At 54.9% G+C, this 115,343-nt stretch carries 108 protein-coding genes (1 of these 108 only partly in view); 59 read left to right on the top strand and 49 right to left on the bottom strand.

The genetic code is table 11. The annotated features are described in order from the left end of the window. The 4 genes from ACX5K5_RS02175 to ACX5K5_RS02160 all read right to left on the bottom strand — a co-directional run. Positions 1-1,268, bottom strand: the 5' portion of a protein-coding gene (locus ACX5K5_RS02175) for an NAD-dependent succinate-semialdehyde dehydrogenase (protein WP_459174963.1). 106 nt of this gene lie to the left of the window's left edge; the window shows 1,268 of its 1,374 coding nt (coding positions 1-1,268); the start codon lies at positions 1,266-1,268; its stop codon lies beyond the left edge, outside the window. Positions 1,269-1,318: 50 nt separating this feature from the next. Beyond that, entirely contained in the window at positions 1,319-3,022 is a 1,704-nt protein-coding gene (locus tag ACX5K5_RS02170; RefSeq protein ID WP_459174962.1) for a thiamine pyrophosphate-dependent enzyme, read from the bottom strand. Then, positions 3,009-4,649, bottom strand: coding sequence for an amidohydrolase (locus ACX5K5_RS02165; RefSeq protein WP_459174961.1), 1,641 nt, complete (start codon positions 4,647-4,649; stop codon positions 3,009-3,011). Before ACX5K5_RS02165 ends, ACX5K5_RS02170 begins: the two co-directional genes overlap by 14 nt. A gap of 175 nt (positions 4,650-4,824) precedes the next feature. Then, positions 4,825-5,736: a LysR family transcriptional regulator gene (locus ACX5K5_RS02160; protein WP_459174960.1), complete on the bottom strand. Its 912-nt coding sequence runs from the start codon at positions 5,734-5,736 to the stop codon at positions 4,825-4,827. A gap of 324 nt (positions 5,737-6,060) precedes the next feature. Here ACX5K5_RS02160 and ACX5K5_RS02155 point away from each other — a divergent pair, with 324 nt between their 5' ends. Together ACX5K5_RS02155 and ACX5K5_RS02150 are read left to right on the top strand one after the other, a co-directional pair. Continuing rightward, the gene (locus ACX5K5_RS02155) at positions 6,061-7,383 is read left to right on the top strand and encodes an MFS transporter (RefSeq protein ID WP_459174959.1); all 1,323 of its coding nucleotides are present in this window, start codon (positions 6,061-6,063) and stop codon (positions 7,381-7,383) included. 500 nt (positions 7,384-7,883) lie between these two features. Then, positions 7,884-8,327, top strand: a complete 444-nt coding sequence (locus ACX5K5_RS02150; RefSeq protein WP_459174958.1) for a PDDEXK nuclease domain-containing protein — start codon at positions 7,884-7,886, stop codon at positions 8,325-8,327. A gap of 403 nt (positions 8,328-8,730) precedes the next feature. Here ACX5K5_RS02150 and ACX5K5_RS02145 read toward each other — a convergent pair whose 3' ends face one another. Then, complete coding sequence (locus tag ACX5K5_RS02145; protein WP_459174957.1) at positions 8,731-9,270, bottom strand: hypothetical protein; 540 nt, start codon at positions 9,268-9,270, stop codon at positions 8,731-8,733. A gap of 170 nt (positions 9,271-9,440) precedes the next feature. Between ACX5K5_RS02145 and ACX5K5_RS02140 the strand changes: the two genes are divergently transcribed. After that, positions 9,441-9,965 carry a hypothetical protein gene (locus ACX5K5_RS02140; RefSeq protein WP_459174956.1) on the top strand — a complete coding sequence of 175 codons (525 nt, stop codon included), beginning with the start codon at positions 9,441-9,443 and terminating at the stop codon, positions 9,963-9,965. A gap of 120 nt (positions 9,966-10,085) precedes the next feature. Here ACX5K5_RS02140 and ACX5K5_RS02135 read toward each other — a convergent pair whose 3' ends face one another. Beyond that, positions 10,086-10,574, bottom strand: a complete 489-nt coding sequence (locus tag ACX5K5_RS02135; protein ID WP_096254756.1) for a hypothetical protein — start codon at positions 10,572-10,574, stop codon at positions 10,086-10,088. 1,196 nt (positions 10,575-11,770) lie between these two features. Continuing rightward, on the bottom strand, positions 11,771-12,265 hold the full coding sequence (locus ACX5K5_RS02130; RefSeq protein ID WP_141392876.1) for a hypothetical protein: 495 nt from the start codon (positions 12,263-12,265) through the stop codon (positions 11,771-11,773). 872 nt (positions 12,266-13,137) lie between these two features. Between ACX5K5_RS02130 and ACX5K5_RS02125 the strand changes: the two genes are divergently transcribed. Together ACX5K5_RS02125 and ACX5K5_RS02120 are read left to right on the top strand one after the other, a co-directional pair. Next, entirely contained in the window at positions 13,138-13,605 is a 468-nt protein-coding gene (locus ACX5K5_RS02125; protein WP_459174955.1) for a hypothetical protein, read from the top strand. After that, complete coding sequence (locus tag ACX5K5_RS02120) at positions 13,595-13,897, top strand: transcriptional regulator (RefSeq protein WP_096254751.1); 303 nt, start codon at positions 13,595-13,597, stop codon at positions 13,895-13,897. The genes ACX5K5_RS02125 and ACX5K5_RS02120 overlap by 11 nt, the downstream gene beginning before the upstream one ends. Positions 13,898-14,542: 645 nt before the next feature. Here ACX5K5_RS02120 and ACX5K5_RS02115 read toward each other — a convergent pair. The 3 genes from ACX5K5_RS02115 to ACX5K5_RS02105 all read right to left on the bottom strand — a co-directional run bounded on the left by ACX5K5_RS02115 (position 14,543) and on the right by ACX5K5_RS02105 (position 17,954). Further along, complete coding sequence (locus ACX5K5_RS02115; RefSeq protein WP_459174954.1) at positions 14,543-16,915, bottom strand: ABC transporter permease family protein; 2,373 nt, start codon at positions 16,913-16,915, stop codon at positions 14,543-14,545. Then, positions 16,912-17,556 carry an ABC transporter ATP-binding protein gene (locus ACX5K5_RS02110; protein ID WP_170947866.1) on the bottom strand — a complete coding sequence of 215 codons (645 nt, stop codon included), beginning with the start codon at positions 17,554-17,556 and terminating at the stop codon, positions 16,912-16,914. Before ACX5K5_RS02110 ends, ACX5K5_RS02115 begins: the two co-directional genes overlap by 4 nt. A 68-nt stretch (positions 17,557-17,624) precedes the next feature. Then, entirely contained in the window at positions 17,625-17,954 is a 330-nt protein-coding gene (locus tag ACX5K5_RS02105; RefSeq protein ID WP_459174953.1) for a hypothetical protein, read from the bottom strand. A gap of 507 nt (positions 17,955-18,461) precedes the next feature. Here ACX5K5_RS02105 and ACX5K5_RS02100 point away from each other — a divergent pair. The 4 genes from ACX5K5_RS02100 (at position 18,462) to ACX5K5_RS02085 (ending at position 20,737) form a co-directional block, all read left to right on the top strand. Further along, a complete protein-coding gene (locus ACX5K5_RS02100; RefSeq protein WP_443451083.1) occupies positions 18,462-19,043 on the top strand; it encodes a recombinase family protein in 582 nt (193 codons plus the stop codon). An 80-nt stretch (positions 19,044-19,123) separates the two neighbouring features. Continuing rightward, positions 19,124-19,378, top strand: a complete 255-nt coding sequence (locus ACX5K5_RS02095) for a hypothetical protein (RefSeq protein ID WP_459174952.1) — start codon at positions 19,124-19,126, stop codon at positions 19,376-19,378. A gap of 62 nt (positions 19,379-19,440) precedes the next feature. After that, positions 19,441-20,124 (top strand): hypothetical protein, encoded by a 684-nt coding sequence (locus ACX5K5_RS02090; protein WP_459174951.1) that lies wholly within the window; start codon positions 19,441-19,443, stop codon positions 20,122-20,124. Between the two features lie 16 nt (positions 20,125-20,140). Next, the gene (locus tag ACX5K5_RS02085) at positions 20,141-20,737 is read left to right on the top strand and encodes a hypothetical protein (RefSeq protein WP_459174950.1); all 597 of its coding nucleotides are present in this window, start codon (positions 20,141-20,143) and stop codon (positions 20,735-20,737) included. Between the two features lie 860 nt (positions 20,738-21,597). Here ACX5K5_RS02085 and ACX5K5_RS02080 read toward each other — a convergent pair. Both ACX5K5_RS02080 and ACX5K5_RS02075 read right to left on the bottom strand, forming a co-directional pair. Next, positions 21,598-22,095 (bottom strand): amidase domain-containing protein, encoded by a 498-nt coding sequence (locus tag ACX5K5_RS02080; protein WP_459175415.1) that lies wholly within the window; start codon positions 22,093-22,095, stop codon positions 21,598-21,600. A gap of 42 nt (positions 22,096-22,137) precedes the next feature. Next, entirely contained in the window at positions 22,138-22,866 is a 729-nt protein-coding gene (locus ACX5K5_RS02075) for a hypothetical protein (protein WP_459174949.1), read from the bottom strand. A gap of 382 nt (positions 22,867-23,248) precedes the next feature. Between ACX5K5_RS02075 and ACX5K5_RS02070 the strand changes: the two genes are divergently transcribed. Next, positions 23,249-23,725 carry a GNAT family N-acetyltransferase gene (locus tag ACX5K5_RS02070; protein ID WP_459174948.1) on the top strand — a complete coding sequence of 159 codons (477 nt, stop codon included), beginning with the start codon at positions 23,249-23,251 and terminating at the stop codon, positions 23,723-23,725. A 174-nt stretch (positions 23,726-23,899) separates the two neighbouring features. Here the strand turns inward: ACX5K5_RS02070 and ACX5K5_RS02065 are convergent, their stop codons facing one another. Then, a complete protein-coding gene (locus ACX5K5_RS02065) occupies positions 23,900-24,397 on the bottom strand; it encodes a GNAT family N-acetyltransferase (RefSeq protein ID WP_459174947.1) in 498 nt (165 codons plus the stop codon). 555 nt (positions 24,398-24,952) lie between these two features. On the opposite strand from ACX5K5_RS02065, the gene ACX5K5_RS02060 reads away from it, so the two are divergent. From ACX5K5_RS02060 to ACX5K5_RS02030, 7 genes are all read left to right on the top strand, one after another. Next, a complete protein-coding gene (locus ACX5K5_RS02060; protein WP_459174946.1) occupies positions 24,953-25,366 on the top strand; it encodes a hypothetical protein in 414 nt (137 codons plus the stop codon). Between the two features lie 447 nt (positions 25,367-25,813). After that, positions 25,814-26,176 carry a hypothetical protein gene (locus ACX5K5_RS02055; RefSeq protein ID WP_443450999.1) on the top strand — a complete coding sequence of 121 codons (363 nt, stop codon included), beginning with the start codon at positions 25,814-25,816 and terminating at the stop codon, positions 26,174-26,176. A 659-nt stretch (positions 26,177-26,835) separates the two neighbouring features. Then, positions 26,836-27,408: a zinc metalloprotease gene (locus tag ACX5K5_RS02050; RefSeq protein ID WP_459174945.1), complete on the top strand. Its 573-nt coding sequence runs from the start codon at positions 26,836-26,838 to the stop codon at positions 27,406-27,408. Beyond that, positions 27,408-28,079, top strand: a complete 672-nt coding sequence (locus ACX5K5_RS02045; RefSeq protein WP_141392843.1) for a hypothetical protein — start codon at positions 27,408-27,410, stop codon at positions 28,077-28,079. Before ACX5K5_RS02050 ends, ACX5K5_RS02045 begins: the two co-directional genes overlap by 1 nt. Before the next feature lie 1,362 nt (positions 28,080-29,441). Further along, positions 29,442-29,702, top strand: a complete 261-nt coding sequence (locus ACX5K5_RS02040; protein WP_013350364.1) for a hypothetical protein — start codon at positions 29,442-29,444, stop codon at positions 29,700-29,702. 697 nt (positions 29,703-30,399) lie between these two features. After that, positions 30,400-30,951 carry a hypothetical protein gene (locus ACX5K5_RS02035; protein ID WP_459174944.1) on the top strand — a complete coding sequence of 184 codons (552 nt, stop codon included), beginning with the start codon at positions 30,400-30,402 and terminating at the stop codon, positions 30,949-30,951. 325 nt (positions 30,952-31,276) lie between these two features. Then, the gene (locus ACX5K5_RS02030; protein WP_459174943.1) at positions 31,277-31,783 is read left to right on the top strand and encodes a hypothetical protein; all 507 of its coding nucleotides are present in this window, start codon (positions 31,277-31,279) and stop codon (positions 31,781-31,783) included. Positions 31,784-31,992: 209 nt separating this feature from the next. Here the strand turns inward: ACX5K5_RS02030 and ACX5K5_RS02025 are convergent, their stop codons facing one another. Both ACX5K5_RS02025 and ACX5K5_RS02020 read right to left on the bottom strand, forming a co-directional pair. Next, entirely contained in the window at positions 31,993-32,163 is a 171-nt protein-coding gene (locus tag ACX5K5_RS02025; protein WP_459174942.1) for a hypothetical protein, read from the bottom strand. Between the two features lie 433 nt (positions 32,164-32,596). Further along, positions 32,597-33,211 (bottom strand): recombinase family protein, encoded by a 615-nt coding sequence (locus ACX5K5_RS02020; protein WP_459174941.1) that lies wholly within the window; start codon positions 33,209-33,211, stop codon positions 32,597-32,599. Between the two features lie 558 nt (positions 33,212-33,769). Between ACX5K5_RS02020 and ACX5K5_RS02015 the strand changes: the two genes are divergently transcribed. Both ACX5K5_RS02015 and ACX5K5_RS02010 read left to right on the top strand, forming a co-directional pair. Next, positions 33,770-34,429 (top strand): hypothetical protein, encoded by a 660-nt coding sequence (locus tag ACX5K5_RS02015; RefSeq protein WP_459174940.1) that lies wholly within the window; start codon positions 33,770-33,772, stop codon positions 34,427-34,429. Next, positions 34,417-34,878 carry a hypothetical protein gene (locus tag ACX5K5_RS02010; protein WP_459174939.1) on the top strand — a complete coding sequence of 154 codons (462 nt, stop codon included), beginning with the start codon at positions 34,417-34,419 and terminating at the stop codon, positions 34,876-34,878. Before ACX5K5_RS02015 ends, ACX5K5_RS02010 begins: the two co-directional genes overlap by 13 nt. Before the next feature lie 493 nt (positions 34,879-35,371). Here the strand turns inward: ACX5K5_RS02010 and ACX5K5_RS02005 are convergent, their stop codons facing one another. Together ACX5K5_RS02005 and ACX5K5_RS02000 are read right to left on the bottom strand one after the other, a co-directional pair. Beyond that, on the bottom strand, positions 35,372-35,779 hold the full coding sequence (locus ACX5K5_RS02005; RefSeq protein ID WP_443458543.1) for a molybdenum cofactor biosynthesis protein MoaE: 408 nt from the start codon (positions 35,777-35,779) through the stop codon (positions 35,372-35,374). A gap of 2 nt (positions 35,780-35,781) precedes the next feature. Further along, positions 35,782-36,954 carry a ThiF family adenylyltransferase gene (locus ACX5K5_RS02000; protein WP_459174938.1) on the bottom strand — a complete coding sequence of 391 codons (1,173 nt, stop codon included), beginning with the start codon at positions 36,952-36,954 and terminating at the stop codon, positions 35,782-35,784. 39 nt (positions 36,955-36,993) lie between these two features. Between ACX5K5_RS02000 and ACX5K5_RS01995 the strand changes: the two genes are divergently transcribed. From ACX5K5_RS01995 to ACX5K5_RS01975, 5 genes are read left to right on the top strand one after another with little or no spacing between them, the layout of a single operon-like run. Then, a complete protein-coding gene (locus ACX5K5_RS01995; protein WP_459174937.1) occupies positions 36,994-37,245 on the top strand; it encodes a MoaD/ThiS family protein in 252 nt (83 codons plus the stop codon). A gap of 3 nt (positions 37,246-37,248) precedes the next feature. Next, on the top strand, positions 37,249-38,481 hold the full coding sequence (locus tag ACX5K5_RS01990) for a molybdopterin molybdotransferase MoeA (protein ID WP_459174936.1): 1,233 nt from the start codon (positions 37,249-37,251) through the stop codon (positions 38,479-38,481). Next, entirely contained in the window at positions 38,474-38,950 is a 477-nt protein-coding gene (gene moaC, locus ACX5K5_RS01985) for a cyclic pyranopterin monophosphate synthase MoaC (protein ID WP_096255084.1), read from the top strand. Before ACX5K5_RS01990 ends, moaC begins: the two co-directional genes overlap by 8 nt. Beyond that, positions 38,940-39,431, top strand: coding sequence for a MogA/MoaB family molybdenum cofactor biosynthesis protein (locus ACX5K5_RS01980; RefSeq protein WP_459174935.1), 492 nt, complete (start codon positions 38,940-38,942; stop codon positions 39,429-39,431). Before moaC ends, ACX5K5_RS01980 begins: the two co-directional genes overlap by 11 nt. Positions 39,432-39,458: 27 nt before the next feature. Next, positions 39,459-39,668 (top strand): DUF1653 domain-containing protein, encoded by a 210-nt coding sequence (locus ACX5K5_RS01975; RefSeq protein WP_096255082.1) that lies wholly within the window; start codon positions 39,459-39,461, stop codon positions 39,666-39,668. Positions 39,669-39,696: 28 nt separating this feature from the next. Here ACX5K5_RS01975 and ACX5K5_RS01970 read toward each other — a convergent pair whose 3' ends face one another. Then, positions 39,697-40,128 (bottom strand): MarR family winged helix-turn-helix transcriptional regulator, encoded by a 432-nt coding sequence (locus tag ACX5K5_RS01970; protein ID WP_188687213.1) that lies wholly within the window; start codon positions 40,126-40,128, stop codon positions 39,697-39,699. Between the two features lie 78 nt (positions 40,129-40,206). Between ACX5K5_RS01970 and ACX5K5_RS01965 the strand changes: the two genes are divergently transcribed. Beyond that, entirely contained in the window at positions 40,207-41,307 is a 1,101-nt protein-coding gene (locus tag ACX5K5_RS01965; protein WP_443462231.1) for a hypothetical protein, read from the top strand. Between the two features lie 60 nt (positions 41,308-41,367). Here the strand turns inward: ACX5K5_RS01965 and ACX5K5_RS01960 are convergent, their stop codons facing one another. The 10 genes from ACX5K5_RS01960 to ACX5K5_RS01915 all read right to left on the bottom strand — a co-directional run bounded on the left by ACX5K5_RS01960 (position 41,368) and on the right by ACX5K5_RS01915 (position 49,876). Further along, complete coding sequence (locus ACX5K5_RS01960; RefSeq protein WP_442346583.1) at positions 41,368-41,661, bottom strand: DUF6966 domain-containing protein; 294 nt, start codon at positions 41,659-41,661, stop codon at positions 41,368-41,370. Between the two features lie 67 nt (positions 41,662-41,728). Further along, on the bottom strand, positions 41,729-42,379 hold the full coding sequence (locus ACX5K5_RS01955) for an alpha/beta hydrolase (RefSeq protein WP_459174934.1): 651 nt from the start codon (positions 42,377-42,379) through the stop codon (positions 41,729-41,731). Between the two features lie 178 nt (positions 42,380-42,557). After that, entirely contained in the window at positions 42,558-43,340 is a 783-nt protein-coding gene (locus ACX5K5_RS01950) for an IclR family transcriptional regulator domain-containing protein (RefSeq protein ID WP_459174933.1), read from the bottom strand. A 103-nt stretch (positions 43,341-43,443) separates the two neighbouring features. Then, a complete protein-coding gene (locus ACX5K5_RS01945; RefSeq protein ID WP_188687217.1) occupies positions 43,444-44,100 on the bottom strand; it encodes a 3-oxoacid CoA-transferase subunit B in 657 nt (218 codons plus the stop codon). Further along, complete coding sequence (locus ACX5K5_RS01940; protein WP_459174932.1) at positions 44,100-44,771, bottom strand: 3-oxoacid CoA-transferase subunit A; 672 nt, start codon at positions 44,769-44,771, stop codon at positions 44,100-44,102. The genes ACX5K5_RS01945 and ACX5K5_RS01940 overlap by 1 nt, the downstream gene beginning before the upstream one ends. Positions 44,772-44,812: 41 nt before the next feature. Next, on the bottom strand, positions 44,813-46,024 hold the full coding sequence (locus ACX5K5_RS01935) for a thiolase family protein (RefSeq protein ID WP_459174931.1): 1,212 nt from the start codon (positions 46,022-46,024) through the stop codon (positions 44,813-44,815). Positions 46,025-46,191: 167 nt separating this feature from the next. Beyond that, positions 46,192-48,468 carry a choline BCCT transporter BetT gene (gene betT / locus ACX5K5_RS01930; RefSeq protein ID WP_459174930.1) on the bottom strand — a complete coding sequence of 759 codons (2,277 nt, stop codon included), beginning with the start codon at positions 48,466-48,468 and terminating at the stop codon, positions 46,192-46,194. 158 nt (positions 48,469-48,626) lie between these two features. Beyond that, positions 48,627-48,761 (bottom strand): hypothetical protein, encoded by a 135-nt coding sequence (locus tag ACX5K5_RS01925; protein WP_256382685.1) that lies wholly within the window; start codon positions 48,759-48,761, stop codon positions 48,627-48,629. A gap of 350 nt (positions 48,762-49,111) precedes the next feature. Further along, a complete protein-coding gene (locus tag ACX5K5_RS01920) occupies positions 49,112-49,327 on the bottom strand; it encodes a hypothetical protein (protein WP_459174929.1) in 216 nt (71 codons plus the stop codon). A 75-nt stretch (positions 49,328-49,402) separates the two neighbouring features. Continuing rightward, positions 49,403-49,876, bottom strand: a complete 474-nt coding sequence (locus ACX5K5_RS01915; protein ID WP_459174928.1) for a DUF3237 domain-containing protein — start codon at positions 49,874-49,876, stop codon at positions 49,403-49,405. Between the two features lie 163 nt (positions 49,877-50,039). On the opposite strand from ACX5K5_RS01915, the gene ACX5K5_RS01910 reads away from it, so the two are divergent. From ACX5K5_RS01910 to pcaC, 7 genes are all read left to right on the top strand, one after another. Then, positions 50,040-50,789 carry an IclR family transcriptional regulator gene (locus tag ACX5K5_RS01910; protein WP_459174927.1) on the top strand — a complete coding sequence of 250 codons (750 nt, stop codon included), beginning with the start codon at positions 50,040-50,042 and terminating at the stop codon, positions 50,787-50,789. 298 nt (positions 50,790-51,087) lie between these two features. Further along, complete coding sequence (locus ACX5K5_RS01905) at positions 51,088-52,284, top strand: 4-hydroxybenzoate 3-monooxygenase (RefSeq protein ID WP_459174926.1); 1,197 nt, start codon at positions 51,088-51,090, stop codon at positions 52,282-52,284. Between the two features lie 44 nt (positions 52,285-52,328). After that, the gene (pcaH, locus tag ACX5K5_RS01900) at positions 52,329-53,162 is read left to right on the top strand and encodes a protocatechuate 3,4-dioxygenase subunit beta (RefSeq protein WP_096255070.1); all 834 of its coding nucleotides are present in this window, start codon (positions 52,329-52,331) and stop codon (positions 53,160-53,162) included. Next, positions 53,163-53,741, top strand: coding sequence for a protocatechuate 3,4-dioxygenase subunit alpha (gene pcaG / locus ACX5K5_RS01895; RefSeq protein WP_346059738.1), 579 nt, complete (start codon positions 53,163-53,165; stop codon positions 53,739-53,741). 128 nt (positions 53,742-53,869) lie between these two features. Continuing rightward, positions 53,870-55,276, top strand: coding sequence for a lyase family protein (locus tag ACX5K5_RS01890; RefSeq protein ID WP_443458551.1), 1,407 nt, complete (start codon positions 53,870-53,872; stop codon positions 55,274-55,276). Next, positions 55,258-56,055 carry an alpha/beta fold hydrolase gene (locus tag ACX5K5_RS01885; RefSeq protein ID WP_346059737.1) on the top strand — a complete coding sequence of 266 codons (798 nt, stop codon included), beginning with the start codon at positions 55,258-55,260 and terminating at the stop codon, positions 56,053-56,055. The genes ACX5K5_RS01890 and ACX5K5_RS01885 overlap by 19 nt, the downstream gene beginning before the upstream one ends. Before the next feature lie 17 nt (positions 56,056-56,072). Beyond that, positions 56,073-56,480, top strand: coding sequence for a 4-carboxymuconolactone decarboxylase (gene pcaC / locus ACX5K5_RS01880; RefSeq protein ID WP_096255067.1), 408 nt, complete (start codon positions 56,073-56,075; stop codon positions 56,478-56,480). An 84-nt stretch (positions 56,481-56,564) separates the two neighbouring features. Here pcaC and ACX5K5_RS01875 read toward each other — a convergent pair whose 3' ends face one another. Further along, complete coding sequence (locus ACX5K5_RS01875; RefSeq protein ID WP_096255066.1) at positions 56,565-56,996, bottom strand: acyl-CoA thioesterase; 432 nt, start codon at positions 56,994-56,996, stop codon at positions 56,565-56,567. 59 nt (positions 56,997-57,055) lie between these two features. Then, positions 57,056-58,180, bottom strand: coding sequence for a hypothetical protein (locus ACX5K5_RS01870; RefSeq protein WP_459174925.1), 1,125 nt, complete (start codon positions 58,178-58,180; stop codon positions 57,056-57,058). Between the two features lie 179 nt (positions 58,181-58,359). Here ACX5K5_RS01870 and ACX5K5_RS01865 point away from each other — a divergent pair, with 179 nt between their 5' ends. Then, the gene (locus ACX5K5_RS01865; protein WP_459174924.1) at positions 58,360-60,207 is read left to right on the top strand and encodes a calcineurin-like phosphoesterase C-terminal domain-containing protein; all 1,848 of its coding nucleotides are present in this window, start codon (positions 58,360-58,362) and stop codon (positions 60,205-60,207) included. A gap of 111 nt (positions 60,208-60,318) precedes the next feature. Beyond that, positions 60,319-61,293 (top strand): D-2-hydroxyacid dehydrogenase family protein, encoded by a 975-nt coding sequence (locus ACX5K5_RS01860; RefSeq protein ID WP_459174923.1) that lies wholly within the window; start codon positions 60,319-60,321, stop codon positions 61,291-61,293. Here ACX5K5_RS01860 and ACX5K5_RS01855 read toward each other — a convergent pair. Further along, positions 61,259-61,975: a phosphatase PAP2 family protein gene (locus ACX5K5_RS01855; protein ID WP_170947927.1), complete on the bottom strand. Its 717-nt coding sequence runs from the start codon at positions 61,973-61,975 to the stop codon at positions 61,259-61,261. The genes ACX5K5_RS01860 and ACX5K5_RS01855 overlap by 35 nt on opposite strands. A 66-nt stretch (positions 61,976-62,041) precedes the next feature. Here ACX5K5_RS01855 and ACX5K5_RS01850 point away from each other — a divergent pair, with 66 nt between their 5' ends. The 6 genes from ACX5K5_RS01850 (at position 62,042) to ACX5K5_RS01825 (ending at position 70,842) form a co-directional block, all read left to right on the top strand. Further along, complete coding sequence (locus tag ACX5K5_RS01850; RefSeq protein WP_170947926.1) at positions 62,042-62,500, top strand: 23S rRNA (pseudouridine(1915)-N(3))-methyltransferase RlmH; 459 nt, start codon at positions 62,042-62,044, stop codon at positions 62,498-62,500. A 224-nt stretch (positions 62,501-62,724) separates the two neighbouring features. Further along, positions 62,725-63,171, top strand: coding sequence for a hypothetical protein (locus tag ACX5K5_RS01845; RefSeq protein ID WP_459174922.1), 447 nt, complete (start codon positions 62,725-62,727; stop codon positions 63,169-63,171). Between the two features lie 145 nt (positions 63,172-63,316). Beyond that, entirely contained in the window at positions 63,317-67,981 is a 4,665-nt protein-coding gene (locus ACX5K5_RS01840) for an ATP-dependent helicase (protein WP_459174921.1), read from the top strand. A gap of 23 nt (positions 67,982-68,004) precedes the next feature. Beyond that, on the top strand, positions 68,005-68,820 hold the full coding sequence (locus ACX5K5_RS01835) for a DNA-formamidopyrimidine glycosylase family protein (RefSeq protein ID WP_096257544.1): 816 nt from the start codon (positions 68,005-68,007) through the stop codon (positions 68,818-68,820). A gap of 11 nt (positions 68,821-68,831) precedes the next feature. After that, entirely contained in the window at positions 68,832-69,839 is a 1,008-nt protein-coding gene (locus ACX5K5_RS01830) for a pseudouridine synthase (RefSeq protein WP_346060332.1), read from the top strand. A gap of 103 nt (positions 69,840-69,942) precedes the next feature. Further along, complete coding sequence (locus tag ACX5K5_RS01825; protein ID WP_443446821.1) at positions 69,943-70,842, top strand: TspO-related membrane protein; 900 nt, start codon at positions 69,943-69,945, stop codon at positions 70,840-70,842. Here the strand turns inward: ACX5K5_RS01825 and ACX5K5_RS01820 are convergent. The 3 genes from ACX5K5_RS01820 to ACX5K5_RS01810 form a co-directional block, all read right to left on the bottom strand. Continuing rightward, positions 70,839-71,615 (bottom strand): SDR family NAD(P)-dependent oxidoreductase, encoded by a 777-nt coding sequence (locus ACX5K5_RS01820; RefSeq protein ID WP_346060334.1) that lies wholly within the window; start codon positions 71,613-71,615, stop codon positions 70,839-70,841. The two genes, ACX5K5_RS01825 and ACX5K5_RS01820, sit on opposite strands and share 4 nt — an antisense overlap. 219 nt (positions 71,616-71,834) lie before the next feature. After that, positions 71,835-72,293, bottom strand: coding sequence for a GatB/YqeY domain-containing protein (locus ACX5K5_RS01815; protein ID WP_443446823.1), 459 nt, complete (start codon positions 72,291-72,293; stop codon positions 71,835-71,837). A gap of 281 nt (positions 72,294-72,574) precedes the next feature. Continuing rightward, entirely contained in the window at positions 72,575-74,023 is a 1,449-nt protein-coding gene (locus tag ACX5K5_RS01810; protein ID WP_441665201.1) for a DHA2 family efflux MFS transporter permease subunit, read from the bottom strand. Positions 74,024-74,205: 182 nt separating this feature from the next. On the opposite strand from ACX5K5_RS01810, the gene ACX5K5_RS01805 reads away from it, so the two are divergent. Beyond that, positions 74,206-74,745 carry an NUDIX hydrolase family protein gene (locus ACX5K5_RS01805; protein WP_096257539.1) on the top strand — a complete coding sequence of 180 codons (540 nt, stop codon included), beginning with the start codon at positions 74,206-74,208 and terminating at the stop codon, positions 74,743-74,745. A gap of 11 nt (positions 74,746-74,756) precedes the next feature. On the opposite strand, the gene ACX5K5_RS01800 is transcribed toward ACX5K5_RS01805, so the two are convergent. Continuing rightward, the gene (locus tag ACX5K5_RS01800) at positions 74,757-75,842 is read right to left on the bottom strand and encodes an FUSC family protein (protein WP_441665199.1); all 1,086 of its coding nucleotides are present in this window, start codon (positions 75,840-75,842) and stop codon (positions 74,757-74,759) included. Between the two features lie 134 nt (positions 75,843-75,976). On the opposite strand from ACX5K5_RS01800, the gene tgt reads away from it, so the two are divergent. Next, positions 75,977-77,269: a tRNA guanosine(34) transglycosylase Tgt gene (gene tgt / locus ACX5K5_RS01795; protein ID WP_188687238.1), complete on the top strand. Its 1,293-nt coding sequence runs from the start codon at positions 75,977-75,979 to the stop codon at positions 77,267-77,269. A gap of 72 nt (positions 77,270-77,341) precedes the next feature. On the opposite strand, the gene ACX5K5_RS01790 is transcribed toward tgt, so the two are convergent. The 3 genes from ACX5K5_RS01790 to ACX5K5_RS01780 form a co-directional block, all read right to left on the bottom strand. Beyond that, complete coding sequence (locus ACX5K5_RS01790) at positions 77,342-78,961, bottom strand: hypothetical protein (RefSeq protein WP_443460050.1); 1,620 nt, start codon at positions 78,959-78,961, stop codon at positions 77,342-77,344. Further along, positions 78,951-79,637, bottom strand: a complete 687-nt coding sequence (locus tag ACX5K5_RS01785) for an ABC transporter ATP-binding protein (RefSeq protein ID WP_443443452.1) — start codon at positions 79,635-79,637, stop codon at positions 78,951-78,953. Before ACX5K5_RS01785 ends, ACX5K5_RS01790 begins: the two co-directional genes overlap by 11 nt. A 64-nt stretch (positions 79,638-79,701) precedes the next feature. Further along, entirely contained in the window at positions 79,702-80,412 is a 711-nt protein-coding gene (locus ACX5K5_RS01780; RefSeq protein ID WP_459174920.1) for a queuosine precursor transporter, read from the bottom strand. Positions 80,413-80,753: 341 nt separating this feature from the next. Between ACX5K5_RS01780 and ACX5K5_RS01775 the strand changes: the two genes are divergently transcribed. From ACX5K5_RS01775 to ACX5K5_RS01755, 5 genes are all read left to right on the top strand, one after another. Continuing rightward, on the top strand, positions 80,754-81,500 hold the full coding sequence (locus ACX5K5_RS01775) for a TetR/AcrR family transcriptional regulator (protein WP_096257534.1): 747 nt from the start codon (positions 80,754-80,756) through the stop codon (positions 81,498-81,500). Positions 81,501-81,686: 186 nt separating this feature from the next. Next, positions 81,687-82,301, top strand: coding sequence for a hypothetical protein (locus ACX5K5_RS01770; protein WP_096257533.1), 615 nt, complete (start codon positions 81,687-81,689; stop codon positions 82,299-82,301). Between the two features lie 36 nt (positions 82,302-82,337). Next, a complete protein-coding gene (locus tag ACX5K5_RS01765; RefSeq protein WP_443446825.1) occupies positions 82,338-83,162 on the top strand; it encodes a hydroxymethylpyrimidine/phosphomethylpyrimidine kinase in 825 nt (274 codons plus the stop codon). 414 nt (positions 83,163-83,576) lie between these two features. Next, positions 83,577-83,990, top strand: a complete 414-nt coding sequence (locus ACX5K5_RS01760; RefSeq protein ID WP_459174919.1) for an FBP domain-containing protein — start codon at positions 83,577-83,579, stop codon at positions 83,988-83,990. Positions 83,991-84,445: 455 nt separating this feature from the next. Further along, on the top strand, positions 84,446-87,763 hold the full coding sequence (locus ACX5K5_RS01755) for a S8 family peptidase (RefSeq protein ID WP_188687243.1): 3,318 nt from the start codon (positions 84,446-84,448) through the stop codon (positions 87,761-87,763). Between the two features lie 136 nt (positions 87,764-87,899). On the opposite strand, the gene ACX5K5_RS01750 is transcribed toward ACX5K5_RS01755, so the two are convergent. The 4 genes from ACX5K5_RS01750 to ACX5K5_RS01735 all read right to left on the bottom strand — a co-directional run bounded on the left by ACX5K5_RS01750 (position 87,900) and on the right by ACX5K5_RS01735 (position 92,143). After that, positions 87,900-89,162 (bottom strand): glycoside hydrolase family 3 N-terminal domain-containing protein, encoded by a 1,263-nt coding sequence (locus tag ACX5K5_RS01750; protein ID WP_443446828.1) that lies wholly within the window; start codon positions 89,160-89,162, stop codon positions 87,900-87,902. A 25-nt stretch (positions 89,163-89,187) separates the two neighbouring features. Beyond that, positions 89,188-90,507, bottom strand: a complete 1,320-nt coding sequence (locus ACX5K5_RS01745) for a Y-family DNA polymerase (RefSeq protein ID WP_459174918.1) — start codon at positions 90,505-90,507, stop codon at positions 89,188-89,190. Then, entirely contained in the window at positions 90,497-90,913 is a 417-nt protein-coding gene (locus tag ACX5K5_RS01740; protein ID WP_096257523.1) for a LexA family protein, read from the bottom strand. Before ACX5K5_RS01740 ends, ACX5K5_RS01745 begins: the two co-directional genes overlap by 11 nt. A 72-nt stretch (positions 90,914-90,985) precedes the next feature. Further along, entirely contained in the window at positions 90,986-92,143 is a 1,158-nt protein-coding gene (locus ACX5K5_RS01735) for a glycosyltransferase 87 family protein (RefSeq protein ID WP_188687259.1), read from the bottom strand. A 290-nt stretch (positions 92,144-92,433) separates the two neighbouring features. On the opposite strand from ACX5K5_RS01735, the gene ACX5K5_RS01730 reads away from it, so the two are divergent. After that, entirely contained in the window at positions 92,434-93,291 is an 858-nt protein-coding gene (locus tag ACX5K5_RS01730) for an NAD(P)H-binding protein (RefSeq protein WP_096257519.1), read from the top strand. A gap of 67 nt (positions 93,292-93,358) precedes the next feature. Next, positions 93,359-94,303 (top strand): aminoglycoside phosphotransferase family protein, encoded by a 945-nt coding sequence (locus ACX5K5_RS01725; RefSeq protein ID WP_459174917.1) that lies wholly within the window; start codon positions 93,359-93,361, stop codon positions 94,301-94,303. A 209-nt stretch (positions 94,304-94,512) separates the two neighbouring features. On the opposite strand, the gene ACX5K5_RS01720 is transcribed toward ACX5K5_RS01725, so the two are convergent. Next, positions 94,513-95,790 (bottom strand): NAD(P)/FAD-dependent oxidoreductase, encoded by a 1,278-nt coding sequence (locus ACX5K5_RS01720; RefSeq protein WP_459174916.1) that lies wholly within the window; start codon positions 95,788-95,790, stop codon positions 94,513-94,515. A 310-nt stretch (positions 95,791-96,100) separates the two neighbouring features. Between ACX5K5_RS01720 and ACX5K5_RS01715 the strand changes: the two genes are divergently transcribed. Beyond that, positions 96,101-97,297, top strand: a complete 1,197-nt coding sequence (locus tag ACX5K5_RS01715; protein ID WP_459174915.1) for a hypothetical protein — start codon at positions 96,101-96,103, stop codon at positions 97,295-97,297. 81 nt (positions 97,298-97,378) lie between these two features. On the opposite strand, the gene ACX5K5_RS01710 is transcribed toward ACX5K5_RS01715, so the two are convergent. Both ACX5K5_RS01710 and ACX5K5_RS01705 read right to left on the bottom strand, forming a co-directional pair. Beyond that, a complete protein-coding gene (locus ACX5K5_RS01710; protein ID WP_188687263.1) occupies positions 97,379-97,999 on the bottom strand; it encodes a malonic semialdehyde reductase in 621 nt (206 codons plus the stop codon). Between the two features lie 344 nt (positions 98,000-98,343). Then, positions 98,344-99,528, bottom strand: coding sequence for a sensor histidine kinase (locus ACX5K5_RS01705; protein ID WP_188687264.1), 1,185 nt, complete (start codon positions 99,526-99,528; stop codon positions 98,344-98,346). Positions 99,529-99,840: 312 nt separating this feature from the next. Here ACX5K5_RS01705 and ACX5K5_RS01700 point away from each other — a divergent pair, with 312 nt between their 5' ends. From ACX5K5_RS01700 to ACX5K5_RS01685, 4 genes are all read left to right on the top strand, one after another. Continuing rightward, positions 99,841-100,515, top strand: a complete 675-nt coding sequence (locus ACX5K5_RS01700) for a response regulator (protein WP_443446834.1) — start codon at positions 99,841-99,843, stop codon at positions 100,513-100,515. A gap of 114 nt (positions 100,516-100,629) precedes the next feature. Beyond that, positions 100,630-103,182: an ATP-dependent Clp protease ATP-binding subunit gene (locus ACX5K5_RS01695; protein WP_096254551.1), complete on the top strand. Its 2,553-nt coding sequence runs from the start codon at positions 100,630-100,632 to the stop codon at positions 103,180-103,182. A gap of 169 nt (positions 103,183-103,351) precedes the next feature. Next, positions 103,352-104,260, top strand: a complete 909-nt coding sequence (locus tag ACX5K5_RS01690; protein WP_188687266.1) for a hypothetical protein — start codon at positions 103,352-103,354, stop codon at positions 104,258-104,260. A gap of 61 nt (positions 104,261-104,321) precedes the next feature. Next, positions 104,322-104,984, top strand: a complete 663-nt coding sequence (locus ACX5K5_RS01685; protein ID WP_459174914.1) for an alpha/beta hydrolase family protein — start codon at positions 104,322-104,324, stop codon at positions 104,982-104,984. On the opposite strand, the gene ACX5K5_RS01680 is transcribed toward ACX5K5_RS01685, so the two are convergent. From ACX5K5_RS01680 to ACX5K5_RS01670, 3 genes are all read right to left on the bottom strand, one after another. Continuing rightward, the gene (locus ACX5K5_RS01680; RefSeq protein WP_459174913.1) at positions 104,981-105,691 is read right to left on the bottom strand and encodes an AAA family ATPase; all 711 of its coding nucleotides are present in this window, start codon (positions 105,689-105,691) and stop codon (positions 104,981-104,983) included. The genes ACX5K5_RS01685 and ACX5K5_RS01680 overlap by 4 nt on opposite strands. A gap of 13 nt (positions 105,692-105,704) precedes the next feature. Beyond that, complete coding sequence (locus ACX5K5_RS01675; RefSeq protein WP_382344658.1) at positions 105,705-107,192, bottom strand: helix-turn-helix transcriptional regulator; 1,488 nt, start codon at positions 107,190-107,192, stop codon at positions 105,705-105,707. Positions 107,193-107,345: 153 nt separating this feature from the next. Then, complete coding sequence (locus ACX5K5_RS01670) at positions 107,346-108,515, bottom strand: hypothetical protein (RefSeq protein ID WP_459174912.1); 1,170 nt, start codon at positions 108,513-108,515, stop codon at positions 107,346-107,348. A 467-nt stretch (positions 108,516-108,982) separates the two neighbouring features. Between ACX5K5_RS01670 and ACX5K5_RS01665 the strand changes: the two genes are divergently transcribed. The 5 genes from ACX5K5_RS01665 (at position 108,983) to ACX5K5_RS01645 (ending at position 114,655) form a co-directional block, all read left to right on the top strand. Then, a complete protein-coding gene (locus ACX5K5_RS01665; RefSeq protein ID WP_459174911.1) occupies positions 108,983-109,534 on the top strand; it encodes an AAA family ATPase in 552 nt (183 codons plus the stop codon). Between the two features lie 9 nt (positions 109,535-109,543). After that, a complete protein-coding gene (locus tag ACX5K5_RS01660) occupies positions 109,544-110,146 on the top strand; it encodes a HutD family protein (RefSeq protein ID WP_096254088.1) in 603 nt (200 codons plus the stop codon). Positions 110,147-110,459: 313 nt separating this feature from the next. Further along, positions 110,460-111,761, top strand: coding sequence for an isocitrate lyase (gene aceA, locus ACX5K5_RS01655; RefSeq protein ID WP_096254098.1), 1,302 nt, complete (start codon positions 110,460-110,462; stop codon positions 111,759-111,761). 81 nt (positions 111,762-111,842) lie between these two features. Further along, positions 111,843-113,480: a malate synthase A gene (gene aceB, locus ACX5K5_RS01650; protein WP_188687270.1), complete on the top strand. Its 1,638-nt coding sequence runs from the start codon at positions 111,843-111,845 to the stop codon at positions 113,478-113,480. A 134-nt stretch (positions 113,481-113,614) separates the two neighbouring features. Then, positions 113,615-114,655 carry an alpha/beta hydrolase gene (locus ACX5K5_RS01645; RefSeq protein WP_188687271.1) on the top strand — a complete coding sequence of 347 codons (1,041 nt, stop codon included), beginning with the start codon at positions 113,615-113,617 and terminating at the stop codon, positions 114,653-114,655. Here the strand turns inward: ACX5K5_RS01645 and ACX5K5_RS01640 are convergent, their stop codons facing one another. Further along, on the bottom strand, positions 114,656-115,228 hold the full coding sequence (locus tag ACX5K5_RS01640; protein WP_459174910.1) for a histidine phosphatase family protein: 573 nt from the start codon (positions 115,226-115,228) through the stop codon (positions 114,656-114,658). Between the last annotated feature and the right edge of the window lie 115 nt (positions 115,229-115,343).

Below are 115,343 nucleotides of genomic sequence, written 5' to 3'. Positions count from 1 at the left end.
GCTGCGGTACCAGAGGGCTCATTGATGCTCACCATGCCACTTTCCAGGCGATTGGCGATGCGCGCCGCACGCTGCTGATCAGCACTGTGCACCGATGCTCCCAAACCGTACTCCGAACCATTGGCAAGAGCTACGGCCTCATCTTCGTTGGCGACCTTATACAGAACTGCCACAGGGCCGAACAGCTCCTCCGAGTAGGCGCGCATCTCTGCGGTCACGTCAGATAGGATGGTGGGCTCGAAATAAGCGCCATTGCCTTCTACCGACTTACCACCAGCAAGCACTGTGGCACCCTTGTCGATAGCATCCTGTACCTGAGCATTCAGTCCTTCTCGGGCGGCCGGTGAGGACATCGGTCCGATGAAGGTTTCGGCCTGCGTTGGATCTCCGACTTTCAAACCTCCGACCAGTTCGGTGAACTGGGCGCTGAAGGAGTCGAACACGGAGTCATCCACGATGAAGCGTTTGGCCGCGTTGCAGGCCTGACCGGTGTTTCCGAAACGGCCGAACAGCGCGTGGCGGACTGCTGCCCCGATATCGGCATCGTCCAAGACAATGAAGGGGTCAGAACCGCCGAGCTCTAATACCACTTTTTTCAGGTTGCGCCCGGCGATCTCGGCAACCGCAGCCCCCGCACGTTCCGAACCGGTCAATGAGACCCCCTGAACCCGACGGTCGGCGATCATATCAGCCACCTGCTCGTTGCTGGCAAAAACATTCACATAGGCACCTTCAGGTGCCCCAGCATCTTTGAAGATTTGTTCCATGGCCAGCGCAGACTCCGGACATTGCGGGGCATGCTTAAGCAGAATGGTATTACCGATCATCAGGTTAGGTGCCGCGAAACGGGCTACCTGGTAGTACGGGAAGTTCCAAGGCATAATTCCCAGCAGCACGCCCACCGCTTCCTTGCGAACCAGCGCTGTGCCTCCGCTAGCCACATCCAACTGCTCATCGGCCAGGAAATTCGGTCCTTGCTCCGCGTAGTAGCGGTAGATGGAGACGACGATATCGATCTCGATCCCTGCCTGGAAGACTGGTTTGCCCATCTCCCGGGTAATGATTGCGGCAAGTTCGTTGCGGCGCTGGGAATAGAGGTCCGCCACTCGGTGTAGCAATGCCGAACGCTGGTCCACGGCCATGTCAGTGAGGACCGGTCCGCTGGCGGCGGCCAGTTCCAAGGCCTGCTGGATCTGTGGATCGGTGTGCTGTGGGTACTGCTTTTCTACCAGGCCGGTGGCCGGGTTGGTGACCGCGTATATAGTCATGGATGCTCCTTGCGGGAATCGGGATGCTGGAAAGGTCGCGGCGTAGATGCCTAAGGCAGCGCGATCGCTTGGTCCACCACAATATGGATGACACAGGGCTGGCCGCTGGCCACTGCTTGTAGCGCACGTTCAACGGCCAGCGGGATTTGTTCGTCGCTGGTAATGTGCTCGCCATGGGCACCGAAGGCACGGCCAAAGGCAGCGAAATCAGGGTTACACAGCTGAGTACCAGAAACTCTTCCTGGGTAGTGGGATTCCTGGTGATCGCGGATGGTGGCGAACTGGCTGTTGTCCATCACCACGGCCAGGATCGGCGCCCCATACTGCACTGCGCCGGCCAATTCCTGACCATTCATCAGGAACTCCCCATCACCGCAGATGGCCACGACCATGCGCTGGGGACTGTGCTTGGCGGCAGCCACGGCCGCCGGGATCGAGTAGCCCATAGACCCGTTGCGGGTGCCCAAAGCCGAGGGGAAGACATTGGTCGGCATGTACCACTGCGCCCAAGCGGTGTGGTTACCAGCACCGACCGTGTTCACTACGTCAGCGGGCAGCTTCGCAATCAACTCACGCATCAGCACCGACATATGGGCAGTGCCTTCGCGCGTAGGAGGTAGCTGGTCATCTGAGGCAATGGTGCTTAGTTCCTGCTGTGCTCGACGCCCTGCCTCTCGCCAGCGGTCCCACAGGGCGGCGCGGCCCAGCTCGATACCCTGCACACTGCGCGCGAAGGCAACCGGAGAAGCCAGCACGTGGGCACTGACATTCCCGGAACGCCCGCGCAGGGACGCATCGGCAGTGATCAGGAAGTTGACTGCGTCAGGATTCTGGCGCAAAGTGAAACCATCGGTGCTCACATCTCCAAGCACAGCACCAACGCACACTAGTACATCAGCGTCCTTCAGCATGCCTGCAGCCACGTTGGAACGCCCATATCCCAGCGAGCCGACGTTGACCGGGGAGCCAAATGGAATACGGTCGGAGGCATGCCAGTCCTGGACCACAGGAATGCCATTGGCTTCAGCGAAAGCAGTGACCTGCGCAGCGGCGGCTGGGGTCCACCGCTGACCGCCGACCATGATCAGCGGCCGCTGAGCCCCGTCTAAGGCCTGAATGATCTGCTGCAGTTCTTCAGTGGAGACCGCGCCCTCGGTGACCGGAATCGGTGCGGTCAATTCACCGGTGAAATTCTGGGCAATGATGTCCTCGGGCAGACCTACGACGACCGGCCCGGGGCGCCCTGAGGAAGCGGCGAAGAAGGCCTCCGCGACCACTTCAGAAGCACGGCTGGCTTCGTCAAGCACGAAGACACGCTTGGTTTGGGTACCGAACCAGGCATGCGGATCGAACTCCTGGAAGGATTCGCGCATCCGGTCGGCCACAGGAATCAGCCCGACGAAGAGCACCATGGGGGTGCCGTCCTGCCAAGCCGAATGTACCGCAACGAAGGCGTTGGAAGCGCCAGGGCCACGAGTAACCATGGCAACCCCGGGCTGGCCGGTGAACTTGCCGTGAGCCTCAGCCATATAAGCAGCGCCGCCTTCCTGCCGGGCCACCACGTTCTCGATCCTCGCCTGATGCAATCCGTCCAGAACGGCTAGGTAAGACTCTCCAGGCACGCTAAAGACGCGTTCTACCCCGTGCAGGGCCAGAGAATCAACGATCGCTTGACCCGCATGCCGAGGAGTGTTCATGGAACGGGTTTCACCGGCGGATGAAAGAATTTCATTTGTGGTCTTAGAGGGTGCCATGGGACACCTCACCTCCAACTACTGTGGCCAGGACCTTGGTCTTGGCGATATCTGCGGAATGGATTTTGTACAGGTCTTGGGACAGCACCACGAAGTCAGCCAAATAGCCAGGTAGCAACTTGCCTTTGTAGGTTTCCTCGTGCACCGCGTAGGCGCTGCCCACCGTGTAGGCATAAACCGCTTCGGCCACGGTCAACCGCTCGGCATCGGTAAATGGCTGACCGCTGCTGGTGGTGCGATTGACCAGTGCATCGATGTTCAAGATCGGGTCCGCACTGACCACCGGCGCATCGGTGGAACCGGGGATGACCAGGCCAGCATCCAAGAACCCCCTGGCACGATAAGCCAGTGGCTGACGTTCCTCCCCTACTGCTGCTCGCACCCCGTCGCCTAGCTCATGGATGAATCGGCCCTGCGGAACTGGGACCAGTCCGAGCTGGACCATCCGGGCGATCTGTCGATCTGAGCTCATTGAAGCATGCTCAATGCGGTGGCGAGCATCAGGACGTGGCATCAGCTGCTGGGCCTCGGCCACGATGTCCATGATGACCTCCAATGCAGCATCACCAATGGCGTGCATGGCTAGTTGCCAACCAGCCAGGTGAGCACCTATGAGCCGTTCGCGCAGGGTCTGCTCCGGGAACTGCAGATATCCGCGGTTACCCTCATCAATCTCGTAGTCACAACACATGAAGGCGCTACGCCCGATCAACGATCCATCGGAAAGGACCTTGGTGGGGCCAATTCGGAGGAACTCATCACCCATACCTGAACGCAAACCCAAATCCAGCGAATAGAGCGGATGGCCCTGGACGTTACTGTCATCCAATGGGTGCAAGGTAGTCAGATATGGCATCACAGTGGAGCGCACACCCAAAAGCCCGCGGTCCTTGGCCAGCTGGTAACCTGCTACATCAAAACGAGACATGCCAATATGGTCCGGAGCACCCAAACCCGGTTCAGTAATCGAAGTGACCCCGAGCTTCAACAGCTCCCGGGATCCCGCGGCAACCAGATCGGCAACGTCCTGGAGATCTTTGCCTGGGATGTGGTCTTGGATCAATGAGCGGGCGGTTTCCTGCAACAACCCTACGGCACGGCCCTCGTCATCTTGCGGCACGGCTCCCCCATCTGGAACCTGGATACCGCGTCGCTGCGGATATCCGGCCAGTTCGAAGGCAGCGGTGTTGGCCACCCCCATATGGCGGGAGACGTGAATCAGATAGACGGGATGGCCGTGGCTCACTGCGTCCAATTGCTCAGCGCTTGGGTGGCAGTTGCCCAGAAAGTTCTGATCATACCCGGCACCGATGATCCATTGCCCAGGTGCAGCGACCTCTGCGGCGGACTCAATGGCGGAGAGCAACTTCTGCATCGAAGAAACTGTGCTCGGACGCAGGTCCACTTGCGTGCTCATTTCGCCTATATGAGTCATGTGGCAATGAGCGTCATTGAAGCCCGGCACCACCGGAGCTCCTCCCAGGTCAACTACACGTTTAAACATGCTTTTCGCAACCTGGTCATCCACGCTAATGACCCTTCCCCGGTGGATTCCGAGGGCATTTACCACCGGACGCCGGGAATCCTGGGTATAAAACTTCCCGTTTGTGTACAAGACATCAAACATTTTGCTTCCTCCATTGGGTAAAGAACGTCTCTCCCCAGTATCGGAACCCAATCCCATGCTGTCTAATGCATATAAATTCTATTATCTATGCCAATAAAGCATGATCATTGCGATTGAGACCACATGTCGCCAATCAGCGGAGCACAGGGCATAAAAATTTAGCAGACGGCAAGACTTAGGACGCCGTTTCGTCGTAATGCTGGCGATTGGAAACCATTTCACTTAAACGTCCAGCCAGTTCACGAATCTTCTGCTCCGCGTGGTGCCCCCGACGCCAAGCCAAATACATGCGCAACGACAAGGGTTTGGCACTGGCTTCCCCAGAATTCTCCATTATGGGAATGCCACGCACACCGAAGGCCGGATATTCGGTACTGACCCCCACCCCACGCCCAGCAGCCACAAGTGCATGGGAGACCAACCCGTCATCACATTCCTCATAATGGCCATGCTGCAGCCCGGCACGACCCATAGCCTCATCAAAAATTCGCCGACTAACCGTCCGGTGCGGCGGCAGAATTAGTCGCTGGCTGGCTACATCAGCCAACGTGACGGACTGCAGTTGCTCCTGACTCCATGGGTGCGCCGCGGGCACCTGCGCCCGTAACGCCACCTCACCCAACATTACCGAGATAAGGTCCCCCGAGGGCACCGTCGGACTGATAATGAAGTCCAAGCCCTGGTCTAGTTCATCCTCCAACCCGAAGTGCCCTGCCTCACGGGCCACAATGGTCGGATCTTCAGAGCCCAATTGGGAAATGAAGTGCGAGAAAAAACCGCGCAGCGATGCCGCAGTGGCTGCGCAAGCCAATCGTCGAACCTTCCCGGTTCGCAGTTCCTCAACAGACTCCGCCAAATCCCGTGTCTGGACCATGAGTTTGCGGGCCATCGGCACGAATGCTCGGCCACTGCTAGTGAGCACCAGTCGATTGCCACGAGTTTCAAATAGTTCCAGACCCAACTCGCGTTCCAAGGTTTTGAGTTGTCGGCTCAAGGCAGGTTGTGCGATATGCAACTCTTCGGCGGCAGCAGTGACTGTGCCATGGTCGACCACACTGATGAAATACTGGAGACGACGGAAGTTCATGCCTTAAAGATATCAACTACCACCCCGCCCGGGCAGCCACCAGACGCGCCAGCTTGGTCCTGCACAGGACCAAGCTGGCGCAATAAGCACCCGCAATGCTGGCACCGAAACCGGGGCCATGACGGGCCTCGGCTTCTAACCTACAAAATGGGAAAACCACCTTATTTCATTCAACATCGCGGGAGGATTACCTCTGAGTATTCCATTTCGGCATGATTTTCAACCCAAACTGGTCTTAGACGGAATACCTTCCCGGGGAGGAGCATGGAGTCAAGAAATCACCGTGGTGCGCCTCACAGCCACCTCCACCGCAAGGAATCACCTATGAGCACTCCCAGCAGCTTGACGCCGCGACAGCGTCAGACCCGGGCGACCGCCGGCGCCTTCGTCGGCACCGCCATTGAATGGTATGACTTCTTCATTTTCGGTACCGCAGCCGCCCTCGTTTTTGGTAAAGTCTTCTACCCGGAAGCAAGCACAGCGACTGGCCTATTAGCATCCTTCGCCACCTTCTGGGTCGGCTTCTTAGCCCGGCCACTCGGCGGGGTGCTCTTCGGCCACTTAGGAGACCGCTTCGGCCGCAAGAACGTCCTAGTGGCGACACTCTTCCTCATGGGAACAGCCACCACGCTGATTGGCTTACTACCCAGCTACAGCACCATTGGTGTGGCTGCGCCCATCGCCCTAGTCGTCCTGCGCGCGGCACAGGGCCTAGCCGTGGGCGGTGAGTGGGCCGGCGCCACACTCATGGCAACCGAGAATGCCAGTGAAGGCAAACGCGGCATGGCCGGCGCTTGGGTCCAGCAAGGATCGCCAGCAGGCTCAATCATGGCGACACTTGCTTTCTTGATGGTAGGCACGCTGGACGATGAAGCTTTCCTTAGCTGGGGGTGGCGCCTACCGTTCCTCTTCTCCGCCGTACTGGTAATTGTTGGCCTAGTGATCCGCGCAAAGGTGGAGGAATCAGCTGACTTCATGAAGTCCCGCACCGACCAGGAAGTAGTCAAGGTTCCGGTAGTGGAAGTATTCCGTACTGCCTCAGGCTACGTCTGGCTCGGAGTCTTGGCCTCGGTGCTCGGTATTGCCATCGCCTTCTTCAACAATACTTTCCTGTTGTCCTGGACCACTTCCCCGGCGGAGGCAGGGGGCATGGGCATGGACCGCCAGCTCATCTTGAACATCCTGCTATTCGTTGCGGTGTTGCAGTTCATCTGGCAGCCAATCGCCGCGAAGATCGCCGAACGAGTAGGCGGGGTACGTGTCATGGTCGCTGGCTTGTTACTGTCTATGGCTAGCATCATCCCATTGTTCCTGGCCATCATGAGTGCCAGCGCCGTAGCCATCGCGGTTGCCTTGGGCATCTCTGTGCTCGGTGGCACTGCCTATTACGCGATGCTCGCTAGTTTCCTATCGCACGCATTCCCAGTCAACGTCCGTTTTACTGGCGTGGCCTTGGCTAATGGCCTATGCGCCTCATTGATCGGCGGCTCCACCCCGCTGATCGCACAATCGATTCTTGGGGCAGCTGGCCCGTGGGGCGTGGCCGTATTCTACGCGGTGATCGCGGTTGCTACGATCATCGGGGTCGTTGGCCTAAACCGTAAAATGACGCGCCGAGACCAAGATCTCCCCGCAATGCATCACTAAATAATTAACTCCTAAATCCTGCCCCGCGCAAGCCTCAACGGACATAAACACTCCATAGTGGCTTCCGCGGGGCATCGTTCTTCCAATGATGCCAACTCGTCGAGGCCTCCTTCTACAGTCCGCGCCGGAGAGCTACTGACCGACGGGGAGAATCTCCTGAGGTTGCGTTAGACTCACCCACATCAACAGAGGCTTGCATCATCATTCTGGCCGACAAATTGACCCCACGTCAGTGGTTCATTTTCGCCCTTTCGTTAAAGTCCCCCTTGGCAGGACGTTCGCATAGGGGTGGCCCAAAAACTCTTGTAGTTACATCCGGGCCTCAATTGAGCTATCCGTTTTCTACGTGAATTGGCACCACTGTCCCACAGGCTGTGGGACTTTTACCTGGGGGCACATCCGATTCCTGCTCGACAAAACTAGCCGCCGATACCCGGGACTGCTCCGCCAGCGCAGCCGGCAAACATGGCTGGTCCAGGAACGTACTCCTATACATGGTCATGAACAAGACCCTTGAACGCACAGGAGCGGCATCTACCCGCCCTGATTCAGATCTTGTACAAAAAATGGCCAAGAATCCCTACGCGCTGGAATTCCTAGGGCTAACCGTAGACGTGGCCGAAAGCGATCTCGAGCAAGCACTCATGGACCTGATTATCGAGACACTACGAGAGCTTGGCCCTGGATTCGCTTTCGTCGGCAGACAGCTACATTTCGACGTTGACGGCGACGACTTCTACCTGGATCAACTGTTCTTCCCTGTGGGGCAGCTACATTACGTCGTTGTTGAACTCAAAACAGGAAAGTTCCAGCTCGGATACGTGGGCAAGCTGCAGTTCAATATCGCCTTGGTAGATGACAAACTACGCAGATCCGCACGCTCCCTACCGCAGGAATTCTCATTTGCGGAATCCGGAACGAGCACACAGTGCGCTACGCATTGAACAGGTCCAGCACTCCCATTGCGATAGCAACTTACACTTAAGAAACGTTGACCGCCCCAGAGCAACAAGCACTACCCGACGCAGAGGACGTCGTCGCAGCCTTGGACTGGACCACCCCCAGATGACTGATAATGCCCTAGGTTCGCGCTGATAAGGACTCGGGCTACCGCCTGCACGAGATGGCAAATTGTCCAGCCACTGACTGGACAATTAATGAACACCACCCTTCACTTCATACAATGCATAGCACAATGCTTCAAGGTGAACTTAATGAAGTGTCAATAACGTTCGTTTAAGACACACTTAGAGCAGGCTCCCATGGAGTGCGACGGTTCGCAAAGTGCTCACCTGCAACGCGACGCGTGTCTGGCCCCTTGCCCAATACGTCGAACCTCTATGAGGTCTAACTCAACCAGTCCGGAGACCAACCAGACTGGTTGAGTTGCCGTTCCGTTGCACTGGCTCCCTGCCATGAAATATTCAGAGGCGAGAGGAACCTCTGAAGGGCTTGGAAGGAATCAAACCTATATTCCACCTCCGATGCAGGCTGGAAAGTCTGATGATCACTCGTTCTGAGCGCAACTACCCAGAACCCGGTGATTTGTTGCAGCATCTCTTCTTTCGAGACGTGAATCCAATCATCAGACTTTTCACGGAGCTGGCCAAAAGACGGAAGATCTTCAACTTCAACAACGATGTATCTACTCGGAAAATCACCGCTTTCGGTTCTCCCCAAAAATTCTGACTGACCCAGCCCCATATTCCATTCCGATGGCCCGATGTCATCATGTGCGGCACTCAGCGCATCAATTTCCTGCAACCGCTGAACATAAGCCAGTTCCAGCGCGTCCGTCCTGGCTCTTTTCTTCTTCTTCCCCCACATGCGCTGTTCCGCCCCGATATTGATCGTTGTTATTAGAAATCGACTGTAGCGGATTCCCATGAACAGGTGCTCATGAGTCGCAGTTCCGTTTATGGAACGCACAGTGGGATGCCGCGTCCGCGTTTTTTACCAGTGGCGACGGGAGCGCCTCGTCCAGGTAGCTCGCGAGTCGTGGCGACACGGTACGACCTTGAACCTCGCCTGGAAGTAACGCGGCGATAATGGTCTGCATGAGCGAAATTCAAGGGTTGCGCGTAGATTTCCCTATCAAACGCCAAGCGGTCGGACTGGGCGTCCTCGGTTTGGTGCTGTCAGCGGGAGCCCTGACGGGTTGCTCGGTATTTCAAGATTATTCGGGCGATACCTGTGACGGGCGTAAACCTGTTGAGTCCATTGAGCAAGCCGGCACGGATCTGGTGACCGCGGTTTATGCCGGTGACCGCAACGGGGTATGCCGGGTCACTAATGCATTCCATGATGTGGATCTGGATGATGCAATGGTGGCCAAAACAAGGGAGCTGCTGGCCATTCGGGGAATTACCCCACAAAACGTCACGGTGGTGGTGCGCGAACAGTTGGGAAGCGGCGTTTTTGCCGAACTGACAGATGGCAGCAACAACAAAGCCCATTCGATCAAGGTGGATGGCATAGCTGTCCGCGGTGACGGGTACACGATCCTTCTGCCACAAGAGGTGTATCCGGAGATTCCCGAAAATGCGACATCACCGTCAGCTTCGACGAGTACTTCTCGCTAAGAACGTCGACGCCGTATGGGGAACCTCCTATGGGACGGTCGGTTCTCTAGGGGAATTTGCGGGGCAGTTTGCTGATGGCCACCGCTTCTGCCGGGATCCCAGACCACGTTGTGCGGCTATCTATTTGCAGATTTGACCGGTTGGAAGCACCTCGAGCGTGGTCATCATCGTGACGGAGGCAGTGTCTTTTTCATCCGGATTGTTGTAGGTCACTTTGAGGGATTTCGCGTTCCCTGGTTCTGCTGTGTTGCTTAGTCCTAGTTCGACCTGAATCGCTGCGGTGTCTCCATCGGCAATGACACGATTCGTGTCTAGCTGCAGATCATCCCCAGGCCCTCGAGTTGCCACGTTCTCGTTGCTGAGAATTCCGAACCCTTGCAGTTCAAGGTTGGTGGCGTCAACGAGCTCCACCTGGGTGATTTCTGCCGGGGTTTTTCCTTCGTTTTGCAGGTAATTCAGGGCACCAAAAAATTTCCCACTGGTGCTCGCTGGCCCGCATACAGACGCGGGGGCATCCTCTGAGATGGCAAGTTTGGACTGAGTGGAGCTGCAACCGGTGACCAGGAGCAAGCCAGCAATTATTAGCGGCAGGATTTTCGAAGGTCTCATGTCATATTTCTATCATGTGGATGACTTGGCCTTTCAAAATATCTGATGCTGTTCAACATGCACGCGGCAGGAACCGCAACCGGGACGCTGTTGACCGGCTTTGATAGTCGAAGGTAACTAGGGCGACAAGATTTCCCAATAGCGTACTGGTGCATGCTTGTATATTGGTCCCATGCGCGCCATAGAAACAGTTCACGCTGAACCACGCGACTCAGATGATTCGCCCTGCTATCGAGTCAATTTTTGGGAACAACCTCGTCCTGGGTACGGATGGAACTTAGATGCTTTTGTACTGGTTGAGGTGAAGGACGTGTCAGAGGCACTCCGTTGGGTGGAGGAACACGCGAATGGGAGGCTCTTCGAACTGTTCGCAGAAATGGACTCCGAGCCCGAGAAACCGTTCGACGCTCCGCGAAAAGCAACTCTTGTACGTTTGCTCGGAAACAACCCCAATGCCGGTTAAACCTGTGAAGGTATCAATATTTGACGTTTGGTATTAGCCCTAAATGATGTTTCGAGCGGTCCCAGTAGAAGAACCTTCTGCGGGACGCCGCGCTCCACACATTTCTTTTTGCAGACCCATCAACCTTGGATCCTCATCGGCGCTACAAACATCGCTGGATTGCCAGTTGTTAGCATGAGACCATGCGAACCGCCACAGCTATATCCACCATTGCACTTTTAAGCTTGCTTCTTTGCTCGTGTTCGCCAGGTGGAGTGAGCATACCGTTGGGTCATGAAGACCTTCCGCAATGCCCTCCAGCTTTGATTGAAGCAAATGGCCTGCGCGATCTCGGAGAACCTGGCTGTAACTTGCAAGGGTCTTCTCTCGTTCTTCCAGGTGGAACAACCTTAGAAGTTGGCGAAGTTGGAGCAGTCCAAAGCCAACAGTTCATTTCGAGCGAGGGGTCTCAAAACTCAGAGTATTTGGTGGTGAATTGGGGTGTTCCTGGCGTAGGAGTCAGCAAAATTACGTCTGGGGAAACCGTCAGTTGGGCAACTAGCGATGCTGCACGATACCTTCAAGAGCAACAGCTACGACTTTAGGCTTTCAAGGCGCCCGGGCACTAACCTCATACGGCACACCAACGGACAGAACTTCGCTTTCTATCTGCGTTGTTTTGTAACATCACGGCTTTTCGTATTGCCTCTATTTGGATACTAACCCGGAAATGAGGACAGCAACCGCCAATCCGTCATGGCCTGTTAGTCGCGAAAATGGTAACCCAAGCCTTTACTTCTTTACTGAGTTCAAGTTGCACTTCTTTAGCACCAAGGTCTGTCCTCAATACGGATATATTGCTCATTACACTTGAATCGTCTCCGCAGTCACTACCACCGAGTTTAGTACCACTGCTAAGCGCTATGTCCCAGGTCGAGGAACCCTCGCAGGAAACCATGAACCCAACTGAATCGAATCCAGCGGGCACCTCACGGATAGGCAACTTACCTGATCCGTCGCTCTCCACCTCGCTGAGTATTTGACTTGGCCTGGCGAGTTTCTGCAGAGATTCTGCATGCATTTTATAAGTTTCAGTTGCAGTTCGATTCTGCGCGCTAGACGTTAAAGAGGAACTATCCGTCTTTATTGCAGGCTCTGTAGCTCCTGGAGTAGAACCGCCCGTGCAGGCACCCAATAGAAGAGCGGCGGCCGATAATACTGAAGCTACTCCAAGGATACGCATTGTCATGAACAAAGATTATCCTTCTCTCAGATAAAAGCAAGACTTCTTGGAAACTTTCTCAGAATAAATTTCTTTAGATAAATAAGTTCACAACATCGGTTCTTTTCGATCAGATTGATCAGAAATTTTTTGGTTCCTGATCTGCAGTGGTGCTGACCATCGCATATCAGCCGCTGGTGCCAGTGGCACCTGTCTATAAAATCGTCTTACATAGCACCAATAGAGGAACGGTCTACGGGACGGGAGCGTTGCATCCAGACTTGGGTATGCTAGGAAATCTTTGATTCAACAGGGACGGCGGAAATGCGAAAAATGAGTACGTTGGCAATCAGGGGCTGGATCAGATTCGTTACAGGATGCCTTGGTATGGGTGTCGGGTGGATCATTTGGTCGGCGCTCTGGGCCAATTTCACAGCCGAGGTGTCGCCAGAGACTTTCGAGAGCGTACGTAGCTCAGGCACGTTTGGTGCCATGTGCGGACTTCTTGCTGCGTTCCTTATTGTCGGCTCCGGGCTGTTCATATCGATTCTGGCTGATCAGGTAGTAATCCGGGTCAACCGCGCTAAAGTCACAAGTTCAGATTCATAAGTTCTGCAGAGACGCCTCCATCGCCAGTTCGGGAGCTGAAAGTCCACTGCCTCGTGCCGGCAATCCGCTGGTAGCTCGTTGCAGAACGACACGTAAGTCCGGGCGGGCTCGGCCAAGCGAGTTCACATATCCGGTTTCGATGGAAAGTGCTTAGCTTGCCAACAGCGAGTCACGCGGGGATGCAATTGCGTGGTCGTATGTGGAACCCTGACCGGGACGGATCTTGTTCGGAGGCTTGTCATGCGAGTACCAAGTTGCTTAACCAGAAGTAAAGTGATTGACTCAACCGCATGGAAAGTAAATCGGAGAATCCACGGAACCCAGCATCCGTGCGTGAGTCGCTCAAGGCGATCAGTACCGACCGTGGTCGGATCGGTGAACGAATCACTGCAGAAACGTGGTGGGGTGCACCTGCGCAGGGCTTGGGCGCTGCGCTTATCATCGTGGCCCCCGCGGCCGGGCTGGCATGGGCATGGCTGCCCTTTGTGCTCAGCGTCGGGATCTTCATCGGTGTTGAGGTGCTTTTTCGCAAGCGCAGTGGCCTCCGCATTACCCGACCGGCGGGTCCTCGCGGGCTCTGGTTAGTGGTTGCGCTCTTCTTGAGCACCTTCTTTGCGCTGATGATCAGCCTGGTGCTCGCGCTGCTCGGTTTGATCGGGTGGGTTGTCGCCGTAGCTGCGGCCGCGGGTATCGCCACCGCGCTCATCGTCGTGGAATATGACCGCGCGTATGCGGCCGAGGTGCGTCATGCGGGCTGAGCCTTACTTTAATGAGGCGATCCACGCACCAACCCGGCTGCGTCTGTGTGCACTGCTGCGCCCGCTTGCCGAGGCGGACTTTGCTGTAATTGCCGCAACACTGGAGCTCAGCGAGGCCAACCTGTCAAAGACCGTAAGAAACCTCGTCGAAATCGGCTATCTCGTCACAAGCAAACAGGCGTCCCCCCAGCGTACGGACGCGCGCCAGACGACAAAGGTCAAGCTCACCGCGCAGGGTCGCCGGGCCTTCGATGGGCACCTCGCGGCGCTGCGGTCGATGGCGGGCGACTAGGGCATTTCTCCCATATGTGCCGTGATTGACGCACGAGCTTGGGCATGACCCTTCTGTTCCGGGGTTTTCGTCGTTTGAGTGATGCGCATCGGGCGGTGACCACCCCGTTGTTCCCGTCGGATCAGGGGTGGTGTTCTCATCCGTTTGGTGAGGGCCTTCATTTCGTGGACGGGATCATTTGCACGGGACGAACACCATGCACCCGGCCAGGGCGCCTCAGGGTCCCGTAAGCCGGTCCTTATACGGGATAGCATTTCGCTTGACTTGAGCGGTTTTTGAAACTTCGAATTCTCAACGATTTGAGATTCCCGTATACCCCGCCCGAGAAAATGCCCGGTGAAGGGACCTTATACGGACGCCACCCAGACCATCCTCATCACCAGACGATCAAGTTGCCGATTTGTTCGAAGGATCGCAGCCTGTGGAGTCCGTGTTAGGCATCATGGTCTTCGCATCACAAACGGTCGTTTTTGACACGCTCGAAACGCAATCTCTCAGAATTTTCGTGACAGTTGAAAACTCAAGAGAATTTCGACGCGAGATCGTCGCTAAACTCAGTGCCACAATCTATGTAGCGAAAATACTCCCATTTCGCGAGTATCGATACACCTAACAGTTGCAAATGAACCCGGTCAATGAATTTTTCTAACGATATCGCTCCTGCATTAGCGATCGGTTACTGAGAACGTAACGCCAATAAAACCAACCGATACCAAGGACCACTAGTGCAGTACCGGGGGCGATTGCCCAAATGAGCCCACTGCCTAGCCCGTCCTTGGCACTAACCAGCCATGCCACGAAGAGTCCACCGGCAGAACCTGAGGCAATTGCAGCCACCCATAAACCAATGACGGTAGCCGTGAGGCGTCTTTTTATTCTCTGCGAAGCAGAGAATAAGCTCATCACTCCACGCGTTTCACGCATCAACGAAAGAGCAAATCTTATGCCTGCAACGACGCACACAGTTGCCAAAAAAGCTGCACCCATAGATACGACAATGAGGAACCTCATCCACTGCCCGGACCCATCGGCCTCGATTTCCACCATTTCCGCGCCCGGAGCAATACGTGCAATGTAGCTTCTCAGCTCGGCTCGCTCGCGTCCTTCCAAGGTCCCAAAATCCGTGAAGACCAGCTGACGAAGTTCGCAAGGCTTTAGACCCAGCTCTTGCACAAGCGACGAACCTCGCCCAATAACGGCCCCCGCTAGAGGTTGAACAAGCGAGTCATCAGATGATGCATTTCTAATACTCAGCTCCTTGCTGGCGAAGCTTTCCCCGGCTTGAAATAAAAGGAAAGTTGCTTCGCCAGCATTAGTGAGCTCACTGGAGACTCGAACTGTCTCTGTGCTGTCCGCAGAGAGCACAACGTACCGGAGTACTGGTTCTAAACCACACAAATCACCGGCGATAAAAGGATCAGCTTCATCGTGTTCACTCATACACAAGGCAATTTCGGGGCTTGTAATACGAGTATCAGCCACATCTTCCAAAGGAAGAGAATAGCGGGTTGGCTGGATCCCGCCTTTTTCTAAGTAGCGTTGGGTGACAGCGTCTGCCTGATCCGCAGGAATAGAATCCAACGCCATGCTGCCGGCAGGAAGCGTCGGCGATTGATGCACCGTTGCGGTACGTTCATTGTGCACCGCACGCGCTGTAAAGGCGACTGACATAGCCAGCAAAGTTGAAACAAATAAAGCAAAGCATAAAGTCAGCGCGGCGGCAGCCTTCGTAGCCTTTCTTAGCGCAGGAGGGAGCAGAAAGCGACGTAGTAGAGACGAAAAAGCCCAAGGAAAAACCGCGAAGGCGGTCACTACGATAAAGACCGCTGATTCCGGCGGAATCATCCTTTGTGCCGCAGCGAGGATCGCCAGTCCAGAAAGTACTATGAGGACCGTTGAGGTCAGAACTGCTCCACGGGGCTGATCAAAACCGAGGCGTAGAGCCAAGTCCTGGATTCGGGAAGACCCATGACGATATTTGGGGCGAGCTCCGATGGTTGCCGCTAGCAGCACCGAAGATACAGGAAGAAGGATCAAAGTTGCGTTGAGACTAACGCCAGACCACGCTTGTAAAAATATGCTGGACACTGCGTTTCGACCGATCCAAAGCCCGGCTATCGAAATAAACACTCCCAACAGAGAAGCGACCGCCACAGATGTTCCCAAAAGAAGTAGTATCAGCGCAGTTCGTTGACGAGCAGTGACTCCCGAAGAAGCCAGCCCCTTCAAAGGCGCGTTGAGAGCTCGCATAAGTACTGCTACGCCAAGCCCCAAAACGATCAGATACGCCAGCCATAGTCCAATAAGCAAAGTACCCGCTTGAGGGAAATATGTTGCAGAAGCATCAGCGATGGTTATTTTCTTCAGTGATTCCAAAGAATTGTATGTAAATAATTTTTGCTCAAATAAGGTTGCTGTCGACGTATCAAGGAAGGGATCTGTTTCGCTGAGGAACCCGCTAATTTCGGGTAGGGCAACCGACGTAAGCAGATAGGATTGCTTGTCGTCGATTTTCGCTGAGTCCTGGACCAGGCCACTGACCTTAGCGGCAAAAGATTTATTGTCTGCTACTTGGACAGATACAGGATCTCCGACGGCTAATCCCAGATCATTGGCAATCCCAACAGGCAGCAGGATCTGTCCAGACTCTTCAGGCGAAGCTCCCTCGATGAGTTGTCCGAAGGATAGTTCCGAATCCTCATAGGAACGCACATCTCCTTGAACCAGCTTTGCATCCGTGCTAAAGGACGCACTGGAATCAGAGATGGGGGCCCACCCAGCGACCTCAGTCCCTGCCTGAAGACTCTCCGTGGTGGTGGGCTGCATTAGATGCTGCATATTGGTGAAATGAGAAGCAACACCTGTAGCGGCCGCATTTTCTACCGAAGATTTGGCAATCGATATTGAACTGAGAGCTACTGAGAAAACGAATGCGCATATAAGCAAAGGAATGAGCGATCGCCAGTAGTAACGGCCGATCCGGATCGCTAAATGTCGAGGAGTGAAGATCTTCGTCATCGAATTTTTTGCACCTTGCCCGACTGAATGGAAAGGACTGAATCGGCGACATCAACAAGCGCTGAATCGTGCGTAGCAACAATCACGCATCGCTGATCACTGTGAGCGATTTCCCTGAGAAGAGCGGCGATACCTTGACTCGTCTCACTATCCAGAGACCCTGTCGGTTCATCAGGCAAGAGCACGGGAGCTTGAACCGTTAGAGCGCGTGCAAGAGCCAGGCGTTGTTGCTGTCCTCCGGAAAGTTCTTCAGGTACCCGCTTGGCTAGACCCTGCAGACCGACAATTTTTAGCAGGATCTCTGGATCGTTGACGTTGCGTCCACGCATCTCGGCTGCAAGTTGCAGATTCTCCGCAGCTGAGAGAAAAGGTACGAGCTGAAAATCCTGGGGAACATAAATAGACTGCGCAGTTCCAGCATCATGCTTGGAAGAATCAATGCAATATTCTCCGACGCATACCGTGCCTTGGTCAGCGATCTGAAGGCCAGCAATCACCCTCAGTAAGGTTGATTTGCCAGTTCCGCTAGGTCCAACAACTGCAGTGAGGCCGCTAGGAACTTCAAAGGTGACATCTTTGAGTACGGTAAGTACGTCTTGCCCGTCTGGGTAGGTCAGTGAAACATGGTCAACGGTCAGCATAACTCTGCTTTCAGGACAGACAGATGGCCCGCACTGACTCACAGTGCGGGCCATCAACCGATTGGTATTTAGACGTTGCGTACGGTGTAGTAAGCACCACGAGTCAACGTCGACTGGTTGGTGCTGTAAGTGGTGTTAGTCCGAGTGAACCATGAGGTGTGGTAATCAAAATCGGCAATCCGATCGAGACTGATGCGAACCTTTTTGTTGCCGTCAATCTTGCTGCAACGACCGGTAGCCTTATGGCTATCTGGAAGCCAGCCACGATCATCGACAAGTACACGATTCGCGGAACAAGCAGTCGCAGCATTCGCTGCGGGTGCAGCCACAAGGGCTCCACCTGCCAGAAGCCCAACAGCCGATGCCGTAGCCACCACTAACTTGAGAACCTTATTCATAATAACTTCCTCTGATGGATGGATAGGAGGAGACTATCGCTTACGATCAGGGGTGTCAAGCATCACAAAAAACGTTTAGAAATAAACCACCGACCTCGCATGCTCTCCTCTTAAGCGAACTAGCACACTGAGTGCGCAGCTAGGGCGCGTCCAAAAAATGCCACACGGCAAAAGCGCGGCTTCGCGGTACTTTCCTTCCTTTCGAATTCTAGGGATTGCGTAATCGAGACTTCTGCGCCGAGGTAAAGCCCGTCATGGGCCACTTTGAAACGCCTCCCCAAAAAAACAAGGTTGCCAAATCTGACCAAAAGAGCAGGATGCGAGCCCGAATTCAATACACGCATGCGTCTTACAACCCATAGGTTGCAAGACGTCTCACCACCTACCACTCCCCTGATGAAAAATCCGCGGAAACTCAATGGTCTGAAATTCTCGCAACTATGTGTTGCAACTAATGTCATAGAATCGTGTTGGCACCATTAGTTGCGAGACACTTTCGAAGGACCGATGACCAAACTGATCGGATACGCCCGCGTATCAACCAAAGCCCAAGACACCGACCGGCAGATCCAAGATTTACTCGCCGCAGGGGTCCGGCGCGATGACCTCTACATCGACCATGGGCTCTCAGGTGCATTAGCCAAGCGCCCCGGCCTTAATGAAGCACTCAACGCGCTGCACCCAGATGACACTTTGGTGATCACTACCCTGGACCGGCTAGGGCGATCCACTCAGAAAATGCTCGAACTAGCAGAAGTACTCCGAGATCGCGATAACGGACTGCGTGTACTGAATCTTGGCGGCGGCGACGTCGATACCAAAACCCCAATGGGTGCCATGGTCTTTACCGTCATGGCAGCTCTGGCCCAAATGGAGTTGGAGATCAAACGAGAACGCATCAACGACTCCGTGACCAAACGCCGCACCATTGGCGGGGACCTTGGCGGTCGGCGTCCCACCTTCACTGAGTCTCAGATCCGTACCGCGGCAAAACTCCTCCAGGCCGGCGAACCAGCAACCCAAGTTGCCAGAGATTTGGGCATGTCTCGGGCAACGCTTTACCGACGCGTCACAGAATTAGATCTTTAGATCACTATGAATACCATGAAGCTCGCTTGAGAACCAGAGCGCATACGGACTAGGCCACAGCCCTACTGCGATTGGTTCAAATGCCTCTCGCTGACTTTGCAGACGCCCTGATTCTTCCACAGGTGTTGATTGCAAAACCCGACTGGCCGGTGACCCGTTTTGGAGAATTAGAGCCAGGGGTTACTCAATGCGAAGAGCATCTGAGTGCTTCGAGGGTCATTCCTGAAAATTCGCATAAATTCACTGTTGCCAAAGAAGAAGCCATATTGATCATTTACAACAAATTGATAACAAAAGGATATTCTTCAGCAATTTGGCAAATTCTCCACAGGTGATGAAATAAGATCCATGTAAGTCACATCACAGATGGTTCTAGATTTATGGGATCGCTTATTGAATGGCTGACTTGAACAATCTCTCATCTCATCTCATCGCATCTTTAGGTGGAAATTTGAAAAACGGAAAACGTCGCATCGCTGCATTCCTCAGCGCTATCTGCCTAGCATCTGGAACTGCAATGATCGCTACACCGGCTCTCGCGGTCGGAGATGAGTCGAACTTAGCAATAGCCACTCCCGCCGCGATAAGTTGCGGTGGCTACTCAGGAACCTACTACGACGTTACTAATGTTACGAAGGTCAAGAAGGTCACTCACGCCAGCAAGCACTACAACGGCACCAGTAGCAATTCAACGGCAACTTACACTTCAGCGAAGCAATTGACCTTGACCGCCGGCCTAACTTATTCAACAGGCGGTTCAGCTAGCTTTAATACGGTCGTAGCTAAGTTTGAAGGCACCACCGGCTTATCTTTGGCTGCCTCAGGGGCTAGAACCAGTGGAAGCACCCTCTCAATTTCGGCCACTATTAAGCCAAAAAAGTATGTCGTCGTAGCAGCTGGTAACTCTGAAGTCACAGGCAAATGGAAGAAGAACTACTGCGCTTCTGGAAACTCGGGGCTTATTGTCCAGGCCACCGGTACCGGCAAATCACACGCCATCCGTGAAACAGCTACGGTGCAATGTGACTTGACTCAACCGTCAGGATCACTAGCGGGAACAGTTAAATCTAAATACTGCTAAAACGAGGAGACGCTCAATGAAGCGAAGTATCATCGCCGCATCTGCTTTCTTCCTAATCATAGGGGCTGCCTCTTGCACTAGTCCGGGGAATATTCAAAGTGAAGTGACCCCGGCAGCACCTCCAAAACCAACTACCACATGCGATCGACCCTATGTAGTCAACGATGGGGAATCCGAAGGAGAACCGACATTTATTCGAATCGACAAGTTCTCTGATCAGGATCTAAGTAAAACACTGCTCGATAAGAAGGCCGCTTCATCTATCACATGGGATCCGCAGCCAGAATGGGGTAACCAAGATGAAGTGATCAAATCTGTCGATGAAGTCTCAGCGGACACCATTGAAGAACAGCCCTTCCCGTATGTCGAAGGGCTTGAAACAATGATCAAGAATTCTGAACAATCCCCTGGTTTACTGGGGTACTACGCAGCAACACCTCTGACCTATACGTTTAGTATTCAATGCCAGAATGATCAGGACAAATGGTACAAGTTGAGCTTCTCAACGTGGACTGACTCGGATCTGGGACTTCTGGACTGTAACTTGAAGCTAGACTCTGAAGCTCCGGACGTGGCACGCAAGGCTTACGGTGAGTACTGCCAGAAGTCGTAGATTGCAACTCCTCCTTGCTACATAGAAAAGGGAACGGCTCTCCAAACTGGAGGCCGTTCTCTTTTTGTATCTGACGAATGAAGATTTTGCATCTGTCGATCCTGGAATAATTGGATTACAAAAAGCCGCAGAAGTTCTCTGAGCTGCGGATAGAATCTGGACTCCTAGGATCGATCAGTTCTAAAACGTTCTCTCTGGAGGATGTGGGTCGAAGAATTATGGGACGAAGTTTTGGGAGCCTAAAATCGTGGAAAACGTGCAGCTCGAGCAGACGACCGAACTTCACGTTTTCAATTTCCCAGAAACCATCATTTTTGGAAAGGTGCGCATACAGACCCAATCGTAAGGACAACACACATTCAGACTGACATAGAAAACCGCTGCCGTAATTAGCATCCATCCAGGAATACCAATCACCGCAGCGGTTCTCACAAATGCAACAAAAAACTACGAGCTTAGTGGTTCAACGAAGAATCACGTGAACGAGCTTTGAAATGTGGAAATAGTGAAACAACTGAAGATCCAACCCCCAGTACGAGCAACACCATTCCAGCCCAAAAAAACCTCCACTGTGCGTCCCTGCATTCGTATCCACCATAGGAAGGAGGATTAACCCAGCCTGTAGCACCAGCTCCCAGACCGCACGTTGCAGCACCGTTGGTGACAGGGTATGCCAACACCACTAGAGAAGCTGCAATGAGAAGCGTCCCCACAACCGCGAGTATTTTGCCGCTGCGATTCGACTTAGAGAAAGACCAAAGTAGCGGGCCGACTGAAAGCAACCCGATTCCGCACACTCCAGCGAGGACCCAAAAAGAGAGCGGCTGGCTATTCCACAAATCGCTCATTCTGACCGCTTTCTACCGTAGATCCAGTCCGTACCAGGTGTATTTCTTACCCTGCTGCTTGGCTAAGGCTACCGTTGTTTCGAGGGAAATATTCGAACGGTTCGATGACTTTTGTGAAATTCTTGGGGCATAGTTTGCTCGTCCTGTGACAGCCATCACGTGATCAATGTACCCGTCTGGGTAACCATTTGGATCCCAATCTACAAAGATCAAGTCTCCTGAACTTGCATTCCAGACGTTCGATAGAAACTTGTACCTACCGGTGTTCAGCGCATATGAATAGAGATTGCTGGACTTCGACCAAGTTCTCGTTGCCCCTGCAATACCGGCAAGGTTGAAAGTCCACTTCGTCTTTTCATGAATCTGAGTAGAATTGCCTCCGGTCAGGTACCATCCCGCCTGATCCAGCACCTGAGAAACGAAATTAGAGCAGTTATTGTCATAGCTCGGATATGTGCCGTTGACATAGGCCTTTCTGTCTTTTGCGTAGCTTCCGGAAGTGCGGCTAATCGCGTAAGAGACGAACTTTTGAACATTAATGCTGTTCTGCTTTCAGTATCCTGCGGCTGGTACTCCGATTGTTCCACCACCTGGTTGTGCAATGTCTTCAATCGGAATGCCGGGCTTATCATCATCCGACTTCAGATCAGGAGACACCGGAATTTCCCCTGGCTCGGGCGTAGGGTCGCTCTCATCGGCAGCCAGGCTGCTCACTTCATAAGGAACCACTTCGTCAGCAACGACAGCCCAACCTCCACTACCTTTCTCCAAGGTCAACAGATGTTCATCTGTCCAAGAAGACGGGCCAGAGTATCCATTGTCATCCGGCTGAAGATAGTAGCTAAAAGTCACCATCGCACTTACGTTTTGCTGGGTCTCAGTTGAGGACACCAATTTTGGAGACTCAATTTCTACGCTTGAGTTGTAACCACCGTCGGCAGGTTCGCCTAAGGTGAGTGAAATTTCGCCCAATTCTTCTTGTGCGACTGAAACAGACTCTTCGGCCGTATCAGAAAGGGGCTTTGCCATTCTAGCGAGCGATGCCGAAGATGCTCCTGGCGCATCTAGCACCAGTTCCGCAGCATCGCCATAAGCCTCGATTGCGCCAAGCTGAACCACTGTTTCTTCATGCGAACTAGCAGTCGCAGACTTTGATGAAGAAACACTGGGAACGAGATTTGGCTGAGCTACTGCGGAAATTGAAGGCAGTACCACCAATGACAGGGTTACAGCTCCGCACAAAAGCATTTTGCCTTTGCGTCGGTCTTGAAAAGGATTCACAAGATGCTCCATGCTCTATAAGCTGGGATACGCATTATTTATGCATATCGATTATTATTTGTAGAGAAAATTGAAAAGTCAAGAAACTTTTTGACCCGTAGCAATTTTGAATCCATTACTTTCTGAAGTAAGAAATAAATTAGAAAAGTCTTGACAGGTTCGACTTTGATGGCGGCTCAGAAATGGGCGTGATCCTACAGGCAGGTCGATTGGACAGATCCATACCCGTTGACACAAACCGATCGTTTTAGGTATCCCGTAAGAGGAATGCTCTGCGGGACAGCTATCCTCGATCGCTGAGCAAAGGTCGGTATCACGCGAAAAGTTGATCATCGGTACAAAAGATCGATCTAGTCACTCGATGAGGAGCAGCCCGTAGTCTATGAGAATGACAATTAGCAATAATCCAGCTAGACCGGCAACCGAAGCTGATATTGATTGTCTTTACGAATTGACGACCATGTTCACGCCGGGACTACAAACATGCATTGAGGAATTCGAAACTCGATGTAGAGGATTGCTAAATGATCCCCGGTGGTTTGTAGCCGTAGCAGACGGGCCGAATGCTCTCAGTGGATATGTTGCAGTTCAAGACTTCGGGCTTGGGCTCCGGGGTTCATTTTGCGTTGGACGAATACATGACCTGTTCGTCACGCCAACAGCTCGCAGAAGCGGAACCGGTCGTGGACTGGTGGAATCAGCATTCGCATGGGCTAAAGATCGCCCAATTCCGATGATTCTGGATTGGCAGGCGACCCCCGAGTCTGTTTTGTTCTACGAATCTTTGGGGTTCGAGGCTGACTACGTCGGTGATTTCCCTAAATGCCCCGGATTTACACTCGACTTACGTCAAAATTGAACGCGAGACCTACAGAACCTTTATCGCGTAGGGTTTGAAATCTGACTCGTATATAACTCCCTCGTGTCCTGCCTATTAGGGAACCTTGACCGGGCATGTTGAGGAAATCGCTGTATGGAGTCTTATGGTGGTGTCATGCCTCGCTATCCGACGCATGTCACCACCGTTATTCGGTTAGGCCAATTCGCGGAACCCAAGTCTCTTATATAGCTCCAGAGCAGCACCGGAAGTTCCATCACCGATTCGCAGACTCAGTGTATCCGCTCCATGCTTCTTACACGCAGACATGGCAGCGGCAATCAGGGTGCGACCCAGTCCATGCCCCTGATGCCGAGGATCAACAAAAAGATCAATAATGAATGGGCCGAGTAAGCCTTCGTCCCAGATCGATTTCTTGACAACAAAGATCGCCCCAATCGGCGTTCCTTGTTGTAGTGCGACAAAAGAAGCATTTTCGAGGAGCTGCCCAAATTCGTGAGCGAAGGTTTCTTCCATCTCGGATTGTGCTTCTTCAAGAGTTCCGGCCGCAATGCCAGGTGGGTATGCTGCGAAATACGCGTCAGCTAGTGCTGCCGAGGATGATGATTCTGCTTGGCAAATATCCGCATATGAAGAAACGGCGGGAGTGAAATCTGCGTGTTGAAGATCAGCCCGTAAAACGTCGGAGGGCATGACAAATCCATTCGTAGGTCTTCTGAACTGGTTGCGAGAAAACTTCATGAATGGAACATAGCTCGAATTTATCACCAAAAAAATTGATGGTCTACAGGAAATTTTCTAATGCTTTTGACGCGTTGAGGAAGCCCAGCTGACTTTCGATGGAAGTGTCCCGTAAGACGGTCTTTATACGGGACACTTGATCTGTTGACTTGGTAAATTTTCGAAACTCCGAGTTTTCAAAGATTTCAGATTCCCTTATACCCCGCCAGAGAAAATGCCCGGTGACGCGGGCCATATACGGGACACCAAAAATGGTCGTTTACGTGACACCGGAATTTCAGAAAAACATATCACGGTCAAAATTTGTCACTTATCCCGTTATACATTCTAAGTCACGCAGAGGGTTCATTCCTTTTCAAAGATGACAAAGTGAAGAGACTCGGAATGACGTGCTGAAGGCACCACGCAAACGCGAAAAACATAAAGTTTAACAGACAAAAAATCTCTATTCTTTATTAAAAGCGTGTTACTCTCTAGTTCTTGCTCATTCTCCCCCATGAAGGAACCATGAAAATAAAAATTTTCACCCGCTTCTTAGCAGCGGGCTTTTTAGGAGCATCCCTATTAGTAACCGCTCCAGTGATTGCCAACGCGGATCTAGAAGGCCAACACGTCGTTCTTTCCAACGGTGTAATCGTTCCAGTAGATTCATCCCAACGCACCGAGGAACAAGAAGCCCAGTTTCGAGACGAAATATCCCTGTTGGTTTCTTTAGACAAGTTCACTCCTGAACGCATGGCCGCGCTTGGTCTGACGGATGCCGAAGATTCTTTAGAACCAATTCCTGTCACAGAGAAACCTTCTGATGCTCTCTTACAAATTGCAGAGCCTGCACGCATAGGCTGCAAAGTAACGAGGCCTGCAAGTAGCGCCAATGACATCACAGTCTCCCGACCTCAGATAGTAAAAGTCTGGCAGTAAAATTTACGCTTACGCGCGATATAACTGGAAGAACCCGCCTTTCTCAGAATGTCCGAGGGCACAATCTCAAATTGGTGGCGCTGATGGGCTTGCCATCACTTTCAATCGTGCCGTGACTAACAAGGGCGTTTCTTTCGTAGGGTGCAATTCGTACAATTCGTGCGCCAAAACTGGCTGGCTCGAAACCAACAACCAGTACGGAGCAGGGTGGGCTTTCCAGGACTGGGGGTACGCCATGCTATATGGTCACGGTCCGACTTACAAGGGGACTCTGACCTACACATTAACTACCAACTCTACTAAGTGCCTCCAAGCATTCGCGAAATATGGGCATTCATGGAATTCCACCAAACTTACCGGTTTCAGTGTCGGCAATTATTCAATTGGCATCTCTTGGAACACGAGCTCTAATATGTGGCAAAAGAGTAGTCAGGCAGGTTCCTATAAGTGCTAAGAAATAAGCTGATATGGACGCTTCTCGGAGCCTCCATCATTCTTTCCGGATGTACTGCACAAAGCACTGAGCCCGAGCTAAGCGTAGAAACAGTAATCGATGTTTGTAATGCCCAAGAGTGCTTCACAACACGGGTACCTGCGCAGATCTATGGCACGATCGGCAACACAAATATCGATTTTCATGCTGAGAATGGATACGGATCTTCGAAGCTCGAACAAACAGGACAGGTAGAAGTCACTGCGAAGTGGGCAGGTCTCGAACGTAAAGTAACCACCAGCACCAATGCTGATGGCTACCAATCGCTCACTGTAAAATTCACCGAACAAGCGACCATTCCAATCAACAAGCGCTAGCCCAATGATTTCATTGGATGTTCAGGACTATTAATTTTCGGTTTTTCCTGGATCGCGCGGGATCCTTATGTCGAAGATGCAAAGCATTCTGTCACCGAAACCGCCTAATAATTTCATATAAAGGCCGACAGTAAGATAGATATGCACCCCGACACAGCAGCACCCAACGCGGACGCTTCATCAAACGCTTCCCAGTATGGTGTCACCAGTAATTCTGGCACAGATGGGTTTCGGGACACGGTTTCGGGAAAATGAGAACATTGAAAAACCGCCGGTTTGCGCTACTGCATGAATCGGCGGTTTTCTTGTCGCGTAAACGATCGTTTATGAGTTCTTGAGATTGTTGGAGATCCAGGTACCGGTTTACCCTCCAACCAACCGCATCCCCTGATTGCCCTGTGAAATTGATGAACTTTGACACTGAATTCCCGCTGTCTGATTAACAGTTCGTTCCGTCTCCCACATACGCTTTTATTCTTTTTATAGGGATCTATAACAAATGTGTTACAAAATCAGAAAAAGAGAAATTTTTCAACACCCTTGACTAGCATCGATGTATTGTTCAGGTAGTCGATCGAATTTATCAACTTTCAGAATTCAGCGAAATTCATCGTTCCATCCGACTAGTCCCTTTTGTCAGAAAGCAAAGCAGGATGATCATGCAAAAATCAAGAACCGACAGGCAAACTATGAACATGGGCAGAAAACTGAAGCTGCTTATTGCCGCACTGGCCTCAATGTTGCTAGTGCTAACAAGTGTTCCAGCAGCAAATGCAACATACTTTTCAGGGGGAATGTACACTACAAAGTTTTCAGTTCGATATGTCGGTGCGAATTCAACGATGAGCTCCCTGTTCGATCAAAGTAGAGGCAACTGGAATTCCGCGGGTGTAGGGGCTGGAATCTCGAAGAACCTCTCATCGGCACACGCGATGCGCGCCGGAAGCTACACCAATGAATGGTATGGGCTGTACTCCTCAACCGGGAACCGCGCACTCAAGACAACCAAATTCAACGTCTACGTCAACACTCGCACCCTGTACAGGGACATGCCAAACAAAGTAAGTACAACTTGGTACCTGAGCACCGGCACACATGAGCTTGGACATGCCTTGAGCTTGGCTGATAATCCGAGCACAAGTTCTGCATCTTTGATGAAACACAGCCGAAATCGATCTACTATTTATAAACCACAGACTTACGACAAAAATGAAGTGAAGAGGATCTACTAATGAGAAAGCTTCTGCCCCTAGCTGCCATTGCTGGAAGCCTTATGCTGGCTCTCACTTCGTGTTCTGGTGGTTCGACAACAGCGACCCCTCAATCGTCAGGTCAGGAAACCATCCAAGAGACGGTTCACATGAATGCTGATTATCCTTCGTACGGGTCTCCATTAGCAGCAGCTGCTAAAAGTGACCTCGTTGTAGTCGGGGTCCCCGTGAAGTCGTGGGATGAGATGATCTATCCTGACCGCGTTGATTCGGATGATCCAATCAAGAACCCACAAGCTGGGTTATCTGAGGAAGAGATCAATGAATTTATCGCAGATTCTGGGGTGCCCATTACAGTTACGGAGTTCGAAGTAACTGAGGTTGTCAGTGGTGAAGCCAAGGTTGGCGATAGGATTCTTGTGGATCAGCTGGGTGGCGCTAGCGGTGGAGTTACCTACGATGAAGAGAACACAACGAATATGCGCAATTTCTCTGCGTCAACTCTGCGTAGCGACAAAACTCGCATCATGCTGTCACTCGGCGAAAACCATAGCGGTCGTCGCGAACTTGTGAATCCCGAAGAAGGATTCAACTTCGTTTCCACCACCGGGGAAATCGATACAGTTGACGGCAAAAGTATCGGCAAGACTATAAAGTCGTTCAAGAAATCTTTGAATAAGGGAAATAACTAGCTTTCCCAATTGTTCTTAAATGATCAGTTCTAGCTACCCAACAGCGGTGCGCATGTTGGGCCGTATCGTAAGACCCGGTTATTGATCTCCGAGCAATTTTTGCGGTTTTCTTCCCCGGACAAATCAGTACACATGTGTAAGTTGTGACCCTCAGCCGCATTTGGCTGGGGGTCACGGGCCGGAGTTTTCGTGGTCATATCGACCTTTCCACAAATGATCGTTTGTGGGTTGTTGTTTGTGCTGTAGAGATATCGTTCAGTACAACGGCGAGGTCCAAAGTCGAACCCCTCTACCTTCCGGATATTCGCTAGGACCCATCCAACTGAATGGCCCCCCTAATAATTTTTGAATCAGCTTTCCATGATTGCGTCGATATGAGACTTCTAATGAAGTTCCAAGCTGGCTGCCCCTGATGTACAAAACCTCGCCGTAGACGTCCCGCTCGGGCATGGCTGGGACGGCGACAGTTTCCTGGGTGTCTTTGGTTTTGGCCTGCATCTTTTGGTTCCTTTCGCCTTGGGTGAGAGGGACAGGGAACTAACCACCTGCCCAACGTCTCCCCCAGTTGTTTTTTGCCTGCTGGCGAAATGAAATGAAGCGGGGCCAGCCGCAAAACCCATCAACCCGACAGGGGTGCGGAAACCAGAAAATCTTTGGCCGGAAGAAGCGACGAAGGAGTGCGGCCCTATGAATTTGTGGGTGGAGCACGCCCGAAGCGCAGCGAGTGGCTTGTGGGTTTGGAGGTGGCCCGTACACTCCGAAGGACAGCAGCAAAAACTGAAAAGAAGACCGGCCGCCAGGCCGGTCCGCAGCCGGCCGCGCCAGCGGACGCCCGATTCAGGAAAATGAGCAACAAGGTAAAATGAAGAATCAGGGCGGCGAGCGGAACCCTTTAGCTCAGTCTCGCCGCCCTCTTCAACCCATGAAACTTTTCAGACCTTGCACGGTAACTATCCCGATCCAATAGATACATGCAGCAACAGCGTTCTTGCACGTGCTGCAACTAGAATTCTGAGAGTTACCTGAATCTCCCCGAGTAGACCTGTGTTGCTCCACCTGCTCGGCTTATGATCGAGATGCGAACTCACACGGCGCACATAACTGAATAACCTTTTCGCGAGGTCGAGCAAAGCGTTCCGGGCCACCCGGAACGCTTTCTCATGTTTTCTGCCAAACAAAGCAAAATAAACCGGCAACGAGCCCCTCGACTATACGAACTGGGGTGAATGCCAACATGTCAGAAAATCGTGCTCGCGTAGGCCTGATTCTTGTGGCTTTAATGGCCAAGTTAGGGTTGACTGAACACAATAGCAAGTTAGTCTTTAATAAAACCGAATTGATGTGAATAAAGGAGACCGAACTGTGCTGAAGATTAAGAAGATGGTGACCGCCGGGGCGACAGCGCTCTGCCTGACCGCCGGGATGGTGGCTTTAGCTCCTGCAGCCCAAGCGGACACCCAGACTCGGTGGTACAACAACCTGCAAATTTGCAAAGCTGAAACCAATGCTCGGGTGAAGCACCTCCGAAACAAGGGTTACACGGTCAGTATTCAGCGGTATTGCAAGGGCGAGCAATACATCGGTTACATGCCTCAGTATCAAACGGTTCTTTACGTCAACTGACGCTCATCTGAGGAACAGCGGGTCTGCTGAAGGTTTGGTTGACGCTAAGGTTCATCAAGCAACCGTGATGCAAACAGAGCATCAGAGTAATCATTGGGTAGTTCTCGTTCGATCTGGGACATGTATCAACCACAAGTGCCGATGATGAAGCTCCTCGAAATTGTCCAGTCACCAACTGGACAATTAATGCGCCGCATCCGTTACTTCACACAATACAGGGCACAATATGTCGGGGCGTAGCTCTCACTGTGTGAATATCGTTCGTTTTTGACACACTTAAAGCAGATTCCTAGGGCGATGCACCGGGTATTTTCATCGGTCACTTGTGCCGCACCGTTATTTAACGATTCAGGTGTCCCGTAAGCGGAACCTTCTACGGGACATTCGCATCCATGCACAAACGCATAGTCTGAAAACACTCCAATATGCACCGGAGATCCTCAACCGGAAGTCTGAAATTCCTACTTTTCCGTCCGGCAAGACAGAGCAACTAACAATGCGGCTGCGACACCGAACAATCCATGCGATCTAAGTAGCACTCATTTCTCATAGGTGTCGTTTTCCTGCGGCAAACGACTTTTGCGCCACCGAAAACCGTTTTTAGACGATGAGTAGACTACGTGTCCAGATCCCAGCTGCGTGACTTACACATGTACGCTTTGGATCATTTAGTAGACGAATACTTGAAAGGTTCAAAATGTCAGATACTGATTTCTCACTACTGGTCGAACTCGTGGGTTTATTGCGTGAAGCTGACGAGCGCCCTGGCATTAAGGCCACGGTGGAAATCAAGGGTAGTGGCCACGCTAATTTCAAAACTTATATCGTTGAAGCTCGCGTCGAAGAATCCACCTACCGGACAGTGCGAAACGATGACTGGTCGAAATTCGAGATCGTATACCAGACAGGTACACGCCAAACTCTAATTATTGAGGCCAACGATTCGCCTGTCATCCGAGATGACGAGTGGAGAATCCCGGTAGCTACCCCCGAACTAGCTATGTTTCGTCCGCTCGATTTGCCCATTTGGGGTGGTCCGACAGACACACACAAAATAATCTCAGTTGCACGAGGCAACGAAAACGAATTCATCTTAGAAATAACGATGCTTGGTCCAGATGGTGATAGCGACGGATCATATGAAGTGGTGGTTGACAGCCAGCTTTGCTACGTCACTCGAATGACATGGAATTACAAAAATTACACTGTCAAGAATCTTGAAATCGTGGAGAATCCGATACTTTACTGATCGGAATGTAACACTTTATAAGCATTCCTCTCAATGTTCAAAGCCGCCTGAGCTTCTGCCCGTAGTCGTCAACAATCGGGTTGCAGAGTGTAGCGGGTAGCCTAGTTTGACGGTTTAATTGCAGCAGTAAAAGGCGGTTTTGTCCGCCCGTAAGCCGAAGCCTCTGCGGGATGGTTTGAGCCGTGCAGATTCCATATTCGGCCTGTGCCGGTGCACTGGGCCCGCAAGGTGCGAGCATGTCGTTCCTGTGCTGCGCGTCGCTCAATAATGACGCGCCCGCCAAAGCTGAGGAAGGAATAACGCAACCAAGGCCTAGGATTTGCTTATGGTACCGGTCCCAGCTCAAAAATTGTCCACGTTGTTCTTCCCGATGCTCATTGTGGCCTTGCTGGCAGGAGCACTCATGGGTGCCCTCGGCGGCGGGCTTTCGGTGTTGCCGGACATCCTCGACAGCTCCGGCGATTCTGACGGGCTTAGCGCATGGGGAGGCCCCGTGGGCTATGCCCTGATACCCATCCTTTATGGCACGGTGTTTGGAACGATCATAGCTCTTATCCCAGGCACAGGCTCATTCATCAGCTTGGCCATTCAAGATCTTCGGCATCCGACTTCATCAGGGAACCGCCAAGCCTTGGCCGCTGGAGTAGGTGCAGCCGTCGCAGGATTTATACCGGCTATTGCCCTTGTCTGGGGCGTTGAAGAGGTGCCCAAAGAAATCGTGGTGACCGGCGGGATTTTTATCGTTGTTTGCTTCGTCATCGCGTTCCTGGCCCTCAGAGTAATACTGCGTTTCATAGACAAGCGGGATGCAGTGCTCAGCAAGGCTAACTAGCAGTCGCAGCAGAAAACGAGAAAAATCGTAAGCTAAGGCTTTGCTGAGGCACATGCTTAACGGCGCGCAGCTTGTTGTTGGAAGATATGGCAACACCCGTCCGCAAGGGGAACGTCTACTGGGACACCGAGGCGTTGTCGTTATCTACGACTTCTAGACACCTGATGCAGGTGCCATTGTCTGGTAGCTGAATACGCTACCGCGGACTATTAGGCCTCAGAATCTTCGTCTTTCATGGTCGGCGAAATCTCGTCGGCCGACTTTGAAGCCTTAGAAGCATTCTTGCAAACCTTGACGAGCACCCAAACGATGAGGATAAAGAAGGCGGCTCCTACGATATAGAGGATGATCTCGTATGCGTTTGGTTCCAGGGGATTCATCTGACTAGCGTATCTAGTCGGGGTGCGTTTCGTCGAGAAGACCGTTTACGAATCGAGCGGACCAGTTCACCGGCTCTCTAGAACCGTTCTCCATTTCTGCTTCATCAAGAACAGAACCAATTGGCATGGCCTAATTACTGCCTGTCCGTAAGCGGAACCACCAAGAGCACCCCGTGACCTTCTGAACAGTCGCGTCGTCCCGATAGGGGTTTGTCCGGATTGGCATTTCGGACCGTACCGTAAGAGGGTCCTCAAATGGAACGCACCCACGTCTGACTTCCAATTTAAGATTTTTTGGATTCACAGGAAAGTCGACCGTCCCGTTTGCCTTATCCGGTGAAACGACCGATGACGGGGCATGAATCGGAACGCTGTCAGGGACGCAATTCGCGGATCAAAGCGGCGGCGCCAGCCGCTGTTTGTGCGGGCGGGTCTACTGCGACTTCAGGAGCTTCACTCCGTCGGACCGCAGCTCGCCCGTCGGAGAAACATGCCGATAGAGGGTTTGGCGGGTCACTCCGAGTTCCGCACACAGTGCGCCGACCTTCGTTTCGGGTTGGCCCATGGCTGTCATAGCCAGGCGGACCTTAGCTGGTGTCATCTTGTAGGGGCGGCCCCCGGTGCGTCCGCGGGCCCGGGCCGATGCCAAGCCGGCGACAGTGCGCTCGGAGATCAGCGCGCGTTCGAACTCGGCCAGGGCGGCGAAGATCCCAAAGACAAGCTTGCCCGAGGCCGTGGTGGTGTCGATGGCCGTGCCCTCGCCGGTGAGGACCTTGAGTCCGATGCCCCGCTCGGTGAGGTTGTGGACCGTGTTCACCAGGTGGCGCAGGTCCCGGCCCAGACGATCAAGTTTCCACACCAACAAGGTGTCTCCCGCATTCATCCCCTTCAAGCAGGAAGCCAATTCCGGCCGATCGTCTTTCTTCCCCGAGGCGTGGTCCTCGTAGAGCTTCGACGGATCGACTCCTGCGGCCAAGAGCGCGTCGCGCTGCAGGTCGGTGCTTTGCGATCCGTCGGCCTTGGACACTCGCATGTAGCCGATTTTCATGGCTTGGACCCCTTGTCATTTATACGGTCATTTACGTGACAAGGAAAAAATACTATGACTGTTAGGTTCGTTTGACGGCTAAATCGCATCTCCAAGTGGCGGTTTTAGCCGGCCATAAACGGGACTTTATATGTGAGCGCCGAGAAACGCGAGGGCACGGTCCAAAATCTCGAAGCTAAAGGCATCGACCGTGAGATGGAGAGCATGCGCGTCGAGGTGACGTCAGCTCAGGAAGCCTGCAATCAGGGCCGTCAAGGGCATCAGAAAGTCCAAAGTTCCTAAGGACCACACACCCCGCGGCCTTGGCGCTCAAATTCAATGACCTGGCTTGGCTTGGATCAATAGTGATCTCGCCTGTCACCGTTCTAATTTCTTCGATAGGTCGCAATGCCGCACCTGACCGATGCCTCGAATCAGCCCTTACCGAAGACTATGAACTTTCAGCCTGCTGTTAAGGTGCATCGTGGTAAAACTCTAGGCAAGAAGTTACACTATTGAAGATAATAAAAATATTGAGCCCAGAACCAAAAGTTTAAACTACAAGCGTCAGGCATAACGATGAATTTTACTTTTGTAACATTACCCCTTGCGTTGTCTTTGGTAGCTGTATTACCGGGGATGGCGCAGGCTGTTGAAATTCCTGTTAGCGACACCCATACGGTGCAGCAGTCTTCGGAATATGCCCTTTCAACGAAAGATTTCTTCCCCGAGAAAACCCCTACGGAATCGAACTACATCGAAGCGGAATCGCCTGCCGATGCAGTAGCCAAGATGGATAAGATGGACGAACTACGCAAAGCTGGATTCAATGTGGGTGCCATGGCAAAAGTGAATTATGGGCCTTGCAAGATCGTTGCCGCAGGTTTTCACACCAGAAAATCTGGGAACTATAGTACGGGTGGCTTCAAATCCACCACCTATTGCACCACGAAAGTCACCGCGATCAAGCATTCTTCACAGGCGCGATTTAAGCGGTTAGCCTGGTGGGTCAAGGGTGGCCCTGATATTAGCCAGTCAGCCCAAAAGATAAAAGCCGGTAAACATAACGGCACTTATTACTCTGCTGTCTTCGAGCAGACAAATCACGCACTGTCATGTAAATCTGCGAAAAAAACCACTTGGTCAGGTCGCGCTCTCGGAACTATTGTCTACAAAGGCAAGACTTACTATGCTGATGCCTACGCTCCTGTACAGAAGGGGGTTCCATGCCGTCTCTAAGCAGCATCCTGACAAAAATCAAGATTCGCCTTGGCTCGAAATATTCAGAGGAACTGATGGTCTACGTCGTCTATGGGAAACAACCCAGCCCATTTCCAGATATTGAATACATAGAGCCAATAATTGCGATCGTGGCCAGTGAACGTGAATGCTTTGCGATTCAGGAAAAGTATCCAGACACTAAAGTCAGCTGGGAAGCCCGAAAGGTGCAGGATGCCGAAAGCATAGACTTGGTAGATGGCTGCGTTTTGTATCTGACGCATACTACTTTGTCATCGTACGATGAGGACGCCGATGGGAATCCAATCTTCGGGATCATGGAGAATCCACAGCCCACGGCTCTATATTGCAGTCGGGACGCCGCTGAGCAGCAAGCACCGGAACAATACCTGCACATCGTTACCCTCGGTGAAATAAACCTTCGTGGCGTCGGAGAGCTTTTGGAATAAGTATCCAGCACCCTACGCCAATACCTGAAGTTGCCAGACATGACGGGGCCGCACCTACCAGGTGCGGCCCCTCTTCATGTTGCTTGCCACGTTGCAGGAGATGGTATCGGGTTAGATGCCTGCTTGATCCTATCCGTGTTGTCTCAACAAACTAAAGTTTTTTGAGACACTGCACAGAGACCAAATCTGTCGTTTCACATAGTGTCATTTTCAGAAGTCGACTGCAGAAAATGACAGAGTGCATATCGTCGCAAAACCCCAGTGCAGCAAATTACGACTCGAAACGATCCCTCGACTTCAGACACAAAATGTCGGCAGCTCCAGGTACCTTCTGTATACGACTATTTGGCCACGCGATAACTACACGGGCCCAGGCGGCGGGCAATATTCAGGACCGCAGCGAGGCCCCTCCACTGGCACCGGTGGAGGCATGTCCACAGTGTCCCGGCGGAGGACTCTCTGCCGGGCCAGGCCGTGGCCAAGGACAAAAGGGCTACAGCCCAACCCATTCGGAGCTGCCGGAGGTGAAGTGCTGCTTCTTCCAGATCGGCACCTCGGCCTTGATGCGCTCCACCAGGTTCTCAATGGCGTCAAATGCTTCCTTGCGGTGAGCCGCCGCCGAGGCAGCCACCAACGCGGCGTCACCAATCTTCAGCGGACCCACCCGGTGCACTGCCGAGAGCTTCAGCCCGGTGCGTTCTTCTTCCTCGGCGATGACCTTCTCCAAGAAGTCCTGAGCTTGCGGGTGGTGCGAATAATCCAGTGAGTTCACCGCTTGGCCGCCGTCATGGTTGCGGATGATCCCGTGGAAGAGCACCACGGCCCCGGCGGTATCGGACTGCACCGCGTCGCGCACGGCCGCCTCGTCGATGGGTTCTTCGGTAATCAGGGCGTAGCTCATAATCAGGCTCCTTCAGTCTTCGAGGGTTCGGCCAGCAGATTCGGGGCCACCGCGGCCAAGGCCGGGATGCCGCCGTCAAGATAATTTGCGTCTATGCCGCGGCCGGCCAGCAATGCTGCGGCTCGCTGCGAGCGCGGCCCGCGGGCACAGTACACGGTGACGTGCTCGGGAATCTGATTCAGTGCCGCGCCAGCTTCAATGGCTGCTTCTAAGTCAGGCAAAGGCATGAACAGCGAACCGGCAATGTGCCGCTCGACGCGTTCATCTTCATTGCGCACATCGAGCAGCACCGGCACATCGGTGCCAGCCAGTTCTTCGGCGAGCGCAGCGGCATCGATTCCCTGCACCTCGGGCAGCGCTCCGGCGCAGAACAGCACATAGTCGATCAGCTCGGTGACTTCTGTGGCCTGCGGGTCACGCGAATATTCTAGGGTGCGGGTACTGGCGGCCAGCGCATCATAGATCAGTACCTTGCCCACCAGCGGTGTCCCGATGCCGGCGATCAGCTTCAGCGCTTCGGTGGCCAGCAGCGATCCGATGGTTCCGCACAATCCGGGCAGCACTCCCCCGGCGGCGCAGTCCGGCACCGTGCCCGGGGCGGGCGGCACCGGGAACAGGTCGCGGTAGCCCGGGCCGTGCTCGTGCCAGGCGACGGATACCTGGCCGTGGTGCTGCAAGATGGATCCCCAGATCAGCGGGATGCCGTAAAGCTGTGCTGCGTCATTGGACAGGTAGCGGGTGGGGAAGTTGTCGCTGCCATCAATCACCAGGTCATAGTTCGCAAAGATCGATAGCGCGTTGGATGAATCAAGGCGCAGGTTGTGCTCGATAATCTGTACGTTCGGATCCAGCGCCTTGGCCGCTTCAGCCAGCGAGGCCGTTTTGGCCACCCCGATATTCGCGGTGGTGTGGGTGATCTGGCGGTGCAGATTGGACAGCTCCACCACGTCATCATCCACGATACCGATGGTGCCCACCCCGGCCCCGACCAGATACGGGATGCACGCGCTGCCCAGCCCGCCGGCGCCGATCACCAGCACCCGGGCTGCGGCCAACCGGCGCTGGGAGACGGAGTCGAATCCGGGCAGCGAGAGCTGGCGCGCGGCGCGTTGGGCCTGCTCGTCGCTCAGTTCGACCCCCGGGGCAACGAGGGCGGGAAAGTAGCCTTCGCTCATAATCGGATCCTCCGCCCGCTGGCGCGATAGCATGAAGTCATGTCGAAGATTACGATACGCTACTTCGCGGCCGCCGCGGCGGCCGCGGGCACCGAACAGGAGACCTGGGATCGGCCCGAAACCCTGTCCCAGCTGCGTGCGCAGCTCACCGAAGCCTATGGCCCGGCGATGGCCCAGGTGCTGCGTGCCGGAAGCTTCCTGATCAACGGCGTGGTGCGCCGCGATGCCGGCGAGCTGGGCTCGGCCGACGAACTGACAGTGGATGTGCTTCCCCCGTTTGCGGGCGGATAATCCATGTCCTGCACCCTTAAAAACCATCGCGCCGAGCTCGCAGAACTACTCGGCCCGGTCTTCAGCAATCTCGGCACGCAGTTGCTTACGGTGACCAGCACCGAACTCTGCGATCGGGTCACCAGCGAAGACCTGTTCGCTGCCCTGCCCATCCCTGCCTTCACCAATTCGCAGATGGATGGCTATGCCGCACGCAGCGCAGAGTTGGCTTCTGCTTCCGCTGATTGCCCGGTGATCCTGCCCCTAGGATTCACCGCAGCCGCCGGGGATCGCCGGATCACCCTGCTACCGGGCAGCGTCAGCCCGGTCATGACGGGGGCAATGATTCCCGAGGGCGCGGACACCATCATCCCCGTGGAAGAAAGCAGTACCGGAAGCTTCCCGGATCTGGTTCGGGCGCACCAAGGCACCCCGTCCGGGCAGGCTACGTTCACCGCGCCGAGTAAACCAGGCCGGTTCATCCGCGAGGCCGGCGAGGATCTGGGCGCCGGAGCCTTGGTAGCCTCTGCGGGCACCCGGCTAACCCCCACCATGATCGCCGCACTGGCCTCCAGCGGCCTCTCCGAAATCCCGGTGCGCCGGACACTGAAGGTAGCACTGTGCACCACCGGGGACGAGCTGGGCGGCCCCAACCCGGCCGAAGGCCAGATCCCTGATGCGAACTCCCCGATGCTCGCGGCCCTGCTGCGCCGCTACGGTGTGGATGTGCGCACCCTCCAGCTGCCCGATGCCCCAGACCGGTTCGCGGTGGCTATCGACCAGCTCCAAGAACAAGTCGATCTGATACTCACCGTTGGTGGGATCAGCGCGGGGGCTTACGAAGTGGTCCGGCAGGCGCTCGCCGGACGCGGAGGCAATTTCCACCATGTGGCCATCCAGCCAGGCGGGCCACAGGGCTTCGCCCGGCTGGAGCACTCCGTAGTGCTGTGTTTCCCGGGCAACCCGGTCAGCGCACTACTCTCGGTTGAACTATTCCTCACCCCGTTACTGCGCGTGCTCAATGGATTGCCTGAACCACAACCGGAGCACTATCCATTGGCACAATCGGTGAGCTCCCCGGAACATAAACACCAGATGCGCCGAGCACTGCTCCGCGAGGGTCAGGTCACCATCTTGGATCCAGGCTCCCATCTGGTTCACGACCTGGCCCGCGCCGACGCGCTGGTGCACATCCCGGTAGGAGTCAGCGAACTGACCGCCGGGCAAAGTGTTGAAATTTGGAGAATGAATGTCTGAGAAACTCACCCACCTACGCGAAGACGGCAGCGCCCATATGGTCGATGTCAGCGACAAAGCTGTCACTAAGCGTGTAGCTACCGCCGAGGCCATCTTCGTTACCCGCCCGGAAGTCATTAAAATGCTGATGACCGGAAACCTGCCCAAGGGCGAAGCACTAGGCACCGCCCGAGTCGCCGGCATCATGGCCGCCAAGCGCACCTGGGAACTGATCCCGCTGTGCCACCCACTACCCATCTCCAAAGTGTCCATTGATTTCACAGCAGAGGATTCGGCCGTGCGCGTTTCCGCACAGGTGACCACCAAGGGTGTCACCGGGGTGGAAATGGAAGCCTTAACCGCCGCCAGCGTGGCCGCCTTGACCCTCTATGACATGGTCAAGGCCGTGGACAAGCATGCCGAGGTCCGCTCGGTGAAGGTAGTCGCTAAGTCTGGTGGCAAGAGCGGTGACTGGGTTCGTGGAGACTGACCGTAGCGCTGCGGTGGTTGTCGCCTCCACCGGTGCCGCAGCAGGAACCGCGGCGGATAAGACCGGGCCACTGATTACCGAGTGGCTGACCGAGCATGGTTTTGAAACCGGTGAACCACAGGTAGTTGCCGATGGGCAGCCGGTGCGTTTTGCCGTAGATGAGTTGCTGGCTCGTGGCGTCCAAGTAGTGATCATCACCGGCGGGACAGGGGTCTCCCCCGATGACCAGTCCCCCGAAATGGTGGCTCCGTTGCTCGACGTGCAGTTGCCCGGAATTATCGAGGCCATTCGCCGCCGCGGCGAAGCCTCAACACCGCTGTCCATCATTACCCGCGGGGTCGCCGGGTTCGCCGGGGACTGCTTCGTGATCACCTTGCCAGGTTCCACCGGCGGGGTGAAGGACGGGTTGGCCGTGCTGGACCCAATTTTGGAGCACCTGCTGACTCAGCGCAGCGGCGGCACCGGCCACGGTCCACGCTAATGATCTTTGCACTAGGAAGGCTGAACGATGAGCGTTGAAGCTGGTATCTACCAACATTTTAAGGGCCAACGCTATGAGGTGCTGGCCGTGGGCCGGCATAGCGAAACCGAAGAGCCACTGGTCTTCTACCGCAAGCTCTACGATGACTACAGCTTCTGGGCACGCCCCTTGTCGATGTTCGACGAAGTGATTGAACGTGATGGCTATAAAGGTCCACGCTTCACCCGGATCGCTTAGTCAACCCGTTGGTAAGGCATACTCGTGGCTACTGCGAATCAGCCACGTTGTAACGGCTTAATGCGGCGGCGAATGAGGAAATCTGCTCTTCACTCCAGTCTTTCAAGCGTTCGCTGACCGCGGCCCGATGCACGGCGGCGGATTCCGCTAACCGGTTGCGCCCTAAATCCGTTAGTTCTAGCACCCGACCGCGGCCCGCTTCGGCATCGTCATAGGCGGCATAGCCCAGGTCCAGCAGCGTGCCAACCTGCCGGGAGACCGTCGAGCGGTTCAGTGCGAACGCCTCGGCAATATCGGTGGCCCTGGTTCCGGGAGTATCGGCGATAAATCGCAGGAGTGAATGTTCCACCAGGCTCAGCGGTTCGGCTAGGTGCCGGGCACGCGCATTGGCACGTCGGGTGATCATTTGCATGTGGTGGTAGACGGATTGAATATCGGTCTCGCGCTGTTCCCTGCCCATAGTTCGAGTCTAGTACGTGGCGCAAAGATCAAATCTCAATGTTGCATAATGCAACATTAAGAGTAATCTTTAATTCTGATGACTCTCACCGATACCACCCCGCCTAAAATTCCTTCCTCCAAGCACGCAGGCACGCCCGCACCGAAGAAGTCCCCCGCAGCTAAGCCCGCGAAGCTTGGTTGGGGAAAGCTAGTCTTGACCATGCTGATCCCATTCTTCCTCTGCGCGGTGATGGGCTTGTTCTACTTGGGCGCATTCCATGCACCCACCCCTAACAACGTACAGGTGGCGGTGGTTGGCGACTCCGCGCAGATCAAGGTCTTCGCCCAGTCCCTCCAGGACAAGGCTGACGGAGCTCTGAACGTGCGCACCGTCGCCGACGCGCAGACCGCCAAGGAACTTGTCGCACAGCGAGAAATCGTGGCGGCCTACGAAACCAAGGATTCCACGGCAACGCTCTTTGCCTCCAGCGCGGCGTCGGAAACCTCGCTCAATATTGCCCAGAAGATCTTCATGAATCTAGCCTTTGAGCAGAACCAGCGATTCCACATCGAAGATGTGGTTCCTACCGGGGAACAAGACACCACCGGACAGGGGCTATTCTTCTTGTTAGTGGCGCTCAGTATCGGCGGTTATGCCAGCGCGGTTCCGCTCGCTGGCTTCATGGGCAAGGTCAAGCTTCCGATTCGCTTTCTTATGGCCGCCGTCGCGGCTGCCGTGGTAGCCACGATTGCGGTGGTAATTGCAGGACCGGTATATCAGATCATCAACAGTCACTTTGCCGGCATCTGGCTGATTTCATGGGTCTACGCGGCAGGCATCACCCTGCTAGGCCTAGGCCTGCATCCACTTTTGCGGCACTGGACCACACCGGCACTGACCCTGTGCTTCGTCGCCTTGAATTTCACCAGTTCTGGCGGGATTTTTCAACCAGAAATGCAGCCGGGGTTCTACGGCGCACTGAACACTTTCTGGAACGGGGCGGGGTGGTTGCACGCGGTGCAGACCCTAGTCTATTTCCCAGACCAAGCACTTGGCATGGATATTTTGCGACTCATCTTGTGGCTCGTTCCCGGTGCGGCCTTGATTATTTTGACCCACACTTGGAGCGTGCGCAATACCCGCTTGGCCAACGAGAAGGCCACGATCAAGGAAGTCGAAGAGACCGTCGCGGTCTAGCTGAACTCATCCAAGTGCATATTCAATAGCCGGTTCACCCCAAGGTGGCCAGCTACGCGGTTAGTTGCGCAGCGCCGCCGAACGGGCGGCACCCAAAGCAGCGTGCAGCCCGTCTACGGCCTGGGCCATCACGGCAGTACCCACGTCCTGAAATGACCCCATGCCTCCGCGGTAAAGCTTCAAGGCTTCGTTAGCCGATTCGCGCAGCTGCGCAGGGGTTTCGATGTCCGCGAAAAGTGAATCGAGCCAATCGGCCGTGTGGGAGCGCCGCGAATCCCGGTCGTGCACCACTGCGCGGTGCAGTGTTGCGATCGCCTCGCGTACTTCGTCCAGCGTTTGATTCAGCGTAGCCATGGCACCAGATTACCCTTGCGACTGGCGCCGAAGCTGGGAATGCCATTCACCAAAAGAGGCGACCGGCTCAGGCCTCGTCGCCCTGCAGCGCACCTAGGCGCGAGGCGACATGATTGCGCACGTCGTTCAGCTCATCCATGTTGATACCGTGAGCCAACCCAGGGTAAGTCCGCTGCGTCAAGGTCGAGTGCCGAGGCAAGAATTCGGTGGTGCGCTCGATAGCTATCGGAGCGATCACGCGGTCTTCGGTGCCGCGGCCCCAAAATACGGGCGGAAGCTGTTCGGCGAGTATAGCGTCCGCCGGCTGCTCGCCGCCGAGGACAAAACCGCCAAGGATCGTAGTGGCCAGCACGCGTTCCGGACGAGTTCGCAGCAGCTGGCTTGCCATCAAGCCACCTTGCGAGAAGCCGATGGGGATGATCTTCGTTGTCTGATCCAGATTGGCGTCGATCCAAGCCCAGATAGCCTCGGTAGCGGCTTCTACCGGGGCCACATCGGGCACTCCCGGGGTGGTGATCTGGAACCAGGCCGCGCCGCCTTGCCCCAGTTCCACGGGGGCTCGCAGCGAAGCCCACTGCAAGTTCAGACCTAGCGGTGCCTCAAGCGAGCAGAGGTCACTTTCGTTGGAGCCGAAACCATGCAGAAAAATCAACACTGCTCCGGAATCCGGGGTGCGATTCCACTTTTCGGATCGCACGTCGCTCAACATTTTGCCCATGGCGGGTCAACTCCTCATAATGACGTCCGGGTCGCGCCCGGAAAATGCAAAGATCGCACAGGCACGTCGCCACGGAAAATCTCCGGCATAACAACCATACAGGAATTAGTTGAAGATACAATCAATTTCCTGAAAGTCTGTCGATCACCTGGCTCAAAGGCAAAGCGAACGGTAGCGCTCAGCGGCTTGCCGCCAACGCTTCACGCACCTGTTGAGCCGCGTTTAATAGCTCAGGCAAGAACTTCTGCGCGGACTGCTCGGCCGTTTCCGTCATATTCGGGCGCACACTCATGGACACGTTTAATGCGGCCAGCACCGTGTGCTCCGAACCAAAAACGGGCACAGCCACCGAACGCAACCCAATTTCCAGTTCTTGATCTACCACCGCGAAACCTTGCGTGCGAATCTTTTCCAATTCCTGGAGCATTTCCTCACGGTTATCGATCCCCAATCCGGTGACCGAGTGGATGCCTGCGGTCAGCACGGATTGTTGCACCTGTGCAGGCTGGTAAGCCAAATGCACCCTGCCCATGGAGGTGTTCACCGCCGGGAAGCGGGTACCGACCGAGATACCCACGCGCATTATCGAGCGGGTGTGGACGCGGGCAATATAAACAATGTCAGAACCGTCAAGCACCGAGGCCGAGGCCGATTCATGCACCTTGGCCGACAGTTCTTCCAACACCGGCTCGATCAGCTGCGGCAAGGTAGCACTGGATAGATAGGCGTATCCCAGTTGCAAGACCTTGGAGGTTAGTTCGAAGTACTTGCCGTCCGAGCGAACATAACCAAGATCTTGCAAGGTCAGCAAAAATCGGCGCGCGGTGGCGCGCGACAGCCCGGTCAGCACGGCAACTTCTGAGAGCGTCATTGACGGGTGCTCAGCATCAAAGCTGCTGATCACCTGAAGTCCGCGCGCTAAAGACTGCACGGACGTAGTAGTTGCGGCCTGCTCGCTCACGGGACTCCTTGCACAAGCCGTGATCACGACCCGCTAGTATTGAAAAAGTGGGGGTGCCTTACACAAAATATTGGTAAAGCACCCCCACTAATCTACTGTGTTTTTAGGCTTTGGTCAGTTCAACCGGCAGCTTGGACTGCAGTTCTTCGAAGCTGATTCCGTGCGAGGAACGCACGAAGACCTTCCCGCCGCGCAATTCAAAAATTGCCACTTCGGTGTAGATCCGCGAGACACAACCCAGACCGGTGACCGGGTAGCTCAGTGCTTCGACAAGCTTTGATTCACCGGTCTTGGTGAACAGGCTCATCATCACCCAGGTCTGCTTCGCACCGATGGCTAGATCCATGGCGCCACCGACGGCAGGGATCGCGCCCTCGGCACCGGTGTGCCAGTTGGCCAGGTCGCCAGCCTCGGAAACTTGGAAGGCTCCAAGTACGCAGACATCCAAGTGTCCGCCGCGCATCATCGCGAAGGAATCTGCGTGATGGAAGAAGGAAGCTCCGGGAAGCTCAGTCACCGGAATTTTGCCCGCATTGATCAGATCTTCATCGATATCATCCCCGGTGGCTACCGGCCCCATACCCAACATCCCGTTTTCGGTGTGCAGGGTCACGCCCTGCTCACTGGTCAGGAAGTTGGACACGTTGGTCGGCTGGCCGATGCCCAGGTTCACAAAGGCGCCGGACGGAATATCCGCGGCAACCGTCTGAGCCATGTCGTCGCGGCTGAGTTTTTCTTGCGTGTTGGAGTAGTTGCTCATTATTTGTTCCCTCCAAGTGCCACAACGGTATCTACATAGATGCCCGGGGTGATGACGTTCTCCGGATCCAGGTCGCCAGCTTGGACGACCTCGTCCACCTGCACAATGGCCTGCTTGGCGGCGGTGGCCATGATCGGACCGAAGTTACGCGCGGTCTTGCGGTACACCAGGTTGCCCATGGTGTCGGCCTTCAGCGCCTTGATCAGTGCGAAGTCCGCATTGATCGGGGTTTCGAGCACATAGCCCTTGCCGTCGATGACGCGGGTTTCCTTGCCTTCGGCCAGCAGCGTGCCGTAACCGGTCGGGGTGAAGAAACCACCGATGCCGGCACCTGCGGCGCGGATACGCTCGGCCAAGTTGCCCTGCGGAACCAGTTCCAGCTCGATTTCACCGGCGCGGTAAGCCTCATCAAAGTGCCACGAGTCCGACTGGCGCGGGAAGGAGCAGATAATCTTCTTCACCCGGCGTTCCTTGATCAACAACGCGAGGCCTGCATCAGCCTGCCCGGCATTGTTGTTCACGACCGTCAAGTCCTTGGCGCCGCACTCCATGAGTGCATCGATCAGTTCCATCGGCTGGCCGGCGTTGCCGAAGCCACCGATCAGGACGGTAGAGCCGTCCTTGATTTCGGCGACGGCGTCCGCCGCCGAGCTGGCTATACGTGGTGCCATGTTTCTGCCTTTCTAAAGATTTGGGGACCGAAGCAGTTGGACTACTTGGTAGCGTTTTCGTTCTCGATGACTACTGCCAGCCCCTGGCCAACACCGATGCAGATTGCTGCGACACCGTAGCGCTGACCGGATTCCTGCAAACGGCGTGCCGCGGTACCGAGGATGCGCAATCCCGAAGCACCCAGCGGGTGGCCGATCGAGATAGCCCCTCCCCAAGCATTGACGATGGTTGGGTCGATATCCCAAGCGCGGATGCAGGCAAGGGACTGCGCGGCAAAGGCTTCGTTGAGCTCAACTACGGAAATATCGGTCCATTTCAGACCGGCCTTGGCCAATGCCTTATTTGCTGCCTCTACCGGGGCAAAGCCGAAGAACTGTGGATCCAAGGCAAAAGAAGCGTTGGAGACGATGCGCGCCAACGGCGCTGCGCCCAGTAGCTCGCCGCCGCGGGCGGACCCGATGAAGGCTGCCGAGGCGCCGTCGTTCATTGGCGAGGCGTTGCCCGCGGTGACCGTGGCATTCTCGCCGGTGCGGAACACCGTGCGTAGCTTGGACAGGGATTCTGCGGTGGAATCCGCGCGAATGGTCTCATCGCGGGTCAGCTCGGTTCCACGCTTGTTCGCTGGTGGAACCGAAACGACGAGGTTGTCATACTTACCGGCGTCCCATGCGGCCGCTGCCTGCTGGTGGGACAGGGCCGAGAATGCGTCCTGGTCTTCACGGGAGATGTTGTGCTTTTCGCGCAACTGTTCGGTGGCTTCACCCAAGGACACGGTCCACTCACCGGGCATGGCCGGGTTAACCAGGCGCCAGCCCAAGGTCGTATTGGCCAGCTCGAGGTTGGACATCGGGAAGGGACGCTCGGTCTTTGGCAGTACCCATGGGGCACGGCTCATGGATTCGACTCCGCCAAGCAGTACCAGGTCCGCGTCGCCGGTGGCGATCTGGCGGGAGGCTGCGATGGCTGCGTCCAGCGATGAACCGCACAGGCGATTCATGGTGGTGCCCGGCAGGGAGGTAGGCAAACCTGCCAGCAAGGTACTCATGCGTGCAACGTTACGGTTTTCTTCGCCGGCACCGTTGGCGTTACCGAAGATTGCCTCGTCAATGGAGCTGGTATCGAGCTTGGGCGCGCGTGCCACGAGCTCGCGCACCACGTGCGCGGCCAAGTCATCGGGGCGGTGGGAGGAAAGCGCTCCGCCAATTTTTCCGAAGGGGGTTCGAATTGCGTCGTATAGGTAGGCCTGCTGCATGTATCCACTGCTCCATCGCTATATCTTGTTCACATCGTGAACTTAAGTTCGTGATATGAACTTTAGCAGTTGATTGTCTTCGTTTTCAAGAGGTTTGAGCAAAGAGCTTCTACGGAAGCCATCGCTGAGCAACGGCAGACTGAGCGGGTTTCCAGGTGTTGCGTGGATTAATCCACCTTCGGTTTGTCCTGGTCTTCAGGCTCAGCACCGTGAGGTTGCCCGGCAGCATCAACGCGTGGCACCACGCCGGTCGCCGGCCTTGGCGGGGTCAGCACCGAGGCGGAATCATGTTCGGTGGAGTACTTCAAGAACGACAGGTGCGCTTCATAACGGTCAAGTACGTCATTGATGACCTGCTCGCGGTCCAAGCCCATCACGTCATAACCTTCGGTTCCGGTTTGAGTGAACACTTCAAGCCTGAAGTACACGTCGATTTCTCGCGACATCGAACGCGCGCCAAACATTGGGACCGGAGCTTCCACCGCTGCCACCTGATAATGGAAATTACGGTGTTCCGGAATATAGACAACCAGCGCATGCTCGGCGATCTGGGTCTGCTCGTTAGGGGTGGTGGTCAGCTCGGCGTGGTAACCGAGCTTCATGAATTCCTGGGCCACATCCTCCAAAGCAGGATGAACTACCTTGTCCACGTAGCGTGCGACCTGCTTATTGGATGGGTAGGAACGCAGCTGCGCCAGACGCTGACGCCAAGTCTTATCCGGGGCCGCCCCGCCATGCGCGGCAGTAGCCCGCCGGCGATTCATCCGGCCCTCACGTTCGGCTCGTTCCATGCGCAATACCTTGGAGAACGAAGCCATCACCAAGTAGGCAATAATCGTCACCGGCAACGCAAAGATCAGCGTGGCATGTTCCATGGTGGTGACGCCCCCGGCCACGAGCATGGCTACGGTAAGCAACGCGGTCAGCAGAGCCCAGAAGATCCGCAGCCATTTGGGTCCGTCTTGTGACGGGTCGGGAATCGTTGAAGAGAAGTTAGACATCACCATCGCGCCCGAGTTGGCGCTGGTCAGATAAAAAAGCAGGCCGGAGAGCGTGGCAAGACCAATCAAGAAGGGAGCTCCGGGGAACATTTCCAAAAGACTGTACCAACCATGTTCTGGAGAGTCGATGGCTACTTGGGCGAACCCGCTATTGCCGTCCATCACCACCTTCAACGCACTATTGCCGAAAATGGACACGATCAGGAAATCACAGAGCACCGGCGCGGTAATCGCTGCGATCACGAATTCTCGTAACGTGCGTCCACGCGAGATACGCGCCAGGAACATGCCCACGAAGGGACCCCACGCCAACCAGAAGGCCCAGAAGAATAGCGTCCAGCTGGCCATCCATTCAGAACCATCGTCCTGATAGGCGAAGGTCTGCAAGGTTCGTTCGGGAAAAGTGAAGATAAAACGGCCAATGTTCTCCACCAAGGCGGTCAGCAGGAACGAAGTTTTTCCCGTCACCAATATGTAAAGCATCATTGCCGCGGCAGACCAAAGGTTCAACTCGGAGATAATCCGGATGCCCTTATCAACCCCCGAGGTGCATGCGGCAATCGTCATCACCACGGCGACCACCACCAAGGCAATCTGCAGGCCCAACCCTTCGGAAAACCCGAAAATCGAGGCGAACCCCACGTTGAGCAGCACCACGCCGATACCCATGGAGGTCGCTACACCGAAGACCGTCCCGACCAGCGCAAAGATATCAATAACATCCCCGGTGGCACCGCGCACCCGTTTCCCCAACAGAGGGTAGAGCGCCGCACGGATGGATAGCGGCATTCCCCAGCGATAGGCGAAATAGCCCATGGCCATGCCCAATAGCGCGTACATGGACCAGCCGGCCACACCGTAATGGAACATGGTCCAGACCACCGCGTCCTGGGCCGCGGCCGCGGATTCAGGGTCAGCCGCAGGCGGAGCAATGAATTGGGTAATCGGCCCGGTGACCGAATAGAACAACATGTCGATACCCACACCGGCAGCAAAAAGCATCGCGACCCAGGTGACTAAGTTGTATTGCGGACGAGAATGGTCCGGCCCCAGACGGACGCTACCTTCCTTCGAGAACGCCACCCACAGAACGAAGAGCACCACCAAGGTGACGGTTAGGACGTAATACCAGCCGAGATTAGTCGAAATCCATGCAACGGTAGTGGCCATCGTCGAAGCGGCATGATCCGGGGTGAGCATCGCCCAAGCGGAAAATGCAATGATGAGCAATGACGAAATCACAAAAACGCGCCAGTTGACCTTCGTGCCGCGTTGCTCCGTGAGTTCTTCAGGCCCTTTGCTCAGTTCTGAGCTGGTCATCGGGGCTCGAAATTCTTCGACAACAGGATTTTTAGGCTTCTTGCTGACGCCAAATTGGCTGCGTTCCACCGTGGGCTGAAGCTCGTCTTTGAATTCGTCCGAAGCGTCGTGGTGATCAGCCATGCAGTCCTCCTAAAGTCAGAGTCCACACTGTGGCTAACGACCCGCATATCTAACTAGCGCGGCATTGGGTCATACAATGCGGACACGATGGCACAGTACACCGTTGGGTCTCTGCAATTTTTATCGTAGGCGGTGCCAATGCCAGGCACCAGCGACCATCAATAAATATCGCTCGCTTTGACTGTTCCGAGAAAAATCCATTTTTCTCCCATAACCACGCCGGCAAGGAGTTTGAGACACCAGCCCGCAACGGTTACGGTGCTCCAACGTTCAAGGAATAAATCTTCCGACATGAGAGTACACCCCTTCACGAGCAACTGCCCTGCTTTTTATTGGACGATTCCTCGGTTCGATACGCACCCTCCACTCCGGCGCAAACGCTGCCGTTGAATATCAATAGCCTCCGTCCCGCTTGCAGGTCTGCCTTTCCCCGAACGGCAACGTCAGGCTCGCGAAATCACAGGTCTCGTCGGCTCAACCCTTCTCATCGAAGTGGCTGGAACGCCGAGACCCGACCACGAAAGAAAATAATTGAACCGAGATCCAAGTCATACCCGGATCTCGGTTCAGAAGCTTACCCACATTCCAGTTCGTGGATATTGATCGGCAAACATGCTCTGAGGCGAAGCAGATATTTCGCCTGCTACTGGGCGCTGTATGCGAGATTGAGTGGCTTCCATCCGGTGTCATGATCAAATTCCGCATCCGATACAGCAAGCCCACAGATCGAGCCAATGAAATTACCATCCTTGTCGAAGACGATTTCGTTCCAGTTCGCGATGGCTTCCTTGTAGGACACAGCCTCAAACTTATGCGAGGGCTCACCGACCGAGTCATAGGCAGTCCCTGCTTTTCGCAAACTGAACACCCCCTTCGCGCGCATCACGGACGTGTTTTGATACTCCCCCACTCAAAGGTAAGGCTCCACGTCGCTCTACCTCACGCGAAATACATCGATCCGGACCCCCTGGGCAAGGCGTTCACCGGTGCCAAGGAATAACGTGCGGTTCAGCCATGCATAGGGTCCGGATTCATCGGCAGAAAGAGCCGGCACACAACGGAAATAAACACGGGACGGGTCCACGTGCTCTCCCGACATCATGCGCTCAAGGTCCGCAGGGTCAGCCGTGCGTACAGCACGGTTCTCGACCAAAATTCGGTGCCCATCATCGAGCTCAAGCACGTAGTTCGCTTCGAGCAGGGCAAGATCTGCGCTTGGATAGCGTTGGAAGTCTGCCCCGGCATCTAATACGCGTCCCCTCATCCGAGGACCGCTAACGCTACCACCACGAATCGGAGCGACCCGGCGCACGCCTTGCGCGGTGTTGCCGATGGTGATCGTCTCGCTTACCGCAACTTCGATGGTTGCCACGAAGTCCAGACTAGGCGGAGTGGGAGTAATTTCCACGGTTGATCCTTTCGCTTACTTGGGTTCAGCCTACTGCTGGCGCTTCGAGGCGAACTCAAATTCACTGAGAATAACGTACTAAGAAAATGTCAGCTAGCCGTATGGTTACCTCGTCGTGTTACAGCAAAAGGCACTCGTCAAAACCCTGGTTTACAGTAGAGTCATGGCCAATTCGCGCAGCGGGGATTCAATGCTGGATCGCTTAGTGCGGATCCTGGATTCATTTGACTCAGAAAATCAGTCACTGAGCGTCATCGCACTGGCCCGCCGGGCAGAAATTCCCAAAGCCACCATGTATCGGCTACTCGATGAGCTGGTTGGCCATGGTCTGCTGGCGCGGGACAAAGACGGGCAAGTGCGCCTCGGACTGCGGTTGTGGGAGCTGGCCAACCGCAGCACCACCACGCAAGATCTGCGCAAGACCGCGTTACCTTTTATGGAAGACATCAACCAGCTTCTAGGGCAGAACACGCAGCTATCAATGCTCCACCAAGACGAAGTGCTGATCATTGAACGATTGTCCCGTCCTGGCTCCGTAGTCAACCAAGCCAGCGTGGCAGGCCGAATGCCTGTGCACAGCACTTCCATGGGGATGGCACTTCTAGCATTTTCCCGCCCAGAAGTGATCCGCGAGTTCCTGGACCGCCATCGTGAAATCATGAATTCAACCCACCCGAACTTCCGCGCCGAGATGGCAGAGATCAGACGCAACGGATACGCCTCGTTTGACGGGTTCATCGATCCCGAGACCACCGGCGCGGCGGCACCGATCCTGGATAATTCCGGTTACCAAGTTGCCGTGCTTTCGGTGGTAGTTCCCCGCGATTCAACGTCTCTGCAGCCTGCAGCGATGGCGCTACGCACCGCGGCCCGAGGTATTTCCCGAGCGCTGCTTTTGACTAATACCCCTTAGCGCCCCTAGCCTCGGCGCCATGCGATGATCGGCCAAGATCGATGACCGTTCACCGAATCACTCAAGGCCGGTGCGCCGATTTTGACTTCGGAATTCCGGCAGGACTGCTCTGGCGTGTAGCACTGAGCCGCGAAGCGTAACCAACCATTCACTTTTCTCATTCATTGAGACTCTTGGTGCCGGCCCGCCGGGTTCCACAGCATTCTTGAGGAAGTTCCACATCCTCGACCACCAAGGGGAATCCGGCAATGCTGCCGAATTCTTATACTGCTGGTCCCGCACAGACAGGCAGGATCCCATGGTTCAGAGTCCACGCATCATCAAGACCAAGGTCGGCATCATCGGTGGCGGCCCCGCAGGCCTGATGCTCTCGCATCTGCTTTCTAAATCCGGCATCGACAACTTGGTAGTCGAAATGCGCGACCATGAGACAATTCGCAACACCCACCGCGCGGGCATTCTCGAAGCGCAAGCAGTTAAGATGCTCTCCGACTCTGGAGTCAACGGGCGAGTACTCACCCACGGAGACGAGCACGCCGGAATCGACCTTCGTTTCAACGGTGAGTCGCATCCGTTGGATTTCCGCGATCTCGTTAACGCCACGGTCACCCTGTACGCACAGAACGAGGTTTTCGTAGATCTGGCAGCAGCCCGCCAGCGCGACGGTGGTGACGTTCGCTTTAACTGCGAAGTCACCGAGATCCTGGATATGGAAACCTCCACCCCGAAGTTCCGCTTCACCGACGCGCAAGGCACCCTCTTCGAGGTTCACGCCGACGTAATCGTCGGCGCCGACGGGTCACGCTCCTTTGCCCGCAGGCAAATGCCAGAAACGGTGCGCAAAGACTTTAAAGTCACTTACCCCTTCGCCTGGTTTGGCATCCTCACCGAGGCACCAAAATCTGCACCTGAACTGATCTACGCCAACTCACCGCACGGGTTTGCGCTTATTTCCCAGCGAAGCGAAACCGTGCAGCGCATGTATTTCCAGTGCGACCCCAACGAAGATGTGAACGCGTGGAGCGATGACCGCATCTGGTCGGAACTGCAAAAACGCGTGGATGGCCCCGATAATTTCCAGCTGAAAACCGGCGAGATCTTCGACAAGACCATATTGGGCTTTCGTTCCTTCGTGCGCGAGCCGCTCTCCCACGGGCGCATGTTCTTGATCGGCGATGCCGGGCACACCGTGCCGCCGACCGGAGCCAAGGGATTAAACTTGGCCTTCGCCGATGTGAAGGTGCTCTTCGAAGCACTCGATTCGTTCTTCTCCACGGGTAGCGAGAAGTTGCTAGGCGGCTATTCGGATCTGGCTCTGAAACGGGTTTGGAAGGCACAGAACTTCTCCTACTGGGTGACGTCAATGCTGCATACTCCGGTGGGCGCCGACCCGTTCATGGCCAAGCGTGCACTAGGCGAACTGGAAACCGTCACCTCTTCGCGCTACGGGCAGCAGTACCTGGCAGAGTCATACACCGGCTGGCCACACTCTTAAACCACAGGCATAACAACAACCCTCCATTCCGAAAGGAGCACGTAGTGAGCACCGAAACCACCAAGGACGAATCGTTCGAGAATTCGCACGTCCTAGACCCTGCGGCCACCGCCGACTCGCAGGAAAAAATCACCGACGAGATCACCAGCATTCACGAGGCTTACCGCCAAGAAGTGGTGTCCGGGAAGAAGGCTGAAACTCAGCCACGCATCAACTTTGCCCCGTATCGTTCCTCGCTGCTGCGCCATCCCACCAAGAACCTGCACCATGTGGATCCGGAAACCATTGAGCTGTACTCCCCTGCCTTCGGTCAGCGCGACGTCCACGCACTGGAATCGGATCTGACCATTCAGCACAACGGTGAACCAGTCGGCGAACGCATCGTCGTGGCCGGCCGCGTGCTCGACGGCGACGGCCGTCCGGTCGCCGGCCAGCTGGTGGAAATCTGGCAGGCCAACGCCGCCGGACGCTACATCCACAAACGTGACCAGCACCCCGCTCCGATCGATCCGAACTTCACCGGTGTGGGCCGTGCGATCACCGGACCCAACGGCGAATACTCGTTCACCACCATCAAGCCGGCACCGTACCCGTGGAAGAACCACCACAACGCCTGGCGCCCGGCACATATCCACTTCTCGCTATTCGGCACGGACTTCACCCAGCGGATGATCACCCAGATGTATTTCCCCGGTGATCCGCTCTTCAGCCTGGACCCGATCTATCAGGCCATCACCGATCAGGATGCCCGCGACCGTTTGGTCGCAACCTATGACCACTCGATTACCAGCCACGAATGGGCCACCGGATACAACTGGGACATCGTCCTGACCGGCTCAAACCGTACGTGGATGGAAGACGAAAAGGGAGATCACTAAATGCCTCAGGCACCAGAACTTAAACTCGCTCCCACCCCGGGACAGACAATTGGCCCGTTCTACGGCTATGCGTTGCCTTTTGAAAAGGACAACGAACTGGTCAATCAGGCCAACCCGAATTCGGTGCGCCTCCATGGGGTTATCACCGACGGCAAGGGTGAGGTTATCCCGGATGCACTGCTAGAAATTTGGCAGGCAGACGAGAACGGAAGCGTGGTTTCCCGCGACGGCTCGCTGGTTCGTGACGGGTACACCTTCACCGGCTGGGGCCGCACCGCGGTGGACAACGTCGGCCACTACACCTTCACCACGGTAAATCCGGGCGCCACCGAAGACGGCAAAGCCCCGTTCATCATGCTGACCGTGTTCGCCCGCGGGCTGCTCAACCGTCTGTTCACCCGCATCTATCTGCCCGAGGACACACGGGCTCTGGACAATGACCCGTTGTTGTCCTCGCTGACTGAAGCACAGCGTAAAACCTTGATTGCTACCCGCGAAAAAGACGGCTCATTACGTTTTGATATCCGCTTGCAAGGCGAGGACGAAACCGTGTTCCTCGCCTACCCACGCGAGAGTTAAGCACTCATGACAGGCCCCGTGTCAGCGCACCGGCATCCGAAGAAATTCGGTGCTGGTGCGCCCACGGGGTTTTGCCCGTTGTCGGGCACTAAAGTTTGAGACCTACCCACCAAAGAATTGAGGGACGTGTGGACACCGTGGATTATGGCCTGCTCTCTCCGGCTTGGGCCGGAACTGGTGCTTCCGCTACCGCCAGCGACGTGGCGTTCGTGCAGGCCATGTTGGATACCGAAGCCGGATGGGTGCAGGTGCAAGCAGATGCCGGCTTATGTTCCGCCCAAGACGCACAAGCCGTGCGCTTAGTCGCGCAGGTACAACGATATGACCTAGCCCTGCTTGCCGAAAAAACCCCCGATGGTGCTAATGCGCTGATCCCGTTGCTCGGGATGATGCGCGAGCTGCTGAGCACTGATGGCGCCCCGACAACGGCTAGTGCCGCGTTGCACCGTGGTGCCACCAGCCAAGACATCATCGACACCGCCCTGATGCTAGTGCTCGCACGCACCATGGTCGGGACACTCACTAATTTACGCAACACCGCCACCGGGTTAGCCGCGCTTGCTCAGGCTCACCGTGACACTGTCTGCATTGCCCGCTCGCTGACCCAGCATGCGTTGCCAACGACCTTCGGATGGAAGGCCGCCAGCTGGCTAAGCGCGGTATTGAGCGCCGAAACCCAGCTGGATGCCGCCTCGAAGCAACTGTCCCTGCAGTGGGGCGGTGCGGTAGGGACGCTGGCATCACTCGAACAGTTCCTTGTTGATCATCCCGAGGTTTCGGCCACCAGCGCGAGCCTGACCGCCGATCTTGCAAGCCTGTTGGGTCTGTCCAATCCCGGCGTCCCCTGGCATACCAACCGCATGCCCATTGTTCAGGTTGGTTCCGTCTTAGCCGCATCCGTTGCGGCACTGGGAACCTTCGGTGCGGACGTACTCACCGCCTCCCGACCTGAAATAGGTGAATTATCCGAACCCCGAGAAGCGGGCAAGGGTGGTTCCTCAGCCATGCCGCAGAAGCAGAACCCGGTACGTTCGGTGTTGCTGCGCAACGCTGCATTGAGCGCCCCAGGGCTGGTGAACACGTTGTTTACCGCCGCGGGAACTGCTGTAGACGAACGCCCGGACGGCGGCTGGCACGCCGAGTGGAGTGCGTTGCGTGAACTTGCCCGGCTGGCGGCCGGAGCTGCGGCCCACGGCGCATTTTTGGCACATGGCCTGAACGTAAACCAACCAGCCATTGCAAAAAACCTTGCCTTGGGTGGCGACGCGATACTTTCCGAACGTTTGGCCACGGTGCTGACACCATTAGTGCCCGGCGGCAAGGCGACCATCCAGGCTCTGGTGCGTCGCAGTCTGAGCGAGGATCTGCCGCTGCGTGAGCTTTTGCGTTTGGAAATCGCCTCGCACGATCTGAGCGATAAAGACCTTTCCGATTTACTTGATCCGGCCGGCTACCTTGGTGCCGCGGATCGTTTCACTACAACCGTTCTCGCCGAATATTCGGCACGGAAGGAATTATGGCAGTCCCACAACTAACTCCATCGGTGCTTCACACCAACAAAGAACTCCCAACCCTTATCGTTGGCCCTTCGCTAGGTACCGCTTCCCTGCAACTATGGGGACCGGCGGTGCCATATCTGAAGGATCACTTCCAGCTTATTGCGTGGGATCTTCCCGGACATGGTGCAAGCAAGCCCTCCACCGAAGAGTTCTCCATGAGCCAGCTGGCCACCGGAGTGACCACCATGATCGATGCGTTGCGCACCGACGGGGTCATCACCGATGGCAGCAAGCTGTTCTACGCCGGAGTTTCCGTTGGAGGCGCGGTCGCATTGCAGCTGGCGGTCGATTACCCAGGTACTTTTAACGGACTGTCGAGCATCTGCGCCGCGGCAAAGATTGGCACTCCCGAAGGTTGGATGGAGCGAGCAGAACTCGTAGCTAAGGCCGGTACCCCCACCATGGTGACGGGTTCCGCGCAGCGTTGGTTTGCCCCTGGCTTCATCGAGAAGGAGCCGGTCATCTCCACCGACCTGCTGCACAATCTGCAGGACGCGGATCGTTTTGCGTACGCCCATGTATGTGGTGCGCTGGCAGGATTTGATGTCCGCGAGCAGCTGGCAACGACGACCGACCCAATTATCGCCATCAACGGCGCCCAGGATCAGGTCTGTCCTCCGGCGGATGCCCAATTTATTGCCGAGAACGCACCGAAGGCCACGGCGGCCGTTGTTGACTCCGCCGCGCACCTAGCCCCGGCCGAAGCACCCGAGGAAACCGCCGCCATTCTGGTCGATTTCTTCACCAGCAACTAGGGAAAGGTCAAAAACTTATGTCAGATTCTCAGCGTCAGCCCGGCGACACCTATGATGCAGGCATGGTCGTCCGTCGCGAGGTGCTCGGTAGTGAACACGTAGATCGCTCCACCAACAATTCGAACGAGTTCACCGACGAATTCCAGGAAATGATTACCCGCTACGCATGGGGCACCATTTGGACCCGCGATGGCCTGCCGCGCACCACCCGCAGTGCCATCACGCTGACCGCCATGATTGCCGGCGGTTACTGGGAAGAGCTGGAAATGCATGTGCATGCCGCACTGCGCAACGGCATGACCGCAGAGGAGATCAAAGAAGTCTTCTTGCAGTGTGCCATCTACTGTTCGGTTCCTGCAGCAAACGTTGCCTTCAAGATCGGCAAAAAAGTCTTGGACGAGTACGCCGCGGAAGAAACCAAGTAGCAAAGTTTCCCAACCGCCAAAAACCAGTGACCCCGAAAGAATCAGCTGATTCTTTCGGGGTCACTGGTTTTCAGTGGGCAAGGCTTAACTGCGCGCTGGAATCAGCGACTCCCCCAGCCAGCCACGTTCAATATCGTTGAGCGGGCGTGAGGATTTGCCATCTTGAGCTAACGGAACCATGACCGTGGTTGAATCGAAGACCTGCTCGCCATCCTGATAACCGATCCCGCGCACGGTAAAGGATTTGTTTCCCACGCGGCTAATTCCCATGCGGATCAGCATTTCTGGCTGGTAATAGAGCGGGCGCAGGTAATCGATATTAATCGAGGCGACCACCGTCCCATATTCAAAACGTCCGGTGTTGCCGTCTTCGCGCGTCCACCTAATTCGCGCTTCTTCCATCAGCGTGACGATGCGGGCATTATTAACATGCCCGAGGGCATCCTGATCAGACCAGCGAAGTTGCAAAAGTACCTCGGTAGCTGCGGCTAAATCCTGCTGGCTTGCTTCACTCATGACATCCATTTCATCAAAATTTGGCCTGTGCACCTAGTTGGGTGACGTGCTATCTTGTGTCAGTTTTTTGAAATGCGTTCCCAACGACAATCTTCGTTGTAAGCGTCAAGACAGTTCCAAATGTCCGGCTCCGCATAAAATCTCAGCTCATCGGTGAACCAGTAGGTTTGATCGGGATCCCATCCGGCAATCAGGGTGGCAAAGTTTTCGTCTACGACCAAGCATTCTCCGGCGAGCGCCAAGTAACCGGCAATGCTCAGATGTACACCGTCATAGTCTTTGGATACCGCAAACCAGTCGGGCATCACCCACGCTCCGTCTCGTCCGGTGGTCCGATACCATTCGTGGCGTTTATGGGCGGTGACCTCGATGCCGTAGTCCCGGCATAGTTGCACCCAATCGTTGGCTGTGGAGATTTCTAGAACTTTGACAGAAGGAGGAACGCTAGCTTTCCGTGTGACTGCTTGCTCCCAGGTGAAGGCATCTTCAACGCAGCTCACTCCTATTGGTTGCTGGTTAGTGAACACCCCTGTAGTGGCCCGCAAGTCCCAACTAGGCCTGGACCACCATTCACCTCCAATCATGGCGGTGACCGGTGTTGGCTTTTCTGCGCGCGCACGTGCCTCGGTGAGGATCAAGTTCTCTTTCCATCGCAGCAGCTTGTCAAAGACGCTTGACCCGGTGCTCGTCATCGAGCCGGCGGGATCAGGCTGGTCAAATTCCACATGAAACTGTGTGCGCAGATCAACCGGGGCTAACCACTGCTGCGTGAGACCAGAGGCCACAATATACTCGGCAACCCGACACAAGGCGTTGCGCAGCGCGGGCGCAGCTAACAAGGTGTCCTCCCCATCTGGTTCTTGCCAGTATCTGGCATGGACAACAGTACTTTCCAGCGACTTTTGCAAGAGCTGATCGGTGACCGGCAACAGCGTGGTGGCGCTTATCAGCTTGGCAAGTTCCTCCACGCTCACGGTGACGGTGCGTCCTTCGTCCGCACCCGGACCAAACGTGATGACCGAATCACCACGGCATGCCTCTACTTGGTACGACGCATAATACATTGCCGAATGCAGCGGGTGATCAGCGAATTCAGACAGCGCCTGGGCTTCACTGTCCAACGCAAATTCCCAAAGCACACGACGCCCCCGCCGACCACTAAGCAACAGCTCGACGATATCCATGGCTTACTCCTGCAATCGGCGAATCAAAACGATAAATCTTCCCAAGACACCGGGTTAGTTTTTACGAGATCGATTATTAGACATCACCCCAGAGCTCACTGCTATTTACCTCCGGCTGACAACGTTGGCTCTGGCTGGTCAACAGACTGACCGAATGTCACCACCCCGGAGGAACGTTCGTGAAATCATTCGCTCAACCCGGCAAGACCAATCGTTGCACCCCACTTCGGATCACCGCAGGTTCACTTGTCCTTCTCGCAACCTCGGCCGCCCTCACCGCGGCGAATTCCGCACCCGTTCCAGAACAAGCCAGTACTTCCGCCGCCAGCTGGAAAAGCACCGCCTACCGTGGCAGCGTCCAAGTGGTTCCCGCCAACGCTGAGCAGACGAATATCACTCCCGAGTCCATCGATGGCGTGGTGTTTGATGACCGTAACAAGAACTCCGCACGGGATGTTAACGAACCAGGCAGACCAGGTGTCACGGTGTCCAACGGACGCGAGGTGACCACCACCGATGGCCAAGGCCGCTATGAACTTCCTGCATTTGAGAACATGACCATATTCGTTACCCAGCCTCGTGGCTATCAGGTCCCAGTCGATGAACATAACGTCGCGCAGTTCTTCTATACTCATCTTCCCCAAGGGTCACCGGAGCTCAAATACGGTGGGATCGCGCCAACCGGCCACCTGCCTGAAGCCGTCAACTTCCCGCTCACCCAAAGCTCCGCCACCCAAAACCCAGAACAGAGCTGCCTGATCGGCGCGGACGTGCAAACCTACAATCAAAGGGAAGTTGAGTTCGCTCGCAATGGTGTGTTCACCGATCTGGCGCAGCGCACCGACTACACCGGATGCGGGGCACTGTTCATCGGCGACTTGGTGGGCGACGAGCTGTCCTTGTTCACCGCGACGCGCGAACTAACTTCCATGCTCAACGGGCCGGCGCGTTTCCTTCCCGGCAATCACGACATCGACTATGACTCCTTGGATGGGGAGCACGAATTCGATAGCTTCCGCGCCCAGTTTGGGCCAGAATATTACTCCTACGACACAGGAAAAACACACGTCGTTGCGCTGAGCACCATCGCCTACCCCACCAAGGTTCCAGCCAAAAAAGGCGACTACACCTATGACCTTGGTGAACAACAACTGCAGTGGTTGCGCGCCGACATTGCAAAGGTTCCTAAGAACAAAGCCATTGTCTTAGCCGGGCACAGCCCCTTATTGGAATTCTTCTACAGCGATGAGCACACCACTAAACAGATTAAAGAAATCTATAAGATCCTCGAAGGCCGCGAAGTTGTTTCCCTCGGTGGACACACCCACATGTCGGAGAATCTACGTGCCGGTGATTTGATGGCCGGATGGCAGGATGAAGTGGGCGCCGATGGGTTGCCGTTCACCCATCTGACAGTTCCAGCGGTTTCCGGACAGTGGTATGAGGGGCGGGTCACCGGCAATGGTTATCCAACATCCATCCAGCGTGATGGCACCCCGCCAGGAGTCTTGACCCTAGATATCAAAAACACCAAGATCACCGAACGCTTCACGATTACCGGAGGCGATACCTCAAAACAAATGTCGCTGGGACTTAACACCCCGCTCTACCGCACGTGGTACGAGCAAAACATCACCAAGCCACGTGGCACCGTGAGCGCACTGGAAGATCCGCTAACGGTCAGCCAAGCAGATCTGTCCAAGGACACCTGGCTCACCACAAACTTCTGGATGGGAAGTACCGGCTCAAAAGTTGAGGTGAGCCTTGATGGCGCAACATCAGCCACTGCTAAACGTACCCAGCAATTGAACGGTGAACGTCCACGCGTAGGCGCCGAGTTCTCCGATCCGGTAGCTATCGCCGAACAGTTCGTGCATGGTGGCGGTCTGGCCGAGAAGACCACCCACCTGTGGCGGTTTGAAGTACCTTCGGATCTTGCGGTGGGGTCGCACATGGCAACGGTGAAAGCCACCGACGTCCACGGACGTACCTTCACCGACCAACTGACCTTTGAAGTCACTTCGTAAGCGAGCGTAGGTCTTCGCGGTGCCAGCTTAGGTCAGCTGGGCACCGCCATATTCATGACTCATAGGCTCCCTATCGGGCCCTAAGGGCCATGGGACGCATAGGATGAGACCATGCGTATTGCTATCTTGGATGACTATCAGAACGCGGCTCGCGACTTCGCAGATTTTGATGCACTGGCTGCAGAGCTCAACGCCGATCTCACGGTGTTCAACGAACACCTCGGCCACGAAGACGACGTGGTCTGCGCGGCGCTAGAACCCTTCGACGTCATCGTGGCGATGCGCGAACGCACCCCGTTCACCCGGGCACGTTTCGAAAAGCTGCCCAACCTGAAAATGCTTGTTTCTACCGGGCGACGCAACGGTTCGATCGATTTGGCCGCCGCAGGACTGCATAATGTGGTGGTTTCACATACTGGCTATTCACCAACCGACGCCGTGGAACACACCTGGGCGCTCATCCTGGCTGCCGCGCGCAGGCTTGACGTGGAGCTGTTCTCTGCACAGTCTCCACGTGGTGAGGCAGAGCCTTGGCAGTCAACCTTCGGAATGGGTTTGGCAGGCAAAACCCTCGGCGTTTACGGTCTAGGTAATCTTGGGTCGCGCGTGGCCAAGGTCGGCCTTGCCTTCGGTATGCGGGTTATTGCTTACAGCCAGAATCTGACCAAAGCTCGGGCTACAGAGGTGGGTGTCGAGCTGGTTTCGGAAGCTGAGCTCTTCGCAACTAGCGACGTATTGACCATCCACCTGAAGCTTTCCGATCGGAGCACCGGAGTGGTCGGTGCCAAGCAACTATCTTGGATGAAACCCGAGGCCATTTTGGTGAACACCTCACGTAGCCGCATTGTTGAAACCCCGGCGTTGATCACCGCAATGGAGAACCGGTTGCTGCGTTTGGCAGCGGTGGATGTCTTTGATGTTGAGCCATTGCCGGTGCTTGATCAGCTGTCCCGTACCCGCGGGCTGATCGCTACACCGCATATTGGTTATGTAACTGCCGAACAGTTTGAAATGTTCTATCAGGATTCGGCTGAGAATATTCGTGCGTGGGCTAAGGGTTCACCGATCCGCGTGATGGGTCTCTAACCACGGGTTTCCGAGGCACAAAGTAGAAGTGCAAGATTGCGACTACCGCGGCCCAAGCGGCACCGATCAGCAGTCCTACCACTACGTCTGACACCCAGTGGTGCCCAATGTAGATGCGTGATGCGCCCATGGCGAGTATAAAGAGCGCCGCGATGATGCTGATCAGGTATGCGTATCTTTGCAGACCGTAAACAATGGCCAGGTAGCTGGCAATACCAATTAGCGCGGCCGCGTTGAGTGTATGGCCGCTGGGAAATGAAAACGATTCCGGCGGTGCAGGTCCACCGGGAATCCCCTGCGGACGGATGACTTGAAGGCTCGCTTTGAGAATGACCGTAAGCAGCACCGAGACCAGCGCGGTGAAAGCAACCGTTGCCAATGGCCATACGCTGCGCGTCCACCAACAGAGTAAGCCGGTCAGCACGAGCATGATCATCGTCATTCCGGGGGTGGACCCCCAGAAATATAGGAAGTCAGAAATACCTTGTAGTGCTGGAGTTTGATGATCTAAAACCCACTGGTATGTGGGTTGGTCCATGTCTTTAGCCCAACCACCGACATGCAAGGAAACTAGCACTCGTCGGGTGAAAAAGAACATCGCAACCACAAGACCAAAAATGATCCACAATATTTGTGTGCCACGAGGCTTTTGCCCCTGACGGAAGTTCCAAGACGATCTCATAGCTTCCATCGTAGTGGGCACGTCGCTACGCAGCTTCCGCCCCGGGCTATACGGAACAATAGAACTATGACGATCAAGATTTTGGCCATCGGCAAAAAACATGAATCCTGGGTAGACGAGGGAATCGCTCGCTACGAAAAGCGCCTGAAGAAGCCTTTTGACCTGTCGTGGCAGTTGCTTAACCATTCATCGCGTGAGAACGATGCGGCGCGTATCGAGGAATCTGCACGAATCCTCGCGAAGATCGATGACCGTGATTTTGTGGTGTTGCTCGACGAACGTGGCAAGAACGTGGACTCCCCTGCTCTAGCGAACACACTACGAGCCCCAATTGATTCTTCACGCAACGTCGTCATCATCATTGGCGGGGCTTACGGCGTAGACGCCTCGGTTCATCAGCGCGCGAACTTTGAGTGGTCCTTGTCTAAGCTGGTCTTTCCGCATCAGCTGGTGCGACTCATCCTCACCGAGCAGCTCTACCGGGCCCAAGATATTCTCGCCGGTGGCAAATACCACCACGTTTAAACGCTCCTCTTTCTCGGAGACCAGAATCTGCCTCACGTGAACAGTCCCCAATATCAATCAATGCAGCTTCCGTACGTTCTCGGCTCTCCACGTAGCAATGAGTTGCGGTCTGAGCCATCCACGATCAAGTTGTCTGTTGACTCAAGTAGAGTAATTCTGGAAACAAGCTGGATTAAACCATATAGTTTCCTGAATGCTTGCACTTATCGACTAGGACGTACATCATGGACCAGGTTCCAACTGACGAAAAAATTGACACTCAAACGCCAAAACCCAAGCTTAAACGCGCCTTCAACCTGAACATCTATCGCGCCTTGGTTTGGATCATTGTCGCGGTTTGTTCGCTTTTCACTCTCGGCGGGCTTTCCACTGTCGGAGACCCTACCTTGGCTGAAGATCAAATTAGTGTTGCCGAAGCTACAAAGTCGAGCAACGATCTAATGACCGAAGGAGCCCCGCAGCAACAAGTCGTGAATGGCTGGTTTGTTGTCGATGCGCTACCGATCGTATCGGAACAGTTATCTGGCATTCATCAAGCTGGAGTCTACAACTCGCGTTTGTACTACCTAGGGCTGATTGTCACCCTCGGTGTCGCCGCCGACATCATTGGTCGTAGTTTCGGAGCACAGCAAAATACACGCACGAAAAATGAGGCTCAGTCCTCCGAATAGTCTCTCAACAATGGCTATCCAAAGTCGGGTAGCTCCTTTCAATTCTGGGCGTTCCATCCGGTGAACGAGATCCGTGAGAACTCGTGCTGGCAGTTGTCTGCACACAGCGTGTCAACTGTCGGCATCAGAACGTAGTATCAATTCCATGAACGAGATTCTTTCCAGGTTTAGCGCGGCGACCCGTCAGTGGTTCACGGACGTTTTCACCGAACCAACGGCAGCCCAAGTAGGCGCCTGGGATTCAATCTCCAGTGGCCACCACACGCTGGTCATCGCGCCCACTGGTTCGGGTAAAACCCTAGCGGCGTTCCTCTGGGCATTAGACCGGCTACACCAAGCCGAAGTTCCCAAACCAGCACTGCCAGGGCTGGAACCTGAAACCACGCAAGGCTCTGGTGCCGGCACTAAAGTGCTTTATATTTCACCGCTCAAGGCCCTGGGTGTGGACGTTGAACGCAACCTGCGTTCCCCACTGGCGGGGATCCGCGCCACCGCGCATGAATTGGGGATCACTCAACCCTCGGTTTCCGTGGGGGTGCGCTCCGGTGATACTCCCCCGAACGTGCGCAGGCAGCTGTTAAAGAACCCGCCGGACATCCTGATCACGACACCCGAATCTTTGTATCTGATGCTGACGAGCCAGGCACGGCAGACCTTGACCAGTGTGCACACCATCATCATCGATGAGGTGCACGCAATCGCTAGTTCCAAGCGCGGCACCCACTTAGCTTTGTCCCTAGAACGCCTCGATTCGCTCTTGTCGGTGCCTGCCCAACGCATTGGGCTTTCGGCCACCGTTGAGCCACCCGAAGAGGTAGCTAGATTCCTTGCAGGTTCTGCGCCAGCAAATATTGTGCGCCCAAAATCCACTAAAAAATGGGAACTAGCGGTCCGCGTTCCGGTGGAGGACATGACAGACCTTCCTGCTGCGGCAGGAGCCCACGATCTCGGTCCAGGTTCCTCGCCCACAGCAGGGGCAAGTATCTGGCCGCATGTGGAAAACCAACTCGTTGATCTGGTCCTGGAGAACCACTCGACAATTATCTTCGCCAACTCGCGCCGTCTGGCCGAACGGCTCACCGGCAGACTAAATGAAATTTACGCCGAACGTGAGGGATTCGCTGCCGAAAACGCCGCAACTTCCAGCCCGGCAGCAATGATGGCTCAGGCAGGATCCAGCGCGGCCAGCGACCCTCAAGCACCACTGCTCGCGCGAGCGCACCACGGTTCGGTGTCCAAGGATTCTCGCGCCCAAATTGAAGAAGACCTCAAACTTGGCAGGCTACGTGCGGTAGTTGCCACCAGCTCACTGGAATTGGGCATCGATATGGGACTGGTTGACTTGGTCATCCAGGTCGAATCCCCCAACTCTGTCTCCTCCGGATTACAACGCGTAGGACGTGCCGGACACCAGGTGGGTTCCGTTTCCAAGGGTATTTTCTTCCCCAAACACCGCGCAGATCTGCTCTCTACCGCGCTTGTAGTCACCCGTATGCGAGATGGCGCCATTGAAAAAATGGTCATCCCCGCCAACCCGCTAGATGTGCTGGCCCAACAAACCCTCGCGGCGGTCGCCATGGATGAACTGGACGTCGAGGCCTGGTTTGATACGGTTCGCCGGGCAGCCCCCTACCAGCAGCTGCCACGCAGCGTCTACCTCGCCACCTTAGATATGCTCTCGGGCAAGTACCCCTCCGATGAGTTCGCCACGCTGAAGCCACGACTGGTCTGGGACCGTGATGCCGGAACCCTCACCGCCCGCCCCGGGGCCCAACGCCTTGCAGTGATTTCCGGAGGCACCATTCCGGACCGCGGACTGTTCGGTGTATTCCTCGCCGGCTCGGAAGATGACAAAGCCCCCAAACGAGTGGGCGAACTTGACGAAGAGATGGTCTATGAATCACGGGTGGGAGACGTCTTCGCACTCGGTGCTACCAGCTGGCGTATCGAGAACATCACCCACGACAGGGTGCTTGTCACCCCAGCCTTCGGCCAGCCAGGCAAACTACCGTTCTGGCATGGCGATGGGCTAGGCCGCCCGGTAGAGCTGGGCGCCGAACTAGGCAAATTTACCGCCGGGCTGCTCGCCGAAGAACGCGGGGAGGCCGCCTCACGGCTGGAACATAGCGGACTGGACTCGTACGCCGCTAATAACCTGTTGAATTATTTGGGCGAACAACAACGCGCCACCGGTCAGGTGCCGAACCATCAAAACTTTGTCATCGAACGCTTCTACGACGAACTGGGCGACTGGCGCGTGATGCTGCACTCCCCCTTCGGGCTGTCCGTCCACGCACCGTGGGCCTTGGCCATCGGCGCCCGAGTACGTGAACGCTGGGGGCTGGATGCCTCGGCGATGGCAGCCGATGACGGGATTGTTTTGCGCATTCCCGCGATGGATGATGAACCGCCAGGGGCTGAACTCTTCGCTTTCGAAGCAGATGAAATCGTTGACGTAGTTACCTCCCAGGTAGCGAACTCCGCGTTATTTGCCGCCCGCTTCCGTGAGTGTGCCGCGCGTGCTTTGTTGCTGCCACGGATCAATCCCACCAAACGCACTCCCTTATGGCAGCAACGCCAACGCGCCAGTCAGCTACTAGACGTAGCGCGTAACTACCCGGACTTCCCGATCATCTTGGAAACCGTTCGCGAATGCCTGAACGACGTCTATGACCTACCTGCGCTGCGTGAAATCCTCTCCCACGTTTCTTCCCGCGCCATCCGGCTGGTGGAGGTACAAACAGAACTCCCGTCCCCTTTCGCGCAATCCTTGCTCTTTGGCTACGTAGCTCAATTCCTCTACGAATCCGATGCGCCTTTAGCTGAGCGCCGTGCCGCGGCACTCAGCCTAGACCCGGTACTGCTTGGTGAACTACTAGGCCGCAACGACGTTCGCGAGGTCCTCGACGCACAGGTGATCGCGCAACTTGGCGACCAGTTGCAACATTTAGCGCCAACCCGCCGCTTCAGCGGCGTTGAAGGAGTGGCGGATCTGTTGCGTCTACTCGGACCGATGAGTGCAGCCCAGCTTGCACTGCGCTTACGCCATCCGGAGCACGAGGATGAAGCACTTGATGAGCAGACCGCCCGAATCCACGCCGAAGCTTTGGTGGCCACCCGCCGCGCATTCACCCTACGTTTGGGAGGCAAGCACTCTTACGCAGCCATCGAAGATGCCGCTAATCTTCGTGATGCTTTAGGCACCCCGCTACCCACTGGAATTCCCGCCTCGTTCTTGGAACCCGCAACACAACCGGTTCAGGACCTGGTCTCTCGGTACGCGCGCACTCACACCCCATTTACGGCCGGCGAATTAGCAACAGCATTGGGGCTGGGTGTTGCGATGCTGCGTCCGGTGATGGACCAACTCGTGGCCGCCGGACGATTATCGCTAGGAGCTTTCCGTCCTTTAGAGCTAGTCCCGGACGGTGTTTCGGGGGATGAATATACCGATATCCAGGTATTGCGCACTATCCGCACCCGCTCGTTAGCGGCTTTGCGTGCCGAGGTGGAACCGGTAGACCAAGCCACCTATGCCCGGTTCTTACCCACCTGGCAGCAGGTCGCCTCCCAGCTGACCGGAAGCGATGGAGTCTACGAAGTGATTGCTCAATTAGCTGGCGCAGATCTTCCTGCCTCCGCGCTTGAGTCCTTCATTCTTCCAGCCCGACTACGCAATTATCAGAGTGCTTGGTTAGATGAATTAACTAGCTCCGGTGATGTTCTGATTTGTGGTGCGGGAGCCGCCGGAGGCAAGGACGGATGGCTGTCCTTACACACCGCCGAACATGCGGCGCTCACCCTGCCCGGGGGAAATACCAGCGAGTTGAGCGCGCTGGACTTAAAGGTGCTGAACTCATTTCAAAGTACCGGTGCTTATTTCACCGAAGAAATTGCGGCGCTACTACACCACAGCGAAGAGGTGCCACCGAGCAACCAAGAAATCACCGAGTCCTGTTGGAACCTGTTCTGGGCCGGTTTCATCTCCCCGGACACACTCACTCCGGTGCGTGGTTACCTTGCAGGTGGCAGCACCGCGCATAAAATCGCTAAGCCTGCCCCGCGAGCACGCGCGGCAAGACTTAACAGGTTATCGGGATTAAACCGCTTGGCTCGCGAACAAGCAGGGCAGTCCGCTCGTTCGGTCCGTGGTGGTGCAAGGTGGGCTTTACTCCCGCCTCCGGTCACGGACCTGACCATCGCCGCCCATGCCACCGCCGAGGTGCTCCTAGAGCGCTACGGCGTTCTCACCCGGGGTTCGGTCGCTGCCGAAGCTGTGCCCGGAGGATTTGGACAGCTGTACCGCGTGCTGTCCAAACTCGAAGAAGCAGGCCACGCCCGCCGCGGATACTTCATCGAGAAACTCGGTGCCGCCCAGTTCTCCACTTCCAATACCATCGACCGTTTACGCGGTTTTGTGTTAGCTGATGATCCACGCCGCAAACCCACGGCCACTGTCTTAGCTTCCACAGACCCGGCGAATCCCTATGGTGGCGCGTTGCCTTGGCCGGTGGGCGATACCGGGCACCGTCCGGGACGTAAGGCTGGCGCTTTAGTCGGATTGCTCGACGGTTCGCTCTGTTTCTATTTGGAACGTGGGGGCCGAACCGTACTAACCTTTGGTGAGCATTCAGAAGATGCGTGGCAGCTGCTCGCATCTGAACTTGTGACGACGTTGCGCACCGCAAAGGTAGACAAGATTGCCATGGCCACGGTCAATGGCGAATCGGTCAGTTCACATCCTTTGGCAGCTCCGCTACTTGCCGCAGGATTTTATTCCACTCCACAGGGAATTCGGTTCCGCCGCTAATCACTACAAGTTCAGGAGGGTTCATGCCCGAAGGCGATTCCGTCTATCGTGCCACCGCTCGGTTGCATCATGCCCTGGCCGGCCACAAGCTACTACGCAGTGACTTTCGAGTTCCTCAGTTAGCCACCACGGATCTGAGAGACTATACGATTGACGCGGTCCGCCCGCGAGGCAAACACCTGCTGATGCGCCTAGTCCCACCTGCCGGTAGCGATTTTCAGCCGGTGACGCTACATTCTCATTTATTAATGGAGGGCCGTTGGGATGTGTATTCTCCTGCCGAGCGTTGGAAACGTCCAGCGCATACGGCCCGAGTAGTTCTCTATACCGAATATGCCACCGCCGTCGGTTTTGATATTGCTCAGGTGGATTTGATTCCTACCGACCAAGAGCAAGACCTAGTCGACCACCTTGGACCGGATCTGTTAGGCGCTGATTGGGATTCTAAGCAGGCGAGAAAGAACCTATTGGCTGACCCCGAGCGAAGCATTGGCGACGCATTGTTGGACCAACGTTTGCTGGCCGGAATCGGTAACGTATACCGCTGTGAAGTGCTGTTTCTAGCCAGGACCCACCCGTTGACGCCGGTAGGTAGGGTCAAGAATTTAGCGCGGATTGTTGAGCTCTCCCACCGGCTGCTACAGGTTAACAAAGATCGTGGCAAACGGGTCACTACCGGGGATCCGCACAGCAGAGAGCCGCTGTGGGTTTATGGGCGTGCAGCAAAACCGTGTCTACGCTGCGGAACTAAAATTCAGCTGTTTAAACTTGCCGCACAGAATACCGGGCTAGAACGAGACTGCTATTACTGCCCCGCGTGCCAGGAAATGAAAGAATAGCCCTTATGGCTATGCTCTCCCCACTCCCGGTACGTAACGGCGTCAATGCAACACGTTTGCGTGTGCCCAAGGTTGGGCCATGGGACACCGTCGCAGACTACCTGCTGGAACGCTTCGGCCATGTGGATCCGGACGGTCTCATGCGCCGCTTTGACGAGCAGGAAATCGTTGGTCTCGGTGGGGTTCCACTGAACATCAACACCACACTGGGAGAACACGAGTTCATTTGGTATTACCGGTCATTGCCGGCAGAAACTCCGATCCCCTTTGAAGCAAAAATCTTGCATCAAGATGAACACCTTATAGCCTTGGATAAACCGCATTTTTTGCCTTCCACTCCCGGAGGTCGGTTCATCCAGGAATCCGCGTTGGTCCGCCTGCGAAACCAAGTAGGGAACCCGGATCTGGTTCCCATGCACCGATTGGATCGTGCCACCGCCGGCGTGATCTTGTTCGCGGCAAACCCGCAAACTCGCGGCGCCTATCAACTGCTTTTTGAAAATCGGAAGATCTCCAAAAAATATCAGGCGGTCGTTGCTCTAGAACCTGGGACAGGCCTAGAGACCGGTCGGGTGCTCGAAGCTAATGGAGAACACCCCAACGTCCGCACTGCCCAAGAATTAGATGCGCTGTTGCAGTCAATGCCTTTGGTCTTTGAAAACCGGATGGCCAAGCTTAAGGGCCAACTTCGTTCCTCGGTTGAAGAGGGCGTACCCAACGCACAAACCAAAATTTCTTTGGGGGCCATCGGCACTAGCAAGGGTCACCATACGGGCCTGAAGGTAGCCATGATGGATCTGGACCCGCTCTCCGGCAAAACCCACCAGTTACGTGTCCATCTAGCTTCTCTGGGGCTGGGCATCATCAATGATGCGTTTTATCCGCGACTGTGGGATTTGGCTCCCGATGACTACTCTCGCCCATTACAGCTGCTGGCCCACACAATTTCTTTTACCGACCCACTCACCGGAAAACCGCGTAGTTTCAGCTCGCAACAACGTCTAATAGAAGCGCCATAGACCAAGCCCCTCTTCTAAAAGCCAGTGGATTATCCTAGGCTGTTGCACACACCTGACGAGTAGCGTCAGGGGTCTTGAAGCACACAGCTAAGGACGGTAACCGATGGCAGAGCCGCAGCCCACCGAGAATTTACGTTCGCTAGTGGACTCAGCCCAACAGGCTATTGCCGCCGCCTCACAAAAGCAGAGCCTGCAATTGCCCTACGCCGCTCCTGACCGTCGTCCAAATCCTGCAGTAGAAACCTTTGACAAGGTTCGTTCCGGACTTTTTGGACTAGCCGCAGTCCTCTTACTGATCACTTCCTTAAATGCTGCGCTGGATACCAGCTTTGGTTCCCGAACAAACATTTTGGACACCTCGCAAATTTTGGCATTCATCTGGCCAGCCATTGCGGTGCTGATGATCGCCAGCGCCATTTATTCGGTGTTGCCGCATCAGCTTTCCTCACGGAGGCAACGAGCCATCACCGTCTATGGCCTCTCCGCCGCAGCGTTGATGGCCTGTGCACTGACCTTTACCGCCGGTTTTTTGCTTTGGCCAGGAGCGATACTTGCAACTTTGGCTACCGGCTTCGGGTTGTATGGGATGCTCCAAATGAATCGACATACCGCGCGTAATCATTTAGAGCGCATCGCCACCGATCTACCCGTGAGCTTATTCAGTGGTTTTTCGCTGGTATTCACCGTGCAGCTGTGGCTCTCCGCCGCCGGCTGGAACAGCTCAGGACACTTACTGTGGATCAGTATCGTAAGTGTTGTGGTGACACTGCTGGCGGCAGCATTCGCGCAGACAGAACGCGGCCGTCACGCCTTCGCCGCAGGTTTCGGCCTCGGCATGTTATCGGCCGCGTTCAGTGCTTGGCGCCAAGAAAGCGCACCTCTATGGTTTGCCGCGTTATTGGTCTTCATGGCAATAATCGTCTTTATCTGTGCCGAAAGCCGACGGTTCCACATAGCTCACGCAGAACATCGAATCCAGCGTGGGCTACGCGCCGAAGCTTAACGTGGGGCCATCCGAATGGCACCATCGAGTCGGATCGTTTCACCGTTGAGCATTGGGTTGGCAACAATGTGCGCCACTAGATCCGCGTACTCGTCGGGACGTCCCAGCCTAGACGGATGAGGCACCTGTGCGCCCAACGAATCCTGAGCCGCTTGCGGTAGTCCATCCATCATGGGCGTGTGGAAGATTCCCGGTGCTATAGTCATCACTCGAATTTGGTGAGCTGCCAGTTCGCGAGCCAAAGGCAGCGTCATTGCGGCCACCGCACCCTTAGAAGCAGCATAGGCGGGCTGACCAATCTGACCATCAAAAGCGGCCACCGACGCGGTATTGATTATCACTCCGCGTTCACTGGTGCCGTTTGCGTCGACAACCGCTTCGCTGTGTGCCATAGCTTCAGCCGCCAGACGCACCACGTTAAAGGTACCGGTGACGTTAATTTCCAAGACCTTAGCGAATTTCTGCAGTGGAATAACGCCTTCGCGTCCGAGCACCTTTCCTGGAGTGGCCACTCCTGCGCAGTTCACCACGGTTCTCAGGTGCCCGAGTTCGGTGGCTCGTTGCACCGCAGCAGCCACATCTTCTGCTTGGGTCACATCAGCAGGAACATAGCGAACATTTGCAGCAATCTGTGCCGCAATTTCATCACCATCTTCACGAGGAAGATCCAGCACCACCACGTGCGTGGCCCTCTCGGCAAGTTTTTGTGCTGTAGCTCGTCCCAGACCGGATAGTCCTCCGGTGACGAGCGCGACGGTATCTCGCAGTTCCATCAAATCCCCTTTTGAGCGTTGTTGACGTGAAATTTAGCCTAACCTTCGCGAGGAGATTTGAGAAGTATCCGTTAGTTGAGATGGCAAAACGCCGAAGCCATCGTTGGATCCCTAACGGTTGCACAAGATCCTCAACAACTACCGGCGTATACCCCAGCTCTCAGGTTAACCAAAAAAATTGGCGGTCAGAAGTTTACCTTCCGACCACCAATTACATGTTTAGGCGAGTTTTGCGCGAACAAGCGTTGAAAGAGTTTTACCATCGTAGCGACCAGCGACCTGAGCGTTGATTAGCTTCATTGCGGAGCCCATATCTTTCATCGTCAGCTCACGTTCGGCAGACAACTCAGCAATCACCGAATCAACAATCGAACGAGCCTCATCATCACTCAATGCTTGAGGTAAATATCCTTCAAGGAACGTTGCCTCAGCTATTTCAGCCGCAGCTCGATCGGAGATCCCCTTGTCGGTGTAGGTCTTCGCGGTTTCATGGCGATTAGCAACCTGTTTGCGGATGAGCGCTTCCACCTCCGCGTCGTTCAGTTCCGTAGGAGTCTTGCCAGACTTTTCACGAGTTTCAATTTCGCCCAAGACATTGCGCAAGGTGGTCAGTTCCATCTTGTTACCTGCCTTCAGCTGCGTGATGCTGTCTGTTCGAAGCTGCTCTTTGAGTGACATTTTCTTTCCTATTCCTCAGAGTGTGACGCCGGTGTATACGTCAACACTATTCCTGTTCATCAGGTATTTTGGTACTGCCATTCAAACTCGTTCATGAGGTACGAGCGAGCTCCAGCACTAAACACCTAAACTGCCCGCTTGAATGAGCCTGGCCGCTTTTTCATCAGGCCAGGCTGTCCCAGTGGCGTCTAGGATACCTAGCATTTGTTCAGACGGAAATGGCCACCAGTTTCCGGGAAACCCGGAATCCGATGGCCATTGGCACCGCCATAAAAACTGAATTAGTGCATTGCCGGAGCGTTTTCAGGCTCCTGAGCCGCAAGCTCTTTTTTGCCACCCATCAGGAAACCGATGACCAGGATTCCCACGCCGCAAGCAGCTCCCACGAAGAAACCAGGAGCGAATCCCTCCACCGTTGCGACAAGCTCGTCGCTTCCGGCAGCAAGCTTTGAAGCTGTGGTCGCAGCAACCACGCCGACTACCAACGCGGTACCCATCGCGCCACCGAGTTGCTGCAAGGTTGAGAGCAGGGCCGAACCATGGGAGTGCAAGTGGTGTGGCAGTGGGTTGAGCGCCGTGGTGAAGGCCGGGGTGAAGATCAGTGCCATACCTAGGCTCATCGCCAGGTGCAGCACTACCAGTAGCCAGATTGGCGTGGTGGAATCCAGAATCAATGCATAGGCAAATAACACCGCGGTGAGCACCAGCGCACCGGGAACTACCAGTGGACGAGGACCAACTTTGTCATACATTCTGCCGACAAATGGAGCCAGAATACCCATCAACAAGCCACCAGGAAGCATGATCAGTCCGGTAGTCAGAGTCTCCATTCCAAGCACATTGGTGAAGAACATTGGAAGCAGAATGATTACGCCGAATAATGCCACCATCGCAAACATCATCAGCACCAGCGACAGCGTGAAATCGCGGTAGGTCAGTGGGCGTAGGTCCAATAGCGCTTTATCTTCGCGCTGCAATCGGCCCTGCAAGAATGCGAATGCTGCCAAGCACAACACCGCAAGAATAAGGATTCCCACATTTAGTGCCGAGGCGCCACCGGCAGACAACCGGCTCAGCCCGAAGACTAGGCCACCGAAGCCGGGTACCGCCAATAAGATTGAAAGCCCGGACAATGGGGTCTTTGCCTGCCCGGATTCATTACCCAATCGTGGGGTGCCGATAACCAGCGCCAAGATAGCAATTGGGATGATCACGATGAACATGAAACGCCAGGACAGGTACTGCAGAATCAAACCGGACAGCGTCGGGCCAATGGCTGGTGCCACGGAAATGACGATGGAGACGTTGCCCATCAGTACGCCACGTCGTGCTGGCGGAACCAGATCAAGAATCGTGGTCATCAGCAATGGCATCATCACCGCGGTACCGCAGGCTTGGATGACGCGGGCTACCAGCAGTACTCCGAAACCTGGCGCCAACGCGGCCAGTGTGGTGCCTAAGGCGAACATGCCCATCGCCAAGAGGAAAACCTTGCGGGTGCTCAGCACCTGCAAGAGGAAGCCTGTCATTGGGATAACTACGGCCATGGTGAGCATGAAGATAGTTGCCAGCCACTGGATCGCGTCAGCGGTGACGTCAAATTCGACCATCAGCACAGGCAGTGCCACATTCATGATGGTCTCGTTGAGGATGACCACGAAGCTAGATACGATCAGTACCGCAATCGTGGTGAAATTCTTTTTGCTCAAGCGCTCTGGGGCGTTCGTCAAGGCAGGACACTGCTTCCGAGAGAAGTCGGGGGAGAGAAGCCGCCAAATTTGATGAGACGACTCAACTAATCCTACAGTTCACACTTTTTACGCACTAGAGCGGGTGGTGCGCATTGGCAGTGAATTACGCAACACAGCGCCAAGTTCACCACACACAAGCAATTATGTATGAAGATGGTTCTATGAATGTGCGTACGCCCGACCCATATCCAGGCTGGCTCAACGAAGAAGACCTCTACGAAGCCCGCCAACGTCTTCCGATGCTCTATGTTGAGGCTATCCCCGTGCGCCTCGATCCACTGGGCTATGTCAACGAGGTGGGCCTGCTACTGACCGGGGATGAGTCCGGGCAGATGTTACGCACCTTCGTTTCCGGCCGTGTGATGTACCGAGAAACGATTCGGGCGGCGTTGATCCGTCACATTGAAAAGGATCTGGGCACCATGGTGCTCCCCCAGCTCCCAGCGTCTCCGGTACCTTTCACCGTTGCTGAGTATTTCCCCTCGCCCAGTGAAACTGGACTGACTGACGACCGTCAGCATGCCGTAGCGATGTGCTATATCGTTCCGGTACGTGGTGAATCAACTCCGCGTCAAGACGCCCTCGAACTGACTTGGCTCTCCCCCGCCGAAGCGCTGAGCGAAGACATTCAAGGTGAGTTCGCCGGGGGTCGAGAAAATATTCTCCGACAGGCATTAGCCCATGTCGGAATCAATATTTAAGTAGATCATTATTAACCCTGCTCGGAAACACCTAGGCGCGGGCGCATGCGCTTGCCGAACCAGCTACCAACGAGCACACCAAGGATGCCCACCGCGGAACCGATGACCGTTTCAACTACACGGTCATACATCACCGCGGTGGACAACCCGGTGATCAGACTGGTGCCTACCAGAGCCAGTGGGGTAATAAATACCTGAGCAAGGAAGTAGTTGCGCATTACCAGCATTTCGGCCAAGAACTGAAATAGCCCAATGAAGACCACGAGGATCCACATGGCTGGGTTCAGCACGATAAGCAGCGCGATGAGCAGCATGCCCGCCAACGTGCCGAGCACACGGTGTACGCCGCGACGTACGCGCAGAGCCGTAGTGTGCCCTGCCAACGGCACCACAGCGGCGACCATTGCCCAATAATTGTGGCCAGCTTCAAGTTGACTACCGACAATATTCGCTAATGCGCCAGCTACGCCGGCGGTGAGCACATAGAACAAACCCTCCCACCAGATCGCCTTGCGTACGTTATCTGACAGCGGTGGCAAGGGTGTGCGTTTCCACAGACTTGACCACTGACCCAAGGCCCCACTGGCGCCAATGAACAGCGCCAACAAAATCGTAGCTGCCGCAGCAAACATGGCTTCGCCAAAGGGCGCCGGCTTAGCAATCGAGGCAATTGCGGCGAAGGCGAAGATGTGAAACAGAGAGCCGCCTGGACGCAACCGCAGATATCCCGTAATTACGGAGCAGATACCGGCTACCAACGTGGTGGCTCCGACAATCTGCCAGGCCTTGAACTCGGGGTTATCGTGGTCGATCCAGAAAGTGGAGGCACACAGCGCCAACCCAATCACGACGAAGAAGAGCAATCCGGAACGGCTCTGCATGCGCAACCGATTCCAGTACCCATCAACACGACCGTAAACGCCGGTGAACGCACCAAAGACCACAAAGACCATCAGGTCTAACCGGTTGATGAGGAGTAAAAAAATCAGTGGCGCGAAGACGCCGATACCTGTGCGTAGACCGATCCAGTGATCTTTCCGAGCAGGACCCAAGGTCACCAAGGAACGTGCGGATTCCTTAAAATTTTGGAAATTCACTAGATCCTTCCGTCGTTTACGACACAGTGCCGTTAACAGTATTATTCGTCTTTGACCAAGTCGAACGCTAGGTTTTGGCTCACTTTTGGGCTGTCGTTTTCCTCACCCGGCACCTGATACGGCACACTGGTTACGTGTCCGAGAAGAACTTTAACCCCAGCACCCCGCATTCCCGCCAAGCCGAGTTCGGTTTTGAGGTGGGTACACGCCTGACCTCTCCGGAGGGTGAGCCGATGTTGGGCCGTACCGGCGTGATCAATACCCCGCATGGTCAAATCAAAACCCCTGCCTTTATTGCGGTCGGCACCAAAGCCACCGTCAAGGCGCTAACCCCGGTACAGGTTGAAGAGCTCGGCGCGCAAGCGGTGCTTGCCAATGCATACCACCTCTACTTGCAGCCCGGTTCCGACATCCTCGACGAAGCCGGTGGCCTAGGCAAGTTCATGAGCTGGGAAGGTCCTACCTTCACCGATTCCGGTGGTTTCCAGGTAATGAGCCTCGGGTCGGGTTTCAAGAAGGTCATCGATATGAAATCCGTGGACCAATCTGGCCCGGATGACGCGGTTGCTCCAGGCAAAGAACGCCTAGCAAATGTTGATGATGATGGGGTCTGGTTCAAGTCCCACCTTGATGGCAGCAAACACCGTTTCTCCCCAGAAATTTCGATGAACGTCCAGCACCAGATTGGTGCCGACATCATGTTCGCTTTTGACGAGCTGACCACCTTACAGAACTCCCGCGGTTATCAGGTGGAGTCCTTGGAACGCACCCGATTGTGGGCTCAACGTTGCATTGCTGAGCATTTTTCCCTGACCGATTCACGTGCGGGCAAAAAGTACCAAGCTCTGTTTGGTGTGATTCAAGGTGCTCAATATGAAGACCTGCGCCGTAAGGCCTGCCAAGATCTCGGGGCAATGGCTTTTGACGGTTTCGGTATTGGCGGCGCCCTAGAGAAAGAAAACCTTGGCACCATCGTGGGGTGGTGTTCCGAAGAACTTCCGGAAAACAAGCCACGCCACCTGTTGGGAATTTCCGAGCCAGATGACATTTTTACGGCTATCGAAAATGGCGCAGACACTTTTGATTGTGTTTCTCCCACTCGTGTGGCCCGGAACTCCGCCTTCTACACGCCACACGGACGGTTTAATCTCTCCGGTGCCCGGTACAAGCGCGATTTCACCCCGTTGGTTGAAGACTGCTCCTGCTACACCTGCCAGAACTTCACTCGCGCCTACATTCACCACCTGCACAAGTCCAAAGAACTGCTCAGCCACACGCTCATTTCGATCCACAACGAGCACTTCACTGTCAGCTTGGTAGATTCGGCACGCAACGCTATTGAAGACGGTAGCTTCTTCGAGCTGAAGGCAAAGGTCATGTCGGAGTACTACGCCGGCAACCCCGATCCACAAGGACTGCCTGCCTAACTTTTAACTGCATTCTTTGATAACGGCGGGTATCGATGAAATTTAGTAATCATCGATACCCGCCGTTGCGCTTTATTGGCCGTTAGTTACCGGATGTGAGGTTGCTGATTCACCGGCTCGTCGCAGCGCCGCGTAGCCCGGGTAAGCGCACAGCAATCCGAACGCCCAGATTCCCCATGGCACGGTTGAGACTGGTGTTAGCAACAGCAGGATCAGGGGCAGCCCCGAGGCTACCGCTTGGAGGAAATACCTGAGTTCGATAAGCATCAGCGAACCGGTGTTTATCTCATTGCTGGCACCAAGAATCAGTGCTTCCCAGTCACGTTCTCCACGCGTGGCTCGGCCCCAGGCAGCAGCACTCGTACCGCTGGCGGCCACCAATACGCCAAGGACCCAAAATCCAAGGTTCGCTGTGGGGATCATGCCTAGTGCTAACGGAAGCAACGAACAGATGCTCAAAATTACGAGAATCATGCAGAGCGTGAATCCAATGGCCGGGCGGACTAAGGCGGTGCGCGGCTGGCTCAACATCTGTGCCAACCCTGGCGCGCTGGCCAGTGGGCGGTTCAACCGGCCGAAGCTCTCCGTCAGCACCCATAACAGCAACACAAAAAATCCGGTCACTGCCAGTGGGTTAGCGATGGAACGTACCGCTAAAACCAGTGCGACAGTCAGCAATACCAAGTTTCCTGGTGCACGCCAATATCCTCCGCGCAGATATCGCAATAGAAGAATCTGGAGAACCACTGGCAGGTGGCGCAACGGCCGATGCCAAGAATTTCTTGATCGGGGACCTACGGATTCTGTAGCCGGTAGCATCCCGCTCAATTCCATTTGAGCCAAAGAACCGACAAGCTCATTCTGTTTCTGCCCCGCCAGTCGTAGGCTATTGGCCTTCACTTGGTCTATTTTGCGCGTTGCCTGCCAAATAACTATGGTTGCCAGCAGCAGTGCCCCCACGCAGCCAGAGGCCCAGAAACCTGGGTCAAAGGCCAGGTCTCCAAGCAGCCCATAAGCACCTTGGGCCCATGCGTTCTCAGTTAGTAACAGGCTCCACGAAATGCTCAGTCCCATAGCAAAGAGCGTCAAGAGCAGACGGCAGATTCTGCGTACTACCCGCGCCTGCGCAGCTATTTGCGCATGAGTTGCAATCGCGCTGAGCAAAGTTCCCGTCACGGCGAAGAAAACTAAACCAAAGAAGAACACCTGAACTTCAAAACGACCAGAAAGAGTAAAGAGGCCTGCCAGCCACAAGATTCCGATAAAGCTGTTGAGCAGAGCGCCGAGGATGAGTGCATTATAAAATGAACGTTTTCGTATCCCTCTGAGATCCACCGCTAGTGGTAACCACCAGGCGGCTTTGTCGGGCCGCAGACCACAGGGGCCCAGATATAATAGTCCCCTAAAACAACTCAGCAGCATGACTGGGAGTAGGGCCACCGTCAGTTCCTGTAAATCCCAGACGGCGCTGGGCAGTCGCGTTGCATTTCCCGCTGCACCTTGCAGCGCGAAGATCACCCCGGAAAGTGCGCTAAACAAATAGACCAGTGCGACAACCGCTAACAGCACCCAGATATACCCATCGGAGAATGCGTCGATGCGGGCTGAGCGATCCCGAAGTTTCTTGACTGTGCGGATCAGTTCTCTGGGGTCATAGGTTTGTTCTACCTCGGAGGCTCGTTTAGCGTTCAAGCCACAACGCCCCTGACTGCGCGTCAATCGTTTGCACCTGATCGCCATCCAACAGCACTACTTCGTCAAGACATTCACGAATCAGCTGGGGGTCGTGGGTAACCACGAGCAGGGTTACCTGTTTGGCACGCAATTGACGAAGCCTTCGATAGAGCTTAGTTCGAATGCGCTGGTCTAGCCGTTGCTCCGGTTCATCCAAGATGAGTAAGCTCGCCGGGCGGATCAAGGCGGCCGCCAACAGTAGTTTGCGCCGTTGGCCAGACGATAACTCCTGAGGTAGATGCTGCGTCACTTCAGTGAGTTCAAAAAATTCTAGCTCGTTGTCGACCGCTGCCTGCCACGCTTTGATCCGATGACCACGGGCCACCATTTCAAGATGTTCAGCCACCGTCAATTCTTCAAAAAACACACCGTCGGTGACCTGGACGGCGACTGCCTGACGAAACCGCGCCGAACCTTCATCTAAGGGGGAACCACAATAAATGACAGTCCCGGAAACCGCTGGTTGCAGTCCTAACACGGTTCGAATGAGGCTCGATTTACCGCTCCCGTTTGGACCGATAATCCCCAACCCGGCTCCGGTTTGCACGGAGAAACTAATTGGTTCACAAAGAGCCTGCCCTGCATAGCCAATCAGCAGTTCGTCGGTTTCGATTTGCCTGTCGCCTGAGCTCATTTATTTAGCTTAGCGAGCACGAGGTTACTTGGCTGTCATCCTAACTGCTGATTGAAAATCGAGTTTAGACACCTGGTGCGGGTGCTGCATAACTTGGTTCACGCTTCTTGAACCAACGAATTACTAGCGCAGTGACCGGTACAAAGATGATTTCCACCGCCGTCTTGTAGACGAATCCGACCACTACATAGTTGATGAAGTTAGGCATATCGGTGATTCCGATGACAGGTGCCGCCACGGCACAAAAAATCAAGGTATCAAGGAATTCTCCGACACCACTTGACCCGATGAGCCTGCCTACCAGTCCACGTTCGCCAAATCGTTGCTTCATACGGACCAAGACCCACGAGTTGGCCAGCTGTCCGACGAGAAAGCCCAAGCCTGATGCCAGAACAATCTGCCAGATAGGTCCTAGCGTACGTTCGAGAGCTTCTTGCCCGTCGTAAAATTCGGCCGACGGCAACTGAATCATGATCCAAAAGGCGAACACCGCAAAGAACGCTAGTACAAACGTGACCAGGATAGACCACCTAGCAGCTTTGAGCCCATAGACTTCCGAAATCACATCGCCAAGAATGTAGGCCAGGGGAAAAAGGAAGAAACCGCCATCGGTGATGAACGGCCCGATAGTCACGCCCTTTGAGGCTCCGATATTGGAGAGTATGACTATGGCGCCCATGAGCGCGAGCACTGCAGAAAAATATGGAGATCCGGCGCTGGCAAATATCGCTTTGGAGGCTCGGGTACTTATTGGTTTGGCGTTCGGTTCGCCCATAAAAATTTCCTCGTTAAAAGTGGTTCGCCAAGACTCCGCATGGACCGACACCTGATTAATCAACAATAGTTTGCTGACCTGTCATGATGTGCCGGAGCGCTGTCCCGCTGTATTAGCACTTACCTAGTAAGTATCCCATGAAGACCTCAACCCACTCCAGTGACCTACTTCACGGTAACTAGGTTTATTGAAGCACAAAATACTTAATCTTCCATCTCACCTTGCACTCTTCAAAATATGAAATCGAGGAAAGAAAAATGGTCGTGACTCGACCCGCATCATTTGCAGCAAATTAGAGAGCTTTTTGAACGCGTTCAATATTTAGATACACTCAATAGAGTATGGGAACTCTTAGCCAGCCAACTCCGCTGAATCAGCCACGCACCGGCAAAGGACAACAAACCAAAGCCAAACTACTGCGCACGGCTTTGGACGCGTTTGCCGAAGACGGATATCAGGCCGCCAGCATGCGTGCTATCGCGCTGCGTGCCGGAGTTTCACTTTCACACGCTTATTACTACTTCGGGTCAAAAGAAGACATAGTTCTTGAACTGCTCATCGCGCTGCGGACCGAGCAATTTGAGTTATGCAGTGCACAACTCGACGAAGGCAACACCTTAGAGGCGAATATCCGCATTGCCTTCGACGCCAGCGTGCAGGTGATGGAGAAATACCACGATTTCGGGCCATCCTTTCTCAAGGTTTTACTCTCAAGAGACCTCGAAAATAGCGAACTCACACAGATCGAGATGACTTTATGGGAAAGCGTTGTTGTTGGAGCACGTCCGCTTCCCCCGCTGGCAATCCGGCGTGATTTACCCCGATTTCTCTGGCTGCTGTCACGGCAGATCTTTTCGACTTGGGCCTACGACAGTTCTCCCAATCAGCGCCGTTCACGTGCGCTGATGCGCAGCATAGCCCCGGTTATTGGCAAATTCGCCATCCTCTGCCGACTGCCGGTAGTACGTTCGCTCTTTGAAGATGTGCTCTCCCTAATGGATTCAGGTGCGAGTTCCATACAGGAACGAACAACCTCGACCGTTGAATCTGCCTATGAACATCGGTCCAGCAAAGCCAAAGCCTCTTAGCTACCATTTCCGTAGGCGCACACGGGTCTTCCCAGCTACCTGCCCCTTGCGCAATAGACCCTGCGCTAGCTCACGATAAGTACCTATCAGCACGCGGGCTTCGCCGTTGCATATTCACGATCTTTAAGGCGTAAAGTCGAAGGTACCGATCCATTATTTTCAAGGTGTTTAGGAGCTAATGTCACTATGAGCGGAAACGCGACTCCCCTGCCGCAGTGGACCGAGAGTTATGCCCTGCTCCGCGATCGCATTGCCACATTCCCGAGTACCGGTCAGCTACGCTCCGTTGACATCAATGGTGAAGACCCGGAACTTCTACGTTATTGGCCGACCAGCGGTTGGAGCCCAAGTAGCGAGTACCGTCGTCTGATCTTGCTCGGGGCACCAAATACGGAGGTTGCAGAATCGCTTAAAGCGGCAGGCTGGAATGAAACTTCCGCGATGAATCTGCTGGCTGCAAAACCAGATGATGTTGAGCAGGTAGTCAAACTCGCGGAAACCTCAAGCGTTTTTGAAGCGCCCATGGACAATTACGACGTCGTGGAAGTCGCTGAATTCGACCGCCCGGTAGCCCGTGGACGCATGCATTACGGATCGACTTATGGGCTTCTTTCAGACCCTGATTTGCAGGCGCCAACCAATCCGGACTTGGTACGTCGTGCGGTACTTGCAAACTTTGCCGGGGCTGCCTACAGTCACGGACTGCCGTGGATTTTGCTCGTTGCTAGTGCGGACCAGCTGGGTTCGATGACCGAGGGCTGGTCAAAAGCTACTAGTATCAGCATCTGGCAGCAAAGCTAAACACCAATACATTCCGTACTATCTTCAAATGGGACTATGACTACTTCATCAAATACCTCAGGCCCAGCCCTGACCTTGACTATTGCCGGTTCGGAAGCAACCGGAGGCGCCGGAGCGCAAGCAGATCTGAAAACCTTTCAGGAGCTCGGCACCTTCGGCATTGTTGCGCTGACATGCATCGTTTCCTTTGATCCAAAGGACTCTTGGAACCACCGCTTCGTTCCAGTAGATCAGCAGGTCATTGCAGATCAGCTCGAAGCCATTCAGACCTGTTACGAAGGTCAGCTTGGCACTGTCAAGCTCGGTATGATGGGCTCACCAGCCACGATCAACACTGTCGCCACCGCGTTGCAGTCCCAGAAATGGAACAACGTACTGCTTGACCCAGTGTTGATCTGTAAGGGTCAGGAGCCAGGCCATGCGTTAGATACTGACCAAGCTCTGAAATCGACGTTACTTCCATTGGCTAGCTTCGTCACCCCGAATCACTTCGAAGCCGAACAGCTCTCCGGGCTTTCGATCGATAACGAGGATGACCTCATTGCTGCTGCCAAGAAAATCCATGAGATTTCGGGAGCAGCCGTACTCGCCAAGGGCGGCGTACGCATTGCCGGCGAGGACGCTATTGACGTCTTCTACGACGGAACCACGCTCGAAGTACTCCGTGAGAAAAAGATCGGCGAAGTTGCTGTGTCCGGAGCAGGCTGCTCACTGGCCGCCGCGGTTACCGCCGAATTAGCGAAGGGCGCAACTCCGTTGGAAGCTGCACGCACCGCGAAAACCTTTGTCACCGAGGGTATCCGAAACCGCGTCTCAGGAAACACCCCCTTTGACGCGCTATGGCAGGGCGGCCGGCGCTAAGGCGCCTGGCACCGCAAGCGACAAAGGCCACATCCGGTTGGGTGTGGCCTTTGTTATGATTAAAAGATCACGACTCCAGATTTAACTCTGGAGCTCACACTGTCAAGACGTTGTGTGCCCGGGCACGCGGTAGGGAGGTCGGCTATGCAAGCCACTTTGACACCTGCCCCGTTCGTCCCCTCGACGGACGGGTAGCTTCCAAAACTCCACTGCCAACGCCGCCGGCGTTGCTGGTGCTTATTTGTGCTACCTTCTGTGAATTCGTTGCTGATGGGACATTCTTCTTCCACACAACTTTCCTGTGCCCTGAGTGCGCGCAGCACATTTTAAGGACCTGCCTTGCAGCCACTGTCAGAAAAAACCATTCGCTCCGCCTTCGTTAATGCCTCTCGCAGTGAAACGAAGAAGCTAACGTTGCCAGAAAATTTTGCGACGTTGGACTGGGACAATCTTGAGTACCTTGGATGGCGCGATCCCAAAATGCCACAGCGTGGTTATCTTGTCCACAGCAACGCTGCTGGCCAAACGCGGGCACTATTGCTGCGTTCAGCAGATGGGACACGAAAGCGTAGCAGCCTGGCCATGTGCGACATGTGCCGAGACGTGAATATTCCTTGTTACGTCGGGGTGTTCAGCACCCGGCGGGCAGGCCAACCAGGACGCGACGGTGACACCTTGGGCACCATGATTTGCTCCAACTTTGAATGCTCAACCAATGTGCGCATTCCACCTCCAAAGAACGCGATTTACCCTGACCCGATGGTAGTTGTTGCCGAACGTATCGAACTGCTCGACGAAAGAGTGAACAGTTTTATCGGCCGTGTTTAACCGCCACTTCAGTTAGCTGATTTAAGTTCATTTAGCGGGCGCAGCATGCTCTAGCGGAGTATGTGGCGCCCGCTATTTCTAAATTCACGACCCCGCCCCGCGATCTCTGCGCACATTTGAACGCGACTAAGCAATGAAACCATTACCCACTGGTAACAATCGATTAAAAATATCTAAAAAGTCCTCGACCACTAGGTGCTGAGTAGGCGCTGTTTTGCTTGGTGATTCGCGGTTTTGAATATGAAGCAAGTGCAGAATACTTTTCTTTCCCAAAGATCACTATTCAATAACCCCTTGATATATGACGTGGGTCACCTAAGATTCCACAGTAGGAGACTCGGCGTTTTAGCGGACGTCGGCTCCGGTCATCACTCAATACGCACCTTCATGCTGTGAGTGGAAACCGTTGCATCTTCACATGAAAGCATCCCGCTTTCAGCTCAGCTAGGAGAATCATGGTCACTCGGCGCAATCCACGATTGCCGCGGCTCATCTTGGGCTCAGCCACCGCTTTAGCGTTGGCTGTCACAATGACAGGCCCGGCATCAGCTGCCAACATCCCCCAACCGTCCGACGGTGAAAATGCAGCCTCACTGCCCATCGTCAAAAGCCAGACACTTTCAGGACTAAAAGTCAGCGGGCAACTAGCCAAGGCCACCGGCGAGGTCTCGGTATTCGTTCAGCTCGAAGGCGACGGCGCATACAAAGAGGTAAAAAAGTCCGGTAAGAAAAAAGACAAGGACAAGGTTAAATCTGTCCGTGCCCAGGTTAAGTCCAAGGGTAAAGAGCTGGCCAAGGAAGCTAAATCCGAGGTTATCTACACAACTTCCAACGCATTGAGAGGCGTTGCACTCACCGGTGATGCCAAAGAGCTCCGTGCGCTAGCCGAACGTACAGATGTCGCGAAGATCAGCGCCATCGTGCCCAAGTCTCCTTCTAACCGCGGTGCGGTCATTGACACCGAAGCGTTGGACGCATGGACCGCGCTAGATACTACCGGTGAAGGCGTGAAGATCGCAGTGCTCGATACGGGCATTGACTACACCCACTCAGGCTTTGGTGGACCAGGCACCATTGAGGGCTACAAGAAGGCGCAGGCTTCCAAAGAACTGCCTACCGCGGATTCCGGATTGATTGACAGCAAGAAGTTCATTGGTGGCTGGGATCTTGTCGGCGACGACTACAACGCTGACCCCGACGCCCCGGATTACCAGCCAGTCCCTAACCCAGACCCGAATCCACTGGACTGCGAAGCTGCAGGTCACGGTTCGCACGTTGCAGGCTCGGCGGCCGGCTACGGCGTTAACGCCGACGGTTCCACCTTCACAGGTGACTACTCCTCACTGACCGCCGATGAAGTCGCCAAAATGAAGGTTGGCCCGGGCACCGCTCCCGAAGCTCAACTAATTGGTATCCGCGTCTTCGGTTGCGGTGGTTCATCCTCGGTGGTGGGGCAGGCACTGGACTACGTGCTTGATCCAAACGGTGACGGAGATTTCTCTGACCGCGCCGATGTGGTCAACATGTCCCTCGGCTCGGATCATTCACCGGTTCAAGACCCAGAAAATGACATTGTCGATGCCCTTTCTGAAGCTGGAATCCTTTCGGTCATCGCTTCGGGTAACGCTGGTGATGTCACCGACGTTGGCGGCTCACCTGGTAACTCTCGTTCCTCGTTGACCGTCGCAAACACCGTGGGATCCCAGGTCACCTTGGATAAGGTCCAAGTAGATGCGCCTGACGATGTTGCCGGTACCGCCGCAGGCCAGTACTCGTCAAACTTCAATTACACTTCTGCTGACCCGGCCGACTTGAGCGGTGACGTAGTAATGGCTCCGGCCAACAACGCTTTTGGTTGTACAGAATTTGAATCAGGTTCGCTGGAAGGAAAGTGGGTTTGGCTGCAGTGGAGCGAAGACGGCGAGTTCCCTTGTGGATCCGGCGCACGCTTCAACAACGCCGAAGCCGCCGGTGCCACCGGTGTCCTGTTAGATGCTGAAACTAACCTCTTTGATGCTGGCATCGCAGGCAACGCGAATATCCCAGGTGCACAGTTCACCTTGGACTACTCGAATAAGCTACGCCCAGCCGCCGAGGCAGGAGACCTGAAAGTCACCTTAGATGCTTCCTTCGTTGGCGCTGCTTCCGGCGAATCAGGCGTCAAGGACACCTTAAATTCGTCCTCCTCACGAGGCGTGCACGGCTCTAACGGCGTAGTAAAGCCCGACGTTGCAGCACCTGGCACGCAGATCGGCTCGGTTGGCGTTGGAACCGGTAACGGACCAGCGGTCATGTCCGGCACTTCGATGGCTACCCCAATGGTTGCCGGCGTGGCAGCACTGGTCATGCAGGGCAAGAACCTCACCGCAGCCGAAGCCAAGAGCACCATCATGAACACCGCAGCAGCGGATGTTTTTGCGGCTAATGGCGAGGCTTACGGTCCAAACCGTGTTGGCTCGGGCCGCGTCATGGCCAAGGCAGCACTTGATACCCCAGCCATTGCCTACGATTCGAAGGCAGCAGATCTGACCAGCGTGGTCTTCGGTGTCCTTGAAATTGACGGTAAGAAGAAATTCTCCGACACACGTTCAATCACCGTAGAGAACACCAGCGACAAGGCCCAGACCTACAAGGTCAACTACGTGCCTGCTACGCAGATTCCTGGCACCAGCTTTTCGTTAGATCGCAACAGCGTGCGCTTGGCACCAGGTGCCAAGACTCGGGTCAAGGTTACTCTGCAGGTGGATCCCAAGAAGTGGGTCAAGACTTTGGACCCAACTATGGAGACCGCCCAGCAGGGTCTGGCCCGCGCCTGGGTATCAGATGCTAGTGGTCGCGTTGAGTTGACCAGTTCAACGGCTCCCACCTTGCGTGTTCCAGTGCAGGCAGCACCTAAACTCGCAGCCGATATGACCGCTTCAGTCAAGAAGCTGAAGAAGGGTGCAAACACCACCGAGCTGAAACTCAAGGGTAAGGATATCCGTGTAGGCGAGGGGGCCACCTCGGTCACTTCCCTCCTGGGTGCCTTTGAACTTGGTGCTTCGAGCGAGCGCGGTCCTAAGTCGATGGACAGCGTTCCAGCAGCCCGCGCGATGGATTTGCAGCACGTTGGCGCAGCCAGCACCGCGCCGGTAACCGGTATGGCCGATGGACTACTGAACATCGGCATCTCCACCTGGGATAACTGGGCACACCTTGCCGGCGGTACCGAGTTGGACGTCAACATCGATACGAACGGTGACGGCAAAGCCGACTTCGTAACCTTCACGACCGCACTTGACGGAATCGACCTTGACCTAGCGGCCACCTTCGACCTGACGACCGGTGCACAGGTAGACCTGCAGCCAGTCAATGGAGTGCTTGGAGATGTTGATACCAACAGCTTCGACACCAACGTAGCGATCCTGCCGGTATCACTTGCCGCGCTGGGACTGGATGAAACTTCAGCCGAAATCTCTTACAGTGTTTCGAGCTACTCCTGGTACCACACCAACGATCAGGGCGCGATGATCCCCGTGGATCAGACCGACTGGGTCAAGTTCAACGTTGCCGAACCTCAGGTTGATTTTGGGGCTCAGGGCACCGTCTTCACCGATCTGAAGGGCACCAACATTCCGGTGACCGTGGCGGATCCATCCGTTGCCTCCAAGGCACTTCTGCTGCACCTGCACAACAGCACCGGAAAGCTCGGAAAGAAGAAGAACGAGACCGGCGACCGCGCACAGGTCTTGGACATCACCAAGGGTGATAAGAAAGGCAAAGGAAAAGGCTAATCTTTCCTGAGCTCAGCGTCTGCGTGTAAGCGTGCAGACCAAAAAGCTAGACCCGGGCGTTCCCTAGCGAGTAGGGATCCGCCCGGGTCTTCTCTTTGCCCAAAATAGCTTTATCCGGCAACAAGCCAGACAAAATTTATGAGTTCTCGCGAAGCTTCTCGGCCAGAATCAGCGTTGCCGCCTCGCGGACCTGCGCCGCCAGCTTGTCATCTTTTGCTGCCTGCTTTGCTAGGGCGCTCGCCATGGTCAGCGACTTATTCTCATCCACGCATAAAGGCATCGTGCCTCCGGCTTGAACAAATTTAATCGCACGTTGTCCTACCGGCACCGCGGAAACCTGTTTCGCATCACACAGATCATCGGAGATGATCAAGCGTTCATACCCTAAGTCTTCACGCAGCAGGCCGGTGATGATTTTCTTTGAAAAAGGTGCATCATTGTCTTTATCCAGTTGCGTATATTTGGCGTTTGAAATCATGATCCACGCGAGGTCCTGCTCAATGGCGGCCTTAAAAGGTTCTAGATCGGTGCTTTCTGCCCCGATTTTTGTGTCGGTAACCTGGGCATGGGTATCGGTGTTCAGGCTTACTCTGCCCAATCCCGGGAAGTGTTTGACTACCGGGTGCACTCCGGCATCTCTGAGTTCTTGGTTCACTACCAAAATCGCGGACGCAACATCCGCGGAATTATCGGCGTACTGCCGTCCAAATTTCCCGATGGGTGCGTTGCCCGTGCCCAAACTCTGTGGCACCACGTCGGCTACCGGGGCAAGGTTGACGTTGATCCCGGCCTCGGACAACTCAGTACCGAGCGTGGAAATATTCGACCGTAGTTTTTTCTTGGACCAAGTACCCTGTTCTAATGCGGTGGGTAGCTTGGTGAATCCGGTCCCTTGAAGCACCCGGACAAAGCCACCTTCTTGGTCGGTGGCTACCCAGACAGGTAGTCCATCGGGAACGTTGGTTTCCAAACCTTCGTGGAGTTTGCGCACACTGCCAGAAATCTTGGAGTGCGAGAGCTGCGACCTGCCACGAAGAAAAGCATTAGAGATTCCCGACTTCTTCAGCGAAGCGATGTGTGCCGCTGAGGCGCCGTCTGCCGAGACACCCGCCATGACCAAGCTCCGCGCCTGTTCAGATAGGCTCATCGAGTCGGCGAGCGCCACCGCTTGCTGTTGTAGTTCAGCTTCCGGGTCCGTTTGTGTGGGGCTGGCCGAGCTGGCTGTAGCTGAAGGCTCAATAGCCGATCCGGAGCTCGAGGGGTTTGGTGAACTGGGCTGAGTTGGCCCAGCAGTACTCGGAGTAGGCTGGTCCGCGTTTTCTGCGGGGGCTGTACAACCACTAAGTAGAAGTGTGCCGAGCAAGCTCAGCCCCACCATTCGACGCAGCACAGTAGACATGAACGTTATTGTGTCACCAAAACCTTCATGCTTGCACGGTAAAGAGTTCGTCCCAGTCACTGGTGTAGCGCGGTGACATGTGTTCGCGCTTCATAGACCATTCCGGGGCTTTGGCCAGGCCGGCACTGCCCAGGCCAATAGCCTTTGCGCCAAACCGTTGGGAGACCTGCTGCACGACATCACTGACGTTTACTTTTTCGGATTCTTCAGTCGATATTGAGCCTAGTAGTCCTAGGTCTAGCTCATCGGCTCCGGGGTGTTCACTCAGCCCGGAGAGGATCACTCCGCCACGGACGTAGTCGATTCCTGGCTCCATCAACTCGTTCATCGCTGCTACTGCGATCTTTGTGAGCACAATTGGATCTCGGGTGGGCCTGACTAGTCGTATCTGGGCGCTAGGGAATGATGCGGCCGAGGTAGCAAAGCGGCTGGTTCCTGCAGTGACTGTGAGCAAGCTAGCGTAACGGCCTTCGCTGGCCAGACGGCTTGCTGCTTTCTGTGCGTAAATGGACATCACCTGATCCATCGCTTCACGTGTTCGCACAGGGGTGGAGAAGGAACGGGTGAACATTACTTGGCCCTTATCCGAACGCTCTTCCACCGGCCCGATACAGCGTTGCCCGTTGAGCTCCATCACCGTGCGTTGCAATACGACAGAGAACTTCTTGCGGATTAGTTGCGGGTCGGTGGCCTTGAGCTGGGCAATGCTTTGAACACCCATCCCAGTCAATTTTTGACCGATCTTTTTGCCCACGCCCCACACATCTGTGGCGGGAACCTGCGACATGATTCTGGATACCAGCGCCGGCTCCATCAACTGTTCAATGCACACTCCGTCCATAGACGGATTGTGTTTGGCGATGTGGTTAGAGAATTTAGCAAGGGTTTTAGTCGCAGATACCCCTACGCAGACCGGCACCCCGATCGACTGAGTAATTGCGGCGCGGATCTGCACGGCAGTGTCACGGACTTGTTCCAGCGTTCCGTTGAGGCCGATAAATGATTCGTCGATGGAATACACTTCCTGCCAGGTGCCGAAGCGGCCCAGGAGTTCCATCACCCGTGCCGATATATCCCCGTATAGCTCGTAGTTACTCGAACGCACCGCAAGATTGTGGCTGTCCATGAGGCGGCGTACTTTAAAAAATGGCTCGCCCGTGGCTATTCCTAGGTCTTTGGCTTCCTGTGATCTGGCGACGACGCAACCATCATTATTGGAGAGCACCACTACCGGACGATTACGCAAAGAATAGTCAAAGATGCGTTCGCAAGAGACATAAAAGTTATTCACGTCTACTAAAGCAACGTGATCACTGTGCCCGGATGTTCGCGGTTCAGCGGACATAGTGCAGACACCTAGTGATCACGCCGAAGACCTCAACTTCGTCTCCTTCGGTGAGGAGCACCGGTAACGGTGACTCATCGCTGAGTAATCCCACTTGTGAGCCCTCTGTCTGCCACCGGCGTACCAGCATCTGCCCGTTCAAGCTCACCACAATCATGGTGCCGTGTTTAACCGGCAGGGAACGGTCCACGATGATCTCATCGCCGTCATAAATTCCGGCAGAGTGCATCGAGTGACCCGATACCCGCATGATGAACGTGGCAACCCGATCATGAACGAGCAACCTATTCAGATCCAGCCCGCCATCAAAATAGTCACGCGCTGGGGATGGAAACCCCATCGCGGAAACGGCCTGCACCGGCCCTTGGGCTGCTCCTGGAGGCATCACTGATTCGGCATCCCGCATCTAGACACCACCCTTAGCTAGAACAAACATTCGAATACTAAGAATTGTACAGTGCGTGTGTGATAACTAAACTCAGCTGAGGGTTGGCGCCGAAACAGGCTTGCTGTTCACGATTCTTTTGGTGTTCGCCAGAGCAATCACAAGGCATAAGATTTGGGTGAGCACCGGCACCGCGGGTAATACATAGCACCAGGCGGGCAGTTCTCCATCCGGGAAATATCCGGCAAAAGCCACAATTTGTTTAGAGCCAATCGACAGAATCAGGTAGCTCAGAGCCAACGCACCGAACATCGTGCGTCGCAGTACCGGCTTGAGCTCCAACGCTACGACAACCCACGCAAACGTGATGACCGGCAACCAGACCCAGTGATGGGACCAGCTCACCGGGGATACAAGCAAGGGGCAGGCGGAAGCAATGCCGAGCAACACCACAGGTTTTTGGTGCCCATAGAGCTTCCACAGCAGGGCAACAAAAGAAAGCCCTACACCGAGCGCCAAGATGAGCCACACTAAGGATGGTGCGTTCAGCCGCTCAAGCAGTCCTTGCAGAGATACGTTGTCGATATACCCCACGTTTCCTACCCGCGATGGATCCTGCACCACGTCCAGCCAATAGTCCAAGGTGTTCTGTGTCTGGAAAATTAGGCCTACAAGCTGGGTGCCTATAAAAGTGGCAATTCCAACGAACATCGCACGCCATTTACGCATGGCAAAGGGCAGGATCAAAAACGCGATCGGCGTCAGCTTGATCCCGGCACAGATTCCTACGGCAATCACAAACGGCATCAACGACTTGTAACGCACGAAGGTGAGGTAACAGGCACCGAGAATCAAGATGTTGATCTGTCCAAACCATACGGTGTCGCGGAAGGGAGCCGACATCAGCATTAAGCTGGTCAAGGTCAGCGGCGTGAGCACCGAATTAAGTGCAGGCCATTTTCCCGCCACTCGTGTGGCCAAGTCTTTGGCAACAAAAAAAGTCAGGGTAATCGAGGCAGCCATGGTGAGCGTAACCGACACCCAGTAGGGGAAAAATGCCATCGGCAAGAACAAAATAGCCGCAAATGTCGGGTAAGTAAACGGTAGCCCAGGCGAATTCACCGGACCCACGAACGGTCCATAAAGGGCTTCGGGTTCACGCAATAGCGTCAAGGCACCTTCGCGATATACCGATAGATCCCACCCGGTCGGTTCAATGGCAACCAGCACAACAACTAGTGCCGCGACCATCAGAATTTCAAGGACTGCCGTGCCTGGATGGACCTTACGAAAAATTGAAGAACGAATCTTCTTACACCCCTTATGGTGATCGTTTTGAGCCAATCCGCCCGATTCGGCTTTTTACCCGCACCCCGCGATCATTCGACCGGCGGCCAAAGGCATACAACCACCCTATTTTATCGATTTATCGAGTTTTGTGTTGCACCTTCGGCTTCTTCACGTTTAACGCGCGCCACGTCACGCTTTATGGTTAGAAGGAAGGCACCGTTTCGGGTGTCTCGCTACGTTGGAGGTGCCAGATGAAAATACTTTTGATCAGTTGTGGAGATGTCGCGACCGAGGCAGGACTACGCTTTCATGCCGCCGGACATCAAGTCACCGCGTGGCGTCGTGATAGCTCGAAGCTCCCGGCGGTCTTCACCGGATATAACGTCGACCTACTCAAAGCGGATTCTTGGCCTCAGATTGATCCAGAAACTGATCTTGTCCTCTTCACCCCGGTACCTGCCACCCGTGATGTGACCGGATATGAGCGAGGCTATCTGCATACAGCGCACCGATTAATTGATACTTTAAAAGTCTCCTGCCCACGCCTCAAACGACTCATTTATGTGTCCTCTTCGGCGGTCCTTGGCGGTTCCGAGGGGCAACTGGTCAATGAGACCGCGCCCCTTGCACCGGCCCGTCCTACCGCGCAGGTGCTCGCCGATACCGAGACGTTGCTGGCCGCAAGTGGTTTGCCACTGACAATTCTGCGCGCTCCAGGAATTTATGGGCCGGGACGGACCAGACTGATCGATCTGGTGCGTTCAGGTTCGGCCCAGCTACCGACGCAGTCTCACTGGACTAACCGGATTCACCGCGACGATCTTGCCCAAGCCATCGTCCATGTGGCTTCGCTAGACCAAAAGGCCGAAGCACTGTATTTGGCTACCGACAGCGAACCAGCGCAACTCGCAGACGTTTATCGCTTCCTCGCCGAGGAACTTGGCTCAAAAATCCCCGAAATCTCAACCGAACCTCCAGCGTCGCGAAACGCCTCGGACCGTCGACTAAATAATGCGCGGCTTCTAGCGTCGGGTTTCATTCCACGTTTCCCAAGTTACCGCGAAGGTTACAAATCAATTCTTGCCAATGATTCGTCTCGTCATGCCTAGTTGAACAAGGCCTATGGAAACAATGAGCCCGCTAAACTCGAAGCCCCAGTGAAAGAAGGATCGCAGCGTGAATACTCTGTGGACACCGCGAATCAGCTGGGCGCAGCTTCCTGAACATGTCCGTAATGCGGTTGAAGTCATACTTGGCTCACCGGTCGTTGAAGCGCACGGCCAGCAAGGCGGGTTTTCTCCTGGCACGGCCGACAGGGTGCGTACCGCCGACGGACGTAGGGCGTTTGTTAAAGCCGTCGGTACCTCACTAAATGCTGTCACGCCGCGGCTGCATCGAGCCGAAGCGAAGATCTCTGCCCTACTACCCGGAAGATTGCCGGTCCCGAAGTACCTAGGATCATATGACAAACAGGGCTGGGTGGCACTGGTCCTTGAAGATATTCCGGGCTCCCATCCCAAGACACCGTGGACACGTGTCGAACTTGAACGGGTACTCGATTCGTTGCATGTATTAGGAAGCCATCCGGTACCGAGCACTTTGACTCATCTGCCCGCGTTGCACACCGAGGTGGCTGCTGAGTTCACCGGGTGGGACCGCATCGACATCGATCTGCAATCGAACTTAGATCCGTGGATTGCTGATCATCTCCCGCGACTTCAGGGCAGTGCGCGCACCGGATTATCTTGCCTCGAAGGGCAGTCTTTGGTGCACTCAGACATTCGTTCAGACAATCTTTTGCTGACCGAAGAAGGCGCCTACATCGTCGATTGGCCTTGGGCGTGTATTGGGGCTCCATGGTTTGATGCGTTATCGGTACTCATAAATGTGCGCTTGCATGACGCCGGGTTCGATGTAGCATCCGTCCTGGGTACCCACCCAGTTTTCGTAGGGCTATCGGCAGAAAATATTGATGGGTTTCTTGCCGGGATGTCCGGATATTTCATAGATGGTGCTCGGCAGCCCGCGCCGTCTGGTCTGCCCACCCTACGCAGTTTCCAACAAGCACAGGGTGAAGCGACCATCGGTTGGCTCCGTGAACGCTGGGAACCAACTGCCTAGTCTTCAATGAGTCGTAGCAATACCATTGAAGATTTTGCGCCATCACTTGCGGTTTCGAAAGCCCCGGTTGTAAGTCCACGCTGTTCTGTACAGTTCCCGCTAGTAGGCTCCAGGAATTACCGGACCTAAAATCGCAATGCAAAAGGCTCGGTTTATCATCGATCAACAATGAAAAACCGAGCCCTCAGCGATCAGATGTTTGCGCGGGGTTAGAAACCCTTACGCAAAGGGTTGAAGTGACGCGCCAAGGTGGAAACGGCCTGCCCGGTAATCTGCTCGGCGAGGATCTTGCCGGTCAATGGGCCTAGCGCAACACCCCACATGCCATGGCCACCGCCCACCGAGACGCGTGGAGAGGAGGTCTGTCCAACCAACGGCATGCCGTCGGCGGTGCATGGGCGTCCTCCCACCCACTCTTCTTTGCGGTTTTCCCAATTGATTCCTTGGTATACCGGTGCTGCAGCGGCGACAATTGCTTCGATGCGCTTTGGCTCCAGTTTATGGTTCACGTCGCGGAACTCCATAGTTCCGGCAATGCGGAACCGATCCCCCAATGGCGTGCAAGCAACGCGCTGGGAAGGGAAGTAAATCGGGTGCGTTGGCATGCTTTCTGGCTCAACCGTGAACGAGTAGCCGCGGCCCGCTTGGACCACCACGTTAACACCAAACTTCTTAGCCAGATCGGTCATCCATGCACCGGTAGCCATCACCACATGATCTGCGGTGATCGCCCGTCCCTCGGAGCCAATAACGGTCACCGATCCACCGTTATCGCGCACATCGGTGACGTTGAACGACCCGATGATGTCTCCACCCCGGGCCTCAACGGATTCGGCCAGTGATTCCATGAACTTTGGTGGGTTGAGGTAGCGCTGGTTTTTGATCGCTACGCCAGCTGCAACATTATTGGAGAGAGTCGGCTCGATAGCGCGTAGTTCATCACCGCTGAGCAACTCATAGTCCACGGAACCACCGGTCTTCTGAATCATCTCGAATTCATGCAGGAGCGCATCGCGGTCCTTGAACGAGGTGAAACCGGTAAGGAAAGGATCTGCTGGCTTGGTTTTTTCTGCCACACCAGGACCAGCCGCGGTGCCTTCGGCAAGCTCGTCAAAAGCATCCAACCCGTGGGTACCAATTTCGGAGTAAATACGCATGGCTTCTTCCCACTTTTTAGGAGTGGCGTGCCAGGTGAAACCAAGAAGGAAGCGCAGAAGCTTTCCATCAGCCTTCAACGGAATATATAGCGGTGAGGCCGGGTCAAACATCATCTTCAAACCATTAGAGAAGATTGATGGTTCTGCGATAGGCAAGGTCAATGCCGGAGTCAGCCAGCCCGCATTTCCCCACGACGAACCCGAAGCCACGCCGCCACGGTCCACTACGGTAACTTTGACGCCGGATTCTTGCAGGTACCAAGCCGTCGACAATCCGACGAATCCGGCACCAACAATTACGACATGATCCGGTGCTGGTGTTACCGTCATGGGCTACTCTCCTCAAAAGACTTTTTTAGCTCATCAAAAGAGCCTTATGTCTTCACTGTCGCGCGAACTGCAGGGAAAATCAACGAGCACTGAGGATTCAACGGTGACGGCAACCACATATCTGTGTGACTTGTATTTTTAACTGCGATTCGCACTTTCTACCGTAGAAAATACGGGTCTTTGAAAGTATCCCCTTGCTATCCCCGGCTCGCGATTACGCTGGCTCCCACTGAACAACGTCGATTTGAGCGTCCTGCGTAGACTGGAAGTGACGACCTTTTCCCGTTTAGCGAAGGAACAACAACAGATCATGGCATCACGCAAGCCCGCCAAGAAAAAGGCCTCCTCGGGCCATCCAGCACGCCAAGCTGGGGCTAGTAGCGCACCGTTTGAATCTGAAGTTCGACAGGCCTTACAGCCGTTCAAATCTCAGCTATTCCGCCACTTTCAAGCTGACGACCAACCATCAAGCGAAACACGCGCCGGCTTGGAAGGTCTCACCACCTTGTTGGTCGCTCATGCACAACTACGCAAGAGCGTAGATGTCACCACATTGGACCCCACCATTCTTGGCGAACAGCTGGGGCACCTAGCTTCCATAGGCAAAGAAGTCTCCGAGGCTAGCGCCGCCATCCTCAAGCACTACCTAACTTTCTTGGGCACCACCGCGAATTTTGGCGGCAGCGTTGAGGAATTCAAGGAAGTTTTTGAGTTTCTCTCTCGCATGGCCGGCGATTCACCCATCGTTGTTCCATTCATGGACGACGAGGAAGCCAACTCGGTCTTAGAATCCATGCCATTCGTTTATGCTGCACGTGAACTGATTGAATGGGTCGGCGAAGGCAAGCCGAGTGATCCAACAGGAATGATCAGTGGGCAAACGCTCCAAGAAGCAGCAGAAGCTCTGGGCCTCATGGTCACCGTTGATGAATCCAGTACACCAGAAGCGAATCCGTGGGAGCCCGAAGACGGAACCGTGGTAGCGGACTTGGCATCAATTCCCCGCTTGGCCGCTTACTGGGATGCCTTTATCGGCACTGCCATGCTTCGCTACAGCTCACCGCAGGCTGTACCGACCGATTCACTTCGCGAGGCACTCCTTGCATCCAGCGGAGCTGGCGCTCGTCTGATCAAGGAACTGCTCGCCGAGATCATCTACTCGCATGTGCTGATCAATACCTTGCAGACCCCCGGACAGGCCCAGGTTGCGGAGATGGTCGCCGGACTTCTCACCCACGCTGCCTCTTCGAAGCCGCCGCGCACCGAATTTGCATTGCACATCCCCTCCGAAGACGACCTGCCGATTGAGCAACACCACCTCATCTCGAGCCTTGAGATCGCGGTCCCACAGGTTGAAATCATCCTGCGCACCTTTGAACGCGAAGGCCTGCTGACTCTGGCAGAGGAAATCACCGTACCGGTGATCCTGCGGGCTGCACTTGAGCGCGCACTTTCTAAGGTGTCGGACCACGTTCTTGAAAATGACCCGTCGGGAGCTGGCGAGTAACCCTCGCGCAAAAGGCCAAAAGGTGGTCCTGGGCAGCAATTAAATTTGCTGCCCAGGACCCCCTTTATGTTTTTACAGTGCTTAGATGCTGCGAGTAGCGAACTGTGCGTCGTGGCGCGGAAGCCGGCCAAACCATGCGTCAGCACCTGGCTTACCAACGTTAACTATTAGGAACGACTTGTTGCGGCCATCGGCGTTCACCACGGCGTCAACCGCAGCTGCATCAAAGCCGGCCATTGGGCCAGCGGCTAAACCAACGGCGCGTACTGCCATGATGAAGTATCCGGCCTGCAACCATGCGTTGTTATTTCCGATAGCGGTGCGCGCACCCTGATCTTCAAACATTGCTTTGCGTTCTGGAGCATGTGGGAAGAATGATGGGAATTCTTCGTGCCACTCGGTATCGAACGAAAGAATGGCCAGGGCCGGTGCGGTCAGCGCTTTCTGTGCGTTAGTGCCGGCCATAGTCTCTGAAACCTTTTGACGAGCCTCAGCGCTTTTCACCCAAGTGATGCGCAGTGGCTGGTTATTCATGAGAGTTGGACCCATTTTCATGGTGTCGTAGATTGCATCAAGAACTTCATCTGAGACCGGCTCATCGCTAAAGGCGTTTGCACTACGGGCTTCGAAGAACAGCTGATCCGCCGCGTCCGAGTTAATGCTTAGCATTTCGTATGGCTGGGTTTCAGTCTGAACCGACATGTGATGCTCACTCTCGAAAGTTGATTGTATCCAAGAGGTATAACGGAAAACTCGGCCTAGGACATTCCGCATCAGCCATGTGAGCTGTAACACAACAGGTATCGGTGAGGTTATAAAAGGTACGTCGCGCCACTAACAAACTCAGGCGTGCGATGGGGGCACAACGCCGAAGAAAGATCAGTTCGTCCATGACGCAACGTACCTTTTAATCACTGCGGAACTCTTGATGATGCCACTCGCAAAACATCACCAATTTCCCTGCGGTGATCGGTCTTCACCGATACATCTATAACTTATCGCGATTCCAAGAAAAGCGAAATCATACTTAAGTAGGAGGGTAGGGCCTAGAACGGGATACTGGCAGTGAGTACCCACTGTCCATCTACAACCTCCGCATTGAACCGTCCGCCGAAGGCATTCATCCGGTCTCGCATACCAATAAGGCCAATTCCACCGACCGGCTGGTCACCCTTTATAGGTTTCGACTTCGGTATCTGATTAGTCATTTCAAGGATCGCGTTGGACCCAGAGATCTCTAAACGCAGATCACAGGAACCCTCGCGCTTGCCGTGTTTAATAATATTCGTCGTCGCTTCCTGCATCACTCGATACAACGCAGTCTGTGCAGAACGCGGAAGTTCAGAGATTTTTTCGTCGGTGTGAGAGGTCACAGAAAAACCGGAATCTTTTAGCCGTTGCGAAAAGATCTGCAGGCCTTGAACTGCATAAACAGTGGTTGCCGCGGGCTTATCGGCGCTGCCGCCCGACGAATCACTCATTGTCCCGTCGGTTCGCAATACATTGAGCATCAGTCTTAAGTCGTGGAGCGTCTCGGTACTGAGCTTTGCAATAATGTCGATTGCGTCCATGGCCGCCTGGCCACTGTTAGCAAATTTTGCAGCTTTAGACTGCATAGCCACCACGGTGATGTCATGGGCGACAATATCGTGCAAGTCCCGAGCGATGTTTTTACGTTCGAGTTCAATCGCGACTCGGTTTTGCTCGCGGCTCTCTTCCATCAGCTGAACCGCATTGAGATTGCGTTCGCGGAGGTTGAAAATAATTCGCGCGAGAACAAATGAGAGAACAGACAACGGTACAAGTGCCACCAGAAGGATCGCGTCATCACCGGCGCGAACTCCATATTGACCCATCCAAACGAGCACCAGCACCAGAAACCAATTGCGGATGATTCGAGAATCGACGGTGGCGGCAAAAACACTAAAAATAATCAGCGAAAAAACTAGCCACAAGAAAAGGCCGCCATCCCAAAAACCGAAATACAGGATCGCGAGAAACGCTCCAAGTGAGGTAGACGCCCACCTGAGCCCAATTGCTAATGACACCGACAACAGCAGTCCAACTACCGCACCGCGAATCGACCGTTCCGGAGTATTTTCGATTCCGCTGGTAAGTAGTGTTAGGAATTCAGTGGCGGTAATGCCGATTAGAACCGTCAAACCCGGCAAAACGATTATGCCTTGGCCCGCAAAACATTTGGTCAGGGCAGCCTTGACTCGTGAATTCATACGCCGAATACTTCACCGGAGGGGTGGTGAAGTCAAATAGGTGCTAGTTACACGCCACGTTATAGTTCCGGCAGAGCCAGGTTGAAAAGTCATTTCCCCATCCTGCCGGAGTCGCAACAGCCAGTCCCGAATAGGTAGACTCGGCCACCGGTGCCGCGGTTGCAGGTGCAGCTACAGCCAAAGGCGCCGCTACAAGTGCGGCCACTGCCAAAATCTTTAAAGCTTTCATTTCAAACCCCAAAACTATTGAACTTATATACTTCGATTTAAGGCAGGTTGACTCCTGAGCTGCCTCCCATTCAAAGGAAACCAATGGAACAGATTAAGGTCCTCATCGTTGATGATGAGCCTCTTATTCGGCACGCGCTTAGCACGATCCTAGCAACGGATCAGGGAATTGTAACTGTTAATTCGGTACAAAATGGGCAAGAAGCGGTGACCTACTGTGAAGCACACGAAGTAGATGTCGTACTCATGGATTTACAAATGCCAATCATGGATGGCATTGAAGCTACAAAGAACATTAAATCTTTAGAGGACAGCCCAGAAATCCTTGCAATTACCGCATTTTCCTCGGACGACTACCTAGTCCCGGTCCTTGTTGCGGGCGCCAGCGGTTACCTCGTTAAAGACACTGAACCAGGCGAAATTGTTAAGGCGGTTTATTCCGTTCACAATGGCTCAGCGGCCATCTCACCGTCGGTTTCGGCTGATTTAATCACCGCGGTTAGAAACGTTCAACGAACGCCCCAAGATACGGCGGACCTTATCGATGATCTGGGTCTAACTAATCGTGAAATGCAAATCCTTGGACTTCTCTCCGAGGGGTTCAATAACACGGAGACAAGCCGGCGCTTGAATATCTCCGAGGCTACGGTAAAAACCCATATGGCGAAGATCTTTATGAAATTAGAAGTACGTGACCGAGTCCAGGCACTCATTGCAGCAACACGGCTGGGGCTCATCGAGATCCCTCGTGACGCTTAAAAGCTGTGAACTACCACTCTTCTAGTTGCCTAACTCCACTTTGCGGGAATAGATTCTGTCGTATTACGTTGAACATGAGCATAGACCACTCAAGTTTCTACTAGGAGGCTCATCTTGCCAGCTTTTTTCGGACCACCGTCAGACGGCTCGTTCGAGGAATTCCTCTCCCGGTTCCTCTCCTCACGTGCCCAGGCCGCGCGCCCCATCGACATCACTCGTCTGCTCTCGCAGCGCACCCACGAAGCGGTATCCATCGCCGCCGGATTCGCCCACGAAAACGGACATTCAGAAATTGATGCGTTGCACCTACTTGTCGCGCTGCTCCGCACCGAGCCTGCCGGACAACACCTGAGCGCAATGGGTGTGGATCTTGAAGCCCTATCCAAGGACGCAATTCAGCGCCTGCCACGCCGCGAGGAGTCAACCGAGAAGCCTTCTCGTCTCTCCTCCGCTGCGCAGCGCAGTCTCTTTGATGCTTATCAGGTTGCTCGAAACTACGGTTCGACCTATATCGATCCGGAACACCTATTCCTGGCCTTCGTCTTCTCACCAGACTCCCCCGTGGGTATGTTGCTCGCACAACACGGCATCACTGGCCAAAGCCTGCAACAGGCAGCCATGGAGCAAGCCCAGCGTGCGCAGTCCGGCGAAGCTGAGACTGGCGAAGAACAAGATGTGTCAATGCTCGAACGCTACGGCACCGATTTGACCGCTTTGGCATCTGACGGGCAAATCGATCCGGTCATCGGTCGCGATGACGAATTGGCTCAAGTCGTTGAGATCTTGGCTCGTCGCACCAAAAACAACCCGGTACTTATCGGTGAAGCTGGCGTGGGTAAGACCGCGATCGCCGAAGGACTGGCTCGCGCCATTGTTGCCGGCGAAGTCCCGGAGCAAATCCGCGGAACTCAACTGATCTCCATTGACCTTCCAGGAATGCTCTCTGGAACGCGTTACCGCGGAGACTTTGAACAGCGCTTGACCGGACTGCTCGAGGAAGTCGCTGACGCGGAGGGGCAGACCATCATCTTTATTGATGAAATGCACCTGCTAGTTGGCGCTGGTTCCGGAGAATCCGGGAACATGGATGCAGCTAATATCCTCAAACCACGTCTAGCTCGCGGTGAACTGCACCTGATCGGCGCCACCACACTAGATGAATTCCGCAAGGTTGAAAAAGACTCGGCTCTGGTACGTCGCTTCGGCAAGGTCACCGTGGGAGAACCTTCTCAGGAAGTCGCCCTGGCGATCCTTGAAGGGTTGCAAGAATCATATGAAGATCACCACCAGGTGCAATACACCCCTGAGGCATTAAAAGCTGCGGTCTCGCTGTCGGCGCGCTACCTGACCGACCGTCGGTTGCCGGATAAGGCAATCGATCTGCTCGATATTGCTGGCGCTCGTAGGTCTATCGCCGCTGGTGGCACCGAGGACGTACAGGCACTACGCAATGAGCTGGTCGAGGCAGACCGTGAAAAGGCCCGTGCGATCGGCGAGGAACGTTATGAAGATGCCAGTGCATGGCGCGATCATAATGCCGCTCTCACTGAGCGCATCACCGCTGCCGAAAAGGCCGGTGATTCTGGGATTACTCGTGTAGTTGATGAAGCCCAAATTTCCGAGGTCATCTCTCGCTCCACCGGAATCCCGACCTCCCGGATCAACGGGGATGACAAGAACCGGTTGGCCTCCTTGGAAGAACAGTTGCATGCCTCGGTTATCGGTCAGCACGACGCAGTTGCGGCTGTCTCCCGTGCGGTGCGCCGTAGTCGTACCGGTTTAGCTCCGGCACAACGTCCTATTGGTTCCTTCTTGTTCCTCGGCCCGACCGGCGTGGGTAAAACCGAGCTGGCTAAGGCTCTAGCTAATAACCTGTTCGGTTCAGCCGATGCCTTAGTACGGATCGATATGAGCGAGTACGGAGAAAAGCACACCGTCTCGCGGCTCATCGGTGCCCCTCCAGGCTATGTGGGACACGACGAGCCAGGACAGCTAACCGAAAAGGTACGCCGCAACCCGTACTCGGTGATTTTGCTCGATGAAATCGAAAAGGCTCACCCCGATGTATTCAACGTGCTCTTGCAGGTCTTGGATGACGGACGTTTGACCGATACTGCCGGACGCACCGTCGACTTTTCCAATACCCTGATCTTGATGACCAGTAACCTCGGCGGCGAATACCTCGCGAACAAGGCCGGTAACTTTGGTTTCACCTCGGTCAATGCGAGTAGCGAGAAGGCCGAAATTCGGGCCAAGGTCATGGGCAAGGTGCGTGAGTTCATGCGTCCCGAGTTCCTGAACCGCCTGGACGAGGTACTACTCTTCGGTAAGCTCAGCGAGTCTGAGATTGCGCAGATTGTGAAGCTGGTTCTTGATGAGACCGGCAAGCACCTGGCGGAGCAGGAACTGAAACTTCACGTCACCGATGCTGCTGTTTCATGGTTGGCAAAGGAAGGCTACGATCCAGAATTCGGCGCTCGTCCACTGCGTCGCCTGGTTCAGCGCAAGGTCCAAGATGCCATTGCCGACCTGCTGATCGGTGACGAGCTCAACGCCGGCGACACCGTAGAGGTCGACTTCGCGGCAGGACAGCTAAAGGTTGCCAAGCAGGTCCCAGCCACGGAAATCGCACCAAGCGAACCGGTCATGGACTACTTCGGCAGCTAAGAAATTCCCTCAAGCGGGGCTAACGGATCATTTCGATCCGTTAGCCCCGCTTGTGTTTAATCGTCACTATCAATTCCAAGCTCTATGTCTTTACGGAACAATAAACGCGCATCTTGTCCTGTAGGAAGGCCTCGATAGACTGACAATTGACCAATACTCCGGAGGTTTCATGCGCTCGCGTCTTCTTTTTACCATTGCTGCCGTGTCTTTAGTGTTGGCAGGATGCTCAAGTCAGCCCGACGCGATTGTCTCGGCATCTGAACCGAACGACAAAGAGACTCACGCTCCTGTTGCTTCTACTTCAACTTCAGTTTCAGCTACTTCATCTGTTGAGGCGGCGGCTGTTTCGCCCACGCTAAAGGCAAGCGGACAGGACTGGGCTGATTCGAAAATCCAAGCTTGGTTGGATAATTCGGGCATCAAGTCGGTGAAGGGGTTCTATCCCCCAAACAATTTGATGATCAGTTGGAGCGGTTCAGAACCGGGGCATCTCGAAATAGTCCTTGATAACTCTTATCGATTCAACCAAGACGGAATGCTTCAAAGCTACGAACGTCCCACCGATGAACTTCGAATAATGGGCCTCGTGATGTTCGAAAGCATCGGTGAACAATCACCAGAATTAGAATCAGTAACGTTTGCTACCGAGAATGGGAAATACTCGGGCACTTACTCCCGAGCCCGAACTGGTGCCGATCCTAATGATCGTGACGCTTGGGCTGAAGAGAAGTATGTGCAGTGGCTCGATTCGATGAATGATACTTATGAGTCATTTTGCGGTGCGACCATCAAGAAACTTGCAACTTATCGTAGCTGCATCCCGACCGACCCACACGCGTACATTGATTCCGTAGAATCCCCTGATTTTGGCGAACTAGTAGTGACCTTGGCCCCCGGCAATTGGCAAGACAACACCTACGACACGAAATCACTTCCGGGCGTTAATTTTGTATCCGGAAACATGATGCTCAAGATCAATAGCAAGGCTCATGGAAATGAACAGGTGGAAAAGCTGACCGTTATCGTCGAGGGATCCGATGAAACGAGCACCGAGTTCAAAAATCCTCCCACGGAGTAGGTTCGCCACGGGCACCAGTCCCGACCCCTTGAACACCCCAGAAAGAACTACGCTTGATCCTATGAGCCAGGAAATACTTATCCCAGGGGAAGACGGCCACCTAAGCGCATCTCTAGACGTTGCGGATGATGCATTTGCGTTTCTCATCTTGGCTCACGGGTCAGGCGCTGGGAAAGATCACGACTTTATGACTGGGTTTGCTTCAGCCATAGTGCAGCACAGGGTCTCGGTGTTGCGCTTCAATTTTCCCTACATGGACGCCGGTAAAAAGTTCCCAGACAAGGCGCCGATTGCCGTTGCCGCGTGGAAACAAGTCCACCAGTGGGCCGCGGATAACCTTGCGGCCGGACTTCCCATTTTTACCGCAGGAAAATCTTTCGGTGGACGCATGGCTTCCCTTGCTGTCAGCGAGGGGATGCCCGCCGAAGCATTGATTTTCTTAGGCTACCCACTGCACGCCCCGAAGAAGGAAGACAAGCTCCGCGACGAGCACCTTTACCCACTAACTATTCCCATGCTTTTTCTTGAGGGAACCCGTGATCCATTCGCCAATCCAGCGATCATCAATCGTGTGGTCTCGAACCTGAACGCAGAGAGCCAAATTGTCTGGTTTGAAGGTGGGGACCATTCATTCAAGGTCGCCTACTCGGGCCGTTCGGTAACTCAGGATGGCGCCACATTAGCCGAGCCCACCGCCACGTTTATTCGTAGCCGGCTTAGCTAAGACTTCAAAAAGTCGTGTGGGTCGGACAGAAACTCTCGCCACTGCCTAATGAGTTCAAGTCGATCGTATTCACTTTCGCGCATACCCCACGAACCAATTTCTAAGATCTTCGCGCCAGGGAACGCTGCCAGAATGGGCGAATGAGTGGAAATGATTAGCTGAGAGCCTCGCTCTACTATTCCGCTCAACTTCCGCACCAAGGCAGTACATCCCGCTAAAGACAAAGCTGATTCAGGTTCGTCCAGAAGCCATAGTCCCTTGAGGTTTATTCGCTCATCGACGAGATCCAAGAAAGATTCGCCATGGCTACGCTCATGCAACGCAGAGCCCAACGCCGATTGTTCTAAGTATGTGTAGAAGGAATGCATGGTTTCTGCACGAAGAAAGAACCCCTTTCGCGAGGCAGCCGCACCACGTTGGAGTTTGAGCATTTGCGCGAGGGAAGATTCCGATGCTCGGGTCACGTGCATCGCGCCGGTAGAACCACCTTCCGGGTTCATCCCGTAGGCGATCGCCACCGCTTCGAGCAATGTAGATTTACCGACACCGTTTTCTCCCACGATCACGGTGACTCGACCCAAATCCAGACCTTCGAGAAGCAGTTGTCGCACCGGTGGCAAAACTAACGGCCATTGCACCGCAAGTGGTGCTCCCGGATCCAGCGACTCCACACGACGCACGGGCAAGAACAGGTCACTTTGATTCATCGCCACAGGTTGTCTATCGCTGTTGTTGCAAGAATCGGTAAACCTCGGTTTCATCTACGCCAGGGAACGCTCCGGTGGGCATCGCTGCCAAAAGGTGCGTATTTGCGCGAGTAGACGGCCATGCGTTTCCAAACCATTCGCTGGATAACTCCGCCGGCGGGCGTCTGCAACAGTTTTCATCTGGACACGTCGACTGGCAACGTTCCTTGGTGTCGCGGCCACGAAACCATTTAACATGCTCAAAAGGAACCCCGATGGATAGCGAATACAGCCCCGAAGAGTGCCGTTCGGTACGCGCAGTACACCAGTAGGTGCCATTTACCGTATCGGTGTACTGCTCGAAGGAACGGAATTTATCCATCTGTTCAAAGACCACGCGACTTGTCCAATAACGGCAAATGCTCTGCCCTTCGATAGCGCCGGTGTGATCCGCTGGGAAATTTACTCGGTCGTTTTCATAGGCCTTATGCAATATCCCCGATTCGTGGACCTTCTGAAAATGGCAGGTTACTCCCAGATGTTCTGTTGCCAAGTTGGTAAACCGGTGAGCTGCAGTTTCATAGGAGACCGCAAAGGCGTCGCGCAGATCCTCAATCGCGATTTCTCTTTTGGCCTTCGCCTGCCGCAAGAACTCGGTGGTTGATTTCTCAGGCATCATCAAGGCCGCGGCAAAGTAGTTCGTCGCGACGCGCTGGTCCAAAAAGTTCGCATAGCTGGTGGGGGCTTCGTGGCCCAGAATGTAGTGGCCCAACGCTTGAAGCAGTACCGAACGTGGGTCATGCTCGGAGCGACTGGCCTGTGTTAGATAGATTCTCTTGTTCTTCAAGTCAGTCACCGAGCGGGTGGAATGCGGAAGATTACCAACAAATCGGAGGCTGAATCCAAGGTGTTCAGCGATATCAGCTGCACGGTGATGCGATAGCGGTCCAGCGTCATGGCCCACTGCCGCAAGCACCTTCGAGGCTTCTTGCTCAATTTCCTTGTAGTAGTTATTACGCTGACGCATCTCTTGGCGTAGCGCGGTGTTTGCACGCCGCGCTTCTTCCGGAGTTGCAGCCTGTTCTTCAAGACGGCGTTCTAGTTCATTTTGTAATCCTACGAGTGATTCGAGTACGTCCATGGGTAAACGCGTACCTACGCGCACCTTCGGTAATCCCAATGCCTCATAGAGCGGGCCTCGTTGCGCACGTTCCAGATCAATTTCCAATGCTGCGCGTCGTGTAGGGGGCTCGGATCCCAAAAGATCATCAACTCCCACTTGCAATGCTCTGGCCAATGACTTGAGCAGCGAAAGTTTCGGTTCCCGCTTGCCATTTTCTATCAGTGATAGTTGGCTGGGAGCCGTTCCCACTAGCGCCGAGACATCGTCTAACGTCAACGACTTTGCTTTGCGCAGGTGGCGAATTCGTCGGCCAAGCGCAAGCGTATCGAGCTCCGGGTCCAGAGCAGACTCGGATTCGATGTCAACGGAGAAATTACGATTCCATGTGGATGCAGTCACATTCACAGCCTAAGCGAAGAACAATCAATTTTTCTAGGAATTCGCCCTAAATGACAATAATTGCGTGCGACAAGAACAACCGCGTCAAAAGATTTTCTGTTCTTTCCTCTAAACCGATCGCAGCGTTAGCTGGCTTCTGTTTCACTCAACCAATTATTTCTTCCATTTCATGACTTCAACGTACGCATCATTTGTTGAGTACCCTGTTCCGCGCACGCCCCAGGCAAAGTAGTCGCCGTTGCAGAAGGCCGTGCCTGTTAGCCCTTCCTTTGCAACCTTAGAAAGTTCATTGGTTTCTAGATCCAGTAAGTACTGCCAACCATCACTCGCGCCTCCGCTGTCCACCACCTGCCAGGCAGCATGCTGTCCGCAGATTGCGTAGCCCACAGCGCGTGAATCAGCTGGCAGTGCGACGGCTGTAACATCCTTATTCTGAAGATTAGTCACTAAGAACTTGTCAGCCAGCTGAGCCATCAGAGTTTCCCCTTGCCCAACTAATCCCGTAAATGCCACAGTGTCATCGAGCAACGAGCTTCCGGTGAGTAGAACTTCAGGATCCGCTTGCTTGGTATGAAGCGAAATTGATTTTGCTACGTGTTTCTCGGAATTCTTTTCGGTGCCATTTTCAGTCACCAAATCTAAAACCGCGATCCCCTGATCCAGCACGGCGGGACTGGTGGCATCATCAGCGAAAATCTTGCTTTTGTCATCTTCAGATGGCGAATGCTGGAGGACCGAGGATGAAGTTGACCCGTTGGCTTTGGTGGTCAAAGTTGACCAATATACGGACTTATCGTCCGCCACCGGGACAGCTACCTCGACATTCCACTCATCGTTGCCAAATTCATCATCGTTTTTTGACTTCGCCAATAACTTTGATTGATTCCCTGGGCCGCCGGTGAACAGCCGCCAGGTTCTAGAGGCGGATCCATAATTGGGGCTTTCTACCCAGAGATAACCATCATCCGTGGAAAGCGCGGAGGTGACGGTACGGTTACCATCACCTTCAACCAGCTTCCGAGTACTTCCAAATGCAGTGAACTCTCCATTTTTTGCAAGCCCGATTTCACCATGGTCACTCAATTTGGTATCTGCTTGTGTGGGTCTCATCTGCTGTGACAGCTCGCCTAGGACCTCGCCTTGGCTGCTTAGCCCCAACCCCGAGAGGAAATTCGAGTGCTTTTGCCAGTTATCCGTTGAATCCTGCACGGTGAATTGATCTTCAAACGCGACTTCAGTGGCAGCGCCCAGCTCGACAACTCGTGCGCTGACTTCCTTCCCACTGCCCCATTGGACCTCAGAAAGAGTCTGCGGTTGAGTCACACCGTTGTCAATTGCGCCGGGATTTATCGCGGCCCCATCACTTGAAACACACGACGTGCTCAGACAAAGCGCCGCTGTTAGTAGGCCAAGGCTGAGGAGTCGGGATTTAGGTCGCAAGGTCGATCCATTCTCTGGTCCGGTCACTGACTCAGGCTGCACGACATCAAATTTTCCTCGCCGGCCTGCTGATCTTCATACTAGGTCAGCGCCTTGGCAAACTTCAATAACCCAAGGGATGACATTGGAGAAATTCCTCCACCGCATGTTGTGAATTATCGAGCTCGCGCCCTAGGACTTAAAGGTTTGGATTCACGTGAAACTCTCAGCAACAATTCGCTATCAACACCGGGTACTTGAACGTTGTAGAGATTAAGACATCTACTTAAGGACCTGCGATTATCACCACCGAAATCACACAGCGCCCCGTTCATCACCCCAAAGCTTTACGGTTCAGCGGGACCCTGATTGTGCTCGGCATCGATGGTTCAGGCAAAAGCACCGCCGTCGCCACACTCGTCCACGCACTGAAGCAAGAAGATGTTCTCGCCCAGCGAGTGGCGAATCCAGCAGCGCGTAAATGGTTGAATCACCGAGTCGCCAATTCTCGTTTTGAAATTTCACGCGCCACCCAGGATGGCATCGAATCAATATTCCGACTGTTTAATGTCGCGCGCAATACGATCAAAGCTTCATTGTTCTCCGGAGTCACCGTGATGGATCGTCACGTAGCCTGCCAGCTTGCGCTTCGCCAGGTGCGCGGACTGCCACAAGGTCGATTCTTCCTCTGGCTAGCTCTCGCCTGTGCAAAAGATGCTGACGTGGTTGTGCTGGATGTTGGTGCGGACACGGCGTATTCACGAATTCAACAGCGCGGCGAGGATACCGAAACCAAGGAATTCCTTGAGGCGAGCCGCAACGCATATTTAGAGATGGCGGCGAGACATAAATGGACGGTGATCAGCTCCGCCCAACGCGTTGATGGTGTGGTTGATGAGCTACTAGCAGTTCTGGACAAGTAAACTCGAATTATGAGTGAAGCAGCCGCGCAGTTCGCCCCAGGAACCATCTTCCCACTAGCCCAGAGCAGCAAAAAACAATGGGAGCTGGGGCAGGTACGCCAGATATGCGCCGGCGAGCTAACCACCGAGGGTCAGCTCACCGCCGTCGTGCAAGACTCCGCGAGCTGGAACCTCTCGATTCGTTCAATTGAAAAAGCAGGCTCCTTTCAGGGCTCTGGTATTGCACAGGCGCTAACCCTCATTGCAGGAGATTTCCTCCAGCTTGATGTTGACGGGCAGATTCACGGACTTGAACCGTTGCGCCCACTTAAAATTGAAACGTCCAACCCCGTGACAACCAGCCAGCCCGCTGAGGAATTACTCGTCCTGCACCTAACGACCCAGTCTGGACGCGTGCGCGGCACAGTGCGCATCGTTGAACTGTCCAAGAAACGCGATCAGTACCTGTTCGATGGCCAGCTAGGTGTATTGGTGCAGGGTAACGGCATTCTGAAACTCAACGGCGAAGAACAAAAGCTGGAAGTGCGCGACACCGTCATCGGTGGCGATACGGCCGAACCGACCGTCTCTGGTCGCGGTTTCATGGCAGTCGTCTCACTGGATCTGCCCTAACCGGTAAAACCACTCATTTACGCACCATCCCACACTTTAGCGCGCCCAAGAGTTAGCCAGAGCACGCTCCAGTTTCTGAAAAAACTAACTTCTTTCCTTTCTGCTCTCCACTTTTTGAGCAGTTTTGCCCTAATGACGCGAATTTATGCGAAGAACTTAATATTTTTGAGCTTTGTCAAAGAACTGCAAATCTTTCCTCTAAAGACCCCTATTGCACCCCTTGCATCTGCGGAATAGTCAATGTCACGAAGAAGTTCACCGCATTCGAATGAATACGGACGAACACCAACATGTGGGCGAAGGGGCCAGCACAATGACTGAGCAGAATTCAATTGACAACCGCATCGCAACTATCGAGAACGACTGGGAGAACAACCCACGCTGGAACGGTGTCACCCGTGATTACAGTGCCGCTGATGTCGTAAACCTGCAGGGTCGTGTTCAAGAAGAAAACACGCTAGCCAAGCGTGGTTCGGAGAAACTGTGGAAGCAGCTCACCGAGGAAACCCCCACCGGTGGTTACACCAACGCACTAGGCGCACTGACCGGCAACCAGGCGGTCCAGCAGGTCAAGGCCGGACTTCGAGCCATCTATCTTTCCGGTTGGCAGGTGGCCGCGGATGCAAACCTCTCTGGGCAGACCTACCCAGACCAGTCGCTCTACCCGGCCAACTCGGTTCCACAGGTCGTCCGCCGCATCAATAACGCCTTGCTTCGCGCAGACCAGATCGAATTTTCCGAAGGCATTCAGAGCGTTGAGGACTGGATGGTCCCCATCGTCGCAGATGCCGAGGCAGGCTTCGGTGGACCACTCAACGCTTACGAGCTGATGAAGTCGATGATCACCGCCGGCGCTTCCGGGGTCCACTGGGAAGACCAGCTGGCATCCGAGAAGAAGTGTGGCCACCTCGGTGGCAAGGTGCTCATCCCAACCCAGCAGCACGTTCGCACGCTGAATGCGGCCCGCCTAGCAGCCGACGTGGCGGGAACCCCGTCGGTAGTCATCGCCCGCACCGACGCCGAGGCAGCCACCCTGATCACCTCGGACGTTGATGAACGAGATCAGCAGTTCATCACCGGCGAGCGCACCGCCGAAGGTTTCTACAAGGTTCGCAACGGAATCGAACCATGTATTGCCCGTGCCAAGGCCTACGCTCCGTACTCCGACCTCATCTGGATGGAGACCGGAACCCCGGACCTGGAGTTGGCTCGCAAGTTCGCTGAGTCGGTCAAGGCTGAATTCCCTGATCAGATGCTCTCCTACAACTGCTCACCTTCCTTCAATTGGAAGAAGCACTTGGACGATGCAACGATCGCCAAGTTCCAGCGGGAACTCGGTGCGATGGGCTTCAGCTTCCAGTTCATCACCCTGGCCGGCTTCCACGCACTGAACCACTCGATGTTTGACCTGGCCGAGGGCTACGCCCGAGAGGGCATGAGTGCCTACGTCGAATTGCAGGAACGCGAATTCGCTTCCGAGTCCCGCGGCTACACCGCAACCAAGCACCAGCGCGAGGTAGGTACCGGCTACTTCGACAAGATCGCCACCACGTTGAACCCCAACGCCTCCACCCTGGCTTTGGTTGGTTCCACCGAAGAAGGACAGTTCCACTAAATCAGGACCCCTTGGGGCCCTGACGGTGGGGCCGGCAATGACGCCGGCCCCACCGACCCCAAACTTTTAAGGAAGAACATCATGTTTACCCCCACCTCCCTGAACTCGATCCAGATCACCGCTACCCCAGTTCGTTACCAGGAACAGATCCTCACCGAACAGGCGTTGGATTTCATTTCCAACCTGCACCAGGCTTTTGAGGGCCGCCGTGTTGAGTTAATGCAGCGTCGTCAGCTGAACCGGGCTCGCATTGCCAATGGGCATGACCCGAAGTTCTTGGAGGAAACACGCCACATCCGCGAAGATGCGTCATGGCAGGTTGCGCCTATTGCACCGGGTCTTCAGGACCGCCGCGTAGAAATCACCGGGCCGATTGAACGCAAGATGGCAATCAACGCCTTGAACTCGGGTGCCAACGTCTGGCTGGCAGATATGGAAGATGCTTGCTCCCCTACCTGGCAGAACGTGATCAAGAATCAGGTCAACCTGTTGCGGGTATTGGATGGGGAACTTGATTTCACCGACCCTGATGGCCGGGAATACAAGCTGAACAGCTACGAGCTGAGCGATCTGCCAACCATCGTGGTTCGCCCGCGTGGCCTGCATCTGCCAGAGAAGCACCTGCTGATCAACGGCAAGCCAATTGCCGGCGCATTTGTAGACTTCGGTTTGCACTTCTTCCACAACGCACAGCGTCTGATCGATTCGGGCCGTGGCGCGTACTACTACCTGCCGAAGTTGGAAAATCACCTCGAAGCACGGTTGTGGAACGACGTGTTTGTGCTGGCTCAGGAACTGTTGGGTATCGAGCGCGGCACCATTCGTGCCACGGTACTCATCGAGACCATCACCGCCGCATTTGAGATGGAGGAAATCCTCTACGAGCTGCGTGAGCACTCGGCCGGACTGAACGCAGGACGCTGGGACTACATCTTCTCGATCATCAAGAACTTCCGTTCCCGCGGTCCGCGCTTCGTCTTCCCAGACCGCGAGCTGGTGACCATGACCAGCCCGTTCATGCGGGCTTACACCGAACAGTTGGTCCGTGCCTGCCACCGCCGTGGGGCTACCGCAATCGGCGGAATGAGCGCTTTCGTGCCAAGCCGTAAGGATGCTTCAATCAACCAGATCGCCTTCGAAAAGGTGTCCGAGGACAAGGCCCGCGAAGCCAACGACGGCTTTGACGGTTCATGGGTGGCACACCCGGATCTGGTTCCGGTAGCTCGTGAGGTCTATGACCGGGTATTGGGTGCAAATCCACACCAGATCTCCCGCACCCGTGAGGATGTGGAAGTTTCGGCCAAGGAACTGCTGAACGTGGAGGGCCTGGAAGGTCGAATCACCGAACGCGGTATCCGCGAGAACATCGAGATCGCCATCCGCTACGTTGAGTCGTGGCTGCGCGGCAACGGTGCGGTGGCACTGCGCAACCTGATGGAAGATGCCGCTACCGCGGAAATCTCCCGTTCCCAGTTGTGGCAGTGGATCCACCAGTCGGCAATCACCGACACCGGTGAGGTCATCACCCGGGCCTGGATGCACGAGCTGACCGATGAAACCATCGAGAAGATCGAGCGTTTTGAAGGGGACCGCTTCGAACAAGCGGTAGAAATCTTCGAAGCTTGCGCCCTGCGCGATGACTTCCCCACCTTCTTGACGTCCAACACCTACCAGCGTTACCTGGACACCCCAGCACCGGCCTACGAAATTGCCAGCTAGTCCAGGACAGTAACTCGGCGGTCCGCGCCTAAACTCAACAACTTAATGCGCACTGCCACGAACTGCGGCATTCATCGGATGGTAACCAGCCCATCCGGGGGATGCCGTTTTTCGTGCGCGGTTAGGATATCTTTATGGCCTTCCAATTTCGTTCCCCCACCGAGGAGCTTTGGGGCGCCGATGTACTGGGCGCAGATTATGCCAGTCGCAAGCTACCCCTCACGGACGGTTCCACCGCGACATTGATCCGTCACCGTCCGGTTGGTCGCCGGTTACGCTTTGCCCCACCCTTGCGTGGGTTAGCGATCCTATATGTGCACGGCTGGTCTGACTACTTTTTCCAGACCGAGTTAGCGCAGTTCCTCACCGAGGCCGGAGCCGACTTCTATGCGTTAGATCTGCGTCATTACGGGCGCAACCTCAGCGCCTCCAGCGTGCCGGGGTTCATCACTAACCTGGAAGATTATTTCGAAGAATTTGATGCGGCGCACCGAATTATCTCCAGCGCTCATCCGGGCACACGGTTTGTGATGCTCGGCCATTCCACCGGAGGACTCAGCGCATCACTCTACGCGGCGGCGAATCCCACCAAGGTTGATGCGTTGGCGCTTAATAGTCCGTGGCTGGAATTTCAGGCCTCGGAGCTGGGACGCACCGCATTAGCAAAAATCCTGAAAGCAACCAGCCATCGCAACCCCTACCGAAACCTCCCGGGCATCGACCCGGGGTTTTACACCCGCACGGTATCCAACCGTTTTGAAGGCGAATGGGATTACAACTTAGCTTGGCGTCCGGCCAACGGTTTTCCCTTGCACACCGGGTTCATCTCCGCGGTATTCGCTGCCCAGGCAAAGGTCAAGAAGGGCCTGGATCTGAAGCAACCGGTGCTGGTCATGCTTAGCGCCAAAGACTATCTGCTGCCGCGCTGGAATGACGCCGCTAGCCGCTCCGATGTGGCATTGAACGTGCAGGTGGTCGCGCAACGAAGCATTAATCTAGGCCGCGAACTGCATTTGGTTCGACTACCCAACGCACTGCATGACGTGTTTCTTTCACCAGTTTCGATACGTTCCGACGCATACCTACGGCTGGGATCATGGCTGTCTAACATTAAAAGTCAGCAATCTGACTCGGGTATTGCTCGGGCGGTACAGCGCACCGTAGAACGCGACTAACTACTGGGTTTTGACAGGCGGTTGTGGCATCTGGTCGTTGACCAGTTTTAGTTCCCAACCATCGATTTCATATTCTAGGATCGCTACCGACCCGTTGCGGATAGTGTCCAGCTGGTAACCGGCGAAGTGCGAGAGCGTGTACCGAATAATCGTGCCGTGACAGACTACTGCAACGTTTTTACCCGGGTAATCGGAAGCGATCTGTTCGATGGCGCGCAACCCGCGGTCAACCACCGATTCCAAAGATTCGATGCCACCACCGATTTTACCCGGCCAGCGTTGTGCGGCCTCAGTTTCCAAAACCCCTTCGCCTTCGCCGTAATCACGCTCGATGAGCAGATCATAGGCTGGGCCAACTTCTAGGCCGAGCCCGTCGGCGATGATCTGCGCGGTTTCACGTGCGCGGCTTAGTGGAGAGGAAACAATGACGTCCCAGCGTGCGGAGCCAAGGATCTGCACCGCGTCGCTGGCTTGCGCCCGCCCGGTGTCATTCAGCTCGATATCGCTACTTCCCTGCAAGCGTCCTTCGAGGTTCCAGCGAGTCTGACCGTGTCTGATGAATCCAAGTTCCATAAGTTCATTCTCCCACTCTGCGCCACTGCGCATGCCTGAGATGAGCTATCTCACGATAGATCTTGACCACAAACAACCCCGAGCAACACCGCACAGCACGTAAAATTCTTGAGGC

This window comes from Glutamicibacter bergerei, assembly GCF_054495185.1.
Note: the sequence above shows the minus strand (reverse complement) of the source record. Positions and strands in the feature narration are given on the sequence as shown.

Excerpts from the sequence above, each read along its gene's own strand:
- ACX5K5_RS02065 (WP_459174947.1), bottom strand. The coding sequence starts at position 24,397 with ATGCCCTCCGACGTTTTACGGGCTGATCTTCAACACGCAGATTTCACT.
- ACX5K5_RS02115 (WP_459174954.1), bottom strand. The coding sequence starts at position 16,915 with ATGACGAAGATCTTCACTCCTCGACATTTAGCGATCCGGATCGGCCGT.
- pcaC (WP_096255067.1), top strand. The coding sequence starts at position 56,073 with ATGTCAGATTCTCAGCGTCAGCCCGGCGACACCTATGATGCAGGCATG.
- ACX5K5_RS01870 (WP_459174925.1), bottom strand. The coding sequence starts at position 58,180 with ATGGATATCGTCGAGCTGTTGCTTAGTGGTCGGCGGGGGCGTCGTGTG.
- ACX5K5_RS01765 (WP_443446825.1), top strand. The coding sequence starts at position 82,338 with ATGACTACTTCATCAAATACCTCAGGCCCAGCCCTGACCTTGACTATT.
- ACX5K5_RS02095 (WP_459174952.1), top strand. The coding sequence starts at position 19,124 with ATGCCTCTCGCTGACTTTGCAGACGCCCTGATTCTTCCACAGGTGTTG.
- ACX5K5_RS01940 (WP_459174932.1), bottom strand. The coding sequence starts at position 44,771 with ATGGCACCACGTATAGCCAGCTCGGCGGCGGACGCCGTCGCCGAAATC.
- ACX5K5_RS01850 (WP_170947926.1), top strand. The coding sequence starts at position 62,042 with ATGACGATCAAGATTTTGGCCATCGGCAAAAAACATGAATCCTGGGTA.
- ACX5K5_RS01855 (WP_170947927.1), bottom strand. The coding sequence starts at position 61,975 with ATGAGATCGTCTTGGAACTTCCGTCAGGGGCAAAAGCCTCGTGGCACA.
- ACX5K5_RS01730 (WP_096257519.1), top strand. The coding sequence starts at position 92,434 with ATGAAAATACTTTTGATCAGTTGTGGAGATGTCGCGACCGAGGCAGGA.
- ACX5K5_RS01660 (WP_096254088.1), top strand. The coding sequence starts at position 109,544 with ATGAGTGAAGCAGCCGCGCAGTTCGCCCCAGGAACCATCTTCCCACTA.
- ACX5K5_RS01945 (WP_188687217.1), bottom strand. The coding sequence starts at position 44,100 with ATGAGCAACTACTCCAACACGCAAGAAAAACTCAGCCGCGACGACATG.
- ACX5K5_RS01960 (WP_442346583.1), bottom strand. The coding sequence starts at position 41,661 with ATGGCTACGCTGAATCAAACGCTGGACGAAGTACGCGAGGCGATCGCA.
- ACX5K5_RS02005 (WP_443458543.1), bottom strand. The coding sequence starts at position 35,779 with ATGAGCTACGCCCTGATTACCGAAGAACCCATCGACGAGGCGGCCGTG.
- ACX5K5_RS01645 (WP_188687271.1), top strand. The coding sequence starts at position 113,615 with ATGGCCTTCCAATTTCGTTCCCCCACCGAGGAGCTTTGGGGCGCCGAT.
- ACX5K5_RS01910 (WP_459174927.1), top strand. The coding sequence starts at position 50,040 with ATGGCCAATTCGCGCAGCGGGGATTCAATGCTGGATCGCTTAGTGCGG.
- ACX5K5_RS02105 (WP_459174953.1), bottom strand. The coding sequence starts at position 17,954 with ATGAATAAGGTTCTCAAGTTAGTGGTGGCTACGGCATCGGCTGTTGGG.
- ACX5K5_RS01710 (WP_188687263.1), bottom strand. The coding sequence starts at position 97,999 with ATGTCGGTTCAGACTGAAACCCAGCCATACGAAATGCTAAGCATTAAC.
- ACX5K5_RS02030 (WP_459174943.1), top strand. The coding sequence starts at position 31,277 with ATGGTACCGGTCCCAGCTCAAAAATTGTCCACGTTGTTCTTCCCGATG.
- ACX5K5_RS02035 (WP_459174944.1), top strand. The coding sequence starts at position 30,400 with ATGTCAGATACTGATTTCTCACTACTGGTCGAACTCGTGGGTTTATTG.
- ACX5K5_RS02120 (WP_096254751.1), top strand. The coding sequence starts at position 13,595 with ATGCGGGCTGAGCCTTACTTTAATGAGGCGATCCACGCACCAACCCGG.
- ACX5K5_RS02110 (WP_170947866.1), bottom strand. The coding sequence starts at position 17,556 with ATGCTGACCGTTGACCATGTTTCACTGACCTACCCAGACGGGCAAGAC.
- ACX5K5_RS02000 (WP_459174938.1), bottom strand. The coding sequence starts at position 36,954 with ATGAGCGAAGGCTACTTTCCCGCCCTCGTTGCCCCGGGGGTCGAACTG.
- ACX5K5_RS01995 (WP_459174937.1), top strand. The coding sequence starts at position 36,994 with ATGTCGAAGATTACGATACGCTACTTCGCGGCCGCCGCGGCGGCCGCG.
- ACX5K5_RS01715 (WP_459174915.1), top strand. The coding sequence starts at position 96,101 with ATGGCATCACGCAAGCCCGCCAAGAAAAAGGCCTCCTCGGGCCATCCA.
- ACX5K5_RS01875 (WP_096255066.1), bottom strand. The coding sequence starts at position 56,996 with ATGAGTGAAGCAAGCCAGCAGGATTTAGCCGCAGCTACCGAGGTACTT.
- ACX5K5_RS02045 (WP_141392843.1), top strand. The coding sequence starts at position 27,408 with ATGAGAAAGCTTCTGCCCCTAGCTGCCATTGCTGGAAGCCTTATGCTG.
- ACX5K5_RS01785 (WP_443443452.1), bottom strand. The coding sequence starts at position 79,637 with ATGAGCTCAGGCGACAGGCAAATCGAAACCGACGAACTGCTGATTGGC.
- ACX5K5_RS01705 (WP_188687264.1), bottom strand. The coding sequence starts at position 99,528 with ATGAATTCACGAGTCAAGGCTGCCCTGACCAAATGTTTTGCGGGCCAA.
- ACX5K5_RS02015 (WP_459174940.1), top strand. The coding sequence starts at position 33,770 with ATGAATTTTACTTTTGTAACATTACCCCTTGCGTTGTCTTTGGTAGCT.
- ACX5K5_RS02170 (WP_459174962.1), bottom strand. The coding sequence starts at position 3,022 with ATGGCACCCTCTAAGACCACAAATGAAATTCTTTCATCCGCCGGTGAA.
- ACX5K5_RS02130 (WP_141392876.1), bottom strand. The coding sequence starts at position 12,265 with ATGACAATGCGTATCCTTGGAGTAGCTTCAGTATTATCGGCCGCCGCT.
- ACX5K5_RS02085 (WP_459174950.1), top strand. The coding sequence starts at position 20,141 with ATGAAGCGAAGTATCATCGCCGCATCTGCTTTCTTCCTAATCATAGGG.
- aceA (WP_096254098.1), top strand. The coding sequence starts at position 110,460 with ATGACTGAGCAGAATTCAATTGACAACCGCATCGCAACTATCGAGAAC.
- ACX5K5_RS01745 (WP_459174918.1), bottom strand. The coding sequence starts at position 90,507 with ATGTCCGCTGAACCGCGAACATCCGGGCACAGTGATCACGTTGCTTTA.
- ACX5K5_RS02050 (WP_459174945.1), top strand. The coding sequence starts at position 26,836 with ATGCAAAAATCAAGAACCGACAGGCAAACTATGAACATGGGCAGAAAA.
- ACX5K5_RS01805 (WP_096257539.1), top strand. The coding sequence starts at position 74,206 with ATGAATGTGCGTACGCCCGACCCATATCCAGGCTGGCTCAACGAAGAA.
- ACX5K5_RS02135 (WP_096254756.1), bottom strand. The coding sequence starts at position 10,574 with ATGAGACCTTCGAAAATCCTGCCGCTAATAATTGCTGGCTTGCTCCTG.
- ACX5K5_RS01735 (WP_188687259.1), bottom strand. The coding sequence starts at position 92,143 with ATGGTCGCGGCACTAGTTGTTGTGCTGGTTGCCATTGAACCGACCGGG.
- ACX5K5_RS01965 (WP_443462231.1), top strand. The coding sequence starts at position 40,207 with ATGACTCTCACCGATACCACCCCGCCTAAAATTCCTTCCTCCAAGCAC.
- ACX5K5_RS01770 (WP_096257533.1), top strand. The coding sequence starts at position 81,687 with ATGAGCGGAAACGCGACTCCCCTGCCGCAGTGGACCGAGAGTTATGCC.
- betT (WP_459174930.1), bottom strand. The coding sequence starts at position 48,468 with ATGGCTGATCACCACGACGCTTCGGACGAATTCAAAGACGAGCTTCAG.
- ACX5K5_RS01935 (WP_459174931.1), bottom strand. The coding sequence starts at position 46,024 with ATGCAGCAGGCCTACCTATACGACGCAATTCGAACCCCCTTCGGAAAA.
- ACX5K5_RS01720 (WP_459174916.1), bottom strand. The coding sequence starts at position 95,790 with ATGACGGTAACACCAGCACCGGATCATGTCGTAATTGTTGGTGCCGGA.
- ACX5K5_RS02100 (WP_443451083.1), top strand. The coding sequence starts at position 18,462 with ATGACCAAACTGATCGGATACGCCCGCGTATCAACCAAAGCCCAAGAC.
- ACX5K5_RS01640 (WP_459174910.1), bottom strand. The coding sequence starts at position 115,228 with ATGGAACTTGGATTCATCAGACACGGTCAGACTCGCTGGAACCTCGAA.
- pcaG (WP_346059738.1), top strand. The coding sequence starts at position 53,163 with ATGCCTCAGGCACCAGAACTTAAACTCGCTCCCACCCCGGGACAGACA.
- ACX5K5_RS01780 (WP_459174920.1), bottom strand. The coding sequence starts at position 80,412 with ATGGGCGAACCGAACGCCAAACCAATAAGTACCCGAGCCTCCAAAGCG.
- ACX5K5_RS02160 (WP_459174960.1), bottom strand. The coding sequence starts at position 5,736 with ATGAACTTCCGTCGTCTCCAGTATTTCATCAGTGTGGTCGACCATGGC.
- ACX5K5_RS01955 (WP_459174934.1), bottom strand. The coding sequence starts at position 42,379 with ATGGGCAAAATGTTGAGCGACGTGCGATCCGAAAAGTGGAATCGCACC.
- ACX5K5_RS01825 (WP_443446821.1), top strand. The coding sequence starts at position 69,943 with ATGGCAGAGCCGCAGCCCACCGAGAATTTACGTTCGCTAGTGGACTCA.
- ACX5K5_RS01740 (WP_096257523.1), bottom strand. The coding sequence starts at position 90,913 with ATGCGGGATGCCGAATCAGTGATGCCTCCAGGAGCAGCCCAAGGGCCG.
- ACX5K5_RS01820 (WP_346060334.1), bottom strand. The coding sequence starts at position 71,615 with ATGGAACTGCGAGATACCGTCGCGCTCGTCACCGGAGGACTATCCGGT.
- ACX5K5_RS02150 (WP_459174958.1), top strand. The coding sequence starts at position 7,884 with ATGAACAAGACCCTTGAACGCACAGGAGCGGCATCTACCCGCCCTGAT.
- ACX5K5_RS02155 (WP_459174959.1), top strand. The coding sequence starts at position 6,061 with ATGAGCACTCCCAGCAGCTTGACGCCGCGACAGCGTCAGACCCGGGCG.
- ACX5K5_RS01905 (WP_459174926.1), top strand. The coding sequence starts at position 51,088 with ATGGTTCAGAGTCCACGCATCATCAAGACCAAGGTCGGCATCATCGGT.
- ACX5K5_RS02060 (WP_459174946.1), top strand. The coding sequence starts at position 24,953 with ATGAAAATAAAAATTTTCACCCGCTTCTTAGCAGCGGGCTTTTTAGGA.
- ACX5K5_RS01685 (WP_459174914.1), top strand. The coding sequence starts at position 104,322 with ATGAGCCAGGAAATACTTATCCCAGGGGAAGACGGCCACCTAAGCGCA.
- ACX5K5_RS02090 (WP_459174951.1), top strand. The coding sequence starts at position 19,441 with ATGGCTGACTTGAACAATCTCTCATCTCATCTCATCGCATCTTTAGGT.
- ACX5K5_RS01700 (WP_443446834.1), top strand. The coding sequence starts at position 99,841 with ATGGAACAGATTAAGGTCCTCATCGTTGATGATGAGCCTCTTATTCGG.
- ACX5K5_RS02010 (WP_459174939.1), top strand. The coding sequence starts at position 34,417 with ATGCCGTCTCTAAGCAGCATCCTGACAAAAATCAAGATTCGCCTTGGC.
- ACX5K5_RS01840 (WP_459174921.1), top strand. The coding sequence starts at position 63,317 with ATGAACGAGATTCTTTCCAGGTTTAGCGCGGCGACCCGTCAGTGGTTC.
- ACX5K5_RS01845 (WP_459174922.1), top strand. The coding sequence starts at position 62,725 with ATGGACCAGGTTCCAACTGACGAAAAAATTGACACTCAAACGCCAAAA.
- ACX5K5_RS01970 (WP_188687213.1), bottom strand. The coding sequence starts at position 40,128 with ATGGGCAGGGAACAGCGCGAGACCGATATTCAATCCGTCTACCACCAC.
- ACX5K5_RS02025 (WP_459174942.1), bottom strand. The coding sequence starts at position 32,163 with ATGAATCCCCTGGAACCAAACGCATACGAGATCATCCTCTATATCGTA.
- moaC (WP_096255084.1), top strand. The coding sequence starts at position 38,474 with ATGTCTGAGAAACTCACCCACCTACGCGAAGACGGCAGCGCCCATATG.
- ACX5K5_RS01925 (WP_256382685.1), bottom strand. The coding sequence starts at position 48,761 with ATGTCGGAAGATTTATTCCTTGAACGTTGGAGCACCGTAACCGTTGCG.
- ACX5K5_RS01775 (WP_096257534.1), top strand. The coding sequence starts at position 80,754 with ATGGGAACTCTTAGCCAGCCAACTCCGCTGAATCAGCCACGCACCGGC.
- ACX5K5_RS02125 (WP_459174955.1), top strand. The coding sequence starts at position 13,138 with ATGGAAAGTAAATCGGAGAATCCACGGAACCCAGCATCCGTGCGTGAG.
- ACX5K5_RS01815 (WP_443446823.1), bottom strand. The coding sequence starts at position 72,293 with ATGTCACTCAAAGAGCAGCTTCGAACAGACAGCATCACGCAGCTGAAG.
- ACX5K5_RS02140 (WP_459174956.1), top strand. The coding sequence starts at position 9,441 with ATGAGCGAAATTCAAGGGTTGCGCGTAGATTTCCCTATCAAACGCCAA.
- ACX5K5_RS01860 (WP_459174923.1), top strand. The coding sequence starts at position 60,319 with ATGCGTATTGCTATCTTGGATGACTATCAGAACGCGGCTCGCGACTTC.
- ACX5K5_RS02165 (WP_459174961.1), bottom strand. The coding sequence starts at position 4,649 with ATGTTTGATGTCTTGTACACAAACGGGAAGTTTTATACCCAGGATTCC.
- ACX5K5_RS01990 (WP_459174936.1), top strand. The coding sequence starts at position 37,249 with ATGTCCTGCACCCTTAAAAACCATCGCGCCGAGCTCGCAGAACTACTC.
- ACX5K5_RS01830 (WP_346060332.1), top strand. The coding sequence starts at position 68,832 with ATGCTCTCCCCACTCCCGGTACGTAACGGCGTCAATGCAACACGTTTG.
- ACX5K5_RS01755 (WP_188687243.1), top strand. The coding sequence starts at position 84,446 with ATGGTCACTCGGCGCAATCCACGATTGCCGCGGCTCATCTTGGGCTCA.
- ACX5K5_RS01975 (WP_096255082.1), top strand. The coding sequence starts at position 39,459 with ATGAGCGTTGAAGCTGGTATCTACCAACATTTTAAGGGCCAACGCTAT.
- ACX5K5_RS01835 (WP_096257544.1), top strand. The coding sequence starts at position 68,005 with ATGCCCGAAGGCGATTCCGTCTATCGTGCCACCGCTCGGTTGCATCAT.
- ACX5K5_RS01750 (WP_443446828.1), bottom strand. The coding sequence starts at position 89,162 with ATGTCTACTGTGCTGCGTCGAATGGTGGGGCTGAGCTTGCTCGGCACA.
- ACX5K5_RS01680 (WP_459174913.1), bottom strand. The coding sequence starts at position 105,691 with ATGAATCAAAGTGACCTGTTCTTGCCCGTGCGTCGTGTGGAGTCGCTG.
- ACX5K5_RS02070 (WP_459174948.1), top strand. The coding sequence starts at position 23,249 with ATGAGAATGACAATTAGCAATAATCCAGCTAGACCGGCAACCGAAGCT.
- ACX5K5_RS01690 (WP_188687266.1), top strand. The coding sequence starts at position 103,352 with ATGCGCTCGCGTCTTCTTTTTACCATTGCTGCCGTGTCTTTAGTGTTG.
- aceB (WP_188687270.1), top strand. The coding sequence starts at position 111,843 with ATGTTTACCCCCACCTCCCTGAACTCGATCCAGATCACCGCTACCCCA.
- ACX5K5_RS02145 (WP_459174957.1), bottom strand. The coding sequence starts at position 9,270 with ATGGGAATCCGCTACAGTCGATTTCTAATAACAACGATCAATATCGGG.
- ACX5K5_RS01885 (WP_346059737.1), top strand. The coding sequence starts at position 55,258 with ATGGCAGTCCCACAACTAACTCCATCGGTGCTTCACACCAACAAAGAA.
- ACX5K5_RS02020 (WP_459174941.1), bottom strand. The coding sequence starts at position 33,211 with ATGAAAATCGGCTACATGCGAGTGTCCAAGGCCGACGGATCGCAAAGC.